General features: G+C 37.1%; 101 protein-coding genes and 11 pseudogenes (2 of these 112 cut by a window edge). 52 read left to right on the top strand and 60 right to left on the bottom strand.

The genetic code is table 11. From position 1 onward, the window contains the following. From AAHI02_RS20655 to AAHI02_RS20625, 7 genes and pseudogenes are all read right to left on the bottom strand, one after another. Positions 1-932 (bottom strand): annotated as a pseudogene (locus AAHI02_RS20655) (ChuX/HutX family heme-like substrate-binding protein) (it extends 98 nt beyond the left edge of the window). 5 nt (positions 933-937) lie between these two features. Continuing rightward, the gene (locus tag AAHI02_RS20650) at positions 938-1,588 is read right to left on the bottom strand and encodes a class I SAM-dependent methyltransferase (protein WP_346984770.1); all 651 of its coding nucleotides are present in this window, start codon (positions 1,586-1,588) and stop codon (positions 938-940) included. Continuing rightward, positions 1,588-2,360 (bottom strand): annotated as a pseudogene (locus AAHI02_RS20645) (heme ABC transporter ATP-binding protein). The gene AAHI02_RS20650 and the pseudogene AAHI02_RS20645 overlap by 1 nt, the downstream one beginning before the upstream one ends. Beyond that, complete coding sequence (locus AAHI02_RS20640) at positions 2,357-3,400, bottom strand: iron ABC transporter permease (RefSeq protein WP_346984769.1); 1,044 nt, start codon at positions 3,398-3,400, stop codon at positions 2,357-2,359. Before AAHI02_RS20640 ends, AAHI02_RS20645 begins: the two are co-directional and overlap by 4 nt. Continuing rightward, positions 3,384-4,263, bottom strand: a pseudogene (locus AAHI02_RS20635) (ABC transporter substrate-binding protein). Before AAHI02_RS20635 ends, AAHI02_RS20640 begins: the two are co-directional and overlap by 17 nt. 171 nt (positions 4,264-4,434) lie before the next feature. Beyond that, positions 4,435-5,523, bottom strand: a complete 1,089-nt coding sequence (locus AAHI02_RS20630; RefSeq protein ID WP_346984768.1) for an HmuY family protein — start codon at positions 5,521-5,523, stop codon at positions 4,435-4,437. A gap of 10 nt (positions 5,524-5,533) precedes the next feature. Further along, positions 5,534-7,669 (bottom strand): TonB-dependent receptor, encoded by a 2,136-nt coding sequence (locus AAHI02_RS20625; RefSeq protein WP_346984767.1) that lies wholly within the window; start codon positions 7,667-7,669, stop codon positions 5,534-5,536. A 94-nt stretch (positions 7,670-7,763) separates the two neighbouring features. Here AAHI02_RS20625 and AAHI02_RS20620 point away from each other — a divergent pair, with 94 nt between their 5' ends. Continuing rightward, positions 7,764-8,570, top strand: a complete 807-nt coding sequence (locus AAHI02_RS20620; protein WP_346984766.1) for a choice-of-anchor J domain-containing protein — start codon at positions 7,764-7,766, stop codon at positions 8,568-8,570. A 212-nt stretch (positions 8,571-8,782) separates the two neighbouring features. Next, positions 8,783-10,090, top strand: coding sequence for a T9SS type A sorting domain-containing protein (locus tag AAHI02_RS20615; RefSeq protein ID WP_346984765.1), 1,308 nt, complete (start codon positions 8,783-8,785; stop codon positions 10,088-10,090). Positions 10,091-10,277: 187 nt separating this feature from the next. Here AAHI02_RS20615 and AAHI02_RS20610 read toward each other — a convergent pair whose 3' ends face one another. From AAHI02_RS20610 to AAHI02_RS20575, 8 genes are all read right to left on the bottom strand, one after another. Beyond that, positions 10,278-10,568: a putative quinol monooxygenase gene (locus tag AAHI02_RS20610; RefSeq protein WP_346984764.1), complete on the bottom strand. Its 291-nt coding sequence runs from the start codon at positions 10,566-10,568 to the stop codon at positions 10,278-10,280. Between the two features lie 103 nt (positions 10,569-10,671). Beyond that, positions 10,672-10,992, bottom strand: a complete 321-nt coding sequence (locus tag AAHI02_RS20605; protein ID WP_346984763.1) for a hypothetical protein — start codon at positions 10,990-10,992, stop codon at positions 10,672-10,674. Further along, positions 10,973-11,545: a sulfite exporter TauE/SafE family protein gene (locus AAHI02_RS20600; protein ID WP_346984762.1), complete on the bottom strand. Its 573-nt coding sequence runs from the start codon at positions 11,543-11,545 to the stop codon at positions 10,973-10,975. Before AAHI02_RS20600 ends, AAHI02_RS20605 begins: the two co-directional genes overlap by 20 nt. 26 nt (positions 11,546-11,571) lie before the next feature. Further along, on the bottom strand, positions 11,572-12,813 hold the full coding sequence (locus AAHI02_RS20595; RefSeq protein WP_346984761.1) for a GTP-binding protein: 1,242 nt from the start codon (positions 12,811-12,813) through the stop codon (positions 11,572-11,574). Between the two features lie 160 nt (positions 12,814-12,973). Beyond that, positions 12,974-13,882: a sulfate adenylyltransferase subunit CysD gene (gene cysD, locus AAHI02_RS20590; protein WP_346984760.1), complete on the bottom strand. Its 909-nt coding sequence runs from the start codon at positions 13,880-13,882 to the stop codon at positions 12,974-12,976. Between the two features lie 22 nt (positions 13,883-13,904). Then, positions 13,905-14,387, bottom strand: a complete 483-nt coding sequence (locus AAHI02_RS20585) for a phosphoadenylyl-sulfate reductase (protein WP_346984759.1) — start codon at positions 14,385-14,387, stop codon at positions 13,905-13,907. Beyond that, the gene (locus tag AAHI02_RS20580) at positions 14,371-14,598 is read right to left on the bottom strand and encodes a hypothetical protein (protein WP_346984758.1); all 228 of its coding nucleotides are present in this window, start codon (positions 14,596-14,598) and stop codon (positions 14,371-14,373) included. Before AAHI02_RS20580 ends, AAHI02_RS20585 begins: the two co-directional genes overlap by 17 nt. A gap of 90 nt (positions 14,599-14,688) precedes the next feature. Further along, positions 14,689-15,096, bottom strand: a complete 408-nt coding sequence (locus AAHI02_RS20575; protein ID WP_346984757.1) for an Rrf2 family transcriptional regulator — start codon at positions 15,094-15,096, stop codon at positions 14,689-14,691. 186 nt (positions 15,097-15,282) lie between these two features. Here AAHI02_RS20575 and AAHI02_RS20570 point away from each other — a divergent pair, with 186 nt between their 5' ends. The 4 genes from AAHI02_RS20570 to AAHI02_RS20555 all read left to right on the top strand — a co-directional run bounded on the left by AAHI02_RS20570 (position 15,283) and on the right by AAHI02_RS20555 (position 18,326). After that, a complete protein-coding gene (locus AAHI02_RS20570) occupies positions 15,283-15,711 on the top strand; it encodes a DUF4268 domain-containing protein (RefSeq protein ID WP_346984756.1) in 429 nt (142 codons plus the stop codon). A 71-nt stretch (positions 15,712-15,782) separates the two neighbouring features. Continuing rightward, positions 15,783-16,355 carry a Crp/Fnr family transcriptional regulator gene (locus tag AAHI02_RS20565; protein WP_346984755.1) on the top strand — a complete coding sequence of 191 codons (573 nt, stop codon included), beginning with the start codon at positions 15,783-15,785 and terminating at the stop codon, positions 16,353-16,355. A gap of 191 nt (positions 16,356-16,546) precedes the next feature. Beyond that, positions 16,547-17,284 (top strand): SDR family oxidoreductase, encoded by a 738-nt coding sequence (locus AAHI02_RS20560; RefSeq protein WP_346984754.1) that lies wholly within the window; start codon positions 16,547-16,549, stop codon positions 17,282-17,284. 202 nt (positions 17,285-17,486) lie between these two features. Further along, a complete protein-coding gene (locus AAHI02_RS20555; protein ID WP_346984753.1) occupies positions 17,487-18,326 on the top strand; it encodes an SDR family NAD(P)-dependent oxidoreductase in 840 nt (279 codons plus the stop codon). Between the two features lie 85 nt (positions 18,327-18,411). Here the strand turns inward: AAHI02_RS20555 and AAHI02_RS20550 are convergent, their stop codons facing one another. Then, complete coding sequence (locus AAHI02_RS20550) at positions 18,412-19,623, bottom strand: DUF763 domain-containing protein (RefSeq protein ID WP_346984752.1); 1,212 nt, start codon at positions 19,621-19,623, stop codon at positions 18,412-18,414. Positions 19,624-19,943: 320 nt separating this feature from the next. Next, positions 19,944-20,444 (bottom strand): thiol peroxidase, encoded by a 501-nt coding sequence (gene tpx / locus AAHI02_RS20545; RefSeq protein WP_346984751.1) that lies wholly within the window; start codon positions 20,442-20,444, stop codon positions 19,944-19,946. Positions 20,445-20,608: 164 nt separating this feature from the next. Between tpx and AAHI02_RS20540 the strand changes: the two genes are divergently transcribed. Next, the gene (locus tag AAHI02_RS20540) at positions 20,609-22,828 is read left to right on the top strand and encodes an NADP-dependent isocitrate dehydrogenase (protein WP_346984750.1); all 2,220 of its coding nucleotides are present in this window, start codon (positions 20,609-20,611) and stop codon (positions 22,826-22,828) included. Between the two features lie 83 nt (positions 22,829-22,911). On the opposite strand, the gene AAHI02_RS20535 is transcribed toward AAHI02_RS20540, so the two are convergent. From AAHI02_RS20535 to AAHI02_RS20525, 3 genes are all read right to left on the bottom strand, one after another. Beyond that, the gene (locus AAHI02_RS20535) at positions 22,912-24,102 is read right to left on the bottom strand and encodes an MFS transporter (protein ID WP_346984749.1); all 1,191 of its coding nucleotides are present in this window, start codon (positions 24,100-24,102) and stop codon (positions 22,912-22,914) included. 66 nt (positions 24,103-24,168) lie between these two features. Then, a complete protein-coding gene (locus AAHI02_RS20530) occupies positions 24,169-25,170 on the bottom strand; it encodes an aldo/keto reductase (RefSeq protein WP_346984748.1) in 1,002 nt (333 codons plus the stop codon). An 88-nt stretch (positions 25,171-25,258) separates the two neighbouring features. Continuing rightward, the gene (locus AAHI02_RS20525; RefSeq protein ID WP_346984747.1) at positions 25,259-26,152 is read right to left on the bottom strand and encodes a helix-turn-helix domain-containing protein; all 894 of its coding nucleotides are present in this window, start codon (positions 26,150-26,152) and stop codon (positions 25,259-25,261) included. A gap of 199 nt (positions 26,153-26,351) precedes the next feature. On the opposite strand from AAHI02_RS20525, the gene AAHI02_RS20520 reads away from it, so the two are divergent. Then, entirely contained in the window at positions 26,352-26,639 is a 288-nt protein-coding gene (locus AAHI02_RS20520; RefSeq protein ID WP_346984746.1) for an N-acetyltransferase, read from the top strand. Here AAHI02_RS20520 and AAHI02_RS20515 read toward each other — a convergent pair whose 3' ends face one another. After that, on the bottom strand, positions 26,640-27,740 hold the full coding sequence (locus AAHI02_RS20515; RefSeq protein WP_346984745.1) for an MBL fold metallo-hydrolase: 1,101 nt from the start codon (positions 27,738-27,740) through the stop codon (positions 26,640-26,642). Positions 27,741-27,880: 140 nt separating this feature from the next. Here AAHI02_RS20515 and AAHI02_RS20510 point away from each other — a divergent pair, with 140 nt between their 5' ends. The 3 genes from AAHI02_RS20510 to AAHI02_RS20500 are packed head-to-tail and all read left to right on the top strand — an operon-like array spanning position 27,881 to position 29,998. Beyond that, on the top strand, positions 27,881-28,786 hold the full coding sequence (locus tag AAHI02_RS20510; protein WP_346984744.1) for a hypothetical protein: 906 nt from the start codon (positions 27,881-27,883) through the stop codon (positions 28,784-28,786). Next, positions 28,758-29,435 carry a S41 family peptidase gene (locus AAHI02_RS20505; protein ID WP_346984743.1) on the top strand — a complete coding sequence of 226 codons (678 nt, stop codon included), beginning with the start codon at positions 28,758-28,760 and terminating at the stop codon, positions 29,433-29,435. Before AAHI02_RS20510 ends, AAHI02_RS20505 begins: the two co-directional genes overlap by 29 nt. Positions 29,436-29,473: 38 nt before the next feature. Beyond that, a complete protein-coding gene (locus AAHI02_RS20500; RefSeq protein WP_346984742.1) occupies positions 29,474-29,998 on the top strand; it encodes a YdcF family protein in 525 nt (174 codons plus the stop codon). A gap of 50 nt (positions 29,999-30,048) precedes the next feature. Here AAHI02_RS20500 and AAHI02_RS20495 read toward each other — a convergent pair whose 3' ends face one another. The 4 genes from AAHI02_RS20495 to AAHI02_RS20480 all read right to left on the bottom strand — a co-directional run bounded on the left by AAHI02_RS20495 (position 30,049) and on the right by AAHI02_RS20480 (position 33,339). Next, on the bottom strand, positions 30,049-30,357 hold the full coding sequence (locus tag AAHI02_RS20495; RefSeq protein ID WP_346984741.1) for a hypothetical protein: 309 nt from the start codon (positions 30,355-30,357) through the stop codon (positions 30,049-30,051). Next, positions 30,354-30,644 carry a hypothetical protein gene (locus AAHI02_RS20490; RefSeq protein WP_346984740.1) on the bottom strand — a complete coding sequence of 97 codons (291 nt, stop codon included), beginning with the start codon at positions 30,642-30,644 and terminating at the stop codon, positions 30,354-30,356. The genes AAHI02_RS20495 and AAHI02_RS20490 overlap by 4 nt, the downstream gene beginning before the upstream one ends. 17 nt (positions 30,645-30,661) lie before the next feature. Further along, positions 30,662-31,162 carry an RNA polymerase sigma factor gene (locus tag AAHI02_RS20485; RefSeq protein WP_346984739.1) on the bottom strand — a complete coding sequence of 167 codons (501 nt, stop codon included), beginning with the start codon at positions 31,160-31,162 and terminating at the stop codon, positions 30,662-30,664. Positions 31,163-31,710: 548 nt separating this feature from the next. Then, a complete protein-coding gene (locus AAHI02_RS20480) occupies positions 31,711-33,339 on the bottom strand; it encodes an NADP-dependent glyceraldehyde-3-phosphate dehydrogenase (protein ID WP_346984738.1) in 1,629 nt (542 codons plus the stop codon). Between the two features lie 517 nt (positions 33,340-33,856). Between AAHI02_RS20480 and AAHI02_RS20475 the strand changes: the two genes are divergently transcribed. From AAHI02_RS20475 to AAHI02_RS20460, 4 genes are all read left to right on the top strand, one after another. Continuing rightward, complete coding sequence (locus AAHI02_RS20475; RefSeq protein ID WP_346984737.1) at positions 33,857-34,387, top strand: hypothetical protein; 531 nt, start codon at positions 33,857-33,859, stop codon at positions 34,385-34,387. A gap of 576 nt (positions 34,388-34,963) precedes the next feature. Next, complete coding sequence (locus AAHI02_RS20470; RefSeq protein ID WP_346984736.1) at positions 34,964-36,565, top strand: fibrinogen-like YCDxxxxGGGW domain-containing protein; 1,602 nt, start codon at positions 34,964-34,966, stop codon at positions 36,563-36,565. 167 nt (positions 36,566-36,732) lie between these two features. Further along, positions 36,733-37,506 carry a hypothetical protein gene (locus AAHI02_RS20465; protein WP_346984735.1) on the top strand — a complete coding sequence of 258 codons (774 nt, stop codon included), beginning with the start codon at positions 36,733-36,735 and terminating at the stop codon, positions 37,504-37,506. Positions 37,507-37,628: 122 nt separating this feature from the next. Continuing rightward, positions 37,629-38,363, top strand: coding sequence for a DNA-binding domain-containing protein (locus AAHI02_RS20460; RefSeq protein ID WP_346984734.1), 735 nt, complete (start codon positions 37,629-37,631; stop codon positions 38,361-38,363). Positions 38,364-39,230: 867 nt separating this feature from the next. Here AAHI02_RS20460 and AAHI02_RS20455 read toward each other — a convergent pair. Continuing rightward, complete coding sequence (locus tag AAHI02_RS20455; RefSeq protein ID WP_346984733.1) at positions 39,231-39,962, bottom strand: TonB-dependent receptor plug domain-containing protein; 732 nt, start codon at positions 39,960-39,962, stop codon at positions 39,231-39,233. 461 nt (positions 39,963-40,423) lie between these two features. Between AAHI02_RS20455 and AAHI02_RS20450 the strand changes: the two genes are divergently transcribed. The 4 genes from AAHI02_RS20450 (at position 40,424) to AAHI02_RS20435 (ending at position 42,860) form a co-directional block, all read left to right on the top strand. Then, positions 40,424-40,873, top strand: a complete 450-nt coding sequence (locus AAHI02_RS20450) for a hypothetical protein (protein ID WP_346984732.1) — start codon at positions 40,424-40,426, stop codon at positions 40,871-40,873. A gap of 7 nt (positions 40,874-40,880) precedes the next feature. Next, positions 40,881-41,561 (top strand): hypothetical protein, encoded by a 681-nt coding sequence (locus AAHI02_RS20445; protein ID WP_346984731.1) that lies wholly within the window; start codon positions 40,881-40,883, stop codon positions 41,559-41,561. A 19-nt stretch (positions 41,562-41,580) separates the two neighbouring features. Next, the gene (locus AAHI02_RS20440; protein WP_346984730.1) at positions 41,581-41,949 is read left to right on the top strand and encodes a hypothetical protein; all 369 of its coding nucleotides are present in this window, start codon (positions 41,581-41,583) and stop codon (positions 41,947-41,949) included. Positions 41,950-42,224: 275 nt separating this feature from the next. Further along, complete coding sequence (locus tag AAHI02_RS20435; protein WP_346984729.1) at positions 42,225-42,860, top strand: hypothetical protein; 636 nt, start codon at positions 42,225-42,227, stop codon at positions 42,858-42,860. Positions 42,861-43,062: 202 nt separating this feature from the next. On the opposite strand, the gene AAHI02_RS20430 is transcribed toward AAHI02_RS20435, so the two are convergent. The 4 genes from AAHI02_RS20430 to AAHI02_RS20415 form a co-directional block, all read right to left on the bottom strand. Beyond that, positions 43,063-45,048, bottom strand: a complete 1,986-nt coding sequence (locus tag AAHI02_RS20430; RefSeq protein ID WP_346984728.1) for a urocanate hydratase — start codon at positions 45,046-45,048, stop codon at positions 43,063-43,065. A 281-nt stretch (positions 45,049-45,329) separates the two neighbouring features. Further along, positions 45,330-45,620 (bottom strand): hypothetical protein, encoded by a 291-nt coding sequence (locus tag AAHI02_RS20425; protein WP_346984727.1) that lies wholly within the window; start codon positions 45,618-45,620, stop codon positions 45,330-45,332. Between the two features lie 52 nt (positions 45,621-45,672). After that, the gene (locus AAHI02_RS20420; protein ID WP_346984726.1) at positions 45,673-46,656 is read right to left on the bottom strand and encodes a D-glycerate dehydrogenase; all 984 of its coding nucleotides are present in this window, start codon (positions 46,654-46,656) and stop codon (positions 45,673-45,675) included. A gap of 126 nt (positions 46,657-46,782) precedes the next feature. Continuing rightward, positions 46,783-47,436, bottom strand: coding sequence for a protein-L-isoaspartate(D-aspartate) O-methyltransferase (locus AAHI02_RS20415; RefSeq protein WP_346984725.1), 654 nt, complete (start codon positions 47,434-47,436; stop codon positions 46,783-46,785). Positions 47,437-47,567: 131 nt separating this feature from the next. Between AAHI02_RS20415 and AAHI02_RS20410 the strand changes: the two genes are divergently transcribed. Next, the gene (locus tag AAHI02_RS20410; protein WP_346984724.1) at positions 47,568-48,530 is read left to right on the top strand and encodes a Gfo/Idh/MocA family oxidoreductase; all 963 of its coding nucleotides are present in this window, start codon (positions 47,568-47,570) and stop codon (positions 48,528-48,530) included. A gap of 55 nt (positions 48,531-48,585) precedes the next feature. Here AAHI02_RS20410 and AAHI02_RS20405 read toward each other — a convergent pair whose 3' ends face one another. The 5 genes from AAHI02_RS20405 to rpsA all read right to left on the bottom strand — a co-directional run bounded on the left by AAHI02_RS20405 (position 48,586) and on the right by rpsA (position 57,044). Then, complete coding sequence (locus AAHI02_RS20405; RefSeq protein ID WP_346984723.1) at positions 48,586-49,578, bottom strand: alpha/beta hydrolase; 993 nt, start codon at positions 49,576-49,578, stop codon at positions 48,586-48,588. Positions 49,579-49,640: 62 nt separating this feature from the next. Next, positions 49,641-50,642, bottom strand: a complete 1,002-nt coding sequence (locus AAHI02_RS20400; RefSeq protein ID WP_346984722.1) for a DMT family transporter — start codon at positions 50,640-50,642, stop codon at positions 49,641-49,643. A gap of 131 nt (positions 50,643-50,773) precedes the next feature. Then, on the bottom strand, positions 50,774-53,371 hold the full coding sequence (locus AAHI02_RS20395) for a T9SS-dependent M36 family metallopeptidase (RefSeq protein ID WP_346984721.1): 2,598 nt from the start codon (positions 53,369-53,371) through the stop codon (positions 50,774-50,776). Positions 53,372-53,616: 245 nt separating this feature from the next. Beyond that, complete coding sequence (locus tag AAHI02_RS20390; protein ID WP_346984720.1) at positions 53,617-55,116, bottom strand: T9SS type A sorting domain-containing protein; 1,500 nt, start codon at positions 55,114-55,116, stop codon at positions 53,617-53,619. 128 nt (positions 55,117-55,244) lie between these two features. Beyond that, entirely contained in the window at positions 55,245-57,044 is a 1,800-nt protein-coding gene (gene rpsA / locus AAHI02_RS20385) for a 30S ribosomal protein S1 (RefSeq protein ID WP_346984719.1), read from the bottom strand. A 506-nt stretch (positions 57,045-57,550) separates the two neighbouring features. Here rpsA and AAHI02_RS20380 point away from each other — a divergent pair. From AAHI02_RS20380 to AAHI02_RS20365, 4 genes are all read left to right on the top strand, one after another. Continuing rightward, on the top strand, positions 57,551-58,600 hold the full coding sequence (locus AAHI02_RS20380) for an alpha-N-acetylglucosaminidase TIM-barrel domain-containing protein (RefSeq protein ID WP_346984718.1): 1,050 nt from the start codon (positions 57,551-57,553) through the stop codon (positions 58,598-58,600). 176 nt (positions 58,601-58,776) lie between these two features. Further along, on the top strand, positions 58,777-59,574 hold the full coding sequence (locus AAHI02_RS20375; protein ID WP_346984717.1) for an alpha-N-acetylglucosaminidase C-terminal domain-containing protein: 798 nt from the start codon (positions 58,777-58,779) through the stop codon (positions 59,572-59,574). Between the two features lie 61 nt (positions 59,575-59,635). Continuing rightward, on the top strand, positions 59,636-60,685 hold the full coding sequence (locus tag AAHI02_RS20370) for a DUF5009 domain-containing protein (protein WP_346984716.1): 1,050 nt from the start codon (positions 59,636-59,638) through the stop codon (positions 60,683-60,685). A gap of 97 nt (positions 60,686-60,782) precedes the next feature. Continuing rightward, on the top strand, positions 60,783-62,090 hold the full coding sequence (locus AAHI02_RS20365) for a DEAD/DEAH box helicase (protein WP_346984715.1): 1,308 nt from the start codon (positions 60,783-60,785) through the stop codon (positions 62,088-62,090). Positions 62,091-62,161: 71 nt separating this feature from the next. Here AAHI02_RS20365 and AAHI02_RS20360 read toward each other — a convergent pair whose 3' ends face one another. Further along, positions 62,162-63,055 (bottom strand): SMP-30/gluconolactonase/LRE family protein, encoded by an 894-nt coding sequence (locus AAHI02_RS20360; protein WP_346984714.1) that lies wholly within the window; start codon positions 63,053-63,055, stop codon positions 62,162-62,164. 213 nt (positions 63,056-63,268) lie between these two features. Here AAHI02_RS20360 and ccoG point away from each other — a divergent pair, with 213 nt between their 5' ends. Next, the gene (gene ccoG / locus AAHI02_RS20355; RefSeq protein WP_346984713.1) at positions 63,269-64,711 is read left to right on the top strand and encodes a cytochrome c oxidase accessory protein CcoG; all 1,443 of its coding nucleotides are present in this window, start codon (positions 63,269-63,271) and stop codon (positions 64,709-64,711) included. A gap of 4 nt (positions 64,712-64,715) precedes the next feature. Here the strand turns inward: ccoG and AAHI02_RS20350 are convergent, their stop codons facing one another. After that, positions 64,716-65,597, bottom strand: coding sequence for an AraC family transcriptional regulator (locus AAHI02_RS20350; protein ID WP_346984712.1), 882 nt, complete (start codon positions 65,595-65,597; stop codon positions 64,716-64,718). 160 nt (positions 65,598-65,757) lie between these two features. Here AAHI02_RS20350 and AAHI02_RS20345 point away from each other — a divergent pair, with 160 nt between their 5' ends. From AAHI02_RS20345 to AAHI02_RS20335, 3 genes are all read left to right on the top strand, one after another. Then, positions 65,758-66,102, top strand: coding sequence for a MerR family transcriptional regulator (locus tag AAHI02_RS20345; protein WP_029294276.1), 345 nt, complete (start codon positions 65,758-65,760; stop codon positions 66,100-66,102). A gap of 128 nt (positions 66,103-66,230) precedes the next feature. Then, positions 66,231-66,530, top strand: a complete 300-nt coding sequence (locus AAHI02_RS20340; protein WP_346984711.1) for a hypothetical protein — start codon at positions 66,231-66,233, stop codon at positions 66,528-66,530. Further along, positions 66,469-67,524, top strand: a complete 1,056-nt coding sequence (locus AAHI02_RS20335) for a helix-hairpin-helix domain-containing protein (protein ID WP_346984710.1) — start codon at positions 66,469-66,471, stop codon at positions 67,522-67,524. Before AAHI02_RS20340 ends, AAHI02_RS20335 begins: the two co-directional genes overlap by 62 nt. 32 nt (positions 67,525-67,556) lie before the next feature. Here the strand turns inward: AAHI02_RS20335 and rluF are convergent. The 6 genes and pseudogenes from rluF to AAHI02_RS20305 all read right to left on the bottom strand — a co-directional run bounded on the left by rluF (position 67,557) and on the right by AAHI02_RS20305 (position 71,696). Beyond that, positions 67,557-68,280 (bottom strand): annotated as a pseudogene (gene rluF, locus AAHI02_RS20330) (23S rRNA pseudouridine(2604) synthase RluF). After that, positions 68,280-68,852, bottom strand: coding sequence for a hypothetical protein (locus tag AAHI02_RS20325; protein WP_346984709.1), 573 nt, complete (start codon positions 68,850-68,852; stop codon positions 68,280-68,282). The pseudogene rluF and the gene AAHI02_RS20325 overlap by 1 nt, the downstream one beginning before the upstream one ends. Then, the gene (gene truB / locus AAHI02_RS20320; RefSeq protein ID WP_346984708.1) at positions 68,849-69,547 is read right to left on the bottom strand and encodes a tRNA pseudouridine(55) synthase TruB; all 699 of its coding nucleotides are present in this window, start codon (positions 69,545-69,547) and stop codon (positions 68,849-68,851) included. Before truB ends, AAHI02_RS20325 begins: the two co-directional genes overlap by 4 nt. Positions 69,548-69,603: 56 nt before the next feature. After that, complete coding sequence (locus tag AAHI02_RS20315; RefSeq protein ID WP_346984707.1) at positions 69,604-70,422, bottom strand: undecaprenyl-diphosphate phosphatase; 819 nt, start codon at positions 70,420-70,422, stop codon at positions 69,604-69,606. Between the two features lie 73 nt (positions 70,423-70,495). Beyond that, positions 70,496-70,795, bottom strand: coding sequence for a DUF3098 domain-containing protein (locus AAHI02_RS20310; RefSeq protein WP_346984706.1), 300 nt, complete (start codon positions 70,793-70,795; stop codon positions 70,496-70,498). A gap of 1 nt (position 70,796) precedes the next feature. Further along, positions 70,797-71,696, bottom strand: coding sequence for a permease-like cell division protein FtsX (locus tag AAHI02_RS20305; protein ID WP_042721281.1), 900 nt, complete (start codon positions 71,694-71,696; stop codon positions 70,797-70,799). A 91-nt stretch (positions 71,697-71,787) separates the two neighbouring features. On the opposite strand from AAHI02_RS20305, the gene rsmA reads away from it, so the two are divergent. Further along, positions 71,788-72,558 (top strand): 16S rRNA (adenine(1518)-N(6)/adenine(1519)-N(6))-dimethyltransferase RsmA, encoded by a 771-nt coding sequence (rsmA, locus tag AAHI02_RS20300; protein WP_346984705.1) that lies wholly within the window; start codon positions 71,788-71,790, stop codon positions 72,556-72,558. Between the two features lie 62 nt (positions 72,559-72,620). On the opposite strand, the pseudogene AAHI02_RS20295 reads toward rsmA, so the two are convergent. Then, a pseudogene (locus tag AAHI02_RS20295) lies at positions 72,621-73,794 on the bottom strand (THUMP domain-containing protein). Positions 73,795-73,928: 134 nt separating this feature from the next. Here AAHI02_RS20295 and AAHI02_RS20290 point away from each other — a divergent pair. Together AAHI02_RS20290 and AAHI02_RS20285 are read left to right on the top strand one after the other, a co-directional pair. Then, positions 73,929-74,654, top strand: coding sequence for a class I SAM-dependent methyltransferase (locus AAHI02_RS20290; protein ID WP_346984704.1), 726 nt, complete (start codon positions 73,929-73,931; stop codon positions 74,652-74,654). After that, positions 74,651-75,379, top strand: a complete 729-nt coding sequence (locus AAHI02_RS20285) for a ZIP family metal transporter (protein ID WP_346984703.1) — start codon at positions 74,651-74,653, stop codon at positions 75,377-75,379. The genes AAHI02_RS20290 and AAHI02_RS20285 overlap by 4 nt, the downstream gene beginning before the upstream one ends. Positions 75,380-75,449: 70 nt before the next feature. Here the strand turns inward: AAHI02_RS20285 and AAHI02_RS20280 are convergent, their stop codons facing one another. Both AAHI02_RS20280 and AAHI02_RS20275 read right to left on the bottom strand, forming a co-directional pair. Next, the gene (locus AAHI02_RS20280) at positions 75,450-76,853 is read right to left on the bottom strand and encodes a hemin receptor (RefSeq protein ID WP_346984702.1); all 1,404 of its coding nucleotides are present in this window, start codon (positions 76,851-76,853) and stop codon (positions 75,450-75,452) included. 29 nt (positions 76,854-76,882) lie between these two features. Continuing rightward, the gene (locus AAHI02_RS20275) at positions 76,883-77,950 is read right to left on the bottom strand and encodes a prolyl-tRNA synthetase (protein WP_346984701.1); all 1,068 of its coding nucleotides are present in this window, start codon (positions 77,948-77,950) and stop codon (positions 76,883-76,885) included. Positions 77,951-78,096: 146 nt separating this feature from the next. On the opposite strand from AAHI02_RS20275, the pseudogene proS reads away from it, so the two are divergent. The 5 genes and pseudogenes from proS to dnaJ all read left to right on the top strand — a co-directional run bounded on the left by proS (position 78,097) and on the right by dnaJ (position 84,457). Next, positions 78,097-79,573 (top strand): annotated as a pseudogene (gene proS, locus AAHI02_RS20270) (proline--tRNA ligase). Positions 79,574-79,699: 126 nt separating this feature from the next. Then, positions 79,700-80,995 carry an OmpA family protein gene (locus tag AAHI02_RS20265; RefSeq protein ID WP_346984700.1) on the top strand — a complete coding sequence of 432 codons (1,296 nt, stop codon included), beginning with the start codon at positions 79,700-79,702 and terminating at the stop codon, positions 80,993-80,995. 106 nt (positions 80,996-81,101) lie between these two features. Continuing rightward, positions 81,102-82,443 (top strand): annotated as a pseudogene (locus AAHI02_RS20260) (Nramp family divalent metal transporter). 281 nt (positions 82,444-82,724) lie between these two features. Next, positions 82,725-83,261, top strand: a complete 537-nt coding sequence (locus AAHI02_RS20255) for a nucleotide exchange factor GrpE (RefSeq protein WP_346984699.1) — start codon at positions 82,725-82,727, stop codon at positions 83,259-83,261. Positions 83,262-83,338: 77 nt separating this feature from the next. Further along, the gene (gene dnaJ, locus AAHI02_RS20250) at positions 83,339-84,457 is read left to right on the top strand and encodes a molecular chaperone DnaJ (RefSeq protein WP_346984698.1); all 1,119 of its coding nucleotides are present in this window, start codon (positions 83,339-83,341) and stop codon (positions 84,455-84,457) included. Between the two features lie 94 nt (positions 84,458-84,551). Here the strand turns inward: dnaJ and AAHI02_RS20245 are convergent. Further along, positions 84,552-85,437: pseudogene (locus AAHI02_RS20245) on the bottom strand (DUF808 family protein). 547 nt (positions 85,438-85,984) lie between these two features. Here AAHI02_RS20245 and AAHI02_RS20240 point away from each other — a divergent pair. Then, positions 85,985-86,857, top strand: coding sequence for an alpha/beta hydrolase (locus AAHI02_RS20240; RefSeq protein ID WP_346984697.1), 873 nt, complete (start codon positions 85,985-85,987; stop codon positions 86,855-86,857). A gap of 152 nt (positions 86,858-87,009) precedes the next feature. On the opposite strand, the gene AAHI02_RS20235 is transcribed toward AAHI02_RS20240, so the two are convergent. The 3 genes from AAHI02_RS20235 to AAHI02_RS20225 all read right to left on the bottom strand — a co-directional run bounded on the left by AAHI02_RS20235 (position 87,010) and on the right by AAHI02_RS20225 (position 90,331). Then, positions 87,010-87,714 carry a VTT domain-containing protein gene (locus AAHI02_RS20235; RefSeq protein ID WP_042720913.1) on the bottom strand — a complete coding sequence of 235 codons (705 nt, stop codon included), beginning with the start codon at positions 87,712-87,714 and terminating at the stop codon, positions 87,010-87,012. 85 nt (positions 87,715-87,799) lie between these two features. Beyond that, a complete protein-coding gene (gene prfB / locus AAHI02_RS20230) occupies positions 87,800-88,912 on the bottom strand; it encodes a peptide chain release factor 2 (protein ID WP_346984696.1) in 1,113 nt (370 codons plus the stop codon). Between the two features lie 63 nt (positions 88,913-88,975). After that, positions 88,976-90,331, bottom strand: coding sequence for an AAA family ATPase (locus AAHI02_RS20225; protein WP_346984695.1), 1,356 nt, complete (start codon positions 90,329-90,331; stop codon positions 88,976-88,978). A gap of 118 nt (positions 90,332-90,449) precedes the next feature. Here AAHI02_RS20225 and AAHI02_RS20220 point away from each other — a divergent pair. From AAHI02_RS20220 to AAHI02_RS20205, 4 genes and pseudogenes are all read left to right on the top strand, one after another. Then, a pseudogene (locus tag AAHI02_RS20220) lies at positions 90,450-91,351 on the top strand (ATP-binding cassette domain-containing protein). 2 nt (positions 91,352-91,353) lie between these two features. Then, positions 91,354-92,199 carry an ABC transporter permease subunit gene (locus tag AAHI02_RS20215; RefSeq protein WP_346984694.1) on the top strand — a complete coding sequence of 282 codons (846 nt, stop codon included), beginning with the start codon at positions 91,354-91,356 and terminating at the stop codon, positions 92,197-92,199. A 123-nt stretch (positions 92,200-92,322) separates the two neighbouring features. Next, complete coding sequence (locus tag AAHI02_RS20210) at positions 92,323-92,967, top strand: hypothetical protein (protein WP_346984693.1); 645 nt, start codon at positions 92,323-92,325, stop codon at positions 92,965-92,967. Next, on the top strand, positions 92,964-93,638 hold the full coding sequence (locus AAHI02_RS20205) for a hypothetical protein (protein WP_346984692.1): 675 nt from the start codon (positions 92,964-92,966) through the stop codon (positions 93,636-93,638). Before AAHI02_RS20210 ends, AAHI02_RS20205 begins: the two co-directional genes overlap by 4 nt. Positions 93,639-93,747: 109 nt before the next feature. Here AAHI02_RS20205 and msrB read toward each other — a convergent pair whose 3' ends face one another. Further along, positions 93,748-94,851 carry a peptide-methionine (R)-S-oxide reductase MsrB gene (gene msrB / locus AAHI02_RS20200; RefSeq protein WP_346984691.1) on the bottom strand — a complete coding sequence of 368 codons (1,104 nt, stop codon included), beginning with the start codon at positions 94,849-94,851 and terminating at the stop codon, positions 93,748-93,750. Between the two features lie 661 nt (positions 94,852-95,512). On the opposite strand from msrB, the pseudogene alaS reads away from it, so the two are divergent. Then, positions 95,513-98,118: pseudogene (gene alaS, locus AAHI02_RS20195) on the top strand (alanine--tRNA ligase). A gap of 249 nt (positions 98,119-98,367) precedes the next feature. Here alaS and AAHI02_RS20190 read toward each other — a convergent pair. The 4 genes from AAHI02_RS20190 to AAHI02_RS20175 form a co-directional block, all read right to left on the bottom strand. Next, entirely contained in the window at positions 98,368-98,949 is a 582-nt protein-coding gene (locus AAHI02_RS20190) for a hypothetical protein (RefSeq protein WP_346984690.1), read from the bottom strand. Continuing rightward, positions 98,921-99,061, bottom strand: coding sequence for a hypothetical protein (locus AAHI02_RS20185; RefSeq protein WP_346984689.1), 141 nt, complete (start codon positions 99,059-99,061; stop codon positions 98,921-98,923). The genes AAHI02_RS20190 and AAHI02_RS20185 overlap by 29 nt, the downstream gene beginning before the upstream one ends. Before the next feature lie 558 nt (positions 99,062-99,619). Beyond that, entirely contained in the window at positions 99,620-100,291 is a 672-nt protein-coding gene (locus AAHI02_RS20180; RefSeq protein ID WP_346986645.1) for an MAE_28990/MAE_18760 family HEPN-like nuclease, read from the bottom strand. 163 nt (positions 100,292-100,454) lie between these two features. Beyond that, the gene (locus AAHI02_RS20175; RefSeq protein WP_346984688.1) at positions 100,455-101,519 is read right to left on the bottom strand and encodes a DUF262 domain-containing protein; all 1,065 of its coding nucleotides are present in this window, start codon (positions 101,517-101,519) and stop codon (positions 100,455-100,457) included. 290 nt (positions 101,520-101,809) lie between these two features. On the opposite strand from AAHI02_RS20175, the gene AAHI02_RS20170 reads away from it, so the two are divergent. From AAHI02_RS20170 to AAHI02_RS20145, 6 genes are all read left to right on the top strand, one after another. Beyond that, positions 101,810-102,001 carry a hypothetical protein gene (locus tag AAHI02_RS20170; protein WP_346984687.1) on the top strand — a complete coding sequence of 64 codons (192 nt, stop codon included), beginning with the start codon at positions 101,810-101,812 and terminating at the stop codon, positions 101,999-102,001. Then, positions 101,961-103,151 carry a hypothetical protein gene (locus AAHI02_RS20165; RefSeq protein ID WP_346984686.1) on the top strand — a complete coding sequence of 397 codons (1,191 nt, stop codon included), beginning with the start codon at positions 101,961-101,963 and terminating at the stop codon, positions 103,149-103,151. The genes AAHI02_RS20170 and AAHI02_RS20165 overlap by 41 nt, the downstream gene beginning before the upstream one ends. Further along, positions 103,096-104,265, top strand: a complete 1,170-nt coding sequence (locus tag AAHI02_RS20160) for a DUF5686 family protein (protein WP_346984685.1) — start codon at positions 103,096-103,098, stop codon at positions 104,263-104,265. The genes AAHI02_RS20165 and AAHI02_RS20160 overlap by 56 nt, the downstream gene beginning before the upstream one ends. A gap of 168 nt (positions 104,266-104,433) precedes the next feature. Continuing rightward, on the top strand, positions 104,434-105,444 hold the full coding sequence (locus AAHI02_RS20155; protein WP_346984684.1) for a hypothetical protein: 1,011 nt from the start codon (positions 104,434-104,436) through the stop codon (positions 105,442-105,444). Next, positions 105,377-106,642, top strand: coding sequence for a DUF5686 family protein (locus tag AAHI02_RS20150; RefSeq protein WP_346984683.1), 1,266 nt, complete (start codon positions 105,377-105,379; stop codon positions 106,640-106,642). Before AAHI02_RS20155 ends, AAHI02_RS20150 begins: the two co-directional genes overlap by 68 nt. Before the next feature lie 22 nt (positions 106,643-106,664). Next, positions 106,665-106,901 carry a hypothetical protein gene (locus tag AAHI02_RS20145; protein ID WP_346984682.1) on the top strand — a complete coding sequence of 79 codons (237 nt, stop codon included), beginning with the start codon at positions 106,665-106,667 and terminating at the stop codon, positions 106,899-106,901. Between the two features lie 183 nt (positions 106,902-107,084). On the opposite strand, the gene folP is transcribed toward AAHI02_RS20145, so the two are convergent. Then, a complete protein-coding gene (gene folP, locus AAHI02_RS20140) occupies positions 107,085-107,858 on the bottom strand; it encodes a dihydropteroate synthase (RefSeq protein ID WP_346986644.1) in 774 nt (257 codons plus the stop codon). A gap of 282 nt (positions 107,859-108,140) precedes the next feature. On the opposite strand from folP, the gene AAHI02_RS20135 reads away from it, so the two are divergent. The 4 genes from AAHI02_RS20135 to tpiA are packed head-to-tail and all read left to right on the top strand — an operon-like array spanning position 108,141 to position 111,034. Continuing rightward, on the top strand, positions 108,141-108,704 hold the full coding sequence (locus AAHI02_RS20135) for a DUF1599 domain-containing protein (RefSeq protein WP_346984681.1): 564 nt from the start codon (positions 108,141-108,143) through the stop codon (positions 108,702-108,704). A gap of 4 nt (positions 108,705-108,708) precedes the next feature. After that, positions 108,709-109,818 carry a BT_3928 family protein gene (locus AAHI02_RS20130; protein ID WP_346984680.1) on the top strand — a complete coding sequence of 370 codons (1,110 nt, stop codon included), beginning with the start codon at positions 108,709-108,711 and terminating at the stop codon, positions 109,816-109,818. 46 nt (positions 109,819-109,864) lie between these two features. After that, on the top strand, positions 109,865-110,215 hold the full coding sequence (locus tag AAHI02_RS20125; protein WP_346984679.1) for a TerB family tellurite resistance protein: 351 nt from the start codon (positions 109,865-109,867) through the stop codon (positions 110,213-110,215). Between the two features lie 60 nt (positions 110,216-110,275). Beyond that, complete coding sequence (gene tpiA, locus AAHI02_RS20120) at positions 110,276-111,034, top strand: triose-phosphate isomerase (RefSeq protein WP_346984678.1); 759 nt, start codon at positions 110,276-110,278, stop codon at positions 111,032-111,034. Positions 111,035-111,216: 182 nt separating this feature from the next. Here tpiA and AAHI02_RS20115 read toward each other — a convergent pair whose 3' ends face one another. The 4 genes and pseudogenes from AAHI02_RS20115 to dnaG form a co-directional block, all read right to left on the bottom strand. Continuing rightward, entirely contained in the window at positions 111,217-112,482 is a 1,266-nt protein-coding gene (locus AAHI02_RS20115; protein WP_346984677.1) for an esterase-like activity of phytase family protein, read from the bottom strand. A 131-nt stretch (positions 112,483-112,613) separates the two neighbouring features. Continuing rightward, positions 112,614-113,162, bottom strand: coding sequence for a type 1 glutamine amidotransferase domain-containing protein (locus AAHI02_RS20110; RefSeq protein ID WP_346984676.1), 549 nt, complete (start codon positions 113,160-113,162; stop codon positions 112,614-112,616). 663 nt (positions 113,163-113,825) lie between these two features. Next, entirely contained in the window at positions 113,826-114,515 is a 690-nt protein-coding gene (gene clpP, locus AAHI02_RS20105) for an ATP-dependent Clp endopeptidase proteolytic subunit ClpP (protein WP_346986643.1), read from the bottom strand. Positions 114,516-114,624: 109 nt separating this feature from the next. Continuing rightward, positions 114,625-115,343, bottom strand: a pseudogene (gene dnaG, locus AAHI02_RS20100) (DNA primase); it runs 1,262 nt beyond the window's last position.

Here is a 115,343-nt window from a genome sequence, read left to right as displayed (position 1 = left end):
TGTTGAATACTTCAATTGCCGTTACTTCACCGTCTTCTGTAGGTTTTTTCACGATCCATGCTTCAGCGATTTTTGTTACATCAAGGTGTAAGTTGAAATCAGGATCCATTACATTGAACCACTGCTGGTGCCACAACGTTTTCTTTACATTCCCGGTGTGGATCTGGATAATTCCCCTGTTTCCAACGAAGATCATGATCGGAAGCTCTTTTTCAGAGGCATCTTCCAGCACGTTTACCACTTTAGAACTATCGATTTTTTTGGTAAAACCTTCCGGAGCTAATCTTAATGCCTGCGTTCTGCTTACCCCGAATTTTCTGGTCATCATGAAAAAAATCGTGGGTATCTTTTAGTGATCTCCATGCATTTTGGAAACCTTCAACATCAATTTCGGCATCCGGTTTTTCTTCTGCTTTCGGAGCAACCGTTTCAAATTCGAAGGATGAATTTTGCTCATCAGCTTTAAACTTTTCAACCAATGCATCGAAAGCCGCTTCATTGCTGTCTTTGGTTAAGTAAATTTTATGCAATGCCAATCCGTCTTTTCCAAAGAACTGTAAGCTTTTTTTATCGCCTTCCACCACAGCAAAAGCGAATTTCCAATGGTTTAAGAAAATTCTGAGATCGATATCTTCTCCTACGAAAAGCTGTGCGTGCGGACTGCTGAAATCTCCGTTTAAATACGTTCCTTTTCTTTCGTGAACGCATTCGTCGTTACGCGTAAGAGCCATCACTTTCCCTAACTGCTCAGCTTCTGTTAAAATATTCTGAAATTCAGGCTTTAAAACCGTTACGCTTTCGCCTACATTTGTTACTAATAATTCTGCTTCACTCACACCAAGTTCTGCAGCTGCATTTCTGATTCTCAAATGTGGATTTTCAGCTTTAAGAGCTTCCCATTTTTCTTTAAGATCGTTTACTAATGTGCTCATTATTTTTATTTTTTAATGGTTAAAATCGTATAATTTCTAGTTATTGTTTCGTCTCCTGTTTTGCTTTTCACCTGTTCTTGCCTTTCGGAAATTTTCATTCTTTTAAAATGGCTTTGGGAAACCGTTTCTTCCATTTCATCCGTATTATATAAGGTGAAGCCGAATGGTGTAAACGGCAGTTTTTCCATGAAATCCCGCTGTCCGAAAGTCAGAACAAACGTCCCGGTGTTTTTCAAAACCCTGTAAATTTCATTTAAATATTCTACAGGATTTTTCCAGAAATAGACTGTATTTACAGTGAATATTTTGTCAAAAACTTTATCTTCAAAAGGAAGTTTTTCCCCCTCATACAAAACAAAACCGGCCTTATCTTTAAAAGATTCATTTAATTTCCGGGCTTCGTTATGCATGGTTTCGGAAATGTCAATCCCGGTATATTTTATATGTTGGGCTTTATTTAAAATGTTTTCAACATGGCCTGCATTGCCGTGACCGATTTCCAGAATACTTTCATTGTCTTCTATCAGGAGTGCCTGAATACTTTCCAGCGTCATTCCGATGTTGGTATCATTCATCATCTCACCGATCTCGATGCCTTTTTCGCCTTGCGGATTGGCTAAATTCTGTGCTAATATTTTTAAATTTTCTTTGTCCATTATCCAAAAATGATCATTGGGTTATGAGTGATCGGATGGTCACAAACGGTACACGGAAAATTGTATGCTTCACTGATTTTTTTCGGCGGTAAAAACTTCTTCCGGCGTTCCGTAAGCCGCTACCCTGCCTGATTTCATTAGCAATATTTTATCGGCATACTGTGCTGCAAGATTCAGATCATGGAGAACGACTATTGCAGAATTTGCCTTTTTGGTGAAATTTTTAATGATTTCCAGTGCTTTGTACTGATGCTTTACATCCAGATTATTCAATGGTTCGTCGAGGAAAAGAAGTTTGTGGGCAATTTCGTTCTGCAGCTGCGCCATCACTCTTGAGAGGTGTACCCTCTGTTTTTCTCCTCCCGATAAGGTATTATATTCTCTTCCTTTCAGATGAAAAACATCGGTTTCGTACATCATTTTGTTCATAGCTTCGTGGTCTTCCTTTTTTTGGCTGTGCATCAAAATACGGGTAACGTCCCATCATGACCACGTCTTTCACTTCAAGCGGAATATCATTGCTGTTGTGCTGGGAAAATTTGGCTTTGTGTTTAGACAATTCTTTTACAGGCCAGTCAGAGATATTTTTATCTTTAAATAAGATCTGCTGTTTTGATTTCACTTCATTCGCCAGTACACTCAGGAGACTGGATTTTCCGGCACCGTTCGGACCGACGATGGCAAGAAATTCACCGTATTCCAGATGAACGTCCACTGCATCCAGGATATGGAATTCTTTATGCTTATAACTGATCTGACACGCCTTTATCATGACAGTGATTTTTTGAATTTAACTAAAATCGCAATGAATATCGGACCTCCCATCAATGCTGTCAGAATTCCGATCGGCAGTTCCGAAGGTTCTACAATGCTTCTGCTGAATGTGTCTGCCGTCAATAATAGAATACTCCCGCAAATGGCTGATAACGGCAAAATGAAGGCATAATTTGATTTAAATAAAAGCCTTAAAATATAGGGCACGATAAGACCTACAAAACCAATCGTTCCTGAAAACGCCACGCAGCTTCCGACCATCAATGCGGTGATGATAATTATCTGTTTCTTTAATCTTTCTACATTAATTCCCAAATGCTGAGCATCTTTTTCGCCTAACATCATGGCATTTAATGCTTTCCCTTTTGGCATCAAAATGAAATAAGAAATAATTAAAACAACGGCTAAAATGATATTCTTCGTCCATGTGGCGGCGGCTAAGCTTCCTAAATTCCAGAACGTTAAATCTCTCAGCTGATCGTCTTTTGAGATATAAATTAAAAAACCGGTGATGGAGAATCCGATGGCAGTGATGGCAACACCGCTTAGCAGCATCATCACGACATTGGTTTTTCCTCCGCTTGTGGAAATCCTGTACACCAACAGCATGGATAATAATGACCCTACAAAAGCGGCAATACCCACAAGCGAAAATTGTACTGCTTCAGGAAGATACTGCTTGAAGTGTCCTCCTAAAACAATCGTAATAGCGGCAAGTAAGGTTGCTCCCGAGGTAAGTCCTATTAAATCTCCCGTTGCTAAAGGGTTTTTAAACAACCCCTGCAGGCTTGTTCCTGAAACGGCCAGCATGCTCCCGATCAGAATAGCCATAATAATTCTGGCTGCCCGCACATCCCATACCACATATTTGTCACTCATTGATAATTCAGGATCTCCGCTGAACACTTTTCCCAATACTTCAAATGCAGACCGGCCCCCGAAATCATAGACCCCGGTATTAAGAGACCATACTGCTATGACGACAAGCAGTATGGCACTTATTGTAACGTAAACGTATAATTTACTTTGTGTTTTCAATTAAAAGTTTATTTAATCCTACAGCAGCTTCCCCTAATCTTGGTCCGAATCCTGAAACCAAGCCTCCGTCCATCGCAATAATTTTTTTGTTTTTACCGGCATTGGTCTGAGAAACTCCCGGCATTTTCAGCGCGCCTTCATTTCCTCCTGCTCCCTGTAATCCGCTTGTGAAGAAGAATAAAACGTCAGGATTTGCTTTTACTACGGCTTCCGGCGTTAATGGTTTGAAATCTTCGAAATCATTGACAGCATTTTCACCGCCTGCCAATTCAATTAAAGAAGCCATTGGAGTGTTTTTACCCGATACCATCAGCATATTCCCTCTTGCATAGATGAACAGGACTTTAGGCTTTTTGGCAATAGGCTGAACCTGCTTTAGGTCAGCATCAATTTTATCATTCAGTTTCTGATAATCTGTATTTCCGATTGCTTTTGCTACATCTGCGATCAGTTTTTTGGTTCCTGCAACGGTGAACTCCTGCTTGAAAACTTCGGTTTTAATTCCTGAGGCTTTGATTTTCCCCATCAGCTCAGGGTTGATGTCTTTATCTGAAGCTAAAATCAAGGTTGGCGAAACGGCCATGATCGGCTCTATTGTCATTGATCTTACGTGTCCCAGGTCTTTCGCCGTAGCTTTCAGAGATTCAGGATACGTACTGGTAACGTCTGTTCCTACGATTTCTTTTTCGTGACCTAGAGCAGCAACGATTTCTGTAATTCCTCCGTTCAGGGTTACGATTTTATTGTTAGATTTTGGTGTTTCGGCATTTACTTCTGTTTTATTTTCTGTTTTTGCGCCTTCTTCTTTTTTTACAGGAATAGACGGCTACCAGCAGAGAAGCGGCAAGAATGAATTTTTTCATGATCTACTTATTATTTGATTTATTTTGATTTGATTTACTGAATATCTTTATTCATCATAATGCTTAATTTTTAACACCTGACCGCTTTTTAAGCTCGCAAAGGCGTTTGACTTCGTCGAATCTTCGATTTCACTCAGCAAAGTTTACTGACGTTAAATATTCTTTGTAATTTTATAAAGGTTTGTATTCGAATTGTGGATAGCCTCTTTCTCCTGAAGTACTTGTAAGTCTTGTGAATCTTAACTTAAAATAATAGCCTTCGGCATCTTTAACTACGTAAAAACGGTCACCATACACTTCAAGTCCGTTTGCTCCGACAGGATTTCTCCAGTTGGCTCCGATAATTCGCTGATCGTTGTAAATAAATTTAGACTGATCAATATCGGAAGTTTTAAAACTGTTGTATGCTTCTACTCCGGAAGTTGTTGCAGGGACAATTACTTCATATGCTCCAGCTCCTCCCACATTATTGATGGTCACAAAATCTGCATAAATATAGCTTCCCGCCCCGGTAATTGTATTGGTGAATACGGTAAAGCAGATATCCCATTTTTTCTTTTCCGGTTGAATGAGGACTTCCTTGTCATTTTTTAAGCTGACAAAATTATAATTGTAGGCACTGTTTTTATTAATAATCAATTCTCTATGAGAAGTAGAATTCGGCTCTGCATATTTGACTTTATAACCACCGTTTGCCGTTCTGGTAACCTGAACTTTCATCCAGCCTCTGCTGTCGCCTCCTGTTGTAACGGAACCGGTAGGAACAGAACCGGAATAAATTTCTTTTCCCATATTCACCAGATATACCGCATTTTCCGAATCAACTGTTTTAACTTCTTCGATAGCTGTATAGCCGGAAGGGAAATTACCATTGACGTCATCAATATAAGCAACATTTGCAGGGTTGAAATTAGCAACCTGAACCTGGGTCTTTAAAGATGAAACATTTGCTTCAGTGACAGCATCAATATCATTAGCATTGGGAATTTTGGCCGCAGCCATCATAATGGATGAGTTTAATACCACCTTAAAAGCATTGCCTGAATAAAACGCAAGATCCCAGTCGGTTCTTTTGGTAAGAATTTCCGTTTCAGTACCGAGATCAAACCAAACCTGGTTGGGCTGAGTAGCACCCCCTACGTTCGGATCAACTCTGGCTCCCTCTGAAGGAGCTACTACAACAGGATCTTCATTGTCACTGATACATGACTGTGATATAAAAGATGCTCCTACCAACAGGCAAAACAGTATTTTTTTCATTTTAATGTATTTAAAAATTATAATTTAATCTCACGAAGTAGCTTCTTCCGTAGAACAGATTCTGCTGATCGGCAGCAGCATTGTGACTGTTTCCGGATTGAATGGTATTTCTTACACTCGTTACATCAAAAATATTCTTCACTCCCGCACTCACTTCAAAGTGATTTTTAAAGAATGGCTGACTTACGGTGAAATTCAGCATATTAAAATCTCCGATTTCTCCCAGAATGTATTGTCCGGGATCTGTAGGGTTATCTTTATCTCCTTCGTGTGTGTATCGTTTCTGTGTTCCAGTATATTTGTAATACAACGCAAACAAGGTTTTTGATGATGGTAAAGTATAATTGGCAGCAAGATTGGCTTCAGCATAATAATTGTAATCATCCGGCGAAAGAAGATTTCCTGTATTTAAGGACTGCGAAATTCCCATTATGGAAACTCCTGCATTTAATGTTAAATTTCCTTTTCTTACATTTACTCCTCCTCCGAATAATATGGATTTGTAATTATCAACATTCAGATAAGTGATTTGCAGCGGACTGTTGTTGATGACTACATCTTCTATCCTGTTTTTTACATCCAGATACATTCCCGAAAGGCTGAAATTAAATTTCCAACCGCTGGAATTGGTTAAAGCATAGTCCCAGAATGCTCCGGCAGAATATCCAGTTTCTGGTTTTAGATTTTCGTTCCCTCTGATATCGTGGTTATTATCTACAACATAGGTATAAAGCTCATCATAAATCGGGAATCGGTTGGCAGAACCAAAGACGGTACGAATGTCTGAATTTTCAGAAGTTTTAAAACGTAAAGTTCCGGAATAATTGTACTGCGAATTGAATTTGTTGCTCAAGGCTAATCTCACTCCCGGACGGAATGACAGCCAATCGTTGATCTTCCATTCTGCTGATAAGAAATTGGCATAATTAAAAATTGTACGATCAATACTTTTCCCGTTATTATTGCTTTCAAATGTGGATGCATCGGCAAAACCTTTTGTTCTGTCTAATTCATAGCCCAGCTGAAAATTGATTTTTTCATTGTCTAAAAAATTACTGAACATTCCTCTTGAATAGAGCACATCCGATTTGTAAAAAGTGATTTCAGAATCTCTTGACAATTCCGCTCTGTTGGGAACATCGTAAGTATATACCTGCGATTTTCTTTCCTGACTCTGATAAGAAAAATCTCCGTTGTAGTTGATTCTTCCCAGTTTGCTCTGGATATTAAACTGATGGATCCATCTTGTGGTATTGTAATCTTTATCCTCCGAAGTGTACGTTCTGTTACCACCGCCGAGATAAAGTTCAGTGACTATAGGATTATAATAGTTTATTTTTTCGGTAAGGAAATTTAATTTGTAGAAGAAGTTTGTATTGTTTTTGCTGTACCGGATCGTTCCGTTTGTGGTGAGCTGATCTTTTGGTTGCCAGTCGTAACCACGCTGCCCGTCATTGCTCTCACTGAAATATTTATATCCGTTGAGAGAACCTTTATATCCCTGGAAATCATTATGATTAATATCTGCGGAAACCGACCAGTTGTCATTAATTCTATATCCGAGATTCAACGACTGGATATGTCGGCCGTTTCCTTTTTTCATCCAATCATAGTCTTTTCCGACGGTTTCTTCCTGTACAGAAGCTAATGCGGTGATTTTTTTTCCATAGCTTTTTTTGGTGATGATATTGATAACTCCGGCAACGGCATTATTTCCGTATTCAACGCCCATGGAGCCTTTTACCACCTCAATTCTTTCGATATTGTTGACATTGATTTTGGTGAGGTCGATCAGATTTCCCATTCCTTCATCGCTTACCACAGGAATATTATCGATAAGAATCTTTGTATAGGCACCACTGAGTCCCATGATATTCGCGCTGGAATTTCCGGAGCTTTTGCTCGGTTCTATTAAAATATTAAGATTCTGATTCAGAACTTCGGCAACATTGGTTACTGCCATATTTTTAATTTGTTGCGCATCAATCACTTCAACTTTATAAATGGATTTGTTAATGGATTGCTGCATGTATTGTCCTGTAATGACAACCTCATCGATCGCTTTTTGCTTTAAAGAATCTTTTTCCTGTGCATTCACCCATAAAATAGTGGATAATGATAGTATGGAAAGCACTTTCTTCTTCATAGATGGAAAATTTTCGACAAATATATAACTTTATTTAGAACAGTTAAAAATAAATTATTAATTTTGTGGAATAATTCTAAATAAAAATAACGTTATGAAATTAAAACTACTTTTAGGAACTTTGATGTTTGCAGCCCTTACGGCCCATGCACAAGTAGCGACAATTAATGAGAATTTTAATAGTTTTACACAAGGTCAGGGACAATCTGTTTTTCCGCAAAATCAATGGACGGCCATTTATCCTGCACCTGTCGGCAATCCGCCTCCAATGATGAATATTGTAGCCAATAATGCTACTGATAATTTTGTACAGGCTTATTCAGGAGCCAATCAAAATAGCCCGGAATATTTGATTTCACCACAAATCGTAGCTCCGGCAGGTGATAAAACGCTAACGTTTAAAGCAAGAAGAAATACAGGTTCTGCTCCAGGGTCAGTACAGGTAGGTCTGGCTTCAAGCCCTACTGATATGACTACATTTGTAGCTCTGGCCAATGCAACAACCTTAACAAGTGATACGTTCCAGACTATTACCATTCCTGTAACAGCTTCAACTTCACAGTATATTGTGTTTAAATTTGTGGGGGCATTTGCTCCACATACGGTAATTGAAATTGACGATGTTGTTTATAATCAGGCTTCAAGCCTCGCGGTTTCCGACCAGGTAAAATCAAAAGAAGAAATTCGATTTGCAGTAAATACTGATCATACAGCTTTAGATTTTATTGCTAAAAAAGACCCTAAAAGCATTCAGATATATTCTGCTGCAGGACAAAAAGTTGCCGAAGGCAAATTATCCGGAAGATCTTTTGATATCAGCACCCTTCATACTGGTGTTTATTACATCATCATTGAAACATCAGAAGGTTCTGCTCTAAAATCCAAGTTTATTAAGAAATAAGATTTATTAGACCTCATAATTTTTGAAGGCTGATTATGATTTTCATAGTCAGTTTTTTTTATATTCTATATCATCTTGCACTACTGTTAAACATTTGTATGCAAACATAATTTAATATAAAACACGACAAAAATCATATTTTATTTAGAATAATTAAAAATAATTTATATAGTTTTGTAGAATAATTCTAAATAATAATTTACATTAATATTATGAAAACAAGATTACTTTTTGCTGCGATGCTTTCAGTGGGAGTGCAGCAGTCTGTCCTCTCTCAGGTTGATGCCAACGGATATACAACGGTAAATATGTCTATGGGCGCAAGCTATCAAAACCGTGTATTTTTTGATCTGAGTGCCAACAATATGGTTTCTCAAACTGCCAATTCATGGGATATTGCTTTCTACAGAAACTCCAGCATGAATTTCGGAACAAGAATTAATGATGCGCAGAACATCGAAGTGTATCAGGCTTCAAATAATCCTGCCGACTGGAACACCATCACTACAAATAGTGTTGCATCCTACGGATCACCTTTATACAATCTTGACAATGCAACAACGATTCAGGAAGGTGCTTTTGAGCAGGGTACGGCGACATATGGCTGGGGAGAATATAATCCCGCAAACCATCACATTGAGGGTAAAGTAATTTTTATACTGAAATATGTTTCCACAAACACTTTTTATAAGTTTATGATCGACGATTATTTCGGAGGTTATACTTTTAAATACGCCAAATGGAATGCAGCAAATTCATCATGGGATGCCACCGTTTCCAAAACAATTGCCAACGGTACCGATGATGCTTATTTTAACTATTTTTCATTTACTACCGGTGATAAAGTAGCTAATCTTGAGCCTTCAAAAGCCAACTGGGACTTTATGTTTACAAGATACTGGACAGATTATCCATACGTTGATCCCAATACAGGACAACCGGCTACCATGAAATACAGAATGTCCGGTGTGATCCAGAATACGAATATCACTGTAGCAAAAGTTCAGCCTGAAACGCAGGCTACATCTAATGCTACTATTCCAGCTTCTACAGCTTTTTCAGGTAATATTACTGCAATAGGACACACTTGGAAACCGACTTCAGGAGTTTACAGCGACGTGGTATATTATATCAAACAGGGATCTGAGTATTACAGGATGTACTTTATTTCCAATGAAGGATCTCAGACCGGAAATATGTATTTTAAATATAAAAATATTACGTCAACTTTGGGAACATCCGAGACTGCCGGCAAAAAAGCATCTTTCGGAATTTACCCGAACCCTACTACCGCAGACAAACAGGTGACGGTTTTATTTGATGTTAAAAAAAAGCTTAGCAGCAAAGGAAATGTAGAAGTTTTCGATCTGTCTGGGAAAAAAGTATATTCTGCTGAACTGACCAATCAAACAGGTTTCTACAAACAGGATCTGAATCTTTCTCATCTTTCTTCAGGAAATTATCTGGTAAAAATTACTTTCGGAGGAAGTACTGAAACAAAAAAACTTATCGTAAAATAAGAAAAGTCAATAGTGAATAGTGAATGGTCTAATTCTGAATTCTGAACAGTGAATTTTAAAAATTAACTATTGACTATTCACAATTCACTTTCAAAATAATACTTTCTATTTTTTCTAACGAAAGGCTGCTCGCGATGGTGAGCAGCCTTTTATATTTTATAACGAAGTAATGATTTTAAAGATAAGCTTAAAGCGTTTTAAATCCTTTGTAAACTACGGTAGAACTTTCCAGCATTTTTGAAACATCCTTCCTGAAATTCAACAAATGATCCTGTCCGCTATGACGGTTCAGGTGTTCTTCGGTTTCCCATAATTCAATCATAAAGAATGTTCCTTTTGTGTTTTTGTCTTCAATGAGATCATATTTCAGACAACCTTCCTCTTTTCGGGTTTCCTTTACCAGTGCCTGAAAAAGTTCAACAGCTTCCATCAAGTAGTTTTCATTAAACTTAAAAACGGCAACGACGTGTATATTCATAATATTTTTTTAATGATGTAAAAGTAAAATATTTTCAAAACGGAAGATATTTTTAATCCTTTTATTTTTCCACACTCAAGTAGATTTTCATTAAAAAACAGATTTATAGATCGTTATAGAACTCATTATAATGACTAACAGTCCAATAACAATAAACATACTTTTTACAGGCAGTTTTGCCGTCAGCATAGCAGAAAAAAGGTGCGGTAAAAATTCCGCCAATGAGGAGACCTAGAATGATGTTCCAATGTTGAATTCCCAGTGTAAAAATAAAAGTGATTGCAGCAGTAAGCGTTAGAATAAATTTGGCAACCGTAGAACTTCCCACTGCAAATCTCGGCGTGAAGGAATTTTTAATTAAAGTTCCCGTTACCAATGGTCCCCAGCCACCGCCGGCAAAAGAATCAATAAATCCCCCCGGCAAGCCCAAGTCTTGTAAGGTTGGTTTTCTTTTTTAATTTTTTATCCTGCTTATTTTTAAATGCATTGGAGAGGATCTGAATTCCTAAATATAATGTGTAGAAAGAGATAATTGTTTTGGTTATTTTGGAATAATATTCACCCAGATACGTGAGTGATACAGCGCCGAGAATCGCTCCGAAAACCGCAGGCACCGCCAGCTTCTTTACCAGACTTTTACTTACATTCTTCAGCCTGATATGACTGATGCTTCCTGCTGCCGTCGTAAAACTCTCTGCCGAATGAATACTGGCACTCACCGCATGAGGTGGAATTCCGAGAAATAGTAAGGTTGTCGTACAGATTACACCATATCCCATTCCCATAGAACCCGCTACGACCTCTGCTAAAACCCCCACCAGCATCATCCAGTAAAAAATATAGTTGTCTTTAGCAAGAATTATGAAAAGCTCATCCAGATAACCCAGTTCGTACATGGAAAAAACGATAACGGACAATATAGCGACCGTTACAAAAAAAACGTTGAGTCTGAACTGAACTTTCCGGGAAATAATCATTGCGCTTATTTTAAAATGTATAAATATTATAAGATCATGACAGCTCCTACCGTTGAATTGCTTGTTTCATCAACCAAAATTGCATTTCCCGTAGCTTTACTCTCCTCAAAACTGTCAAATACAAGCGGGGAAGCAGTTTTCAGACGCACTTTTACTACCTCATTAAGCCTGATACTTTCCGTCACAGGAATTTTTTCTAAAGTATTGACATCAATTTTATATTCAATTTCTTTGACAAGTGCTTTCAGTAATTTGCTTTTATGCTGAATAAAATATTTATTGCCTTCATTAAGTTCTTTTTTATCAAGCCAGCAGACAACTGCTTCTATTTCATTTTCCACTTTCGGAAGGCTCCCGGATTTTACAATAAAGTCGCCGCGACTGATATCAATATCATCTTCTACATGGATAACGGCGGGCTGATTGGCAAAAACAACCTCCACTTCTTTTCCTCCGGTTTCTACTTTGGAAATTTTGGTTTGAATATGTTGAGGCAGTACGGTAATTTCATCCCCTTTCTTATATGTTCCTGAAATTACTTCTCCTGCATATCCTCTGTAATCATGCAGTTCATCAGTCTGCGGACGGATCACATACTGCACCTGAAATCTAGGATTTTCAAAGTCTTTTTTATGATCAACTTCAACGTTTTCCAGAAAATCGAGCAGTGTAGAGCCTTGGTACCAAATCATATTTTCAGATTCGGAAACGACATTATCACCGTGAAATGCCGAAATAGGAAAATAATTCACATTATCCAATTCTAATTTTTTTGCCACCAGCTCGTATTGCGCTTTGATGTCATTAAAAACTTCCTGAGAATATTCTACGAGATCCATTTTATTAATGGCTACTACAACATTTTTTATCTTCAGCAGGGAAGCAATGATCGAATGTCTTCTTGTCTGCTCGATTACGCCTTGTCTGGCATCAATAAGAATCACAATAAGTTGTGAATTCGAAGCTCCCGTAATCATATTTCTTGTGTACTGAATATGTCCCGGCGCGTCTGCTATAATAAACTTCCTTTTTGGGGTCGAAAAATACCGGTAGGCAATATCAATAGTAATACCCTGCTCTCTTTCAGCTCTTAAGCCATCTGTTAAAATGGCAAGGTCCACTCCATTTTCATTCTTGTTCTTCGACTGTTTTTCCAGCGCTTCCAGCTGGTCGATCAATATATTTTTGCTGTCATAGAGAAGCCTTCCGATGAGGGTACTTTTCCCGTCATCTACGCTTCCGGCAGTGATAAATCTTAGTATGTCCATGTTTTTTCTTAATTATGAGTAATAAGTAATGGGTGATGAGTAATTTTTGAACTCGTTAAATTTTATATTACTTATCATTCATGTTAAAAATTTATATTCAATTTTAAAAGTAAGTTTTCCGTATGATTAGCATTACTTATTACCAATTGCTCATTACTTATTAAAAATATCCTCCTTTTTTACGGTCTTCCATGGCGGCTTCCGTCACTTTATCATCAATTCGGGTTTCGCCACGCTCGGAGATTCTTGAAGCGGTGATTTCATTTACGACCTCATCTAACGTTTCAGCAGTGCTTTCCACGGCTGCGGTGCATGTCATATCTCCTACCGTTCTGTATCTTACTTGTTTATTAACGATCGTATCATTTTCATCAATTTCTATAAAATCTGAAACCGCAATCAATTGTCCGTCATACTCGATCACATCACGGTTGTGGGCAAAATAGATTGAAGGCAGCTGGATATTTTCTTTTTTGATATAGCTCCATACGTCCAATTCGGTCCAGTTGGAAATTGGGAAAATCCTTACATTTTCACCTTTATTGATTCTTCCGTTGTAAATATTCCAGAGTTCAGGGCGCTGAAGTTTCGGATCCCATTGTCCGAATTCGTCGCGAACAGAGAAAAAGCGTTCCTTTGCCCTCGCCTTTTCCTCATCTCTTCTCGCACCGCCGATGCACGCATCAAAACCGAATTCTTCAATGGTATCGAGTAAAGTATGGGTCTGAAGCCAGTTTCTGGAAGCAAATTTTCCTTTGGGTTCGGCTAATTTTTTAGTTTTAATGGTATCTTCCACTTTTCTCACGATAAGCTCGGCTCCTATATTTTCTGCCATATAATCCCTGAACTGAAGTGCTTCCGGAAAATTATGACCGGTATCAATATGCACCAAAGGAAAAGGAATCTTCATGGGCGCAAAGGCTTTCATGGCCAGATGAACCAATGTAATTGAATCTTTTCCTCCGCTGAAAAGCAGTGCCGGTTTTTCAAACTGGGCTGCAATTTCGCGCATTATATAAATACTTTCAGCCTCCAGCTGTTCCAGATAATCTAATTGATATGTATTCATTTTGAATATAAAAGATTTTGAATTAATGCGTATGAAGTCCGCATTCTTTTTGTGAATTTTCCCACCACCAGCGCCCCGCACGCGGATTTTCTCCTTCCACGATAGGCCTTGTACATGGCTGACAGCCAACACTGATATATCCTTTTTTGTGTAAAGGCAGTTCCTGAACATTGTTTTGCTGAAGATAAACCAGAACCTGCTGATAATTCCAGTTGATCAATGGGTTATATTTATAGAGCCTGCGTTCTTCATCCCACTCGATCACCGGCATATTCTCCCGGTTTTCCGACTGTTCTGCCCGTAAGCCGGTAATCCATATTTCTGCATTTTCCAAGGCACGATTTAAAGGTTTAACCTTTCTGATAAAACAGCATTCTTTTCTGTTTTCCACGGAATGATAAAAGGCATTAATCCCCTTTTCATTTACAAATTTTTCAACATCTGAAGGATCCGGAAAATAGATTTCCGTTTTTATTTTGTACCTCGCATTATTTTGTGAAAGCAATTCGTAGTGTTCGTAAAAAAAGTCTGCCCGTATCCAGTGTAAAAACCCTGATCGGCAAATTATTTCTGAAAATGATATCGGTGATCACCTGATCTTCCTGGCCAAGTGATGTTGAGAAAACAGCGGTTTCCGAAAATTTTGATGAAATAAATTTCAATCCCTCCTCTGCTGAAAGCTGTTTCAGGGTCTCTGCATCTTCTTTTGAAATCATAATTTATTCATTTGAAGTAATGCAAATATCCAATAAAATTATTATCCCACCAAAAAAAGTAGACTAATAATTCAAAAAAAAGGATCTAAGTCAGTCGACCAGATCCATTAAAGTTTTTCTTTCAAGAATATTCAGCGATGCATCCCGAACCTCGATCAGCACGTCGTGCAGACTACAGTGGTCTTCATTACAGTCTTCACACTTTTCATAAAAATTCAGGCTTACGCATGGAAGCAGGGCAATCGGCCCGTTTACCAGTCGGATGATTTTTGCCAGCTTTACGTTTTCAGGATTTTCTTTAAAGAAATATCCTCCTCCTTTTCCTTTTTTGCTATCAAGAATATCCGCTTTTTTCAGTTCAAGAAGAATATTTTCCAAAAACTTCAGAGGAATTTTCTTGTGCGCTGCAATTTCAGAAATGAGAATAGGGCCATCGTTCCTCTTTTCTACCAGATACGACAGCGCCTTAAAAGCATATTGAGATTTTTTAGACAGCATTACAGCAAAAATAGGAAAAAAAGTGGAATGTGATCAAAAGTGCCAGGTAAAAAGGCGAAAGAATCAAGTACAGGGAATATCTAAAATTGGACATTAATTTTTTTACCTTTCCTTTCACCTTGGCCTTTCTAACTTGGTTCTTTCTACTTTTTACCTGACTCTTAATTTTTGTCTACCTTTGTACTTATGTTCAGTAAACAGGAAGCACAACAGTTAAAGAAAGAATTCTGGACGGCTTTTGGAAAGTCATTCCCGAGAAAATGGATTTTGTATGATACCAAGATCAAAGATATGTCGTTCAAGTTTTATGCAGATAATAAAAAAGCCGAAGTCTCTTTGGATATCGAAATGAAAGATGAGATATTCAGGAATGCTTATTATGAAAAAATATGGTCTTTAGAAGATATTCTGAAAGATTTTATCGGAGAGTTTCACAAAGAAGAATATTTTACGCTTGAGAACGGAAAAGTCATCAGCAGAATCTGGACAGAAAAACACGGCGTTTCCATTTTCAATAAAAACACATGGCAGCAGACTTTTGAATTTTTTGTCGATAAGATGGATGGCTTTGAGCGATTCTATTATGAGTATGAAGATTTTATAAAAGATGTTTAATCGTAAAAGACACCGTTTGCTTTTTGTCAAATGACAAATTTTGTGAAGATTCCTTTTTTTACCTTGCATTCATGAAAGAATTATTTGATTTTATCCTGAGATTCGGAAATCTCAATCAGCAGCAGATCGATTTTATTACAGAGAAAGCGACAGAGATCAGCATCCCCAAAGAGGAGTACTTTTCGGAAGCCGGAAAGATCGCCAAACAGGTAGGTTTTATTGTAGACGGTATTCTCCGGGTCTGTTATTATAACAACAAAAGTGAAGAAATCACGAAATATTTTATCGAAGAAAACAATCTGGTCGTAGATCTTGAAAGTTTTGATAATCAAATCTGTTCAAGCGCTTATGTTCAGGCAGTGACGGATTGCAAGATCGTTGTTTTTCAGAGAAAAGACTGGCTGGAACTTTTACAGACGATTGTAGGGTTTGACGCCATCGTTCACAAAATCATTTCAAGAGCTTTGATGCAGAAAGTGGAAAGAAGAAGTCCGCTTGTTACCGAAGATGCTACGACCCGCTATCTGAAGTTCCTGGAGATATACCCAACAGCGGTCAACAGAATTCCGCTTTCGTATGTTGCTTCTTATCTCGGAGTTACACAATCTTCTTTGAGTAGAATAAGGAAGAATATCAGGCTTTAATTTATATTTTGCAGATTACTGCATATTTTAAACCAGTCCTTCAAAAATTCTTTGAATTTTTGCCACCCTCCAAAGTGGAATAATCTTTCATCATCCAGCATCCTTTTCTCCCGCTTTTCTCTTTTTGCCAAATGGCAAATGTCATCCTGTTTTATTGTCAGAATTTTACACCATCAATTTAAATATAAAAAATGAAAACAGTATTAATTACAGGAGCCAACAGAAGCATTGGCCTTGAAACCGCAAAACAGCTTTCAGAAAAAGGATTATTTGTTTATTTAGGAAGCCGTAATCTTGAAAATGGTGAAAAAGTAGTAAAAGAACTCACAGAAAAAGGATTTCAGAATATTAAAGCTATTGAAATCGATGTTATCAATCCTGAATCAATTGCAAATGCAAAAAAAGTTATTGAAAACGAACAGGGAAAACTGGATATCCTTATCAACAATGCCGGAATTTTGGGAGTGAATCCTCAGACCGCAGCAGAAACATCAGTAAATGATATCCGCGAAGTTTTTGACACCAATTTCTTTGGCGTGATTAATGTTACTCAGGACTTTTTAGATTTGCTTAAAAAGTCGGACAGCCCGCGTATCAGCAATATTACTTCGGGATTAGGTTCTCTCACCTTGCACAGCGATCCGGAATGGAAATATTATCATGTGAAAACTGCCGCTTATGGTCCTTCAAAATCTGCATTAAATGCTTACACCATTACGCTGGCGTATGAATTAAAAGATCAACCATTCAAAGTAAACGTGATTGATCCAGGTTATACAGCAACAGATTTTAATGGTCATAGCGGACCAGGTTCCGTAGAAAGCGCAGCATCATTTATTGTTAAACATACACTGACAGATGAAAACGGACCGACCGGACAATATTTCAGCAATGATATTGAAGATGAAAACGGCATCAGCTCGTGGTAATTTTCAAGATGATTTAATAAAGAGAAGTCTTCGGGTTTCTCTTTTTTACTATTAATAGAACTTTTGTTGCAATACAAACGAGAGCAAATACCTTAAATAATATTCACGATTTGGATACATCATTCGTGGATCAGGCTACTTTTAAAAACCATCTTCTTTCCATCTTTGTACCATCATTTAAAATAAAAAAAATATTAAAGAAATGGAAACAAAAAAAGTATGGTTCGTAACAGGAGCGTCAAAGGGGCTTGGATTTGAACTGGTGAAAAAATTATTGTCTGAAGGATTTCAGGTAGCGGCAACAAGTCGTACGGTGGAAGCTTTAACGTCGGGATTCGGAGAACCTTCAGAAAATTTCCTGCCGTTGAGCATGAATATTACAGATAACAATGATGTAAAATCTGCCATAGACAAGACGGTTGAACATTTCGGAAAAATAGATGTAATCGTTAACAATGCCGGATATGGACAGTTGGGTACCCTGGAAGAGTTGAGTGATGAAGAAGCAAGAGCGAATTTTGATGTCAACGTTTTCGGAACATTAAATGTGATCAGAAATGCAATGCCTTACTTGCGCGAGCAGAAATCAGGGAATATCTTCAATATTTCGTCTGTCGGAGGCTATTATGGAGGCTTTCCGGGTTGGGGTGTTTATTGTTCAACAAAATTTGCCGTAGCAGGATTCACCGAGGCTCTGGCTGAAGAAGCAAGAGACTTTGGAGTTCATGCCACCGTTGTTTATCCTGCTTATTTCCGTACGGATTTCCTGACGAAAGATTCTGTAAGAACTCCTGAAAATTCTATTGAAGCTTACGAAGCGGCGAGAAACTCTGAGAAAGCCCACCTTGATGAGATCAACGGCAACCAGCCCAATGATCCTGAAAAAGCAGCTGATGTGCTGATACAGATCAGCAAAGAAGAGAATCCGCCGGTACATTTGCTACTTGGTGTAGGCGCTACGGAATTTCTGAACAATAAGATCGATGCTATCACAAAAGATGCAAAAGACTGGGAAGATCTGACGTTGTCAACGGCCATTTAACAATCGAAAATTCAGTTAAAGAATTTTAATCTAAGGCTTTATACTTTTAGCTGATCTAAAAGTATAAAGCTTTTTTTATTGTCTATCAGAACAGGGAAAGCTGGATAGGTTTTGGAGGTGAAGGTTTCTGTGCATCTCCAAAAACAGTTTTTCCACCAAAACGCCACGAATTTTGCTTTTCATCTTCAATTACTTCCTGAATATCAAAATCCGGGGTAAAGTCCTTTTCGGTTTTTACGACAATATCATGAAGTTTATTGATGGTCCTCAATTTATCGGAATTTCCAAGCTTGGATTTTTCAATTCCTTTTCTGATAATATTGATGCTTTCATCATAAACTTTAGTAGGCACAGGAAACGGATGACCGTCTTTTCCACCATGTGCAAAAGAAAATCTGGCAGGATCGGTAAATCTTGATGGCGCTCCATGAATCACTTCACTTACCAATGCCAGCGACTGCATCGTTCTGGGTCCTACTCCTTCCAGCATCAGCAAGTCTTCAAAGTTTTGCGGTTGCTGTTCGCGGGTAATGTATAAAAGCGCTCCAAGACGTTTTAAATCTACATCAGAAGCCTGCACATCGTGATGAGCCGGAAGAATAAGTCTTGCAAAATCGCTCATGATCTTCGCAGAATCCGTGTGGGAGATCTCGAGAATTCCTTTTCTGTTGTCTGAAGCTTCAGAATCGGTAAGGTTTAAAATTTTCCCTCTTGATATTCCATTGATTCCCGTATGAGGTTCTTCTACAAAAGATTTAATATTCTCAGAATGCCAGTGATAACGTCTTGCGGTACTGTCGGATTCATGCATTCCCTGCTGAACAACGCTCCAGTTTCCGTTATCGGCCAGTATAAAACTATGAAGATAGAGCTGATAACCATCCTGCACCGCCGTGTTATCAACTTTTGCCGAAAGCTTGCTGGCTCTTACCAATTCTGTTCCGTTCAGACCGGTTTTATCGGCAATTTGTATCAATTCGGACGGTGTTTCTCTTGAAAATTTTCCTTTTCCACCACAAATGTAGAGTCCGAGCGATTGGGAATTTGGGTTTATCGAACGTTTTAAAGCGCCCATCACGGAAGTGGTAATCCCCGAAGAATGCCAGTCCATTCCCATAACTGCTCCAAAACTCTGAAACCAAAACGGATCTGCCAATCTTCTCAATACCTCATCTTTTCCGTAGTCAGCCAGGATAACTTCAATAATGGAAAGACCCAGCAGAGACATACGCTCATACAACCAAGGCGGTACTTTGCCGTAGTGAAGAGGTAGATCTGCTGTTCCTGAACGTTTCATGATGTAAAGGTAGGATTATTGTAATTAAATTTTAATGATTGAGGTCAGTATTTCAAACACCAATTTTTTCCACAAATGAAACAAATTAAAATATGCACTCCGTTTGTCATTCTGACGAAGGAGGAATCTATGCTTAGTATTAGCGAAGTATTTTAAAGTTTAGCTAAAGCTAATTTGAATTGCCGTTTAATTAAGCTGACTTAAGTCCTTATCCCTTGATGCAGGTTATGTTATTCGTGTAAATATTCGTATAAATTGCGTTTAAACTGACAAAAAAAGCCCTGCAAAATTCACAAGGCTTTAGAAGTATGATTTTTTAATTATTTCAATGCGGCTAAAGCGGCTTCATAATTTGGTTCGTGTGCTATTTCCGACACCTGTTCTGTATATATCACTTTATCGTTTTCATCGGTAACAATCACGGCACGGCTCAGAAGCCCTTTCATCGGAGAGTCGGTGATGGTCACTTCATAATCGTCTCCAAAGCTGCTTCTGAAATCCGAAAGCGTTTCTACATTGTCAAGACCCTCAGCGGCACAGAATCTTCCCAAAGCAAAAGGTAAGTCTTTAGAAACATTGATTACAACCGTATTATGCAGCGCAGAAGCCTCTTCATTGAATTTTCTTGCTGAAGATGCGCATGTAGGGGTGTCAATGCTCGGAAAAATATTAAAAACCTTCTTCTTTCCGTGGAAGTTCTCAAGTGTTTTTACATGTAAATGTGAATCTACCAGTGCAAAATCCCTAATGGTAGTCCCCACTTCCGGTAATTTGCCTATGGTGTGCACTTCATTTCCTTTTAAAGTAATTGTTGTTGACATAATTCTTTTTTTGTTTCTCAAATTTAATTAAAAGAAAAAACTATTTCTTGAATTAAAGGTTAAATTAATCTTAAAGTCGAAAATCTTGATGAGTATTCATTTAAAAAATTAATTTTTAACTAAATTTGTGAGTCTTAAAAAATCAAATAATAAATAACAGTATAATGTCAGACAAATCAAAAATCTATTACACCCTTACGGATGAGGCTCCAATGCTGGCTACACACTCGTTTTTACCGATTGTGAAAGCTTTTACCAAATCAGCAGATATTGAGATCGCGGTACCGGATATTTCCCTGGCAGGGAGAATTTTAGCCAACTTCCCGGAATTTCTGAAAGAAGATCAGAAAATCGGTGATGCACTGGCAGAATTAGGTCAGCTGGCTACTCAGCCGGATGCAAACATTATCAAATTACCTAACATTTCGGCTTCTGCACCTCAGCTGGATGCTGCTATCGCTGAACTTCAGGCTAAAGGTTTTGCGGTTCCGAATTATCCTGCCGAACCTAAAAATGATGACGAAAAAGCTATTAAAGCTAAATATGCAAAAGTTTTGGGAAGTGCGGTAAATCCTGTGTTAAGAGAAGGAAATTCTGACAGACGTGCTCCTAAAGCTGTTAAAAACTATGCAAAAGCAAATCCTCACAGAATGGGCGATTGGGCTTCTGACAGTAAAACAGATGTTGCCCACATGGAAAGCGGAGATTTCTACGGAACAGAAACTTCAACAACGTTAGAAAATGCAACAAAATACAGAATCGTATTTAAAGGAAACGATGGCTCTGAAACTCAGCTGAAAGACTATGCTAATCTTCAGGCGGGAGAAGTAATCGATTCTTCTGTGATGAATTTAAATGCATTGAAAGCTTTCGTTCAGCAGGCAATTAATGAGGCAAAAGACAGAAACATACTTCTTTCTGCTCACCTGAAAGCTACGATGATGAAAATCTCTGATCCTGTTATTTTTGGGGCTATCGTAGAAACTTTCTTTAAAGATGTTTTCACTAAATATGCTGAAACGTTCAAGTCTTTAGATGTCAATCCAAATAATGGTCTTGCCGATCTTTTCGATAAAATTAAAGGAAATGCTCAGGAAGCTGAAATCAAGGCTGATATTGATGCGGCTTTAGCGAACGGACCAAGAGTGGCAATGGTAAATTCAGACAAAGGAATTACCAACTTCCACGTTCCTTCCGATATTATTGTAGATGCATCTATGGCTGCTTTGGTAAGAGGCGGAGGTAAAATGTGGAATAAAGACGGAAAAGAAGAAGATACGGTTTGTATCATTCCTGACCGTGCTTATGCAGGTTTCTATCAATCGGTTATCGATGATATGAAAGCACACGGAAAACTGGATCCTACAACTATGGGTTCTGTTCCGAACGTAGGTTTAATGGCTCAAAAGGCTGAAGAGTACGGTTCTCACGATAAGACTTTCCAGTCTGCTGGAGACGGAACTATCGAAGTTCAGGACGAAAACGGAAGTGTTCTTCTTTCTCAAAAAGTAGAAAAAGGTGATATTTTCAGAATGTGTCAGACAAAAGATGCTCCAATTCAGGATTGGGTAAAACTGGCCGTAAACAGATCAAGATTATCAGATACACCTGCTATTTTCTGGCTGGACAAAGGAAGAGCGCACGACAGAGAAATTATCAAAAAGGTTAAAAAATATCTTAAAGATTACGATACAAACGGTCTTGACATCAGAATTATGGATGTAAAAGATGCAATGACGGAAACATTAAAAAGAGCAAGAGAAGGAAAAGATACGATTTCTGTTTCAGGAAATGTATTGAGAGATTATTTAACAGATCTTTTCCCTATCCTTGAACTTGGAACTTCTGCTAAAATGCTTTCTATTGTTCCATTAATGAATGGTGGTGGTTTATTTGAAACAGGAGCCGGAGGTTCTGCACCAAAACACATTGAGCAATTCCTGGAAGAAGGCTATTTAAGATGGGATTCTTTAGGAGAATTTTTAGCTTTACAGGCTTCTTTAGAGCATTTGGCACAAACTCAGAACAATGCAAAAGCTCAGGTTTTAGCTGATGCACTGGATGAAGCTAATGCTAAATTCCTGGCTACAGATAAATCTCCTGCAAGAAAAGTAGGACAGATCGACAACAGAGGCTCTCACTTCTATCTGGCGATGTATTGGGCTGAAGCCTTGGCAAATCAGACAGCTGATGCAGAATTAGCAGCACAGTTTGCTCCGATTGCACAGACAATGAAAGAGAATGAAGAAGTAATCAATGCTGAATTGATCGGTGCTCAGGGGAAACCTCAAGATATCGGTGGATATTACAAAACAGATAAGTACAAAACGTACTCTGCTATGAGACCAAGTACTGTTTTAAATGAAATCATTGACGGAATTTAATTCCCGATTTTTGATATAAAAATGAAAGCTCCTTTTTTAAAGGGAGCTTTTTGTTTTAAAACTTAAGAATGAGTTCAATCTTTTTAAATATGTGCTTTCCGAAATTTAATCATACTTAAAATAAATAATCCTAAAATTCCCAACACAAAATATCCTTCCGCCACTTCAAGCTGAATTTGAGGTTTGATTACGGCTACAATTCCATAGCTGATGGCGGATGTAATGATAAAAGCAACTCCGCCGGTAAGACCGCCTGCAATTCCTGCTGAATTCGGGAATCTTCCGATACAGTAAGAGAAATAATTGTTGAAAATAAATCCGGCCGTAACGTGGATCAAAAATGCAAAAGCAACCAAACTGTAGATGTTATTGGAGAAATAAGAAGCAATAAACATCAGGATAATTAAAAGCAGCTGTATGAAGTTGGCATTACGGATTTTAGGCAAGAACGCTTTATTGATTAATGCTTTACCTAAAAAGCCACCGGACATCCATGCAAATCCCAGAATCAGGGAAACGTAGCCCGCCACCACTTCAGAATAGCCCATTTTATGTTCAATAATAAAAGATCCGCAGAGATTGAAAAACATAATCATTGAATAGCTCAGCCCGCACATGATCATTCCATAAAAGAAATCTTTGGCTTTAAACATTGAATTATATTCTTTAATGAGAAACTCAATATGAAAAGGATTTCTTTTTTTAAGCGTTTCACCGGAAAATATTAACTCTAAGAATAAAAGAAGTAAACTGTATCCGGCAAGGACATAAAAATTCGACTGCCATCCAAAATTCTTCTGTAAATATCCCCCGATAAAAGGTGCAATAATAGGACCTACCGACCAGACAATCGTCATGATGCTGAGATAATGCTTCCGCTCCTCCCCCTCATAAACATCGACAAAAAATGCTCTTTTGGCAACTACCGCAAAACCCGAAAGAATACCTTGTAATACACGCATAGCATAAATCACAAAGATATTCTGTGTTGTCGCAGTAATTAAAAAAGACAACACAAACAAAGCAAGAGACATCATCGTAATTCTGTATCTCCCGAAAGAATCTACAATACTACCGGCAAAAAACTGGGTCAGTCCGTAACTGATCAGAAATATCGATAATGTAAGCTGAATGTTGCTTTCCGGCTGTTGAAGCTCTGTCGCCATACTCGGCATTGAAGGTAAGTAGATATCTGTTGCCAGACCCGACATCGGAATGACTGCAAATGCCAAAACCGTAGCAATAAATTTATTTTTTTCTTTAAGTGTAACCATGCTCTATAAAACGTTTCAAAAAAATCAGATCCTGCTGACACAACGGAAATGATTAGAATAATATCTTCAGTTATTTACCAATTTCATAGCTCCTTCGCTGTATCTTTCTCCAATATTCGGATATTTTTTAAGAATAGAATCTATGGTTTCCAAATCTGATGAAGAAAGTTCAACATTCGTAGCTTCAATGTTTTCTTCTAAATATTTAATGCGTTTTGTTCCGGGAATAGGAATGATATCGTCTCCCTGATTTAAAACCCAGGCCAAAGCAAGCTGAGTCCCTTTAATTCCTTTAGATTCAGCAAACTCATTAATTTCTTTTGCCAGGTTTCTGTTATTTTCCAAAAATTCATTCTGATAACGTGGCAAAGATTTTCTGAAATCATCATCTCCCAAATTCTGAGCATCATTGATATTGGAAAAAAGCCCTCTGGCCAACGGAGAATAAGGAACTAAAGTAATTCCGAGTTCCCTGATCGTAGGTAAAATCTCTTTCTCAATATCTCTGGTTAACAATGAATATTCTGACTGTAAAGCCGTAATCGGATGAATCTTATTCGCTTTTCTTATGGATTCTGCGGAAGCTTCTGACAATCCTAAATACTTTACTTTACCTGCTTTTACAAGATCTGCCATTGCGCCTACTGTTTCTTCGACAGGAATATTCGGATCTACTCTGTGAGCGTAATATAAATCGATCTCATCAATTTTTAGTCGTTGAAGGCTCAAGTCAACTGCCTTTTTGATCCATTCCGGAGATCCGTCAAAATATGTCCCGGGAGATCCGCTGTGACCGGCATTTCCATCTTTGAAACGAAAGCCGAATTTAGTGGCGATAAAAATTTTATCACGGTTCGGAACTAAAACTTTTGAAATCAGTTTTTCATTATCACCATTGGCATACATATCGGCCGTATCCCAAAAGTTAATTCCCAGATCCAGCGCTTTATGCAGAGTGTTGATATTTTCCTGCTCATTCGTCGGTCCGTAGGCAAAACTCATTCCCATACATCCCAAGCCTATTGCAGATAACTGTTCTCCTGTGTTTCCTAATTTTCTAAATTTCATGATGGTTTGTGATTTAAAATTTACAGCACAAAATTATAACAGCTCTTTATAGATTTCAATATAGAATTCAAACGAAGAATTATAAAATTCAAACAACAGCAGTTCTCACAGTATTAGGAGACATTCCTGTCTGCTTTTTAAAATAGTTAGTGAAATAAGCAGGCTCCTCAAAACCCAGACCATAAGCTATTTCAGAGATATTCCAGTCAGTGTGTTTTAATAATGCATTGGCTTCCTGAATAATTCTTGCTGAAATTTGCTGGCTCGTGGTTTTTCCGGTAATTTCTTTTACCGAACGGTTTAACGAATTGACATGAATGGACAAGCTTTCGGCATAATCAACCGGGCTTTTCAGCTGTAGGGATCTTTCAGGGCTGTCAATCGGGAACTGTCTCTCAAGAAGCTCCATAAATAAAGATGCTACTCTCTGGGAAGCATTCTGATACGGCTCAAAATTTTCTGCAGGCTGCATTTTCATTGTTTCATGGATCAGAAGATGAAGATAAGCCCGCAACATATCATATTTATGCAGATAATCTGATTGAATTTCAGTCATCATTTTAAGAAAAATATCCGCAACTGTTTTCTGCTGTTCTTCATCAATAAAGAAAACGGGAGTTCCGCCAATCTTAAAAAGCTGAGACTCCTGAATATTTCCCAGCCGGCTTCCATCATGGACAAACTGATCGGTAAAGAGGCAGAAAAATCCTTTCTGATCATTATTTTCCGCTTCCCAGGAGTATGGAACAAGCGGATTTGAAAACAATAGTGCGGGTCTATCTACTGAAATCCATTTATCAGCATAATGGAGTTTCCCCTTTCCTATGATCAGGCAAATTTTGTAATAATCTCTTCTGCTGTAAGGGGTGATAAGGGAGCAATTTTCCCTTGAAAAAACATTAAAATGCCCTAATCCCGATGTTTTTACACACTCCAGACCGATTCGCTTATAAAAACCTTTTACTGTTTCATTTGATTCCATGGTTCAAAATTATAAAATTCAAACAAAACAATTTCAAAAAACAATAGATAAAATAAACTAAAGATTAATCAATCTCAATAACACTGTCTCCCATACCTCTTAAAAACAATTAAAAAATTACTTATCTCATTTTTAATTTGTAATTTTAAAAGGAGAAAACTCTCAGAATCATTTTATTAACATCAAAAATCCGGGAATCATGGAAAGTATAAAATTTGAAATATCTCCATATCAGGATGAGTTGCAGATATTAATTGATGAAAAAAAGGCGGGCTATATGTCTATCGAAGTTGATGGCAGACTGCTGATCGTGTACTACACCAAACTGGATGAAGAACGCGAGGGAAAAGGCTACGCGAAAATGTTGCTTGACGAACTGGTGCGTTACGCTGAAGAAAAAGATCTCCTGGTAGATCCTGAATGTGATTTTGTACGACAGCAGTTTGAAAATCATCCTTCAAGATATAAAAATATCTGGCATGCCTAATTATTCAGTATCCCACCACTTACCGAAATGATTGTCTTTTGCATTAAGATCTACAGGTTGGCCAATCATCGGGGTTAAAAGATGTAAATCTTTGTCTTTAGCAAGGTTTGTGATTTTCTGTAAAGGTTCATTCCACGGATGAAGTGCAAGGGCAAACTTTGAAGAATGCACAGGAATTACATTTTTAGCCTTTACATCGATACTTGCCTGAATAACATCATCTGGCAACGCATGAATATATTTCCAGGCTTCATTATACTGTCCGTTTTCGATGATGGCAAAATCAAACGGCCCATATTGTTCACCAATCATTTTAAAATGAGTATCATACCCGCTGTCACCGCCCAGAAATAATCTTTTCTCAGGCGTTATCAGAACATAAGAAGTCCATAGAGTAACATTTCTTTTCATTTTTCTTCCCGAAAAATGTCTTGCAGGAGTGAATATAATTTTGATATTATTCTTTAAATTCACCTCTGCACCCCAATCTTCTTCAATCAGCTGATCGGCTTTGTAGCCCCATTTTTCGAAATGTGCACCAACTCCCAACGGAAGAATAACCTGTCCTACTCTATCTTTAATTGCCTTTACAGTAGGATAATCCAAATGATCATAATGATCGTGTGTAATGACCAGATAGTCAATAGCAGGAATATCTTCAGGCTTAAAAATATCTGCTCCCGAAAATGCCTTGTTAAAAAACCTGAAAGGCGAACCGTACGAACTGAGCACCGGATCAATCAGAAAAGAAACACCTCTCGTCTGAATATAATATGAAGAATGCCCCAGCCAGACAAAAACGTCCTGTTCTTTTGGAAGATTTCTCAAATCCGTATGCATTGACGGGATTTTATGCAAAGGCTTAATAAGAGGATCCTTTTTATCGAAAAGAAAACTGAACATTACTTTCGGCATTGAATATCCTTCTGCCAGCGCAGGAGTGTACGTCAGATTCCGGAACTGCTTATTCTTATAATTCACTGAACGCTGCATTTTAAGAAGCCTTTCTCCTTTAGCTTCAGAACCGAAAACTTCCTGACGCGTAATAATAAAATAGAGTAAAACTATTGCTATAACTATGGTAATAAAGGTATAAATCATTTTTTTAAGTACATATAAATGGGTAACATTATATCATATGACGATTGATGAGTACATAAACCTTTAATTTAAATGAAAAAATTACGCCTTTTTTCTAAACTTAATGGTTAAAATTTTAATTTTGAAATAAAAAACAAAAAGTGCAGAAAAATTATTTCTTCCTGCTCGTCCTTTTACTGGTAACCGCCTGCGGATCTGTACGTAAACATAACGAACGGCAGAACATCTGTATTCCGGCTGAAAAGCTTAAGGAAGACGTTGATTTTGCCTATTCAAAAATCAAAGAGATGCATCCTGATCTTTTCTGGTATATCTCAAAACAGGATCTGGACAATAAGTTTGACAGTATAAAAAATACTATTCACGAACCACTTACGCCCCTTCAGTTTTATTTTAAACTGCAGCCTGTGATTTCCGACATCCGCGAAGGACATCTTTCTCTCAGAATTCCCTCTAAAAGAATTACAAAAAAAGAGGTTAAAGCCCTGGAGAATAAAAAAGGAATGTTCAGCCGGTTTGAATATTATGTTAAAGGCGACCGGCTTTTCATCATTGGGAACAAAGATTCCATAGAAAATATACCGCCGGGAACTGAGATTATTTCTATTGACCACACTCCGGTTTCCTATTATATCAAACGATACCGAAGGCTCATCAGCAGTGATGGCTTCAATACTACTTTTACCCCTTACTTTCTGAAAGATCTCTTTTTCAGCTATTACGTTGCTGAAAAAGGCTATGAAAACAAAGCAACCATAGAAACGCTCTACAACGGAAAGAAAAAAGAATATAACCTCACGAGGGAATCGAAATCGGAAGCCGATCTTAAAAAAGATAAGGATAATAAAAAGCTGACGAAAGAGAAAAAAATCAATGATTACATCGCTTTTAGCGATTCCTATAACAGGAATTTCAAGTTTCTGGATAAAGACAGCTCAATAGCCTATATTAAGGTGAAAAGTTTTTCGGGAGATTATTCGGAAAAGTTTTATAAAAATGCATTTGAGAAAATTAAAAATGCCGAATCCCCCCTACCTGATTATTGATGTGAGAAATAACTATGGTGGTTCGCTGGAAGAAATCCATAAATTATATTCTTATCTTACGACCGAGCCTTACATTCTGATCAAACCTTCTCAGGTAAATTCAGCGACAACGCCTCTGAAAACCAATTATTTCAGAAAAGGTAATCTCTTGCAATACACCTTTAAAACCTTTACTTATCCTGCTTTTTTCTTTGCACAAACTTTCAGCACGTACAAAAAAGACGGTAAGTTTTACTATAAAATAAAAGCCGATAAACCTGCTAAGCCGGATAAAAATGCTTTTAAAGGAAAAATTTTCGTCCTGATTAACGGCTCAAGTTTCTCTGCATCATCCATTCTGACGGCAAAGCTTAAAAATGATAAAAGAGCTGTACTTGTCGGCGAAGAAACCGGCGGTGCCAACGATGGAACCGTTGCCGGATTCTATTCTTACCAGGTGCTTCCGAATTCCAAAATAGATCTTCCGATCGGGCTGGTACTCGTGCAGCCGGATATCACTCCTACCCAAACTAAAAAAGGCGTGCTGCCGGATATTCCCATAAAAGAAACTATGGAGGATATTATCCATCAGCGAGATCCTCAGCTGAACTGGATTCTGACTGATATCAAAAATGAAAAAGCAAAAAATAAGAAATATCTGATGAAATGAGGATGAAAAACAGTGTGCGATACTTAAAAATAATTGCAGTGACAGGCATCCTCTGGATCGCCATCCACTCAGCATATATCATTATTGACGGGATATCAGACAGTGGAAAAACCGCGGATATTGCTGTTATCCTCGGAAGTAAGGTTAATGAAGACGGAACCCTATCCAAACGGCTGGAAGAACGGCTGAAAACAGGAGAGGAATTAATAAAAGAACATAGGGTTAAAAAAATTCTGGTAAGCGGCGGACTGGGAAAAGAAGGATTTTATGAAGGAGATAAAATGAAACAATACCTTGTTGCCAAAGGTATTCCCGATTCACTTATTATTGTTGATAACCTTGGAAACACCACACGAGCAAGTGTTAACAATACATTAGCATTGAGAAAACGTTTTCCATTCAAGAGTATTATCGTAGTTTCTCAATATTTTCATGTGACCAGAACCAAAAAGCTTTTCAGGGATAGAGGTTTTGAAAACATAAGCAGTGTAAGTCCGGATTATTTTGAATGGAGGGATCTTTATGCCATCGTCAGGGAATTTCCTGCTTACTATACCCAGTAGTTTCGGCGGGCTTTCAGCCCGCCGAAACTACTTCCTCAATCAATCAGAAACTATTTCTTCAGTTCACTAACAAGATTTTCAATCTGAAGAATGTACTTTCCGTAGAATTTATTAAACCACCATTTTCCTAGAACAAACAGCAATGGCATGGTGATAACCATAGTGCCGATAAGAACACCCGCTATGTTCAGATTCGATAAGGGTACAGGCCGTGGAATAAACTCCAGGACTATAATAATTTCACACACTAAAAAAGGCACGAAAGACAGGTAAAAAGACAGATAATACTGCTTATTAAGCTGAAACTGATGCAGAAGATCTTTCAGGCTGTCATATGTTTTCATGACCGGATTACTCATATTTTTATAGAGTTTAAAAAACTGGCTGAAAAAAAGAAAGTCACAAAAACCATGGAAGCAATCAAAATGGTAATATAAAATTTAAACTTAAACGGGCCGGGAGAAACAGCGATCACAGCAAAGGCAAAAACAAAAATCCCAACGGTAGACCAAAACTCCATACGCATATTCTTGCGCATCTTTTCAAGTGGAAGATTGATTCTGTTCTTGTGTTCCATGCTTATTTCCGGGGTTTCTTCATAGGAATCATCCTGATTCCAGGTATTTTTCAGTTCATCTATATTCATGACGGTTGATTTAAAAATTAATATGTATTTGAGCTTAAGATATCTTTAAGTTTATTTTTGGCGCGGTTCATTTTCACCCTTACATTACCTTCGGAAATTCCCATTTGTTCGGCAATCTCTTTTCCGGAAAAATCTTCAAGGTAATAGAAAATAAAAGCCTTGTCTATGGGATTCAGCTGGTGAATGGCATTATACATCACATTCAGTTTTTCTTCCTTTTCATCGTTAAATTCTTCATGAGCGATCTTATATTCTTCATATTCTCCGCTGGTGATGAAGCTTCTTTTCTTTTCATTTTTAAGGAAAATAATGGCCGTGTTCAGGGCAATGCGGTAGAGCCAGGTAGAAAATTCGCTCTTTCCTTTGAAATTAGGATATGCCTTCCAGACCTGGTATGTGATTTCCTGAAAAAGATCATCACGGTCGTCTTTATCATCCATGTACATTTTAGAAATCTTGAAAATGATTCCTTTATGCTTTTCAATTTGATCTAAAAATTCCTGTTCTGTTGAGGCCATAATTTCTTACTCTCTACGAGGTTAGTAATCTTCTTACAAAAATGTTACAGTTTATCATCAAGAATATTTTACCATTACATCCAAAAGTTTCCTATAAACTGAATGATATTCCGTTTATAAAAGTAATTTAAGCTTTATCCTCTAAATAGATATTTTAAATTTCATTAATCAAAAATCCGCAGCACTATTTTGTACTGCGGATTTATTGTATTATCTTATTTTTAAATGTAATCTGAATTCGGTTTAAAGCTATAACTGCAAATGCTAACCCCAGTCATCCATGTAAATCTACGATAATCTGCGGTTGAATAAAATCACTCCGATTAATACTAAAAGCTTGTTTAAACTTTTTTTATTTAACCGCAAAAGTTACAAAAGATTAGAAATTCCATCATGAGCAATTTTATAAAAGAAAAAAGCTGACAATAGTTTTAAAAATCTTGATTTTTGTTCTTTTAAAAGCTTTGATGAGCTCATAAAACTTTTTAAACTTGTCTTTTGGTTCCTTTTGCGGTTAAATCCAAATATTAGTTTAAAAAGGTTTTAATCTAAAAAATATAATCCGTACTCAGGAAATTAGAATCATGATCCCTTACAATTGTGTTCAGAAGATCCTTATTAGAATCCGTAATCTTCGCCGCCACAAGCGAACGGATAGAGAATGAACGAAGCGCATCAAAAACAGACAAGGTCCCTTCAGCACTGTCTTTTCTTCCGGTGAAAGGGAAAACATCCGGACCACGCTGTGCCTGACAGTTGATGTTGACACGGCTCACAAGATTCACGAACGGATCAATCAACTTAGAAACTTCCAGCGGATCTTCACTGAAAATACTTACCTGCATTCCATGATCGGCATTCACCTGGTATTCGATCGGTTCCTCGATATCATCAAACGGAACTACCGGAATTACCGGACCAAACTGCTCCTCATGATACAGCTTCATATCAGCGTTCACGGGATATACTACGGCCGGAAAGAAGAATGATTCTTCGGTAAATCCCCCGTTTTCATTCAGGACTTTTGCGCCTTTGCCCATAGCATCTTCGATACATTCCTTTAAATAGGGAGGTTTATTGACTTCCGGAAGCGGCGTGATCTTCACATCTTTTTCCCACGGAAGCCCCGGTTTCATAGCAGCAACGGCAGCCGTCAGTTTTTGGGTAAACTCCTCGGCCACTTCTTTCTGAACGAAGATCAACTTCAATGCCGTGCATCGCTGACCGTTAAATGAAAGCGATCCTAAAATACATTCGCTCACCGCTACATCGAGATTGGCATTCTTAGTAACGATCGCTGCATTTTTAGCGTCTAAGCTTAAAATCGCACGTAAACGATTAACCTTCGGATGAAGCTTTTTCAGACCGTTGGCCACTTTACTCGAACCGATAAATGCCAGCACATTCACCTTCCCGCTTTCCATGATCGGCGTGATGATCTCGGCTCCTTTACCGTATAAAGTATTCACCGTTCCTTTCGGGAAGGCTTCTTTAAAGGCTTTCAACAGCGGATAATGTGCCAGCACCCCATGCTTCGGAAGCTTGAAGAGAATCGTATTTCCCATGATCAATGCAGGGATGAGCGTCGTGAATATTTCGTTTAACGGATAATTGAACGGTCCCATGCTGAGAACCACTCCCAACGGTGCTCTCCTGATCTGTGCAATCGTACCTTCCGCTTGCTGGAAACGGGACGATTCACGGTCGAGATCCTTCAGCGCATCGATCGTCTGGTTGATATAATCTACCGTTCTGTCGAATTCTTTGGTAGAATCTGCCAAGGTTTTTCCGATTTCCCACATCAACAGCCTGATAATAACGTCGCGCTCCTTAATCATCAGGTAGACAAACTTCTGCATACACTTGATTCTCCCTTCCACAGACATCGTAGGCCACTCTCCCAGCCCGTTGTCGTAGGCTTTTACGCAGGCATCAAGAACATCCATTGCTTCTTTCGGTCCGATATTCGGGACACTGCCCAGCAGTTTACGCTCCAGTCCGTTTGCTGTACGAATGCAAACCGGTGAATAAATCTCCTGGACTTCGCCTTCCCATACGACGAGTTCTCCGTTCAGCAGGTATTCGCGCTGGTGGATTTCAGGAACTTTATATTCCTGGGGAATTTCACTTTCAGATTTAAATATTTCTTGAAATAGCGGGTTGTTTTCTGATTCCATAGATCTTTTATTGTATTAATATTCTGGTATTATTATTTGAATAGAATAAAGGTAAATCTAAAATTTGATTTTAAAAAGAGGCCGCTAATAGATTTGTTCTATTTGGAATAAAAATTAATATAAGCTATGAAGGAGATTGATCTATGAAATTCTATAGGAGAATTTGAAACCGTTTTGTTTAGCAATAAACGAGAAACATTTTCTCTTTTTCTCTACAATCCTTTATTGATCGACATTTCCGGGAGTATGTCAATCCCACAAAAAAAAGTAGTCTATCGTAGACTACTTTTCTCAGCTACAAATGTAAACAAATTCTTTTTACATCCAAACACAACAAATTGTTTTCTAATTTCTTAGTTTTGTTCATCATAAAGTCTTAAAGAAAAACTTGGAGCAAAACAGGCGCAATTTTACACCTCATTTTACACCTGTTTTTAAGAAGTTTTGCAGTGGTGAGCCTTGTATGTAAAAAAGTAGTCTACGATAGACTACTTTCTTACAAAACATGAGACTACAAATGATATTTCCCTCAACCCTCTCCCTCAAACGCTTTTGCGTGGTTTTGCTGTGCTTTGTTGTGGTCTTGGTATCATCATTGTTGAGCGCTCAAACTTTTTTAAAATCCGATTCTGTAGTCTTTGTATCCGAAGACTCGTATCTCTATGCAGAATCTCCAGTATATATTTCCGGTCAAAACTTAAGAAAAGACTCTTTTAAGAAGTGGTCTAAGGTTTTGATCAAAACCTCTTGTTCCAAAGTTTCCCATAAGAAGTCCACAAGTAGTCCTACGGATAATTTGTGTTATAAAAGCTGTCCAACAGGTAAGCATAGTCTTGGACTGTTTTCTAATTCATCTTCAATAGCTGTTATCGGAAGCTCTTCTCCGGTAAAACTTCAGCATAAAACAATACCATCTTCCTTTTTTCTATTCACAAGCACAAGAAGGGATGAGGAAAAACATGTTCATATCATTTCTTATCCTTTCCAGCTAAAACATATCACCATCAATCATTTCGGGCGTCCTCCGCCCAATTTTAAACACGGATAACACGAATGTTTTATCACAAATGACACAAACTGTTGAAAGCCAATAAAAACAAATGCTTTAGCAAAGGAGATTATCCACTCTGTTTGTCATCCCGTAGGGATCTCAGCAAAGAATTCCACATAGCATTTGTGAAATTAGTGTTCAACCATTAGTGCCATTCGTGTTTCGTCAATTCGAGTGTTTTTTCGTAACAAGGTGAAGAAAAAATGTATCGGGAATGACATTTATCCTCAAACTCACAAACTTCTCGATATGATTTTTTCAAAATCTACTCGAAGTGACGAGCCTGTCGAAGCCATCATTGTGTCGGAGTGTTTGAGAGTGGGAGCGTTTTAGGATCGGAGTGGAATATGGGATGGTTTGAGAGGGGAAATAGTGGCTTCGGCTCCGCTCAGCCACCAAGACTCTCCCACACTCAAACTCTAAAACTCTCCAACTCTAAAAGCTCTGCGAGCTCTTATAAGTGCAACGCCTTTGTGAAACTAAAAAACACATCATAGATAAAAAAAATCTTAGTGGGCTTCGTGTTCAAATAAACAATGTCATCAAAACATAAACAAACATAAATACAAAACAATGAAACATTTAATTACAATGGCTATTCTGCTCTTCAGTTTAGCCCTCAATGCTCAAGTGGGGATTAATAACACCTCTCCCAAAGCGACCCTTGATATTACCGCCAAAACAACAGGTAGCACCACCGCCGAAGGATTGATTGCCCCAAGATTAGAGGGAATTGACATCAAAGGGAAAGATGGGAAATATGATATACCTCAAAAAGGAGCGATTATTTATGCCCTTTCAGCGGTTGCTTCTCCAAGCACCAAAACTGCCAATATTACTGCCGAAGGATACTATTATTTTGATGGAAGCGTATGGCAGAAGCTTTCCAATTCTTCTGTTCCGGCAGTGGTCGTGACATCATCTGCTCTTAACGGAACTTATGTAGCGGGTACGGTAATGACTGCATCTAATACATTCACCGTTACCCTGACCAATAATTCATTCAGCACGGCTACGATTGCTTTCAGTACATCAGACTTGGCTCTCTCAGGGGTTACCGGTCTTTCGGTCGCATCAGTGAGTACAGCTTCCAGTACTTTGATTGCAGGTGCCAGTGTGACGGTAACCTATAGTTTATCCGGAACTGCTGTTTCCTGCGGAACGCTTACGGCTACGTGGAGCAAACTTACGCTGATCTCTACAAAAATAGCAACCGTTATTCCTAACTTTAATTGTAGTGCAGGATCGTGGTCAAGTGTATTACCGGAATACAGACTTAATGGACTGATCAACGGAACATCTTATTCCGGTACTTACACATTACCATATACTGCTGGAGGAAGTGGATGTGCATATGCAGGTGAAACAATTACCCAAAGTGGACTAACCTTAACCCTTCCAGCAGGAAATTATAGTACCAGCGGAAATTTAACTTATACTTTATCTGGAACCTACACAGGAAGTAATAATGGTTCAATAAGCTTTACAACAGCGGGAGGATGTACTATCTACCTTGGACCTTGTGCAAGCTGTAAGGAAATTAAAGATAAGGGATTGACAACCGCAGATGGTGTTTATTATGTAGACATCGACCAAGCTGGAAGTACTTATCCCCCTGCTAAAGCACAATGTGATATGACGACTGACGGAGGAGGTTGGACATTAGTACTAAATTATCTTCATAAAGGAGGGACATCTCCTTCTGTCGCAGCGAAAACTAACTCTTTCCCAATAATCGGAAGTACTTCCTTAGGTATAGATGAGAGTGCTAATGTAGATAATTGGGGTAATATTTCAAACAGTATGCTTAATACAATGAGTTTTAGTTCCATCCGTTTTTATGGAAAAACAAGTGCTCATAGCAGAATCATACATTTCAAAACATCCCTTTCTAATGGTATTTCATACATAAAAACAGGAACAGGAAGTTTCTCTGGATTATCAACCAGCTATACTGCTTTGTCAGGACATACAGCTTTTATACCGGGTACAGCTGATATTTACTGGACTAATTTTGGAAATCTAGCACTTACAACTTTCCCATTTTTTAAAGATTTAAATTATCATTGGGGCATTGATGCTGGAAGACCTAACACTAGTAATAAAGCTTGGGAGGTAGATGATTATCCACAAAATGCATCAAACTCGACTTATCATCAAGTTTGGGTGAAATAGGAACATAATATGTTAGCTTTATAATACGTGATGTTATCATTTTAAACCTCACAGGTTTCGAAACCTGTGAGGTTTATAAAACGATACAACTAAAAGCTAACCACAATAAACATCTTGAATTATCACCGAAAAAAATCAACCAATACATTCATAAATACAATTACACAATGCAAAAATTTATTACAACAGCCTATCTGTTAGGAATGGCAGTTTTTTTTCAATCAACATTCGGCCAGGTGGGGATTAATACAACATCACCCAATGCCACTCTCGACATTAAACCCAAAACCACTGACGGCAGCAAAGCCGAAGGTCTCCTTATTCCACAACTGGATGGTGATATCATTAAAGCTGCCGATACGCAATACAAACCAATTCACAAAGGGATCATCATTTATGCTAAGTCAGCGGTTACTACTCCAAGCATTAAAACTGCTAATATAGACGCAGAAGGGCATTATATTTTTGATGGTTCTGTTTGGATAAAATTACTATCTCAATCTCAAAATGTTAGTACCCAAGTTCTAAGTGTATCTGTTCCTGGGAATCAAAATATCAGCGGATCCGTTGCATTAACAACACAATTTACTAATGAAACTCTTGATGTTTTCAATGCTTGGGCTTCAAATAATTTTACAGTACCAGCAAATAAAGGAGGAACTTACACAATAAGCTCACAAACTTCCAATAAACATACTGTTGGTGGATCCACATGGTTTGTTCAGTTGATTTTACAAAAAAGCACTAATGGAGGTACAACTTGGTCAGATTTAACAAAAGATACTAGATCTGGATTGACCTATGGGGATTATGATAATGGGAACCTTATATTTTGGACAGGAACATTAAATGCTGGTGATAAAATTAGGTTAGTTAGCCTTTGTGATTCATCAACAAATAATATCATTTCTATAGGATCCTTGAATATTTCAAAACTTTAACATTTAGATAATTAGGTATCGTGGTTTGCAACTGCAATTTAATAAAATCTCCCTCGCGAGCGTCTCGCAAGCCATCCGATAACAACAAATACAAATTTAACAACCATTAAAAATATAAAAAAATGGCAACAATTCTTCATAAAATCAAAGCGTATCTCTACGATAACGTTTTAACGAAAGACAATCCTAATGATTTCACTGCCCGTACTGCAAGCGAACGCAGTCTCAATGTACAGCAGATCTGCCAGTCGGCTGCCAACCGTGGCGGTGCAGATATTTCTGCCTCAGCGATGGAGCATGCGACTGAGCTGTTCCTTAAAGAAATGGCGTATCAGCTGTGTGATGGGTATTCCATCAATACCGGGTACTTTACAGCCAATACCACCATCCGTGGGGTATTTGATAGTCCTTCGGAGACATTTAACAAAGATAAGCACAGTATTATTTTCCAGTTCAACCAGGGAGAGAAGCTACGGGCTGAAATCCCGAATATTGAAGTCAATATTCTGGGTATAGCAGAATCTTCTGCGGTGATCTTACAGGTAATGGATGTAAAGAGCGGTTCAGTGAATGATCTTCTTACTCCGGGCAGAAACCTGAAGATTGTGGGCAGCAAGATTAAAGTCACCGGTGATGATGCTTCGGTAGGAGTCTATTTTGTAGACGCTACAACACAGGAAAGAACCAAAGTAGAGCAAAGTGATATTGTCACGAATAATCCTTCGGAGGTTATGGTGGTGATTCCTGAACTAGCAGCAGGAACTTATACTATTGAAGTGCTGACGCAGTATTCGGGCAGCCAATCTTTAAAAGAGCCACGTACTGCTACCCTGGATAAGCAACTGACGGTAGCGTAAGACCAAGAGGATTGCTTCGGTGCAAGCAAGGTGATTGTTAGGTAGCAAGCAAGGGTCTTACTACGAGGCTAGCAAGATGATTGCAAGGGAGCAAGCAATCACCTTGGTCTAAACCTGTACTGAAGTTATATTGTACTGTATTAAGGTACAACATATCAGTACAAAAGCATTCCATCATAAAGATGGGTATTTTCATCAATATGTTACTCCGGTTTGGGAAAGATTTCCCGGCCGGAGTTTTTTTGGCTTCGGCTCCGCTCAGGTATCATTTACGTGAACTGTCATTCTGACGAAGGTAGAATCTCATTTTAATTAACCTGAGTTCGGGATAAGAGATATTTTAAACAATTGATTTTCAAAATAAAATTATAAACTTGTGATAAACTAATTCCAGAATTAACCGCAAAAGTGACAAAAGATAATCTTAACGCAATGATTAGAACAATCTAAGTTCTCAAAAGAATAAAAATCGAAGATTTTTAAAACTATTGTGCCCTTTTTTCATTTATAGTCATCAACTTTAGATAAAATTGAGCTCATCTTTTGTCACTTTTGTGGTTAAATAGAAAGTTTAAACAGCTTTTATTTTATCGCAAAGAGAAACAAAGAAATGTTTAATTTTTGAAACGCTTTTAAGCTAAACAAACCTGAACTTCGTTCGTAAACCTTCAGTTTATGTTTATCGAAGTAATACAAGAATTTTGTATTACTCTGATAAGTTTCACGCCTTTGTATATTTTAAATTTTAAAAACCATGTGATTAATACTTTTATTTAGCTTTGCGTTTTATATAAAATTATCCCGAACTCAGGTTAATTAAGATTCGTCATACTACTTCGTTAAGTCCTATTACTGATTTTTTAGCTACTACAACCTTTTACGCAGTTTCCTGTGATTTTTGGTGGTTATGATGATGACACCGTTTTTTGCCTGTGAACCGTAGATTGAGGTGGCTGCGGCATCTTTCAGGATATTCAGGCTTTCGATGGACTGGGGATCTATTTCTTCGAGCACCTTTAAAGAGACTATCTTTTGATCGAGGACCACAAGAGGTTTTTGGGAGTCTTCGGAAACCCGGTGTGCTCCGCCAATTCTGATCCTATTTGATGAATTTGTTGAAGGTGGATTCACCGTAACGCCCCTCGTTTTTTCAGCTAGCGTACTGCTTTTATCTTCTTGCTTTCCATTAATAATATCTTCCGAAACAATTGTCCCCAATCCGGTGACCATAGATTTTTTGACCGGCTTGTAACCGGTCACCACCACTTCCTGCGCGTCTTCTGTCTTTGTGGAATCATTAATTGTATTTTGCTGCCCGTGAACAGCGATCAAGCCTCCCGCCGTAAGCATAAATCCCACTGCAAACTTCACAAAAACGGAATTGATCTCAGAATACTGAAGATTCCTGTTGAGCTGAGACGCATTGAAACGGCCGCAGATATGGTCTTCCGGACGGGAAAAGGCTTTCATCACTTCCCGGTCTGAAGACACCGTAAAATCCCTCACAGTTTTTGAGCATACGGAACAGAATCTTCCTTTTTCATCAGGGGTCATAGTATCCCAGTTTTCATGGCATGGTGCCGGTATGGTAAGTTTCATAGAATATCTTTTACAGTAAAGATGCAGTGTCTATTGAAAAGGTTGGAAACGGAAATATGTATTTATTTAAATCGTTCTTACGCAGTCATAAAAAAACTCAGCATTGTGCTGAGTGTATAAACCACAATTCAACACATTGAAAATGTGACATTTAATCAACCAAAAGCCAAAAAGTCATATATATAGATAAAACACAAGACATAATGACAAAATTATTATATGCAAATAATTAGGTGTGACATTTGTCATGCTTTAATCTAATTTTAAATTAAAGCATATGAATAATTTTTTACTACCTAAACAACTTTTTAGAGAGAAGAGTATTAAATCTTTTTTTAGAAGAAAAGAAAACAGAAATTATCGAGGATATTAAGTCTTATCCACTAGCATTAATTAATGAAATTGATTTCGAGAACGAAACAGAAAACATCATTAAGCGTTTTGGATTTGATGTTCCAAAGTTGATAAAAGAAAAAACAAATACAGGAATATCAACATTAACACTTTCAGGTCATCAACTTCCACCAGGAACACCATTTGAATACGGCAAAGAATATGAAGTGGAAGTCGCTAATTATACAGTTCCTTTTGTTGGAAATCCCGAATTTTTTAAAACATACTCAAACAAATTTAATAATACAAATGTATCAAGTGTTTTAAATAGAAATAATTTGGTATTTAAATTAACAAATTATGGAGAAATTTCTGGAAATGATTCCGCTATTGAACAGCTAAAACAAGAATTTCTTTTAAATATTGAATCAACCGAAAGAATGCTCCAACAAATACAGGAAGAGCTATCTGTTTATTTACCTAACCTCAAAATCCTAATCATTGAAGGCTTTGAAAATAGAAAAAAAATTTTAGAATCAAAAAAAGATAGCATTAGCAAATTGAATCCTTTTAAATAAACTTAAGATGAAAAAAATTTCAGTAAACAATATTATTAAATTTAGGCAAAAAGGTGAGAAAAACCAACAAACATTTCTTAATTCTCTTAAAAGAAAAAATTTAGTTCAGGAAGCTACAGAAGGTGGAGGTGGCAATTACTGGGTTAGAAGTTTAAGTGCTATGAGTAATGCATTTAAAGATAGTAGCAATAAACCAATAAAGAATAAAATTTCCGAAATCTTGGAACTTTTTACCCCTAATTTAATAAAAAAAACAAAAGATATGTACCAAAGAAATCTTAATATCCTTCATAATTATGAAGATTTTGACTTTTCTAACTGGTTGCCTGAGACTGCAGAAATCATATCTAAAACAAGCAAAAAATCAATAATTCATTTAAACACTGTTCCAGTACAAATTACACCCAGTCAAATTTATTCATTTGAGAAAGATGAAAAAAAATGTGTTGGTGCAATTTGGTTTGTTGCTAAATTAGACAAATACAAAGAAGAAGAGCTTGGGATGTTTGCAGAAGCTCTTTATATTTACCTTTCAAATAATTTTACTGATGATTATTTAATAAATGCAGAAAATTGTCTAGTTGTAGATGTTCTTGATAAAAAAGAAGTTAATTATAAAATGATCATTGATGAGAAAATTCCATCGATATTCGATTCAACATTAAAAGCAATAAAAAAACTAATGTAACTATAAATAGAAATATCTTATGAAAATTAATTACTCTGATTTAAAAAATAAAATGACAGAAATGACAGGTTTATTGTTTACCCAGCCTGACATACAGAAAGAAGAAGCAACGGAAATTTGGATAAAGTTTCGTCAATATGGATATTATATCTATATAAACTTTGAACAGCCGTTTCCACAAAAAATTAATACGGAAAAGCTCATCGGAGCAGGTAATTCTTTGAACTGTAGTGAATATAAAAAAGATAATGAATTAACTCAATATTCCAAAACTTCAGAGGTAAATAAAATCTTAGATTTATCAATGAGTTTTAAAGGAAATAATAGTGATACGGTTCAAAAAATCAAAGATTTATTGAACAATATAAATACTCCGTTCCTGTATTAACCCGAATTGTAATAAAATAGAGAACCTGCCTCAAAGCAGGTTTTTCATATTGTGCCTTTGTGAACAAAACAATCTCAAAGATGATTCCCAATAGATTGCTCCCTTGAAAAAGCTTTTCAACTCTGCGAAATAATAAAGAATTCTCTTACTGACCTGCCATCGGGCAGGTTTTATCTAAAAACTTACACAAAAAACTGTCCGCAGGCAACCATCTTCTCTTTTTTCTGTCTTTACTATAGAGAAAGTCATTACCTATTTAACAGTAAATATTGAGTATGAAAAAAGCAATCTATATGTTAGGCTTCTTCGTAAGCTGCAATCTGTTTTTTGCACAAAAAGATCACATTGCATTTTTTGCAGGATTAGAATTACAGCCGGCGTTAAAGGGATACGCACCGGCTTTTCAAATGAATGGCAGGCTGTATGTCAATGACCGGATTTCATTGGGTGGCGCATTGGCCTATACCCAGCAGAATCATTCGGATAATTTCGGGTATCTGGCTGACCGAACAAGATCTTACCATACCACATTCAACGTACTTGCCCAAAATGACCTTATACAAAAGGAAAACTTTTCTTTAAGTGTTTATATTTCTACAGGAATGTATTTTTTAAGCCTTGTGAATCCCGATGAGACGTACACCGAAACTACTTACAATCAAATTGAGGGAGTATGGTTTGTTCATCAACAGGAAGTACCTAGAAAATTAAGCCGTGACTTGTTTTACAATATACAACCGGGTTTAGACCTCTCTTACAAGCTGGGAACGATCACCAAAGAAAAAGTAGGAATATACCTTACTTCGCGGGTCGGCTATCAGTTTGTACTGGGAAACGGGGATATTACCAATGGAACGCAACTGACCAAACCTGTTGTATCCCTGGGAATCACTTTCAATGGACCTAAATAAAAATCATGCTTACGGATTTGTGAGATCTTATAACAAATAACCTGCCCGATGGCAGGTTTTGCTATTCTTTTTAAATGTTCCTCCGTCAATTCGAGTGTTTTTTGCAGCGCAGCGGAGAAAAATGTATCGAGAACCGGTGAATGCTGTCGACTCAGCTTCTCGATACGCTTTTTTTAAAAGCTACTCGAAGTGACGGGATGCTCTAAAACAAACTTTCATCCACAAAATTCGGTAATGTTACTTTCAGTTTTGGTTCGGCTTCCATGGCTCTTTTGATGGCGAATACTGCGCCTTCGTTTCGGGCCCAGCTGCGTCGGGAAATACCGTTGTTCACGTCCCAGAAGAGCATTGATTTTAATCTTCGGTCGGCATCATCGCTGCCATCCAGCAACATTCCGAAACCGCCGTTGATCACTTCTCCCCAACCTACGCCGCCGCCGTTGTGAATGGAAACCCAGGTTGCCCCACGGAAGCTGTCGCCAATCACATTATGGATCGCCATGTCCGCCGTAAATCTGGAACCGTCATAAATATTGGAAGTCTCCCGATACGGCGAATCGGTTCCCGAAACATCGTGATGATCACGTCCCAGCACGACAGGTCCGATCTCTCCATTCTTAATGGCTTTATTGAACGCTTCGGCGATTTTCATTCTTCCTTCAGCATCAGCATAAAGGATTCTGGCCTGTGAGCCAACCACCAGCTTATTTTCCTGCGCTCCCTTAATCCACTGGATATTGTCCTTCATTTGCTGCTGGATCTCTTCAGGAGAATTCTGCTGGATTTCTTCCAGGATCTGACAGGCAATTTCATCCGTTTTCTGTAAATCTTCCGGCTTTCCGCTGGTACACACCCAACGGAACGGTCCGAAACCATAATCAAAACACATCGGTCCCATGATATCCTGAACATACGAAGGGAATTTAAACTCTCTTCCCAGTGTTGGGTTTTCCGCCATCACATCGGCTCCGGCTCTGGAAGCTTCCAGTAAGAAGGCATTTCCGTAATCGAAAAAATACGTTCCTTTAGCTGTATGCTTGTTGATTGCTTCCGCATGTCTTCTTAAGCTTTCCTGGACTTTATCTTTAAATAATTCAGGATCTTCCGCCATCATTCTGTTGGATTCCTCAAAGCTTTGCCCGACCGGATAATAGCCTCCCGCCCACGGATTGTGAAGCGAAGTCTGATCTGAACCGATATCGATTCGTACATTTTCCTGATCGAATTTTTCCCATACCTCAACGATATTTCCCAGGTAAGCCAGGGAAACTGTTTCCTTATTATCCTGGGCTTTTCTTACTCTTTCTACCAGTTCATCAAGGTTGTCATGAATTTCATTTACCCATTTCTGATCGTGACGAATTTTGGTAATCTTCGGGTTAACTTCCGCACAAACCGTAACACAGCCTGCGATATTTCCTGCTTTTGGCTGAGCTCCGCTCATTCCGCCTAAACCTGAAGTCACGAACAATCCGCCTTTTGGTTCTTTATTGATCTTTCTGAAAGCATTTAGCACGGTGATGGTTGTCCCGTGAACGATTCCCTGCGGCCCGATATACATATAGCTTCCCGCCGTCATCTGTCCGTACTGCGTTACGCCTAGGGCATTGAATTTCTCCCAGTCATCCGGTTTGGAATAGTTAGGGATCATCATTCCGTTGGTTACCACTACTCTCGGCGCATCTTTATGAGAAGGGAACAATCCCATCGGGTGTCCCGAATACATCACCAACGTCTGCTCATCGGTCATTTCTGAAAGATATTTCATTGTCAGCAGGTATTGCGCCCAGTTACTGAAAACAGCTCCGTTTCCTCCATAAGTAATCAGTTCATGAGGATGCTGTGCCACGGCATAATCCAGATTGTTCTGAATCATCAGCATGATCGCTTTCGCCTGCTCGGATTTTCCGGGATATTCTGAGATCGGTCTTGCCTTCATCTCATAATCCGGACGGAAGCGATACATATAGATTCTTCCATACTTATCAAGCTCTTCTCTGAATTCAGGCAATAATTCCGCATGAAACTGAGGATCGAAATAACGTAAAGCATTCTTCAGTGCTAGTTTTTTTTCTTCTTCCCCTAAAATTTCCTTACGTTTCGGAGCGTGGTTGATATTGGTTTCGTATGGTTTCGGCTGTGGCAAACGACTCGGAATGCCCTGCTGTATCTGTTCCTGGAAAGTCATATAAGTGTTGATCGTTGTTAATTGATGATTGATGGATTTTTTGTGGTTTTAAAGATATTCAAATTCAAAAATTCCTGCAACTAATGTTTGAAAATTCGCGATATGGTAGAATTTTCCTTTTTTGAAGATAGCGAGAACTTTTTCCACAGATACCGTACGCTTATCATAAAGCATGGAGATAAAATTTAATAAAATTTATTATGCTGTTAAGCTTTAGAATTTTTTCTATAGTTTTATTTATGGGTACATTAAAATAAAAAACCTTACCGGTTAAGGTAAGGTTATCGTATCAAGTCGTCATTTTGTTCTTCGTGATCGTCTTCATTGTCACTCAGTCCCCAATAGCTGTTTTCTTCATCTTCTCCGATGTCATCGGTTCCGGCTTCCTCATCAACCCCGGGAATATCGAGTCCTTTATCTAAAGTATCATCATCGGTATTTTCATCATAGACAGGTTTTCCGTCTCCGTCTAATGAAATATGTTCTTCCTGGCTGAATATATCTTCACTGGGTTTATAGTCTCTCTGTTCCAGTCTTCTTTCCTGTTCTTGCTCGCTGTTTTCGGGTATCATAATGTTGATTTTTTAATGTTGATTTGATGTAAACAAAAATAATTCCAAGTTTTTACGAATTGTCAGAATATATTTCAGGATTGGCGCAGGCCGGCATTTTCTGCCCTTTTGAGAAAGCGATAAGATTTTCCGCAGCAATTTTAGCCATTCCGTTTCTGGCTTCTACCGTTGCTGAACCAATGTGCGGAAGAACACAAACATTTGAAAGTTCTAAAATAGGATCATCTTTATAGATCGGTTCAGGATTGGTAACATCCAGTCCGGCGCCCCAGATTTTATGTTCAGCAAGCGCGTTATATAAGTCTTTTTGGTTATGAAAACCTCCTCTTGCTGTGTTTATGAATATTGCATTTTCTTTCATCTTTTCAAAAACAGAAGCATTAAAAAGCTCTTTCTGCTCAGGCTTGAAATTCGCATGAATACTCAGGACATCAGATGTTGAAATTAATTCTTCAAAAGAAACATATTTTGCTCCCAGCTCATTTTCTGCTTCTTCGTTTTGGTGACGATTGTGGTAAATGATCTCCATATCAAAAGCGGCTTTTGATTTCTTCGCCATCTCAAAACCTATTCTTCCAAGTCCGAAAATTCCCAGCGTTTTCCCGTAAAGTTCCTGTCCCAAAGCATGAAGCGGATCAAAATCGCCCCAGTTTCCTGATTTTACCTTTTCAAAATTGTAGCTGGCTCTTCTCGAAACCGACTGCATTAAAAGAAAAGCAACATCTGAAGTGGCTTTGCTTAGAACATCAGGCGTATTTCCTACAGGAATTTTCCGGCTGCTGGCCTCCTGGATATCCACATGATCAAAACCTACAGAATAGAGAGCAATTGCTTTAACATTCGGACAGTCATTAAAAAAGTCCTTATTATATTTAAATTCGGTTCCTACGCTTAAAATCATGTCGTGACTTTTGCAGTAGCTTAACCATTCTTCACTCGACAAATTATCATGATCCGGAATAAAAACTTCCATCCCTGCTTCCTGCAGCATATTGATTCCTATTTCAGGAATTCTTTTATTGATAAATACTTTCATTGTTTAATTATTTGAAATTTTCGGATGTTGATAATTCATCAAAAAGCAAACCACCAAAGAAAAAGTCTCATTAGTTTATAATGAGACCTGATATTTTTAACATTAAATTTTAAAAATTACAATGATTTATAAGTTCGTTTTTCCCAGCATCGGAACGAATTTGTAAGCCCCGAATTCTTCTTTTTCAAATTCGGTCGGAGAAACTTTAGTGAACCTAAATAAAACCTGCTCATCCGTAGGCCCCAAAGGAATCACCATTTTACCGCCTACTTTCAGCTGTTTAAGCAATTCTGTCGGCAAGACCGAAGCTCCGCATGTTACGATAATCTTGTCAAACGGAGCAAAAGTAGGAAGCCCGGCGAAACCGTCACCAAAACTCTGAAATTTGGGATAAAGACCCATTTCACGAAACTTCTTTTTAGAAAAATCAAAAAGATCTTTCTGCCTCTCTACTGTATAAACTAAAGCTTTCATCGCGAGTAAGACAGCAGTCTGATAACCGCAACCTGTACCGATTTCCAGTATTTTCTCCCCTTCTTTCACCTGTAAAAGTTCGGACTGTTCTGCCACTGTTGAAGGATGAGAAATCGTCTGATGAGCGAGAATAGGAAAAGCTCTGTCCTCATAAGCGAAATCTTCAAAAATACTTTCTATAAAAAGATGTCTCGGAACTTCATTCATTGCCGAAAGTACATTTTCATCCGATATTCCGATTCTGTTCCTGAGATAATCAACCAAAATCTTTCTTTTCCCTTTGTGTACAAATGAGTCTTGCGCCATTTAAATTCAGTTTAAATTTCAGGTAGTAATTTTTACAAAAGTAAAAAAACATTCAGTAATTATCAACCTAAAACCTATCATCTGTCCACCATTCTTTAAAATTCTTATCTTTACGGAAATTTAATACAGCTATGTTAAAAGCAGGTTTGGTAGGTGCCGGACATTTAGGTAAAATACATTTACGACTTCTGAATCAGTCGGATCAATATGAATTTATAGGTTTTCACGATAAAGATGCTGAAAATGGTAAAAAATTAGAAGCAGAATTCGGGTACAAATATTTTAAAAACTTTGATGAATTGCTTGAGCAGATTGATATGCTCGATATCGTAACACCGACAGTTTATCATTACGATTATGCCTTGAAAGCAATAGATAAAGGACTTCATTTTTTCATAGAAAAACCTGTAACACAAACTCTCGAGCAAGCTGAAGAAATTCTGAAGCAGTGTCTGGAAAAAGGAATTAAAGCGCAGGTAGGACATGTGGAAAGGTATAATCCTGCTTTTATCGCGACGAAAGAATATATTAAAAATCCGATGTTCATTGAGATCCACAGGCTGGCAGAATTTAATCCGCGTGGAACGGATGTTTCTGTTGTGCTGGATTTAATGATCCATGATCTTGATATTCTGTTAAGCATTGTGAAATCTAAGGTTAAAAACATACATGCCAGCGGTGTCTGCGTGGTGAGTAAAACGCCGGATATTGCCAATGCGAGAATTGAATTTGAAAACGGATGCGTGGCTAATCTTACCACTTCAAGAATCTCTATGAAAGCAATGAGAAAGAGTCGTTTTTTCCAGAAAGATGCGTACATTTCCGTTGATTTCCTTGAGAAAAAAGCTGAAGTTATCCGAATGAAAGATGCCCCGGAAACGCCGACTCCGTTTGATATGATTATTGAAAATGCTGACGGTGAGAAAAACCAGATCTTATTTGAATATCCTGATATCCAACCTAACAATGCAATTCTTGACGAATTGAATTCTTTCGCAGCTTCTATTAAAGAAAACAAAAATGTTGAAGTTTCTATAGCTGATGGAACAGAGGCACTAAAGATTGCTTTACAGATTATGGAACTTATTTCCTGATCTTTGTTAAAAAAACTACGGCTGCCAAAGATTGGCAGCCGTAGTTTTTAATGATTCATTTAATAAAACCGTATAAAGCATTCCAGAATTTATCATAGACTTCAATATGCGGAAGATGTCCTACATTTTCGAGTTCCACCAGTTGTGAACCTTTAATCTCGTTTTGCGTTTTTTTACCCAACAGCTGATATTGCCCCATTTTCGGTTGAAGTTCTTTCGGAGCTCTGTCTTTTCCGATGGCCGTTCTGTCTCTTGTTCCGATGATTAAAAGTGTAGGAACTCTGATATTCTTAAATTCGTAGCAAACCGGCTGATTGTAAATCATATCCGATGTCAGGGCCGCATCCCAAGCCACTTTAGGATAATCCGGGTGAAGTGTCCAACCGGCTATCAAATCCAGCCATGGCTGATATTCAGGTTTCCATTTATTGTCGTAATAGAATTTTAACTGGTAGTTTTTATACGATTCTGCCGTGTTTTTTAATTCCGACTGGTAGGCCTGATCAATGGTCTGATAGGATGCAAATGTTTTATAATCTTCCAATCCGATCGGGTTTTCCAGAATTAGTTTCTCTACTTTTTCAGGGTATAAAAGTGTGAATCTGGTCGCCACCATTCCGCCCATTGAATGTCCTAAAACTATTGTTTTGTCAATATTCAATTTATCGAGAATTGCTTTTGTATTTTCTGCCAACTGAGAAAATGAGAATTGGTAATGTTGTGGTTTTGATGATTTTCCAAATCCGATCTGGTCGGGAATAATTACTCTGAAACCTTTATCTGAAAGATCTTTTGCCGTTTTTTCCCAATATGCTCCGTTAAAATTTTTCCCATGAAGCAGCATAATGGTTTTTCCGTTTGGTTGCTTCGGCTGTACATCCATATAAGCCATTTTCAGGTCATTATTCTGAGATTTAAAATCCAGAAAATATACTTCAAATGGATATTGATAATTGGTTAGCTCGGCGTCAAGAGGTTTAACCTGAGAAAAAAGCATACCAGAAATTGTCAATACTATTACATTTACAATACTTCTAAAATATTTCATAAAGATTTATTTTGATATTAAAATTAAAAAAAACTGTCTCAAAAGAAACAGTTTTCATTGTTTTATTTCGGAGCTAATGTTATTTCAAATATTACACCACAGCAAGTTCTTTTTTTAGAAGGAAGATTCATTAAAACGATAGCGAAAAGAATTAATACAATTCCAATCCATTGTATCAAAACCACTTTTTCTCCCAACATTACGAAAGCCATCGTCACGGAAACGGGCAGTTCTAGTGATGAAACAATGCTTCCCAAACCCAATCCCGCATTGGGAAAACCTATATTAAATAAGATCGGCGGAATAATTGTTCCGAACAAAGCCAAGACAAAACCGTACTTCCATAGAATTGAATATCTGAAAGCATGAATATGGGTTGTATTATCTGTAAAATGCAGATAAAAACTTCGTAAACTATCACTTTGAAGCGGTCCTATCTGCGCAAAAAACAGGAATAAAAATACCACAACCGAACCGCCGGTAAGCATAATAATACTTTTTCTGAACACCGGAAGGTGTGTAGCGAGTTTATTGGAGGAGAACATTGTCAGCGTATATGAAGCGGCTGCCATCAATCCCCAAAAAATTCCTTTTATATCAAGTTTGATATCTGAATTGATCAGATTTGTTGCCAAGACTGTTCCCAATAAAACTATCAGAACTGAGATAATTTTTCTTGCATTCGGCAGCTTTTTAGTAACAAAACTTTCTACAACTACACTTAACCAAACGGATTGCATCAGCAAAACAATAGCAATAGACACATTAATATACTGAACTGCAATATAATAAAACAAACTTGTACAGCCTAAAGATGTTCCTGCCAAAAGCAGATTTCTTATTTCTCCCTGACTTGGTGACGGCAGTGTTTTTTTTGAAGTAATGGTCTGGAGAAAATTCAATAGTAAAAGCCCGACCAATCCTAATACAAACTGAGAGGTAGTAACTTCTGAAGTGGTGTAACCGTCCTCATAAGCTAGTTTTACAAAGGTTGCCAGCATTCCGTATATACTTGCACCGACCCCTACAAACAGTACTCCTTTTAGTACATTTTTCTTCTGCATGATTCATTTTTTTTAAAAGCCTGCAAAGTTACGGTTATTAAATCAAATATTTTATATAATGATTATAGGTAAAAATATTCGGCGCGAGCTTTGCTCGCGCCGAATCTAAATCTAATTGAATATTTTAAGTATTATTTTTTAACTATCAATTTTGATGACGCATCAATACCGATACCTTTTACTTTTACTACATAAGTACCATTAATCAATCTGTCAGTAGAAATTGATTTCTTAGCATCCGGAGAAATTTTGTCCTCAGATGATACTAATTTACCAGACATATCATAAATTTCAACACTTACCTTCCCTAAAGTTTTGTTTGGGAAATTGATAAAGAATTCATTTTTAGCAGGATTTGGATAAATAGAAATTGTATTTTTTACGGCCTGTACTTCATCAGTAGCCAATACACAATCTGCAGGTACTGTAAAATCTGCTATCTGGTCATTAATATCATCTGCAAGTCCTGATGATGCATTGACCCCCAGACCTCTTTTTGCAAAAGTTCTCCATATCATACAACGATCTGATCCCTGTGTAGTCGCCTGATCTGCATCCAGAATTGCATCTCTGCCATCAATAAAAGTAGGATAACAAGTCTGAAGTTTCAAAGCATCCGTTACCAGCTGTAATACTCTAGTACTACCATTGGTTGTGTTCGCCGTTACGTCTGAAGAATAACCATATTTTGCTACGTATTGCCAATGAAGATCCCACAGCATTGTTGCCCAAACAAAACCAATAGAATGCACGTCCGGAACTATTGCGCTTCCGTTATTGTATTCCATACCATTTGTATCATCGTATGTGTAATCATTAATTGTAAAATTTGGCGAATATTTAGCAGGTCTTATTCCTGTTCCTGATATTGTCTGTCCGGTAGGATAAGTACCTATACCTCTTGGTACAGAAGCATTATCTCCGGCTTTATTGGTAAGCATTAATGCAAAAAAGTCTGACCAACCTTCACCCATCTGTTCTTTATCCACGTTTGAATTGAGACAACCCGAGCCACTACCTGTTAATCTGTTTGAAATACCATGTCCATACTCGTGAGTTACTATTCCGTTATCGAAACTTCCGTCATATTTTGTATCTGCCCTCAGATCTACATTTACTACTGTATTGGCAGCAAGCTTGGTTTTCATATACTCTCCTTCAGCATTAGTAATAAGTACGGAAGGGATCGTAATAGTTGAGTTTGTTCCTCCCATATTAATTAAGGTAGAGCCATTCGCTGTATTATTATAAATAATCACGCCAATTGCGCCGGCATTTTGTGCATTTTTTACTTTAACGGCAAAGGTACATGTTGACGAACCTCCTCTTTCCACTAAACCAATCTTTCCACTCATCTCTCCCGCAGGTAATGCAGTACAAGCATTAATAACACTTGCCAATTTAATGTTTCCGGTTACTCCTACATCATTTAGTGTAGGACCAAACTCTGCGGTTCCGGCATTTACTACTCTTCCCACTGCATCCGATGGTGCATTATAGAATACTTTACGGTTTGAACCCAACCACAGATACATCTGCATGATTGGATTGTAATTATCAGGATAAGGTGCAAAATTAGCATTATTGAAGCCTCCTCCATCTTGTGATTGAGCAAATACTTCATCATCATCCAGGCCTCCATTTCCGAAATTATTGTTTTGAAAGTTTTTTGCAGATTCGGTAAACCCTAATTTATAAAAGATATCATGAACCATGTTACTTATATAAAAAAGGTTTGTGGTCGCAGCTGACAAATTTGTATAAGTCAACGCTGCCGGATTATACGGAAAATCAAAATTTCTTGTACTTCCTCCATTTGGTGAAGTTCCAAAAGTATTTTCATTATCATCTTTATCATCATAAGCGTAAACATTATTGCCTCTGGTGATTGTATAATGAGTGGATCCGTTTGAATGCCATCCTTCAGGTGACGAAGCCAAAATCCAAGGATTGCTTACTACAGATCTTGATCCGAATGTAGGAGCTTCGATAGGGAGTGGAAAAACATTGTAGGTGGCATTATCCGGAGACAGCATTACCAAATTATTTTGGCTCGTTTGAAGAGAATTATTTTCAGGCAATGAAACCATATGGCTTTCATCATGAGAATAAGAATCATCTGCAAAATTACATGATACATTAATATTAAATTTATTCAGAATACTGCCTGTATTCGCATCAATCAGATAACTCCAATGATTATTTGTTTTAGGCTCATGTAATAAGTATTCATAGGCTAGTTTTAAACTTCCAGCCTTATCATTAGTATATACAAGACGCTGTTTTGCAGCCGTCATTTTATTAGCTCCTTTTTCAAAAAAAGCCATAATAGGTAAATCTGAAATTTCAGGTTTACCAAGGTCTTCAGCAATTTTATGTAATGCTGCGTCTTTAGTAATGCCTGCAGCTTTAGGTTCTGAGCTTTTATAATCTTTAATGAAATTATCTTTATAATAAACAATTTTATTGTCTTTAATTAAGACTGTTCCAACAGAATTATAAACAGGAAGACCATTATAAGTTTGCTGAAACTTGACAATATTTCCATTCATCGACTTTGAAGTATCGACATTATCAATGACAAAGCTGTTAAGATCAGACTTTTTATAGTCACGTAGTTTATTTTGAGAAATATAATCTTTTATTAATCTTTCATTGTCTTGTGCGAATAGCACGGAAGGAAAGATTGTAGAGACTACAAATAAAAGGGGTAAAGCTACTTTTTTCATATTTACAAATAAAGCCGCTAATCTACAAATAATTACTATTAAAACAATAATATATTTGAAATTATTTAATCCTATCGATATACAAAACTTCTCTTATTTTAAAATTCAGAATTAACAAATAAATAAAACTTAAAAAATCCGAGTTATAATTTAATCGGTTGTAAATTAATACAAAATCCTCTTACATAAACTGCCCCAAAAAGTTAAAACTTTCCGGGGCAGTGTAATGAAAGACTGTTAATTAATTATTTCTTAATAATCTTTTCAGTCATTATTTTATTATTATCAGAAATTATCTTTATTAAATACACCCCTTGTTTTTGAGAGCTTATATCAACATTTAATTCTTTCGAATTTCTGAATACTTTATTATAAATCACATTTCCAGTCAGATCAACAATCTGCATTAAACCATTTTCAGGCTCTTTATTCAGGATAACCTTAAAAATACCGTTTGTAGGATTTGGAGTAATCTGGAATTGTTGAGCAGATTCAGCGACAATATTTTTCTTAAAGTGGTTCGGATCTGCATTCCTGTCAACCTTATATTCTTTTTTATGTTGTGGAGCTTTTTGAGAAGCAGACTTATTACAGCTTATAAAATCGATATCGTAACTAAAGAACGGATAGTTGTTCCAACTGGATGTATGATAAATCGTTCCTCCGACTTCATAGGTCAACATAAGAAGAAACTTAAACTGTCCGACCATAGCACTTCCCGGAACGCTGCTGAAATCAGCAGGTACCATCCATTGCCAGAATTCCGTAGGTGATGTGTAGGTTGGATTATACGAGACTGGATATTGATCTCCCGTCGTAAGGCTTACTATAGACAGATCCAAGCTTACAAAATTCGCTCCCGGAGGTAAGTTGTAGCTTCCGAAGACAGATTGCACCGAATTCAGGCCACCACAATTATTAGGCTCGTAAAACATTTCCAGAGATCCGCCTCCTGAATTATCACAAACATTTTGAGTAATTTCAAGAATTTCATTGGCATCTAATATGAAATCTGATTTTCCGAAATAAAGCCTTGGCAAAATACCAAAATCAATATCATCCGTATTGCTTTCTACAGGTCCGGTATAAGAGCCTCCTGCACTCGCAATAGAAGCTCCTGCTTGCGTAGAATAGCTATCCGGACTCATATGCACAACCGCAAATCTTGCTTTTCTTTCTTTTTTAAAGATCGATACATTTTTAAATGCTCCGGGATCTGCCAAAGTAGAATTGTAATAATTTACCAAATAAGACCCGCTTACCAGATCTCCTGCTGATCGTTGTGCATCTGTAAAAAGAATAATTACTAAATTAGAATCAGGATTTTTGTTCAATGTGGTCTGCGGGCTTACAATATCCGGGCTGAAGTTATTATCCAAAGCCATTCCGATAAGTCCTAAAGCTTCATGAAAATGGTCACCCACATCTAATCTTCTGATGAAGCTCTGTGCCGTCACAATATTATTGGTAAAATCAGATTCTATATAAATTCTTGGATTGTAACTTGAATTGGACTGACCATACAGCCCAGTACCATAATGGGTGACAGCGACTCTATTTTTAGGGTGACATGCAAGAATATTCTCTATTAGTTTCTTAGCACTTACGCTTATTTCGTTATACCGTTGGCTGCTTATAGAGCCACTATTATCGATACAAATAATAAAGTCAGTACTGGTTTGAGCATTAAGAAAATTCATGAATGTTAAAAATGCCATGAGCATGAGTAGAAAAAGTTTTTTCATAGTTAAAAAGTTTTGTTATTTGGTTAAGCTAAAGATAATAAATTTTCTTACATCGGTGACATATTTAAATTAAAAAATAAAAAAAGCCACTCAATTGAGTGGCTCATATTTTAAAATGGGTTTAAAGATTATTTACCTTCTTCCATTTTTCTTTTTAATTCTGCTAATGCATCGATATCACCTAAAGTTGATCTTTCTTCGTTGTTTGAAGAAGACGATGTATTATTAGATCTGTTGTTAGAGTTATCTCTTACATTTTTCTTCTCTTCATCTCTGAAGATCCCTGTATGAGAAACTACTACTCTTTTGAATTCTTTGTTGAATTCAATCACTTTGAAATCAGCTTCTTCACCTTTTTTGATTTTAGATCCGTCTTCCTTCTCTAATAATCTTGATGGGCAGAAAGCTTCAACCTCAGCATCTTCGAACTGTACAGAAGCACCTTTATCATGTACTTCTACCGCTTTACCAGCGTGGATCGTTCCTTCAGCATATTTGGTTTCGAATGCATCCCAAGGGTTTTCAGTCAATTGCTTGTGGCCTAGAGATAATCTTCTAGCCTGGATGTCTAGTTCAAGAACTACAACATCTAGCTTATCACCAACTGCACAGAATTCAGATGGGTGCTTGATTTTCTTAGTCCAAGAAAGATCAGAGATGTAGATTAAACCGTCGATACCTTCTTCTAATTCTACGAATACTCCGAAGTTAGTGAAGTTTCTTACAGTTCCTACATGCTTAGATCCTACAGGATATTTAGCTTCGATATTTTCCCATGGATCTTTGCTTAATTGCTTGATACCCAAAGAAATTTTTCTGTCTTCTCTGTCTAAAGTTAATACTTCAGCTTCTACTTCATCACCTACTTTCACGAAGTCACCGGCAGATCTCAAGTGAGTAGACCAAGACATTTCAGAAACGTGGATTAATCCTTCAACACCAGGAGCGATTTCTACGAATGCACCATAGTCAGCAAGAACAACTACTTTTCCTTTTACTTTATCACCAACTTTAAGGTCAGCAGAAAGAGCATCCCAAGGATGAGCTTCTAATTGCTTCATACCCAATTGGATTCTTGTTTTCTCATCATCAAAGTCAAGGATAACCACTTTTACAGTCTGTCCGTCCTCAAGGATTTCAGATGGGTGGTTCACTCTAGACCAGGAAAGGTCTGTAATGTGGATCAATCCGTCTACACCTCCTAAGTCAATGAATACACCGTAAGAAGTAATATTCTTAACAGTACCTTCAAGAACCTGTCCTTTTTCTAACTGAGCGATGATTTCTTTTTTCTGACCTTCGATATCTGCTTCGATCAATGCTTTGTGAGATACAACTACGTTTTTGAACTCAGGGTTGATTTTCACAACTTTGAACTCCATAGTTTTACCTACGAACTGATCGTAATCTTTGATTGGCTTAACGTCGATCTGAGAACCAGGTAAGAATGCTTCGATTCCGTGTACGTCAACGATCATACCTCCTTTAGTTCTAGACTTAACAAAACCGTTTACGATTTCACCTGTTTCGTGAAGTTCGTTTACTTTATCCCAAGCTTTAAGCGTTCTTGCTTTTCTGTGAGATAACTGTAACTGACCAGTTTTGTCTTCTCTTCTGTCAACCATTACTTCTACCTCGTCACCTACTTTAAGGCCTTGGTTGTAACGGAATTCGTTAAGAGAAATAACACCTTCAGATTTGAAGTTGATGTCTACGATAGCTTCCTTGTCAGTTAATCTTACAACTTTCCCAACTAAAACGTCGTTATCGCTTAGGTTGTTAAGAGATCCGTTGTAGATTTCCTCAAGATCACTTTTCTCTTTTCTAGCATCAGCATCAAGACCAGATTCGAAAGAATCCCAGTCAAATTGTTCAGGTGCTACGTTTTGATTTAATAATAATTCTGCTGAATTTGTCTCTTTTGACATAATTCTAATAAAATTTGTATTCCTTCTCTTTCAACGGTCTGAATAAATGTGAATTGAAAAATACGGAAGTAATTAATTTTTAGTTATTTACTTTTCAAACCTTTTCGCCACAAAAGTGGGTGCAAATATAGTAATTTTATTTAAGATAAACAACAATTCAGAATTTTGATTTTTAACCTGTAATTGATTGATTTTCAGATTTAATTTAATAGTATTTACGCAGTTTTGACTTATACAATTCAAGAATTTCATGCTACCTTTCAATGGATGAGTTGATGACTCAATAGCTAATTATCAAAATGAGACAATATTTTTTTTATCTTTAACCTTAAATTTTTGAATGATGAAAAAGCTCGTTTCTTTACTGCTAATTCTGATTACCCGTTTATTGTATGCACAAAATGATACCGAAGCGGCCAAAGCACTTCTGATGCGAATAGCCCCGGCATATAAAGATAAAATAATATTCAAAAAAGAAATGGGTCCCGGAAAGGATTTCTACCAGCTTGAGTACAAAAAAAGACCACCTTATCATCACAGCGAATTCCGCAAATTCTATGGCGGTAGGATTAAATTTTTTCCTTATAACTTATTGCAAAACCTCTGTTTCATGGTATGCCGATAACCGGATAGAAGTTCCCGCAGAATTTCCTAAACTCTCAGGAACTGTAAAAAATGAATCTCGCGTTAATAACCGTTTTTTTCTGAATTACTGCACATTCGGCTACACAATGCCCTGGTGGAAATGGAAAGACTGGGAACGCTTCATCGACTGGATGGCACTGAATGGCGTTAATCTCCCTCTTGCCATAACCGGCCAGGAAAAAATATGGCTGAATGTATGGAAAAAATTCGGATTTTCAGAAGAGGAAATCAGAAGCTATTTCACCGGTCCAGCTTATCTCCCATGGCACAGAATGGCCAATATTGATCACTGGGAAGGGCCGCTGCCCGTGTCATGGATTGACGGACAGGCCGAACTGCAACAAAAGATCTTGAAAAGAGAGCGTGAACTGAACATGAAACCGGTCTTGCCGGCCTTTGCAGGACACATACCAAAGATTCTCAAAGATAAATTTCCGAATGCAAAGATTACTTCGCTGGGAGAATGGGGAGATTTTGACCGGAAATATGAAAGCTATTTTCTCGATTCCTTTGACCCGCTTTTTGAAAAAATTCAGGAAGAATTTCTTAAAGAGCAGACTAAATTGTTCGGAACAGATCACATCTACGGAACAGATCCTTTCAATGAAGTCACGCCGCCAAGCTGGGAACCACAAGATCTTGCCAATGTATCAAAACACATTTATACATCAATGGCTAAAGTAGATGAAAAAGCACAATGGCTGCAAATGGGATGGATATTTTATTTTCAAAAAGATAAATGGACCACCGAAAGGATAAAGGCTTTCCTACAGGCAGTTCCACAAGACAAAATGATTCTTTTGGATTATTATTGCGATCACACTGAAATATGGAAAACTACCGATTCCTTTTTTTGGTCAGCCTTATATCTGGTGCTATCTCGGAAACTTTGGAGGAAATACCTCTATTAAAGGAAACCTGGCTGAAATTGATAAAAGAATTGAAAATACATATCAAAACGGGGGTAAAAACCTCTGGGGACTAGGAGCCACGCTGGAAGGCTTTGGAAACAATCCGATGATGTATGAATTTGTTTTAAATAAGGCCTGGACGCATTCAAAATCAAAAGAAGAATTTATATCAAATTATGCCCATTCCAGATCAGGAAGCACAGATTCTCAAACATCCGAAGCCTGGAAAATTTTATCAGAAAAAAATCTATACCGAATCCGCAGATTTGGGAAATGCAGATCTTACCAATTCCAAACCGGTTTTTGAAAAATCAGGCAGCTGGACGACCAATTTCACCATCACTTACAGCAACAAAGATCTGCTGCAAGCCTGGAAACTTCTGATTGATAGTAAATCAGATACCGATAATTTTAAGGACGATCTTGTAGTCGTGGGAAAACAAGTCATAGGAAATTATTTTCCGGTGCTGAGAGATTCATTTACCCTAGCCTATCGTAAAAAAGACATTCCAGCGATGAAAGAATCAGGAAAAAAAATGCTGGATCTTATTAGTGATATAGATCTGTTGTTATCTGCCAACAAGAATTTTCTGGTTGGAAAATGGATTAATGATGCTAAGGCAATGACAGATATTCCCGGTGAAAAGGCTTATTATGAAAAGGATGCGAGAAAAATCATTACCGTTTGGGGAGAAAAAGGGAAAGGATTGAATGACTACGGCAACCGTTCTATTTCCGGACTCATGAAAGATTATTATGGTGAAAGATGGCGGATCTTTATTAATGCTTCAATCAAAAGTGTTGAACGAAACATTCCGGTCGATGAAAAAGAAATCCTGAAAAAAGTAAATGACTTCTCCTGGGAATGGAGTGAGAAACAAAACTCTTATCCGGACCAGCCTCATGGTGACGCAAAAAAAATCAGCAAATTATTATATCAGAAATATGCACTTTTAATATTAAATACCAAATAGATGGAAAAAAAGCAAACGTTCTCTTTCGCTTGACGTTTTCCGTGGAATGACCGTATGTTTTATGATTATCGTCAATACATCAGGAAACTGGGCAACCACATATGAACCACTTCTGCACGCTAACTGGAACGGATTTACGCCAACCGATCTGGTTTTTCCGTCATTCCTTTTTGCGGTTGGAAACTCGATGAGTTTTGCGATGGATAAATGGAAAATGGTGTCCCAGCGTGAAGTTTTGTATAAAATTTTTAAGAGAACTTTCATTATTTTTCTTTTGGGTTTTCTAATGTATTGGTTTCCTTTCTATAAATTGGATGCAGATTTCAACAAACTTCCTTTTCGTTTCTCGGAAACAAGAATTTTTGGTGTTTTGCAGCGTATTGCTATTTGCTACGGAATCGCATCCCTTATATTATATTATTTTAAACCAAAAATTTCCTTATACATCAGCGCCGGAATTCTGATTGTTTATTGGATTATTTTTGCATTCTATGGTTCATATGACATCCATCAAAATCCGGTTCTTGATCTGGATTTAAGAATTTTCGGAGAAAATCACCTGTACAAAGGGGAAGGATTTGCTTTTGATCCGGAAGGTTTATTAAGTACCTTTCCTGCATTGGTGAATGTTTTTGCGGGATACTTTACCGGAAAATATATCCGGGAAAAAGGCATAAATTATGAAATGCTTTCGAAGCTATTCCTTACCGGGTTTGTTCTTTTAGCTGCAGGATTTATGTGGAATTATGAATTTCCGATCAATAAAAAGCTCTGGACAGGCTCGTATGTGTTTCTTACCATTGGATTAGACCTTATGATTCTGGGAATAATTATCTATTATTCAGATTTTCTAAAAAAATCCAATGGCATTTACTTTTTTCAGGTTTTCGGAAAAAATACACTGGCTATTTATTTGTTCTCAGAGATTTTACCTATTGTTCTTTATTATATTCCGGTCGGAAAAATCAGCAGTTATTCATGGATTTATAAAAATATTTTCGCAAAATTCGGGGATTACAACGGAGCATTTTTATTTGCTTTTTCTATAATGATGATTTGTTGGGGTGTAGGATACTGGCTCGATAAAAAAAGAATATATATCAAAATTTAAATAACTCTCTGTGTGAATCAACGTTGACTATATTAATGTTTAATTTCAAAATAAACCATCCCACGGCAACCAACACCAAATTTACTACCTTTGCAGCATGGAATTAGAATCGATCTACAAAAAACTGCAGATTCAGGAGATGAATCAGATGCAGAAATCTGCATATAAAGCAACGGAAAATAATCAGGATGTCGTGCTGCTCTCTCCAACAGGTTCAGGGAAAACACTTGCTTTTCTGTTTCCTGTTCTCAGAAATCTTAAGAAGAATACGCCCGGAATTCAGACTTTGATCTTAATTCCTTCAAGAGAATTGGGATTACAGATCGAGCAGGTTTTCAAATCGATGGGAACCGATTTTAAAGTTTCGGTCTGCTACGGCGGTCACGACAAAAAGATTGAAGTTAATAATTTAATTCAGGCTCCGGCGGTTTTGATAGGAACACCGGGAAGGATTGTTTATCATTTAAGAAATAATAATTTCGATCCGAAAACAATTCAGACGTTGGTTTTGGATGAATTCGACAAAGCGCTCGAACTGGGTTTCCATAAAGATATGGAATTCATTTCCAATTCTTTAAAAAATGTTTCACAAAGGATTCTGACTTCCGCAACAGCAATGGATGAAATTCCTGAGTTTACAGGATTGAAAAATGAAAAAGTGGTTGATTTTTTAAAATTAGCCGAAGCAAAGCCGGATATTCAGTTAAAAAAAGTAATGACCATTTCCGAAGAAAAATTAGATACTCTGTTTAATCTGATCTGCAAGATCGGCAATAAAAGAACATTGATTTTTTGTAACCACAGAGAAGCGGTGGACCGTATTTCTGAACTTTTGCGTGAAAAAGGAATCGACCGGGAAACTTTCCACGGCGGAATGGAACAGGACGAAAGAGAACGTGCTTTGCTGAAATTCAAAAACGATTCGGCGAGGATTTTAATCACTACCGATCTGGCCTCAAGAGGATTGGATGTACCTGAGGTTGAATCGATTGTACATTACCAGTTACCGTATCAGGAAGATGCTTTCATTCACAGGAACGGCCGTACCGCAAGGATGAATGCAAAAGGCTTCGTCTATCTGATCATGACTGCGGAGGAAAATTTCCCTTTCATTAAAAATGATACTCCGGAGGAAAGTGTTGCAGGATTTACTAAAGTTCCGGAAAAGCCGCATTTCCAGACCATTTATATCAGCGCCGGAAAAAAAGATAAAGTCAACAAAGTGGACATTGTAGGCTACCTGCTTAAGAAAGGCGAACTCCAGAAAGAAGATGTTGGCTTGATAGAGGTAAAAGACACAACATCTTATGTTGCGGTTTCCAGAAATAAAGTAAACAGTCTTCTGAAAAAGCTGGCCAATGAAAAACTCAAAGGCAAAAAAGTGAAAATGGAAGTGGCTTATTAAGATTGAGGGTAAGGTTAAGGTTAAGTTTTTAGAATAACCAACTGAATCTTAACCTTACCCTCAACCTTTATCTATTTTACCCCCTTTACTTTTGTCGGTAAGGTATAAACAGATTTGCTGGCCGTTATAAACAATACATTATTGTCTTTTCCTCCAAATGTGATATTGCCTGTCCAGTCCTCATCAATAGGGATGTGGTAGATTTTTTTACCTTCATTATTAAAAACGTGCACGCCTTTTCCGGTAAGGTAAAGATTTCCGTGTTTATCTATTGTCATTCCGTCTGAGCCCATTTCGCAAAACAGTTTCTTTTCAGAAAGCTTTCCTTCTCCCAAAATGTCATAAACGTAGGTTTTTCCGGCATCTATATCAGAAACATAAAGCTTCTTAAATTTTTCACTTCCTACAATGCCGTTAGGTTGTGTAAATGTTTCAATTTTTGAAACATTTCCGTCTTTGCTCCTGTAATAAAGGCTTTTATGTGGAAGCTCCTGTTTAAAATCGATCCAGTAATCCCTTTCATACAAAGGATCTGTAAAATACATTCCGCCGAATTTATCATTCCAAATATCATTCGGACCGTTCAATCTTTTGCCTTCAAATCCTTTCAGCAAAACCTGAATTTTTTTGTCTTTTGAAATTTTCCAGATTTCGCCGTTATCATCAGAGCAGGTGATCAGATTATCATCTTTGTCGAAATGTGTACCGTTGGCTCTGCCTGTTTTGTCTAAAAATTCAACCACTTTATTGGTTTTCCAGTCCCAGTAATAAATTTTGTCATTGGGCTGATCGGTAAAATAAACGTTTCCTTCTTTATCCGAAGAAGGGCCTTCTGTAAAAGTAAACTGATCCGAAATTCTTTCCGGCTTTACATCTTCATAAAACATATTATTAGTATTTACTGATTTGCAGTTAAGTAATACTAAAACCAAACCAACCGGAGCGAGCCGCAGGATATTTTTCATACAACATTAAATTTTTAAGGGTACAATTTACGATTTGTTGAAAGAGATTCAAAGATTATTTTCTCATTTATGAACATTAGAAATAATTTTTAAGATGTCCTAATTATCCTATTTAAAGCGAAGATCATATTAGTATTGAAAGGCATTATTCATGAGCTTTGCAAAGACCGGGGACAACAATGCTCTTTTCGGCCTGAAATTAATATTAAAACGATGAATACACAATCCAACAGCTTTCAGACGCTGGAAAAAGACGATCAGGATTTCAGAAATTCAGTCGGCACCATGGATGAAACCGGAAAAAGAAAATGGGTCTATCCCCGAAAGCCAAAGGGAAAATTCACCAATTACAGAAATTATACAAGCTATCTCCTGCTCGCGCTTTTTTTTGGATTGCCTTTTGTGAAAATCAATAACAATCCGTTTTTTATGTTTAATGTGATCGACAGGAAATTTTTCTTCTTCGGACAACCTTTCTATCTTCAGGACTTTTTTATTCTTGCTTTGGGGGCGGTGACTTCGGTAATATTCGTCATGCTTTTCACTGTGGTTTTCGGAAGAATTTTCTGTGGCTGGCTTTGCCCTCAGACCATTTTTATGGAAAGTGTTTTCAGAAAAATAGAATTCTGGATCGAAGGCGACCGTAACAAACAGATAAAACTCGACCGACAGGAATGGGACAACGAAAAAATCAGGAAAAGGATTTTAAAATGGTCTGTTTTTGCATTAATTTCTGTTATTATTACCAACTTTATGTTCATGTATATTGTTGGTTACGAAGAAGTCTTCAGAATTATTTCTCATGGGCCGGCAGATAATCCATTCAAATTTATTGCAATGGTTGCTTTTACTGCTATTTTCTATTTTGTTTTCACATGGCTTCGTGAGCAGGTTTGTACATTGGTCTGCCCTTACGGAAGACTGCAGGGCGTTTTGATTGATAAAAATACCATCAATGTATATTACGATTTCAGAAGAGGTGAAAACCGTTCAAAATGGAGAAATAATGAAGACAGAAAAACTGCCGGAAAAGGAGATTGTATCGACTGTAATCAATGCGTGATCGTATGTCCTACGGGAATAGACATCCGGAACGGCCAACAACTGGAATGTGTAAATTGCACGGCTTGCATTGATGCCTGTGATGAAGTAATGGAAAAAGTAGGCCTTCCGAAAGGACTCATCCGATACGCTACAGAAGCCGAAATTGAAAATCAGGAAAAATTCACATTCACGTCCAGAATGAAAGCAACAACTGTTTTCTTAGCGTTACTGATAGGATTTTTAGGATTTCTGATGTATGACAGAGGATCAATGGAAGCCAAATTCATCAAGCCTGCCGGCTCAACATTTTTCATTAAAAACGGAAAAATAACGAATACTTTTATTTACACCCTTTTAAATAAATCCAATGAAAAGAAAACGTTAACCATAAAAGTCCTTAATCCTAAAAACGCTGATATTGAATTCTTTGGCAATGAAAAAATTATGTTAAAAGGAGATCAGATCTTAAAAGGAAATATCAATATTTCGTTCCCTGAAAAAGATATTAAATTTTCAAAACAAAATATGACCATCGGAGTTTTTGATGAAAAAGGAAATCTTGTCGATTCCTTTGATACTATTTTTGAAGGGCCTTTCCAGTTGGTATTATAATGTTTTATGATTTATACATTTTAATAAACTGCGTCGGAGTCATCCCGGAAGATTTTCTAAAAACTCTTACAAAATAAGAATATTCTTCATATCCAAGACGGAAAGCGATTTCTCCAAGACTTTCATCAAGGTAGATCAGCATTCTTTTGGCTTCAAGAATTACTCTTTCGGTAATAAGATCTGTCGCCGTTTTCTGAACAACGGTCTGCATGATCCTATTCAGATGTTTGGGGGAAATATCCATCAGAGAGGCATAAAATGCAACAGATTTTTCTTTGGTAAAATGTTCCTCAACAAGATCTTCAAAATCCTGATAATGTTTAAAGTAGGAAAGACCGGCGGATGAAGAAAGATGGTCAAAATCTTTTGAAAACAACCTTGTAGAATGAATAAAAACCTGTGACAGTAGTGATAATATCAAGCCGTTTTTCATGAGGTTTTGAGAATGATATTCATTTTCAAGTTTATGGATAATATAGATGTATCCTTTTAAATAATCATCATCCAGTTGAAGTTTTCGCGGAAAATGCACCGATCCGAAAAAAGGAAAACTCCTGAGCTTCTGCTTCACATAATGCATTTCATAAAAATCCTGAGAGCAAAAGAAAATATAACCGTCGATATCCGCAGAAAGCTCCCAGCTGTGGATCTGTCCGGGAGACATAAAAAAGAGACTCCCCGGAGAAACGTCATATTTTTGGAAATCTATTTCATGAAAGCCTTTTCCCTGCGTGAAGAGAATGGTGGCATAAAAATCATGACGGTGCGGTTTTTCCAGATGCCGGTGACCCACGATCAAATGGTTTTTCAGGGTACTGAAATAAAATTCCGAGGTATTTTTCCCTCCCTGAAACAAATCAATATTGAGTACCGAAATAGAATTCACGTTGGTTTTATTTTAGTCCAAAAATACTGAAAAACAACAATAATGTTATCAAGTCCGAAAATGAATTTTACCGTAATAATACGTAAAGATCAACTTTTCAGGCGTTATATTGCTGAAGAAAATTAAAAAATTTTTATCTTTGAGAATTACGATTTCAAAAATGAAGATAAATTTACCAGATAAGCTGTATTATTCTATAGGAGAAGTTGCGAAAGCATTTGATGTAAATACTTCATTGATACGTTATTGGGAGCAGGAATTCCCTATTATTAAACCTAAAAAGAATAAAAAAGGCAACCGATATTTCACTCCGGAAGACATAAAAAATCTTCAGATCATTTACCATTTGGTTAAAGAAAAAGGTTATACCCTTGACGGGGCGAAAATTGCACTTACTACCAACAGCAAAATCTCGGAAACCATTACCCTGATCGACAGACTTGAATTTGTAAAAGCTGAATTGCTGAAACTTAAAGATTCTCTTGTTGAAAAAGACAGCGAGTAAATAAAATTTTAAGTTTATTCTTCAAATAGATTTATTTTTTTAATTATTTATCTGAATTTATATTCTAAACTCAATCAATCGTAACTTGCTCATTGCTAATAACTGAAAGAATCATTAAGTTTACGGCAATGAAAAAAAGTTATTACCAAAGATTAGCAGGTATTGGAATCCTCCTGATTATTTTATTTGCTTTTCAAAAGTACAGAAGTAAGGGAAAAGAGGATTTTTCTGAGGTCCATTTTATCACCAATAATTCCATCGTATTAAAATTAGCAGAATTTGATCCTAATGAGCTGGATGAAAAGCAATGGCAGAACTTAGGCTTCACCACGAAGCAGGTTAAAACAATTCTCAACTATAAAAAAAGTGGTTGGGGGAGAGTTTTCATCCAAAGAACAATTCAGAAAATGCTTTGCCATTTCCAGTGAAAAATTTTCAGAGCTTGAACCGTACATCCTTTTACCGGAAAATAACGATGACGCAAAATTCACTCATTTTAAAAATTTCGAAAAAAAAACAATTACGGTTTCCGGAAAATTTAATCCGGATCTTTATTCAGCAAATGATTGGATAAAAATGGGATTTTCGGAGCGGCAGGCAGAAGCTATTATAAAATATAAAAGCTATCTGGGAGGCAGTTTTATAAGCAAAGAAAAATTCAAAGAATGCTTCATCATCAATGCGGAAAACTTTGAAAAGCTCAATCCGTATCTGCTTTTGCCCGAAAAAACACCTGCCAATTATGATAAAAATTTAAACTTAGGTAAAACAAAAATTCAATACCATCCTTTCGATCCGAACACTTTGAATCTGGAAAGATGGAAATCTCTTGGTTTTTCCGATAAACAGGCACAAACGATTATCAATTACCGCGATAGAAATTTAAGAGGAAGCTTTAAAAATGTAGAGGACATTCAAAAATGTTTTGTTATTTCCGTTGAAAAATTTGAGGAAATGAAGCCTTTTATCAGATTTAATCCTGCAACAATGGCAAATAATGGAACTCAAAAAGCAGAAATCAAACAACAGGAAAAAACAGATTTTTCTAAAATCGACTTAAATTCTATCACTTTTAAGCAACTTTTAGAATTCGGGTTCAATGAAAAAGCCGCCGGTTCCATGCTTGGCTTCAGAAAAAAATTAGGCGGATTTGTCAATAAAGAACAAATCTTAACCACTTACAACATCGATCCGGAACTAATGAAGAAATTACTTTCTCTGGCCCAGCTTAACACCTCAAATGTTACTAAATACACATTGATTGATGCTCCGGAAGAATGGCTGAAAAATCATCCTTATTTTAAATATTCAGCAGATAAAATCATTTTCTACAGACTCAGTGAAAAAGACGAAAAGAAAATCTGGAAGTTACTGAGAACCAAACCTGAATATGAAGCAAGAATGAGACTGTATCTTAAATGATTAATCGAAGACTAAAATCTTTTATGTCTTATTTAATCAAATGTTTTACTTGAATCTTCAACAAGTCTTTGCAACGTTGAAAGTTCGTCTTCCGTAAGGTCTCTCCATTTTCCTATCGGCAAATCCAGTTTGATATTCAAAACCCTGATACGTTTGAGCTTTTTTTACTTCGTAGCCGAGATATTCGCACATTCTGCGAATCTGGCGGTTTAATCCTTGTGTTAAAACGATCCGGAAATTCATTTCGTCGATTTTTTCTACCTCGCACTTCTTGGTGACGGTATCTAAAATCGGTACTCCGTTTCGCATTTTATCGAGGAATTTTGGGGTAATCGGCTTGTCAACCCGTACAATATATTCTTTGCCGTGATTATTCCTCGACCGTAGAATTTTATTCACAATATCACCATCACTGGTCAGAAGAATTAGTCCTTCACTTGGCTTATCCAAACGTCCTATAGGAAAAATCCTTTTTGGATGGTTAATATAGTCGATGATGTTATTTTGTTCCCGTTTGGTGTCCGTTGTACAAACAATCCCTACAGGTTTATTGAATGCTATATAAACATGATCTTCTTCCGGTTCGCGGATAGGTTTACCGTCGACCTCAATAACATCTTCATCGGAAATTTTAGTTCCCATTTCCGGAATTTTTCCGTTGATCTTAATTCTTCCCTCCTCCAAAAGTTTGTCTGCCGCTCTTCTGGAGCAGTAGCCAACTTCTGAAAGATATTTGTTAATACGTGTTTTTTCCATTAATCTTCTCCGTAACCTGTATAATTTTTATTACTGAAAATAGTCACACCATAGCTCAAACCAACAAAAAACGGACTGGAATTCCCCAGTTTATGACTTTCCAGAAAAATACCTCCTTCCTGACTTAATCTCTTTGAATAGGAAACCTGCATTCCCAGTCTTCCTCCCCAAAATTCAGCATCAGAAACGACTGCGTTATTCAGCTGTTTACCATAATTTAATTCGATATAAAAAGACCTGTCGCCCGGATCAAAAATAAATTTAGGCTGTACCATCAGGTAGATCAGATGATAATTATCCTGAATAAAACTATATCTGAATCCTGCGCCTAAGGCAAAGTTAGGAAGAAAATTGTAACCGCCAATAGCAGTAATTCCGTATGTGAATTTCCTTGGAGGCTCGGAATTGATGTATTGTGTATTGTTGGGAACTTCTTTTTCTTTATTTAATTTAAACCCAAGATTAAGTGACGGATTAAAATAAAATCCCATCGTCTTTGAAACCTCCGTTTCCTGAGCAAAAATGACTGAGAAAGAAATCAAAGCCAACAGCAAAAGTAATTTTTTTTTCATGGTTTATTAAATTTAAAATCATTATCCAAAAAATCAGATGTTGCCTCTTCAATGTTATATTCTCCGATTTTGGTTCTCCTCAATTGTGTAAGATACGCTCCTACTCCCAGTTCCTGTCCGACATCGTGGGCAAGACTTCGGATATAGGTTCCTTTTGAACAGCCCACCGTGAAACTTACGAATGGAAGATCAATTTTAACGTCATTCAGATAAAAAATAGTTGTCTTTCGGGATTTCATTTCCACTTCCTCTCCTGCTCTTGCCAGATCATACGCTCTTTTTCCGTCAATCTTTATGGCAGAAAACACCGGCGGCGTCTGATCTATTTCACCAATAAATTTTTGCAAGGCATTGCTAATCTGATCTTCCGTAACATCCGAAATATCCTGATGAAGAATTTCAGGTTTTTCGGTATCGTAAGATTCGGTCTGCACTCCAATTTTTATTTCTGTCCAGTATTCTTTGGGCGCGTCCTGAATTTCAGGAATTTTTTTCGTGAATTTTCCACAGCAGACGATCAGAAGTCCGGTTGCTCTCGGATCCAAAGTTCCGGCATGACCAATTTTGAATTTTTTAGGAAGATTAAACTCTTTTTTGAGTTTATATTTCATTTTATTGACAGCCTGAAATGATGTCCAATCCAAAGGTTTGTCCAGTAAAAATAGGTGTCCTGATTGTAAATCTTCAGCAGTCATTTTATATATAGGTAATGGGTAATAAGTAATGGGTAATAAGTAATGGGTAATTGAAATTATTTAAAGAAATAGAAATAAATCAACAAAGCTACTCCGACAAAAATACGGTACCAGCCCCAAGGTTTAAAACCATATTTATTTAAAACGCCGATGAATGCTTTAATGGCGATTAATGCAACGACAAAAGCAACGATATTTCCTACAATAAAAATAGTAATATGATCCTGTGAAGCCATAATCATTTCGTAGCCCTTCTGTGGATTTGCCGTTTCTTTACCCCAGGTTTTTACAAAAATGGAATAAACCGTTACGGCCAGCATCGTAGGAACTGCGAGAAAGAATGAAAATTCTGCCGCCGCTTTTCTGGTTAATCCCTGCGTCATCCCACCGATAATGGAAGCTGCACTTCGGCTGGTTCCGGGCATCATTGCCAAACATTGCCAAAAACCGATCGTAACAGCTTTTTTTATAGTAATCCCCTTTTCATCATCAATTTTCGGATTTTTAAACCATTCATCCGCAAATAACAAAATCACACCCCCCAATACCAAAACCGATGATATAGCGATCTGATTTCCCAAAACCGCTTCAATTTTATCATCAAAAAGATATCCCAAAACCAAAGCAGGAATTACGGCGAAAGCGAGTTTAAAATAAAACTGTAAATTTTTAAGATCAAAGAATTTCTTCCAGTATGCCACGACAACAGAAAGAATCGCCCCAAACTGAATAGAAACCTGAAACATTTTTAAAAATTCGTCTTCCGGCAGCCCCATCAGGCTTGCTGTAAACCCCATATGTGCGGTTGAGGAGATTGGAAGGTATTCCGTTAACCCCTCAACGATAGCAATGATTATTGCTTTGATTAAATCCATAAATTTTGTATTTATCAAAAAAAACTTTGTCAAAGTTCAGAACCTTGACAAAGTTGTACTTTATAAAATGTATTTATTTTCTTTTCAAAATCGCGTAAACTTCAATAACAAAACCGATTACAACGAATAAAGGTGCAATTCTGATTCTGCGAATAGAAAAAATATCTTCGTTCCAGGAATTCGGATCAAATTTTCCGTCTACGGTATTGGCATCGTGTCCCATCATCAGTAAAAAACCTACTACAATAAATGCAAGACCGATAAGCATCCATTTGAAGTTCTGCTTTCCGAAATAGAATGTATTTTCCTGAGGTGCTTCAGTTATTTCTTTTCCAAAGCTGTCTGCGGAAAATTTATTTGTTTTTTTGCTCATTTTAAGAATAATATAAATCGTCTACGTTTGATCTTAAGAATCTCCAGGTGGCAATCACCGTACTTAAGACCGTAATAAAAATTCCAACTCCGAATACCAGTAATACCAGCCAGAAATATTGATTGTTGTCCTGTACAAAGGCAGAGCCTATTTGACTTGTGAAGTAATACCAGAGTCCAAACAGAGCCAAAAGCCCTATTACAGAGCCAATTGTACCCAAAACCACAGCTTCAATAATAAAAGGCTTAAGAATAAATCTTCTTTTCGCCCCCACCAGCTGCATGGTCTTAATGATAAATCTTTTGGAGAATATTTTCAGGCGGATCGAGTTGTTGATCAGCACGACCGCCAGTATTAAAAATAGTATGGAGAAACCTAAAATCCACTTAAGGATTCGGCTTAAATTATTGTAAACATCAACCATTAAGGTACTGTCATTTTTCACATCAATAATCCCCGGAACTGCTTTAATAGCCTTTAAAGCCTGATCGATTTTTGCAGGATCCACATATTCCGGTTTAAGGGCAATTTCTATGGATGAAGGGAATATATTTTCTTCAAAAAGTGCATCTGTATCGATTCCCATGCTCTTTTTAGCTTCTTGAGACGCCATTTGCCTCGTAATATAAGTCGCTTTTTTTACAGGGGCCAGTGTCTGAATTTCTTTAAAAACCTCAGCTTCCATTTTTGCAATCTTCAGAGAATCTTTAGCATTATAGTTTTCATCAAAATAAGCATTTACGACAAGCTGTTCTTTGATATAATCGGAATATTTCTGGGCATTAATTAAAATAAGTCCCATTAATCCTAGTAAAAATAACACTAAGGCGATACTTATTACTACAGTAATATTGCTAGACCTAAGCCTTTTCTTATTAAATTCCTCTACAGATTTAGCCATTAATATTAAAATTTTTGGCTAAAATAGAAAAAAACTTCCGAAATTTGGGAACGAAAAAGAGAAAATCACTGTTAATAAAATCATAAAAACTTTGAGTGTAAAAGCAAAAAAGCATCTTGGTCAGCACTTTCTGACAGATGAAAACATCGCGAGGAAAATCGTGGAAGGTCTGAGTTTTGAAGGCTATAAAAACATCATGGAAGTAGGTCCAGGAATGGGTGTTCTTACCAAATATCTGCTGGAAAAAGACCAGAATATTTACCTTGCGGAAATTGATAAAGAATCAATCGAATATCTAAAAAATAATTACGATAAAGTATCGGAAGAGACTTTTGTGGGTGATTTTCTAAAACAGGATTTTCAGTTTACCAATAGTGAGCAGATCGCTATTATCGGCAATTTTCCTTACAATATTTCCTCGCAGATTTTGTTTAAGATTATTGATCATTATGAGCTGATTCCCGAGATGGTCGGAATGTTCCAGAAAGAAGTTGCTGAAAGAACGGCCGCCGTTCCCCGAACAAAAGATTACGGAATACTTTCTGTGTTGATCCAGGCTTATTATGATACGTCTTACCTGTTTACGGTTCATGAAAATGTATTCAATCCGCCTCCGAAAGTAAAGTCGGGTGTCATCAGAATAACACGAAATCCGAAAGAAGGACTTGCCGGAAATGAAGTTTTATTCAAACAGATCGTGAAGGCTGGATTTAACCAGAGAAGAAAAAAACTGTCGAATGCCCTGAAAATTCTTACTATTCCTGAAGAACTAAAAACTCACGAATTTATGGATAAAAGAGCTGAAGAATTAAGTGTAACAGATTTTATTTCCTTCACACAGCTCTGGAAAAACAATCAATAAATAAGTATAGTTAAAATATGAAAACCTCCCAGATATCAATTTCCGGGAGGTTTTTTATAAATTTAAAGCAAATTTAATTTTCCAGTTTGTGAACTTTTTTTAGTTCCTTCATACATTTCATATTGCAGAAATCTGGTTTCCAATTTTCCGTTGAAAAGTTTGATTTTTCTGGAAGGGCGAAGTCCTATTTTCTTTACCGCTTCAAGATCCGATGAGATCAACCATGCTAAAGTATTAGGATAATTTGTTTTGAAAGTATCTCCTATTTTTCTGTAAAAATCTTCGTCATTAATAGAAATTCTCTCATCATAAGGCGGATTGAACACCATTAATAACGGGAAAAGCTCTTTTTTTGGAATCAAAGAAATTCTGCTTTCTTACTTCTATAACATCTTCCATTTCAGCAGCTTCAATATTGATTCTGGCAGCGTTGAGCATTCTTGCATCAATATCGTATCCTACAATTTTTCCGGTAAATTCTTTAACCCTGTTGATTCTGAATTCTTTAATTTTAGAAAACAAATCAGCATCATAATTTTTCCAGTTCTGAAAAGCAAATCCCTTTCTGAAAATCTGTGGCGGAAGATCCATTGCGATCATTGCCGCTTCGATCAAAAGTGTTCCGGAACCGCACATAGGATCCAGGAAATTGCCTTTCCCGTCCCAGCCGGCCAAGTGAAGCATTCCGCTTGCCAGAACTTCATTAATCGGCGCCTCACCCTGCTCTCTTCTGTATCCTCTTTTAAATAACGGATCACCGGAAGAATCAAGAGAAATCGTGATTAATTCCCGATCGATATGAAGGTGAAATTTAATATCCGGACTTCTGGTTTCAACGTTGGGACGTCGTTTGAATTTCTCCTGAAAATAATCAACAATCGCATCTTTCATTTTCAGAGTGACAAATTGTGAATGCTTGAAAGTCTCGGAATTTACCGTTGCATCGATGGCAAAAGACTGCTCAACATCCATGAATTCTTCCCAATTAAAATTAAAAAGCCTGTCGTAAAACTGATGCTGATTAAAGGCTTTGAACTCATGTATCGGAACTAAAATTTTTAGGGCCGTTCTTGCAGAATAGTTTATTTTGTATAAAAAACCAAGGTCACCTTCACAATTCACTGCACGGTTTTTTACCTCAACGTTTCTTCCTCCCAGCTTTTTTATCTCATTTTCCAAAATCTGTTCGAGTCCGAAGAATGTTTTTATCTGAATCTTTATATTTTCTGTATCCATAATCAATTATTAAAGGTTTAAATATTTAAAAATGAGGAATTTGCAAAATAAAACAATTGCTTCATTGAATATTTCAATCTTCCAATATTAAATACTTTTTCCTTTTACCGCACAAATTTAGTTATTTTTGCATTATGGAATGGTTTGAATCTTGGTTTGATACCCCTTATTATCATTTGCTTTATAGTAACAGAGATTATACAGAAGCAGAAAACTTTATTACAAAACTTACAACAGACCTTCAGCTGGAGCCAAATTCTAAGATCATTGACCTGGCCTGCGGAAAAGGCAGACACTCTGTTTTTCTCAATAAATTGGGATATGACGTTCTTGGATTAGACCTTTCCAGACAAAGTATAGAATTTGACAGGCAGTTTGAAAATCAGACTTTAGTTTTTAATGTTCACGATATGAGAAACAAGATTGATGCAGATCCTATGGATGCCGTATTTAATCTTTTCACAAGTTTTGGGTACTTTGACAATGAAAGTGATGATAAGAAAGTTTTTCAGTCTGTTTATGATGTTTTAAAACCTGGAGGTTTTTTTGTTCTGGATTATCTGAATGAAGAATTCGTGCGAAAAAATATGATCCCTGAATCTATTATTACAAGAGGAGATATTGAGTTTAAAGTTACCAAAAAAATAGAAGGAAGACATATCATCAAAGATATCAGATTTGAAGACAAAGGGAAACCTTACCATTTTTTTGAAAAGGTAAAACTTCACACACGGGAAGCCATTAATTCGTATGCCGAAGAATGTGGTTTTGAAAGAATTAAAATCTGGGGAGATTATCAACTGAATGGATTTGATAAAGAAAATTCGCCCCGCTGTATTAATTTATTTAAGAAAAAATGACAACAGTTATTTTACTGATTTTAAGTGTTATTTCAGGAGTATTTCTGGGCAAGCATTTCGGTAAGAAAGAAAAACTGGCAAAAAATTTATTGATTTTAAGTGCCGGATTTCTTATCACCATTTGTCTTAATGAAGTGTTTCCACAAGTATATACTGCGGAAACAGGAAGCAGTCTCGGAATCTTTGTGATTGTGGGAGTTCTCTTACAAATGGTCCTGGAAGCTCTTACCAAAGGCTTTGAACACGGACATTTCCATCATCATAACGAGCATAATATTCTTCCGGTTGCCTTAATGGTGGGTTTATTTATTCATGCCTTTATTGAAGGAATTCCATTAGCAAATGAGGAACATCAGCTTTCGCCTTATCTTTGGGGAATTGTTTTTCATAATCTACCGATATCATTTATTTTGGGCGCATTTTTATTTAACAGAAAGGAAGGATCAAAAAGCAGTTCTTATCCGTCGTTGCTAATTGTTGCTTTATTCGCGCTTGCATCGCCGATGGGAATGTTATTGGGTAATTATTTTAATCCGGATTTACAGCCTTATTTTCTGGCTATTGTAGGAGGAATATTTCTGCATATCTCTTCTGTTATCATCTTTGAAAGCAACAAAAGCCACAATATAGACTGGATAAAAATAGGACTCGTTATTCTGGGTGTTTCATTAGCATTAATCATGCACCTGTTCCATGATCATTCTCATTTGGAACATCATCATTAAAATTAATTTATAATAAATAAAAAGCTCCGAAAATACTTCGGAGCTTCTATTATATGATATTTATTGCAGCTTAAAATTTCCAACCAAATGTAATAAAGAAATTATTTCTTACATTTTTTACATCTGACACTGCATAAGCATCACTCGAAATTAAATTTGAAGGAGAATAGTATCCTGCTTCATAATTGCCATTAACCACACCATAAAGGAAAGGATTAGCATATTTAGAAGTTACATTCTGATAAGAGGCATCAATATAGAAAGATCTGAAATCATATCCTAAACCAAGCGATAAAGCATTTCTGTCATTCAGAATCAGATTATTATAAGACTGCCCCTGTGAAACACCTCCGTTATCAGTGTATCTGTCGATAGTAAGGGCATCGAACGGACTTGAAGCATATGAATATCCTCCTCTTAATCTGAACTGTTTCAATCGATATTCAGCCCCGATTTTAACTTCCGAAAGATTTTTATAATTATCCTTAAAGAAATCATTTAATTCAGTTTCGGCACCTCCATACACTTTATACTTAGGTTTTGTTAATCCCAGGGTGTAATCAACGTTTAAAGCAAAACTTTTACTGGCAATAAACGCGGCACTCACGGTCGCCTTCATCGGAGAAGTTAGTTTTCTGTCTTCAACAGCATAATCATCACCGTAAACAGGATCATTATAGAAATTGTAACTTCTGTTGATGTTCCAGAAAGTAGGAGTTTCCAAAGCGGCACCCAGTCTGAAATTCTGACCAAATTTTCCGATTACCCCTAATGAAGCAGAAAAACCATTTCCTTTTTCATAAAAAGGGGTGTTTTGCTTACTGAAATATTCTGAACTTCCGTTAGCCAGAGAATTGAAAATAGCCGTATCAGACTGATCAATTGATGAATTAAAGAAATTAAGACCCGCTCCTAAATAAAAACTATTGTTATAATTTGCTCCTACCCCAAAACTTGTTTTTGATAAATAACCGTATCTGTCATAAGCATGTCTGCCAAAAGAAGAACTGGTATTATTGGGAAAGTCATAAATTAAATTAGAATTTCCTGGCGTTTCAATATAATTGTCTATAGTCTGATTGGAATAATTAACACCGACATTTATAAATTTCCACGCACTTTCGGTCATGAGCTGGAAAGTCATCACTGCTCCCAAATTTCCAAGATCTCCTTTATTAATATTATATCCGTATGATGATCCTGCGAAAGAAGATGTATTTTTATTGCTGGTAATAGACAATGTTCCGGAAACTTCCCCAGAAATAGCAACTCCTAAACCGGCAGGGTTGGTAAGCAAAGAATTTGCATCGCCTCCCAAAGCCCCGTTTGATCCGGCCATGGCATTGAATTTTGCCGACCCTACATTAGGAGCATTTGAATAAACATCCACTGTATTTCTTATCACAGAAACATCTTGAGCCTGCGCAAAAAATGCAGCAGAAATACTCATTATTGCTAAAGATTTTTTTAACATTATTTTTTTGAATAGTTATTAATTTAAAATTATCTGCCACCTCGGAAGCCGCCGCCTCCACCGCCACCGGATCTGAAGCCACCACCGCCGCTTCCGCCACCGAAGCCACCGCCTCCTGATCTGAAACCGCCGCTGCTGTTGGAATTATTAAAACCTCCGTTATTTCTAAAACCTCCATCATTTCTTGGCTGAGGCTGAGATTGCTGTTGATAATTATAGTTTGGTCTTGGCTGTCCCTGATTACGGAAACCACCTTGTGGTCTTACCCCATTTTGATTTCTGAAACCTCCATTCATACTTCCTGGTCTGAAACCACCACTGTTACCAGAATTTCTGAAACCACCGTTATTACCACTATTTCTAAAACCTCCTGTATTTGTAGTACTTCTTCTGAAACCTCCTGAATTGGAAGTTACCCCATATTTATTGGCAAAGCTTCCGTTATAAGTATTGAATCCTCTTCCATTAGCACCGCTTCTTCTGTAAGGAGCATAGTAACCTCCTCCCCAGTATCCGCCTCCATATCCCCAGTAAGGGTTTCCGTAGTATCCGCCCCAACCCCAATACGGATTGTAGCCCCAATACGGTGAGTATCCCCAGCCCATATTCCAGCCGCCGCCCCAGCCCCATGAGCCACCCCATGAAAGACCGATTCCCCAGCCGCCATAACCTCCGTAGCCCCAGTAAGGGCTATAACCTCCATACCAGCCCCAAGGGTACCCCCAGCCCCACGAATTATCGTAGTAATTGGTCTGGCTTCCGGCATACATTCCCCAGTCGGAGTCTGTAGCAGTTGTATTCCAGTTGTAGTTATTCCAGTCATTATACCTTCCTTCTCTTGAGTTGGCTTCCGCATTCTGGATAACGCTTGCATCATCCTGATAGTAATCGTAATCTTCTCCTACTCTGTTTCCTCTGTCATTGATAACAACACCTTCAGGAAGTGTATCTTTATTCGGGTCGTAATAAACGCCATCTGTCTCGCTGTAACCTCCCATCTGGGCGCCGCAAGACACAAGTAACAATCCGCCTGATATCGCTAAAATCCCTTTAGATTTTATGATACCAAGCAAATTTTTATGTATATTTCTTTTCATGATAACGTAAAAATTTTTAATTTAAATTATATTTGCAGTCTGTACCAAAAATGTACCATTAACAGGGTACAAAAATCTATCAAAAATAGATTTTTATTTTTAGATAACAATAATAGAAAAAAGTTAAAAAAATTAAAAAAAAATTAATGGCAAAATTAACCTCAAGAAGCGAAGATTACAGCAAATGGTATAATGAGTTGGTGGTAAAAGCCGACTTAGCTGAAAACTCAGGAGTAAGAGGATGCATGGTCATCAAACCATACGGCTATGCAATCTGGGAGAAAATGCGTGATGAAATGGATAAAAAATTCAAGGAAACAGGTCACGTAAACGCATATTTCCCGCTTTTTGTGCCCAAGAGCTTATTTGAGGCTGAAGAAAAAAATGCAGAAGGTTTTGCTAAAGAATGTGCTGTTGTTACCCATTACCGGTTAAAAACAGATCCGGACAATCCTTCCAAGCTTATTGTGGATCCTGATGCCAAGCTTGAGGAAGAACTTATCGTAAGACCTACTTCAGAAGCCATTATCTGGAATACTTATAAAAACTGGATCCAATCGTACAGAGATTTACCGATACTCATCAACCAGTGGGCCAACGTAGTTCGTTGGGAAATGAGAACACGTCTTTTCCTGAGAACAGCCGAATTCCTTTGGCAGGAAGGGCATACCGCTCACGCTACTAAAGAAGAAGCTGTTGAAGAAGCTGAAAAAATGAATAAAGTCTATGCAGATTTTGCTGAAAATTTTATGGCAATGCCTGTCATTCAGGGATTGAAAACTCCGTCAGAAAGATTTGCCGGAGCTGACGAGACGTATTGTATTGAAGCATTAATGCAAGATGGCAAAGCCCTTCAGGCAGGAACGTCTCACTTTTTAGGACAGAATTTCGCCAAGGCTTTTGACGTAAAATTCACCAATAAAGAAGGTAAAATTGAACATGCCTGGGCTACATCATGGGGAACATCAACCCGTTTGATGGGAGCATTAATCATGACCCATTCCGATGATTTCGGATTGGTGCTGCCTCCTACGCTGGCTCCTATTCAGGTAGTTATTGTTCCGATCTTTAAAGGAGAAGAGCAATTGGAACAGATCAGTGAGGTGGCTCTGGATATTCAGGCTAAATTAAGAGCAAAAGGAATTTCCGTGAAATTTGATAATGACACTCAAAATAAACCGGGCTGGAAATTTGCCGAATATGAACTGAAAGGTGTTCCTGTAAGAATTGCGATGGGACCAAGAGATCTGGAAAACAAATCAGTAGAGATTGCAAGAAGAGATAACTTAACAAAAGAAGTTCGTTCTATTGACGGTTTGGATTCTTATATTGAAGAATTATTAAAAACCATTCAAAAAGATCTTTACACTAAAGCCGTCAACTTCAGAAAAGAAAATATCACCAAAGTTGATTCCTATGATGAATTTAAAAAAAGTTCTGGAAGAGAAAGGAGGATTCATTTATGCCCATTGGGACGGAACTGCAGAAGAAGAGGAGCAAATCAAGGAAGAAACCAAAGCAACCATCAGATGTATTCCCTTAGATGATGATGTTGAAGAAGGAATTTCTCTGATTTCCGGAAAACCATCCAAAAGAAGGGTTTTATTTGCCAAGGCATATTAAAATCAATTATAAAAACTTTATTAAATCTGCAAAAATTGAATCGATTTTTGCAGATTTTTTTTAAATATACTGTTTTGGACAAGTTTTTGATTGCATTACACAACATTAATCTCAAAATATTTTATTATGTCTCTAAACATTATTGATCTTATTAAAGGACAGCTTGGTCCGGCTTTGGTTTCTCAGGCTGCCTCACAGTACGGAGAAAGTGAATCTGATATCTCCAAAGCAATTGGAGGATTACTACCCGCCGTTGTAGGAGGTCTTGCTAATAACTCCGATAATCCTCTCGTTTTGGATGCTATTATGAATTCCTCTTCCAGTGGAATTTTAGGGAATGTTATAGGTAATTCTGCGGACAACTCTTCTATAGCCAGCGTATTGACTCATATTTTTGGGGATAAGCTGAATGGATTAATTAATTCTGTTGCGACTTATGCGGGAATCAGCAATAATTCTTCAGGTTCTCTTTTAAATTTGGTAACAGGGGCTGCTGTAGGATCGATTGGAAAATATGCTGCCGATAATAATCTGGATAAAGCAGGAATTTCAAATCTCCTTAGTGATCAGAAGGGTATTGTTTCTAGTTTATTACCTGCAGGTTTATCATTTGCCTCTTTAAGTATGGGTGACTGGGATGCAAGATATAAGTTTGATAATGATAAAGACGCCATCAAAATGCCGGCTGAAGAAGAGCCAAAAGTTGAGGTAACAAGAAGTACTACACTTAACGGAACTTTTCCGGACAGAAATACAAATACCGGAGGCGGATCAATCTGGAAATGGCTTTTACCATTACTGCTTCTAATTGCCGCTGCATATTTTATCTGGAGGCAGTGTGAGCAAAAAGAAACAACAGTTACTTCAACAATGACCGATTCTGGTGAAGTCGTTACAGATACCGTAAACACCACTACTGACACTGCAACAGGAATCTCAGCAACACAGGTAGATGAAAATATTGATTTAAACGGAACTTCTTTAAAAGGATATAAAGGAGGTATGGAAGACCGCATGATTGCTTTTCTGAAATCAGACGGTTATAAAAATGCAAAAGATGATAATGCTTTAAAAGACACATGGTATAACTTTGACCACGTTAATTTCAAAATGGGAAGCGCTACTGAACTTGAATCAGGTTCTGAAGGACAGCTGCAAAATTTAGTGGCAATTTTAAAAGCATATCCTGAAGCCAAAATAAAAATCGGAGGATACACAGATAAAACAGGAGATGAAGCTAAAAATCAAAAATTATCTGCTGACAGGGCCAGCTTCATCAGATCATGGCTGGATAAACAAGGCGTAGGATCGCAGATTACAGGAGCGGATGGCTACGGAAGTCAATTCGCAACCGTTGATGCTTCTGCTTCTGATGCAGAAAGAGCCGTTGACCGTAAGATGGCAGTACGATTCACAAAATAATTCAAATTTATATATCTAAAGATCCCGGAATGTTTTTCGGGATCTTTATTTATGATTTTGTAGTTTTCATTTATTTAATTACATTTGTTAGTCATTCCTAACATTTATGAACCTGAATTTAAAAAACGCCTGGCGAAAAGATAAAACATCCAATTCATTATCTGAAGTTTACTCCTCAGTGAAAGTTCCCCAGAATGGCAGTTTCTGGAGGAAATATCTGGCTTTTGCAGGACCGGGACTTATGGTTGCGGTAGGCTATATGGATCCCGGAAACTGGGCAACAGATATTGCCGGCGGTGCACAATTCGGGTATACATTACTTTCGGTGATATTGATCTCCAATATTTTTGCCATGGTTTTGCAGCATCTTTCCGTAAAACTGGGAGTTGTGGCGGAAAGAGATCTTGCTCAGGCTTGCAGAGATCATTTCAGTCCGACAACCAATTTTATATTATGGATATTCTGTGAGATTGCCATTGCAGCCTGTGATCTTGCAGAAGTAATAGGATCTGCCATTGCTTTAAATCTTCTTTTTCAGATTCCTCTAACCTGGGGAATTGTCATCACCACTGTTGATGTATTGTTTATTTTGCTTTTACAGGCCAAAGGCTTCCGGTGGATAGAAAGTATTGTGGGGGGGACTCATCTTTATTATTCTCGCCTGCTTTATCTATGAACTGGTGATTTCAAAGCCTGCAATCAATGAGCTGATGGGAGGTTTGGTTCCTAAAGCTGAAATCATAAAAAATCCGGCAATGCTTTATATTGCAATAGGAATATTAGGGGCTACCGTCATGCCTCACAACCTTTATTTACACAGCAGCATAGTGCAGACAAGAGATTATCCGCGTAATGCTAAAGGCAAGAAAGAGGCTGTCAAATTTGCAACATTAGACAGTACAGTTTCTCTCATGCTGGCCTTTTTTATTAACGGAGCTATTCTTATTTTGGCTGCTGCTACTTTCCATGTTTCCGGAAATCATGATGTCGCGGATATTCATGATGCTTATAAAATGCTGACTCCTATTTTGGGAGCATCGATGGCAAGTATTGTTTTTGCCATCGCCTTATTGGCTTCGGGGCAGAATTCTACCTTAACAGGCACTCTGGCCGGACAAATCGTCATGGAAGGTTTTTTAAATATTAAATTAAAACCCTGGTTGCGACGTCTGATTACAAGATTAATCGCTGTAATTCCGGCACTGATTGTAGCCATTTTATATGGTGAAGAAGGGACTACGGAACTTTTGGTTTTAAGTCAGGTTATTTTATCGATGCAGCTCAGTTTTGCGGTTGTTCCTTTGGTAATGTTTACGAGTGATAAGGCTAAAATGGGAGAATTTGTGAACAAACCTTTCTTAAAAGTCTGTGTCTGGATTATTTCTTTTATTATCATTGTTTTAAATGTTTATCTTCTTTATCAGACATTTTTTGGTCAGGGAGTTTAGTCCGGAAAATCCTATTTATAATGACGCAGTCTACCTAGCCGCGATAGTAACGGATACCCCACAGCACGCGTTGGCTCTGAAAGATGGCGGTTGCGCGAGGAGTATGAGTGGATAGCGCGATAAAGCTCCTAAAAATGATTGATGAATGATAATTGATGATTGATGGTCTCGCGCCAACTTCCAACTTCTAACTTCCTGCTCCCAGCCTTTATCTGCCTTATTGTCACCCTTTATCTTTTGGCAGAATCTTTGTCAATCATAATGCAAATAAATATTGAATTATGGAAAATCAGGATATCAACGAAGAAAGCATCAATAATCAGGAAGAAACGAATATTCAGAATGAAGCTACAACACAAGACAATGTGACAGCAAAACCTACTGCCGAAGAACTTTTGGCAGAAGAAAAAGACCGTTACATCAGACTGTACGCCGAATTTGAAAACTATAAAAAAAGAACATCCAAGGAAAAAATGGAATTTTTCCAATATGCCAATCAGGATATGATGGTGTCTATGCTGGGGGTTCTGGATGACTTTGAAAGAGCATTAAAGGAAATTGCTAAAAATGGTAATCCTTCGGATCTTCAGGGTGTTGAACTGATCTACAACAAATTCAAAAGCAAGCTGACGGAAAAAGGGCTGAAAGCGATGGAAGTGAACGCAGGCGACAGTTTCAATGTAGATTTCCATGAAGCGATTACGCAGATTCCTGCACCATCGGAAGATCTTAAAGGTAAAATCGTAGATGTTATTGAAACAGGTTACACTTTGGGAGATAAAGTGATTCGTTTTGCAAAAGTAGTAACAGGAAATTAACATAAGCAATAAGTAATGGGTAATAAGAAATTTTGATTATTACCCATTGCTGATTACTAATTACTCATAGAAAAGACATGTCAAAAAGAGATTATTACGAGGTTCTTGAGATCAGTAAATCTGCATCAGCCGACGAAATAAAGAAAGCATACCGAAAAATGGCCATCAAATTTCACCCTGATAAAAATCCCGGTGATAAAGATGCTGAAGAAAAATTCAAAGAAGCTGCAGAAGCATATGAAGTGCTGAGTGACGAACAGAAACGTGCAAGATACGATCAGTTTGGTCATGCCGGCGTGGGCGGAAACGGTGGTTTCGGTGGCGGCTTTGGCGGTGGCGGAATGAACATGGAAGATATTTTCAGTCAGTTCGGTGATATTTTCGGTGGTGGTTTCGGAGGATTTGGCGGCGGCGGAGGTGGCCGTCAGCAGGTGAAAGGTTCCAATTTGAGGATCAGAATCAAGCTGAACCTTGACGAAATGGTGAACGGAACACAGAAAACCATCAAAGTCAAAAAAATGAAGATGGCAGCCGGCGTTACTTCAAAAGTCTGCCCTACCTGCGGCGGTTCGGGAGTTCAGCTGAAGGTAATGAACACGATGTTTGGCCAGATGCAGACACAGACTACCTGCGGAACCTGTCAGGGAATTGGTAAAGTCGCCGATAAAATTCCGGCGGGCGCCAATGCACAGGGCCTTATCAAAGATGAAGAGGAAGTGACCATCAATATTCCTGCGGGAGCAAGAGACGGAATCCAGCTTAATGTAAGAGGAAAAGGTAATGATGCTCCTTTCGGAGGAATTCCGGGAGATCTTTTGGTAATCATCGAGGAGGAAGTAGATAAAACCATCAAAAGAGAGGGAGATAATCTTCACCAGGAACTATATATCTCATTTGCCGAAGCAGCATTAGGAACAAAAAGAGAAGTACCAACCGTTGGCGGAAAAGTAAAGATCACGGTAGATGCCGGAACCCAGTCGGGAAAAATACTGAGACTTGCAGGCAAGGGACTTCCAAGTATCGACAGCTACGGAACAGGAGATATGTTCATCCACATTAATGTATGGACGCCTCAGAAGCTAACGAAAGAACAGAAAGATTTCTTTGAGAAGCAGATGAGCAGTGGCGAAATGGTTGCTGAACCATCCGGAAAGGAAAAAACTTTTTTTGATAAAGTGAAAGACTTATTCAACTAATATTTAAAGAGGCTTTAGCCTCTTTTTTTATACGATTAGGGGCGGCTTCTTCGAAGCCGCCCCTAATCGTATAATCATTTATTTATCAAAAATTCTATTTCTTTTTAACCAGAGAAATCAATCCTTTCCCTGCCGTGAAAACAGCAACTGCAAGAAGTCCGCCTCCTATTCCAAAAACAAGCTCTTTCAGGATAAACGGCCAGGTGGGAAGTAAATGATGAAAATAATCTATTCTGTGTGCAAAAATGCCTCCGGCAACCAGGATTAGTGCAATCGTACCGATAACCCCCCAGTGCTTTGATGACAATCGGTAACGCTTTTACCAACAGATGGCCCAACTTACCGAAGAATCCTTTATCATTACTCTTTTTAATTAATTTAAATCCGGCATCATCCATTCTTACGATCAGCGCAACAATTCCATAGACCCCTACCGTAGCAATAAATGCCACTAAGCTCGTTACCAGAATCTGTGTAATAAAGGGATGACTTTCTTCAAGTACCGTTCCCAAAGCGATGATTACAATCTCAATAGATAAAATAAAATCTGTGGTAATGGCTGATTTTACTTTAGCCTTTTCTATTTCTTCAGGACTCTGATCTTTTTCCTCGATTTCCTCCTCTACTTCATGCCCTTTTTTGTCGCGGTGAAACAGATATTCAATAATCTTTTCCATCCCTTCAAATGCAAGGTATAAGCCACCCAGGATCAGTACATAATTGATCGCCGGGGAATATAGCCAGTTTAGCAAAAATACAACAGGCAAAATAATCAGTTTATTAAGAAAAGATCCTTTTGTGATGGCCCACAATACAGGAAGCTCGCGGGACGAAAGAAACCCCGTTGCCTTCTCGGCATTTACAGCCAGATCATCTCCCAGAATTCCTGCTGTTTTTTGAGTTGCAATCTTACTTGTAACTGCCACATCATCCATCAGCGCTGCGATATCATCCAAAATAGCAAAAAAACCAGATGCCATAAATTTAATATTTTTTTAATAATTGTTAAGAACAAAAATAATTATTTAATTCGACTTGCTCTATGATTTCATAGAGGTTTTAAAAGAATTAATATCAAAACTCTGTGTAATTAATATTAATTCATTCAGAATAAAGTTTAGTTATGACTATTAACGAATAAGCATAGTCAAATTTCATGCGAAAAAGAGTTATTACGACCCTAAAGGTTAAAAAAATCGTTCTTTTGTATTCAACGGTGAATCTGAAAAACTCAAATTCCAGGCTAAAAGGGTTATTAATGAACCTGAAAGCATGAAAAACCACTCTTTTATACTCAACGGCGAGCCTAAAAGGCTCAAATTCCAGGCAAAAAGGGTCATTCACCAGCCTAAAAGGATGAAAAACCACCCTTTTACCTTCAACGGTGAATCTAAAAGGCTCAAATTTGAGGCAAAAAGGCTTGTTCATAAGCTTAAGAGGCTCAATTTATACATGAATAGAGTCATCAATTGATTTAAAATTTTTGTCCCGCTTTCTATTTAATTCAAATATTCGTAGATTTATTTCATGAAAAAGCTGGTTTTAAAGTATCATTTTTTCGTTCTGGGACTAATCAGCTTTGTATTGAATTCCTGCAATACAAAATTCAGAGTCTGGGTTGGAACAAATAACGCACAGAAAATATACAATCTGAAATACGGTGAAGACAAAAGGCAGAAAATGGATATTTTTCTTCCGTCAGATTATCCGGAAAATTCTCCGGTAGTGCTGATCGTTCATGGCGGTGCCTGGAAATACGGACGAAAGGAGCACATGATCCAGATTCAGAAAATGCTTTTTAGCCATAACATTCCGAGCATCAATATGAATTACCGTCTGGTTTCCAAATCAAAGAAGGTCACTTATCGAGAGCAGCTGGAAGACATAGATACGGTCATTAGAAAATTCAATGAACTGGCAGAAAAAGCAGAGCTTCAACCTGACAATTATATTCTTCTGGGTGAAAGCGCCGGTGGGCACCTTACGTTATTGTATGGATATCAACATCCAGAGCAGATCAAAAAGATTATTGCTATGAGTGCACCTACTGATTTTTATTCTCCGGAATACCTGAACTCATTTTATTCTAAATATTCTTCACCCACGATTCAAAAAGTTGTGGGGACGAAGTTTCACCGGAAAAATTTATCTGAAGAGTTCAGAGAAGCCAGCCCGATTTCCAATGTTTCCAGCGTTCCCACTCTGATATTCCAGGGAAATCAGGATTTTCTGGTGAATCAGAAACAAGGATTAGCTTTAGATTCAGTATTAACGGCTCAAAATATTCCGCATAAATTTGTTTTCATGAACAATACAGGACATGCGCCAAGATTCTTCAACAAGAAAAAAAGGGACAGCATTATTTATCCGAATATTCTGGAATGGATAAATCATGATTGATGAATGATGATGGTTGATCGTTAATAGTTGATCGTTGGTTGATAAAAAAACGCCATTACCATTAATGTAATTTTCTTTTACTTGCGTTTCGGATTGTACATAAAAAAAGCCTGCCCTTTGATGGGCAGGCTGGTATTATTTACATTAAATTCTTATTCTTCGTCGTCGAATTTATGGTTTTCATATTTTGAGAAATCCTGTTTTTTCCCAAATAAAAACTTAAGGATTACCGGTACGGTTGTTATTAAAACAATAACGATAATAATCAGTTCGAGCTTTTTCTTCAGATCGATCCCGAATTGGTCTATGAAGAGTTTATCCAGATAATGTCCCGCGAAGATCAGTAAAAACGACCAAAGTACAGCACCGATGACATTGTCTCTCAAGAAATCTTTCTTATCCATTTTTACGATCCCGGCAACGATGGGCGCAAAAGTTCTTACCACCGGCAGGAATCTCGCCATAATGATAGCCAGCGCTCCGTTCTTTTCAAAGAAATCGTGAGCCTGATACAGATATTTCTTCTTAAATAACCAGGTATCCGGTCTCTTGTATAGGGCAGAACCTGCCCTTCTTCCGAAATAGTAGCCAACTTCATTTCCTATGATTGCCGCTATGGCAACAGCCGAGGCCAAAATAAACGTGTCGAAGAAGTCACTTCCTGTAGATCCGAAAGTTTCTCTCATAATGTCAATCGAATAAATCCCCGAAACAAAAAGCAGTGAGTCTCCCGGTAAAAAAAATCCTACAAAAAGACCTGTTTCAGCAAAAATAATAAACAGAATAAGCCAAAATCCTCCAAGTTTTATATAGAACTCAGGATTTAATAAATCTTTCCAATTAGTGAAATCTTCCATACATTTTGATAAGTAACAAAAATAGGATTAATAAACGTCATTCCGAAATTTATTCTCAGATTTTAACGAAATTTAAATATGAGTTTTATAAGTCCATATCATCGTCCGAAACCGCGGTTCCATCGGCCATGAGAAACGCTTTGAGAAACGGCGTAAGATTTCCGTTCATTACAGAATCCACATCGGAGGTTTCGTATCCGGAACGCACATCTTTTACCAGTTTGTAAGGATGCATCACATAATTCCTGATCTGGCTTCCCCACTCGATTTTCATCTTGTTGGCTTCGATCTCGTTACGGGCTTTCATTCTTTCTTCCAATTCCATTTCATACAATCTGGAACGAAGCAACTGCATGGCTTTTTCCTTATTCTGAAGCTGTGAACGGGATTCCGAGTTTTCAATAATAATTCCTGTCGGCGCGTGACGGAGACGAACAGCTGTTTCCACTTTGTTAACGTTCTGCCCACCTGCTCCGGAAGACCTCATCGTTTCAAAGGAAATATCGGCAGGATTGATGTTAATTTCAATCGTATCATCTACCAAAGGATAGACATATACCGAAACAAAGCTTGTATGTCTTTTGGCATTGGAGTCGAAAGGAGAAATCCTTACCAATCTGTGAACACCATTTTCACCGCGAAGATATCCGAACGCGAATTCTCCTTCAATTTCCAGTGTTACTGTTTTTACACCGGCCACATCACCTTCCTGAAAGTTCAGTTCGCGGATCTTGTAGCCTTGTTTTTCGGCCCACATCGTGTACATTCTCATAAGCATCGAAGCCCAGTCGCAGCTTTCGGTTCCTCCGGCTCCGGCTGTGATCTGCAATACCGCAGAAAGCTCATCGCCTTCATTGGAAAGCATATTTTTGAATTCCAGATCTTCAATTTTTTCTACCAATTGAGGAAAAGTTTCATCAAGTTCTTTTTCGGAATCGGGATCTTCTTTGGCGAAATCTACCAAAACCTGCAGGTCTTCAAACTGCGTATGAATTTCTTCATAGGCTTCCACCCATTTTTTCCTGGAACGGAGCTGCTTCAGGAATGCTTCTGCTTCTTTCGGGTTATCCCAGAATTCAGGAGCTGCCGTTTTTTCATCATCATTGGCTATTTCTATCTTCTTTTTATCAATCTGAAGATATTTATGGAGATCATCAATTCTTAACTGAATTTCTTTTATCTGGTCGCTGTTTATCACGATTTTTTATTTTTGCAAAAGTACAGATTTTTTAAAGTATAGGCTTAATTTTAATCAAGTCATTCACTTACTTTTATCTTCCTCTTCATTGTGAGAAAAACCTATTACTCTTCGTGGCTCTTCAACAGTTCTATAGGAGTCGAGCTCGGCTTTTAGCTCTTTCACCCTATTCTGAAACTGATCGAAATTATTAATAATAACATCACTTAAAAATCTGGCGATCTGATCCAGATATTCTTCTGTCAGTTTTCCCGCAGCGTCTCTTAAAGCGCCTTTCAGAAGGTTTTGATCGATCCTGAGGTTTTCGTCCTTTGTTTTCTGATAAAGATTCTTAATTCTTTTTTTAAGGCTTTGTGTAAAATCGATCAGCATGGTGTTGCTGAAAACTTTCATTTGGGCAGAAATTCCGTGCCAAAAAGGAATTTTATCGGCTTTGTTATTTTTTAAAATTTTAAATAAAAGAGAGTCTTTTTCCAGATTTCTGGTCATCGCATACAAAATGATTTCTGATCTTTCGGCAAGATTGGGCGGAAAAATAGGAATCATCACATCAAACCTTCCGGGAGCCAGAATTTCTTCGTCTATTTCTGCCACGGAATTGGCAGAACCTACCATTAAAAGCTCTTCCTGTTCAAATTTTGAAATGTAGTGAAGAATAATTTCCTGCGTTTCAAGATTACAGGAAGCGACATTATTTTCCGCTTTTCGGGCCATCATAATATCATCAAAATCTTCAATAAACAGCAATACTTTATCTTCTTTCATCATGGTTACCAGAAAATCGTTGAAGTTGGTCTGATTTCCGTCAACAAAAGAAGTTCCGAGATAATGTTTTTTAACTTCTTTAAATTGATAGCCGATAATTTCAGCAATTTTGGTGGCCCAGAAAATCTTCCCGCTTCCCGGAGGTCCGTACAAAATAATCCCTGCCGGTTTATTGATTCCCCAGTCTTTAATCTGCTGAGGATTCAGGAAAGGTTCCAAAATACCGGAAATATGGAAAAACAGATCCCTGTATCCGATAAAATCTCTTTTCTGCAAACTCGTTTTATGTCCGAAATAATTATATACAAATTGGTAATTTCCGCCAAGCCTGTTATCTATTCCGTAGCTGGAAATTGAAGATTTAAAAAAACCGTTATCAAAAATATTAGGATCCGATTCTTTAATTACTTTTTCAACCTTTTCTTTAGGCTGATTGATTTTTTCTGCGATCTGCTCGAGCGTTTTTGTCTTGTCGAGATCTTTCTCATAAAGCCTTAAAAATTCGATATTTTCACGGGCAAATTTTTCAAAGTCTTTTTGTATTTCAAAATTGGTGCTGATACAATCCACAAGATCGAGATCAAAATCCTGGATGAACTGTTTTATAGCTTCTGCAGAAACATTCAGTTCTTTTGCTAAATCGACTAATTTCATAAACTATCCATTAATACGATCAAAAATAACATATTTGAAATTAAATTTAAATTGATTTAACATAAAAACTGTAACAATTCAATATTACCATAGACTACTACTATGTAAAACAAATTACATGGAAAAAATTTTATCAGTAAAGAATCTTACTAAAAAGTTCAAAAGAATTGTGGTCAACAATATTTCTTTTGACGTCGAAAAAGGGAATGTTTATGGTTTATTGGGACCCAACGGGAGCGGAAAATCAACAACGTTCGGGATGTTGCTTTCCACCATTAATCCTACAAGTGGAGACTGGTACTGGTTTGGAAAGAAGGGAACGGATCCGGATACGTTGAAGAGAATCGGGGCTATTATCGAGCAACCTAATTTTTATCCTTATCTGAGCGCTGAAACAAATCTGAAAATCGTTGCAGAAATAAAAGGTACACCATATTACAGGATTAATGAAGTTCTTCAGACGGTAGGTCTTCTGGAGAGAAAAAAGACGCCTTTAAAACCTATTCTTTAGGAATGAAGCAACGTCTGGCTATTGCATCTGCCATGCTGAACAATCCGGAGGTTTTGATTCTGGATGAACCGACGAATGGCCTCGATCCTGAAGGAATTATCCAGATTCGGGAGATCATCAGCAATATTGCCAAACAGGGAATCACTATTATTATTGCCAGCCATCTTTTGGATGAGATCGAAAAGATTTGCAGTCACGTGATTGTATTGAAAGAAGGAAATTCAATCTACTGCGGAAGAGTGGATGAAATGACCGCAAACAACGGCTATTTCGAATTGAAAGCAGACAACAATACATTGCTTTTAAATGCTTTGAATGAACTTCAATGGTTTACAGCGGTTAATCAGGACGGTGACATTCTGAAAGCGCAGATCCGTGATGATGCTTCTATTTCTGCATCGGCTCTGAATCAGAAACTTGCTGAACAGGGAATTTTTGTTTCTCATTTAACTAAGAAAAAAATGTCCCTTGAATCTCAATTCCTTGAACTTGTAAAAAACACAAAATAATTATGATAAAACTATTAAAACTAGAATATTACAAAAATCTGAACTACAAGCCATTCAAGATTTTTACGATCCTGTATTTTGCGATTCTGATTGCTTTGCTTTTTATCGGACTGATCGATTTTGATCTTTTCGGAGGAACCATCAACCTGAAGGAACAGGGCATTTATAATTTCCCTGAAATATGGAATTTTACAACCTGGATTGTTGCTTTGCTGAAGATTTTCCTTGGACTAATCATCGTTTTTTCCATTTCACAGGAATTCAGCAACCGGATGTTTAAGCAAAATACCATCGACGGACTGAGCAGAAAAGAATTTATTTCTTCTAAATTACTTACGATCAGTGTTTTTACCATAGTTTCTACAGTCATTGTTTTTGTGATCACCATGTTTCTTGGATACAAATATTCAAATACAACGGAATCTGCAAAGGTTTTTGAGGAAATTTTCTTTATCGGAAATTATTTTGTGAAACTGTTTACTTTCTTCTGTTTCCTGATGTTTCTTTCAATCTTGTTGAGGAAATCGGTTTTTGTTTTTCTTGCCCTTTTTATCTTTTGGATTGGAGAAGGTATTTTATCCGGCATTGAAGTTTTCATGAAAGTGAAAGGAATGCAGGGACCTCAAAGAAATGAAGTTCTTCAGAATGATTTCTTTATCACTCACCTTTTACCTCTGGAAAGTATGTCCAGCCTTATTCCTAATCCTATGATGAGACTGAATATGGCAAAAATGATGGGCATGAAATACGAATTCCACTATCCTACAGAAAGCATGATTGCCTGCCTGGTTTGGTGCGCTATTTTCATTTTCGGATCGTACTGGATTTTAAGAAAAAGAGACTGGTAATTTTTACTATAACATCAGAAAAACAAAATATTTAGATTATTTTTGAAAGTGATTCGTTCTTCGGGTCACTTTTTTTATTTTTATGAAAAGTTTTTATTTATATTTAATAAAAGAATTGATGTCGTGAAAAGGATTTACTATGTTCCGGGATTGATCAGTGCTTTACTGATCCCTGTTTTATTTTGGTTTTATGGAAGCCAAAGGGTTCATGAACCTTACACGGTAATGGATTTAGGACTTCCCGCAAAATTAAGAGCTGGAGCAACGGATTCTCTCGAAACATTTGAGCATTACAGAAACTGGAATTACAAAAAAATCATTGTACAGCCTAATACTGCTCTACAAAATCAACAATACTATGTTTCGGAATTAAAAAAACTTCAGGCAAGAAATGAGAAGGAAACGGGAATTGAATTTGTGATCGGGGATAAAAACAACTATCAGGATTTTATCGCCCTGATTGATGCCATGAAGCTGGCAAAACAGGAAGCCTACGGCGTAGACGTGGAGAAAACCAATCATTTCTTTGCGGTCCATATGTACAAAGATCCGAACGCCACCAGGAGAGATTATAATAGTGGCGGAACTTGTGTGGTTGATAACGAATATTATAAAGAAAAATTAGTATTAAATCTCATCAAACCTGAAACCTTCATCGATCACGTTCCCAATCAAACTTATTACATCATCTTTGGGTTTTTGCTGTTTTTAAATATTTCAATGTTCAGCATTAAAGAAAATCTTCAACTCAAAAGAACTTATGCATGAAAAAGATATATTATTTTCCAGGAATCATCAGCGCTCTTATTGTACCCATTCTATTTTGGTATTATATTAATCCATACGTTGATAAAACGAAGTATAATGTCATTGATATCGGAATTCCTGCCAAATTAAGGAAAGATAATAGCAATGATATATACAGTTTTGAATCCGTACGAAACTGGGATTATAAAAAAATAAAAGTTGATCCTTCAAAAGCAAAAGAATATTCAAAATTTTATGTTTCGGAAATTAAGTCTCTCCAAAAACGTAATGAAAAAAATACCGGAATAGAATTTATTTTAGATAAAAATAATACATACGGTGATTTTGTTTCTTTATTAAATGACATGGCAATTGCAAAACACGAAACGTATGCGTTGGATTTGGAAAAAACAGGAAATGTATTTGCAACTGTGAATTATAAAAGTCCAAAAACTGAAGGAGAAGAAGAATGTCTTCTTTGTAATAATGTTCTCATGGATTATCACGAATCGACCTTTACGGATGAAACTTATGATTTTATAAAAAGACAGTATTATCAAACAATTTTTGAAAACTTTTCTAAACTTCCACACGGAGCTTATTATATCATTTTCGGCTTTTTATTATTTTTAAATATTTCTATGTTCAGCATTAAAGAAAGGTTTCAAATGCAGAGATTTCTTTTAGTATAATAGATTTTATTCGTTACGCTCCGTTCAGAATGACACTTATGTTCTGACCAGATATAAAAAAAGAAAAGACTGCCTTTCGGCAGCCTCCTCAATCACTTCACTTAAATACTTACTTTTTATCTTTATCCAGCAGAGTAATATATTCTCCGTAGCCTTTCTCTTTCATTTCCGCTTTCGGGATAAACTTCAGGGAAGCACTGTTGATACAGTAACGAAGTCCGCCTTTATCCGCAGGTCCGTCGTTGAAAACGTGTCCCAAATGGGCGTCTCCTGTTTTACTTCTTACCTCTACCCTTGTCATTCCGTGTGAACGGTCCAGCTTTTCATCGATCAATTGTTTTGTGATTGGTTTTGAGAAACTCGGCCAACCACAACCGGATTCAAACTTATCAGTAGAGATAAACAATGGCTCTCCGGTGGTAATGTCTACATAAATCCCTTCACGAGTTTCATCCCAGTATTCATTTTGGAAAGCTCTTTCCGTACCGTTTTCCTGCGTTACGTTATATTGTTCGGCAGTCAGTTTTTCCTTTAAAACTTTTTTATCCTGTTTCTGATATTTCACTTCTTTTTTCTTTGGAGGGTTGGCATTTCTCGCCATTTCAAATAATCCCGGTTCAATGTGGCAGTACCCTCCCGGATTTTTATCCAGATAATCCTGGTGATAATCTTCTGCCTTATAAAAATTTTTCAAAGGAATGGTTTCCACCAATACAGGCTTACTGTAATTTTTAGCTAATCTCGCCACTTCGGCTTTTACAATAGCTTCGGTTTCTTTATCGGTAGAATAAATTCCGGTTCTGTATTGATCACCTCTGTCATTTCCTTGTTTGTTTAAACTCGTAGGATCAATGGTTTTGAAATAAAGATCGATTAAAAGTTTAAGGTCAACTTCTTCCGGGTCGTATTTTACTTTTACCGTTTCGGCAAAACCGGTTGTGTGGCTGACTACTTCTTCATACGTAGGATTTTGCTTATTTCCGTTGGCATATCCTACTTCCGTTCCTACGACTCCTCGTATTTGTTGAAAGAAATGTTCTGTTCCCCAAAAACATCCTCCTGCAAAATAAACTTCTTTTACATTTTTATTGTCCATAATGGTCTCATTTTCTTTTTTTGATTCGCTAGATTTCATTTTTTTTGAATCTCCGCAGCTTGTTGCAAATACTGCTATTCCCAGCATCACGCCGAGAAATATTAATATGTTTTTCATTTTAACTTTTTTATTCATTTCAAATATTTTGCCTTTCAAATCCGCAACTTCTTATTTACAAATTTCGGACTAATTTTAATAGCAGATCAGTGATAATGTCTATAACAATCATAGCACATGGAATCTGATTTTCTACATAATGATATACGAAAAATACTGGGAAACGGATTTCGCAAATCAAATATTTCATCATGCTTATTGATCATAGAAAAGAATTAACAAATTCCATTTGATTCATTTATTATTTAACGCAAGGATAGCAAAGAATTTATTAATGGTAGGGCCAGATTTTCCGTTCGCAAGGGCGTTCTGCTCAGCAAATGAGTATTAAATCAAAAAGTAATACAATTGACTGCGCATAACTGGCGCTTTAGCTAAAGTAATTTTAAATTAATTGGAATTGATATTTACCATATTTTAGTGAAGTTTTATAAGCATTAAATTTTATTTTAATTACTAAAGCATGTTGTTTTTAATAAAGCATGGTTGCGAAAATTTGCTGAGCAGAACGCCCTTGCGAAAGAAAAACACATCTATATTTAAAATAAACTTTTGCGAGCATAGCATATATATAGATTTGTATCACATTTTAGAAGAAAATCGCTTAAAAAAACTAAATTTGCATCTTATCAAAATTGTAAAAAGCAAAGCAATATAAATTATGACATCACAAGAGATCCGTCAAAAATTTTTAGATTATTTTAAAAGCAAAGATCACCTCATCGTTCCTTCAGCACCTATTGTGCTGAAAGATGATCCTACTCTAATGTTTTCCAATTCGGGAATGACTCAGTTCAAGGATTTTTTCCTGGGCTACAAAACACCTACTGCCCCGAGAATTGCAGATACACAGAAGTGTCTGAGAGTATCCGGAAAGCATAATGACCTGGATGATGTAGGCCGCGACACTTATCACCACACCATGTTTGAAATGTTGGGAAACTGGTCTTTCGGCGATTATTTTAAAAAAAGATGCTATTGCTTTTGCCTGGGAATTGCTGACGGAAGTGTATGGAATTCCTAAAGAAAACTTATATGTAACAATTTTTGAAGGAGATGCTTCAGAAAACCTGGAAAGGGACCAGGATGCCTATAATTTCTGGAAATCACACATTTCCGAAGACAGAATCATCAACGGAAATAAAAAAGATAATTTCTGGGAAATGGGCGAAAGCGGACCTTGCGGACCGTGCTCAGAAATTCATGTTGATCTTAGAACGCCTGAAGAAAAAGCAAAAGTTTCGGGTCTTGAACTGGTCAACAACGACCATCCTCAGGTAGTGGAAGTCTGGAACCTCGTTTTCATGGAATTCAACAGAAAAGCCGACAGAACTTTAGAAAAACTTCCTGCACAACACGTTGATACGGGAATGGGCTTCGAGCGTCTGTGCATGGCCCTTCAGGGAAAATCATCCAATTATGATACTGACGTTTTTACGCCGCTGATTGCAAAAGTGGAAGAACTTTCAGGGAAAAAATACACCGGAATTTTAGAAGACGAAAAGGACATTGCCATCCGTGTGGTGGTAGACCATATAAGAGCAGTTTCTTTTGCAATTGCTGACGGACAGCTGCCTTCAAACGGAGGTGCCGGATATGTGATCAGAAGGATTTTAAGAAGAGGAATTTCTTATTCTTACCGATTCTTGGGGATGAAAGAACCTTTCCTTTATAAATTAGTCGCTGTTTTACAGGAGCAGATGGGAACATTCTTCCCTGAGCTTGAAAAACAAGGAAAATTGGTTTCAGAGGTTATTAAAAGTGAAGAAGAATCGTTCCTCAGAACTATTGAAAACGGATTGATCAGAGTTGAAAAACTGATCCAGCAGACAATTGCCAGCAATTCTAAAGTATTGCCTACTGAAGAAGTTTTTGAATTATATGATACCTATGGTTTCCCGGATGATCTTACCAGAATTATTGCGGAGGAAAAAGGATTAACCATTGACGAAAAAGGTTTTGAACAAGCTTTAAATGAACAGAAACAACGTTCAAAAGCTGATTCTGCACAAAAAGTCTATGATTGGGTAACTTTAGAAGAAGAACCTGAAAACTTCGTAGGTTACGACAAATTTGAATCTGAAACTTACATTACAAGATACCGAAAAGTAGAAAATAAAGACGGAGAGTTTTACCAGGTTGTTCTCAGCGAATCTCCTTTCTACCCTGAAGGCGGTGGCCAGGTGGGTGATAAAGGAGTCCTTGAAAACGCAGTGGAAAGCTTCGAAGTGTTGGAAACAAAAAAAGGAAAACGGATTAATCATTTCTTTAATCAACGGTCTTCCCAAAGATGCAGGCGCTGTTTTCTATGCTAAAGTAAATATTGCAGAAAGAAGAAACTCGCAGGCTAATCACTCAGTAACTCACTTGTTGCATGAAGCATTAAGAGAAGTTCTGGGCACCCACGTGGAACAGAAAGGATCATTTGTCGGTCCTGACTATCTTCGTTTTGACTTCTCCCATTTCAATAAAATGACCGAGGAAGAATTGACCTTGGTTGAAGATAAAGTGAATGCCAAAATCAAGGAAAGTATTGCCTTACAGGAATTCAGAAATATTCCGATTAAAGAAGCGTTGGAAAGAGGAGCCATGGCTTTATTCGGTGAAAAATATGGTGATAGCGTAAGAATGATCCAGTTTGGAACTTCTATGGAACTTTGCGGAGGAACCCACGTGAAAAACACCAGCGAAATCGGTCATTTTAAAATCGTTTCCGAGAGTTCTGCCGCGGCAGGAATCAGGAGGATCGAAGCTATTTCGGGAGATAAAGCCGAAGAATATTTCAAAAATCTTGAAAAACAGATTGCCGAGCTTTCTCAATTGTTAAAATCTAAAGATGTCGTACGTTCTATAGAGAAATTAATCGAAGAAAATGCTGCATTAAAATCTGAAGTCGATACTTTGAAAAAAGAAAAAGCCAAAGGAGAGATCGGCAACTGGAAAGGAGCTTACGAGCAAAAAGGCGATAAATTACTTCTGGTAAAAAGAACTTCTTTGGATGCCGGTTCGGTAAAAGATATCGTCTTCCAGTTAAAGAAAGAAATCCCGACTTCCATTACGGTTATTCTATCCGACGCAGATGGAAAACCAATGATTACCGTTGGCGTTTCTGATGATTTAGCTGGAATTTATCAGGCGGGAGCATTGATTAAAGATTTGGCAAAAGAAATCCAGGGCGGCGGCGGAGGAAATCCTGGCTTTGCCACAGCAGGAGGAAAAAATCTTGATGGATTGGAAAATGCATATCAGAAAGCTTTGAATCTTTAAGCTTCAATAAAATATAGAGGTAAAAAAAGCAACTGTCGTCGTGGCAGTTGCTTTTATTTTTTCTGAACTTTTCTTATCAATAGAAATGGGCTTCAGCCCATTTACCAGATTAAATAATGCAATTGGCTTTAGCCAAAATGATTTTAAGTTAGGCTAAAGCCATTATTGTAAAATTATTTTAAAGTCGGGCTAAAGCCCGACCCTATTGAACAGATACTTTTACAAATTATAAAACGGTTACCACATCATTTACAACGGATCTACCGGTGGAGTTTCCGGCAGTCCGCTTGGAGTGTCGTAGATGATGTAATCGTTGTATTTGGCTTCGTTGGTTTCGTAGAAAATATCTTTACCAATGCCTGTATATTTTGTGAGCAGTTGATAAAGTTTGTTGAGTGCTTCTATCCGACCTTCTGCGGCGACATCCCGATCGGAAACACCTTGGGCTTGTGCGTCTATAGCGACATCCAGAGCATTGCGTTGGGCAATAAGCGTTGCGATTTTCTCTGAAGTAAGACCTTCGTCCGAAAGTTCGGTAAGGTATTTCTCTGCCGTAAGGCTCATGATCTTGGCAACACGCACAATCTCTGCATCGCTTTGCTGACTGATCCCGGCGTCACCAAACTCCTTGTATTTGGCACTGTAGAGCCCGAAAACATTTTCAGCCCTATTAAAAATACTGCGCATGGTTTTTTCAAGGGCGTTTCTGGCGGCATCTTTTTTTTCGGTAAGATTCATTTTGATGGCTTCCAGCTGTTCATCGTTTGGGAAATTGTCTACCGTGTTTCTTGCGGTTGTCAGTTCAGCTTTTTTTGGCGGCGTTGTAGCCACGGTCTGTAAATTCGGTGATGTCTCTGTCGATTAAAGCGATCAATTCATCTGCTTTTTGTTTCAGAACAGCATCTGACATATTGAAGTCACGTATTACCTGATTTTTTTTCATAATGGTATTGATTTTTTGTGTTAAAAATATAATTGAAGTCTAATGTATATGGATTGTTAAATAAATTCATTTTTCTCAAAAGGCTGTAAAACACTGTAAAATAACAAATTGTACTTGATCGGCTCTTCGGAGTGGTTGATTGCTTCTTCGGACTGGTTGATCGGCTCTTCTTACTGGTTGATTGTCTCTTCTGAACGGTTGACTGCCCTTACAAAGCACTTGAATGCCCTAACAAAGTGGTTGCTGATCTCTACTGAATGCTTGAATGTCTTTTCTAAACGGTTGAAACAGCCTTCAAACTCTCTGAACGATCTAACGGACTACGCTACCGTTTTTTGAGGTCAGTACGTTGTGGGTTACAATTGAAGTTTTTTGTGGAAACCGGTAGTGCCGGAAGTATGCGCATGAAATGCGGGATTATTTTTATAGATCATCATTTTGTTTTTTCTTATTCGTGTGACAAATATAAAAATATTTTTGAATAGGATGGGATTGGGAGTTTGTTTTTTTTAATGGAAAAACCTCAAGAGGACAAGTTTTTTATGATATATTAATTTTTTATCGATACTCAGGTTTTAAGTAAAGTTTTTCATTTAATGATTTTGAAATTAATGGTGCTACTAATTCAGTTATTTTAGTATACATTGTTTTATACTCTTCAAATTTTTGACTAGATAAACCGTTTTTATATTCATTTTTATTATCCCCATGTGCAATTCCATTTCTCTTCTTCACAAAAGAAGATACTCTTCCCATTAATTCATTAAATTCGGTAGAAGCTAATCCTAATTTGTTATGCAAACCTAAATTAAATAATATTTTGTCTATAACTATTGGATTTAAATTAGATTCTGTATGAATGATTGAATTTTTGTCTTGATGATTTGTTGAAATTGGTAATTGTAATTTATTTATTCGGGTAGTATTATTTATATTTTCAAGAAGTATTTGCCTATTAATAATTCGCTGATTCACTTTACCAATTTCTTCATTGGTTTGAATTATCCATCGATTAGAATCGTCATATTTAGAAAATTCAGAATGTAAACAAGATACTAACAAAACATTTATAGTTTTGTGTAAATCTATATTTGATTCATTTAATGCTTGAGCATATATTTCCATTGAGAAACGAAAAAACCCTTCAAAATTTGCATATAAATTAAGAAGTAGACTTTTTTCTATAAATAGCTTTTTTTCCTCTGTTTTTTCTAATGTTGATTCATTAATATTGTTTATTAAATTATTTAAAAAAAGCTACTTCATCGTTTCGCCATTTTAAGTCTTCTTCAATCAACTCTCTTAATTCTTCAATATCTAAAGACGTCATTGAATATTCGATTTTATTATTTGAGAAACCGCATTAACTCTTTCATTAAAAAATTTAAGGTACTTACTCCCACTTGTTCTTTTTTTCTTTCTCATTTTTTGTTATTAACTTAAAAGAGTTTGAATTTTTTAAAGTTTGAAAATCTTCTCGTAATTTTCTAATTAAATCATGATTATCAATGCTAACTTTTTCTGAAAACTTTGACATTGCAAGTGAAAAAGCTTCGAAATGGAAAGCTAAAAATTGTTTTTGGAATCCTTTGTCATTTAAGTTTACAAAAACTTCTCCATTAGGAAATATTTTATCCAATAAATCAAATGTTTTATAAAATAATACTCTTTCCTTTTCGTAATCAAAACTAACTTTATTATCTGCAACATTTTCAGCATAAGAAGTCATGTAATCAGCTAATGTTCCTTGATAAAATTTTAAATCGGCATTTTTTAAAGTATAAAATCTTAATACTAGCTCATCGTCAAATTGTTCATTTATTTGCTCATCCATGACATACTTAATTGTATTTCTAAAACTAGGATAAGATTTGATTTCTTGTATATAGTTGATAAAAGTTTCATCTAGTAATCTAATTGTGCTATTTCTTATTTCTTGCGCACTTAGTAATAGACCACCAGTATTTAACCTTTTAAACATGTCATATTTCAAACGTTTTGGACTCTCTTTTTTTATTATTTGCATCCTTACATAACTACGCTTCACTTTAATTTTTAAAGCAGGAGATAAATCATCGAATGTAATTCCATTTAATTCTTTAACAATATCACAATTTTGAAGCTTTAATTTATGTCCTTTAGGATATCTATCAGATTCCAACAATCCGAGGAAATGTAAAAACGATGAAATTCTTTGAAGTCCATCAATTAGATCGTATTGCCTCGATTCTGTTTCAATTACAAAAATTGGAGGAATTGGAAGCTCCAAAATTAATGATTCTATAAATTGAGACTGTTGTGTTTCAGACCATCTAAAAAGTCTCTGGTATACCGGTTTGATCTCTAATTCATCAGGGTACATTGAACCAATTTCCCCAAAAGAAATATCAATAGAAGATGTTACTGCGGTTAATGTTTGGGTATCAATAATATCAATTAGTCTAACTTTATTATTCATTAATATTTTTTTTAGAATAAATACAAATTTTAAATTATAAATTTGGCAATTTATTATTATGCTAAAATAAATAATTATCTATAGCAAAACAATTTTTAATTCAACACTAAATGAAAAAATAAACTTCTCATGGTCTCGATACAAAATTATTCTTCAAATAATTTTTACTCGAACGGACGGAGGTCGTAAATTGGGTACGGATGTTTTAATTTTTAACAAAAGATTATATTTTATGTTGTGGTTTTGTAACCTTCTTATCAATAGTTTTGTCATACTATTAAAAAAGACTAATGACAAAATTTCTATTCCCGCTGTTTTTGTTCTGTACAGCAATCGTTTTTGGACAAACCCAGTTGAAGGTTTTCAATAAAGCCGACAAGCAACCGGTTTACAATGCCGCCGTTTATTGTGATGATGCCCTCTTGGGAAAAACGGATCTCAATGGAGCTTTATCTTTTAAAACGAAATGTAAAAAAAGTTGAAATCCTGGCCAGCAATTTCGAAGATGTGACGGCAGATGTAAGGAAAAACATGGAGGTTACCATGCAGCCTTTATCAGAGAAAAGGGGAAATATTGACCGCGTGGTGATCAACGATAAAAGTGATCCCAGAGCACTGAAAATCCTTGACGAACTTAACAAACGGGCCAAAGAAAACTCTCCCAAGTCCCTGGAATCGTACAATTTTAAGTCGTATGCGAAATATTCCATTGATCTGGACAAAGATTCCATTGATATTTATAAAAACTTTTTAGCCACAAGAAAAGACTCCCTGTCCAAGGTCGATCATAAAGATTTTAAACAAAAAGAAAGCGACAAAAAGGATTCCCTGATCGCGGAAGATTTTGTAGAAGCATCGACGGAAGGCCAGATGTTTCTTTGGGAAAAAGCCACGGAATACAAATATTCTAAAAAATACGGTGAGAAAACCAATATCATCGACAATAGAATGTCAGGTTTTAAAAATCCGATCTATGAAGCGCTGGCGCTCAATGTTTCGAATCTCGACAGAACACCGAGACAGCTGAGACCGGAAAACAGAAAGCTGTTTAATTATTACCTTACCGACACGATACAGCTTGACGGAAGAAAAACATACGTCATCAAGTTTAAAGAGATCACCGATAAAAAGAAGCAGAATCCAAGAAAATTCAACGGGAAAATCTATGTGGACGCCGACAGCTATGCCCTGAAAAAATTTGAAAGCACTAGCAAAAAAAGGAATGAAGGCAATATTGTGTCGGTCTGGAAGCCCATCAACAACAAATGGTTTCTGGATTATGAAGATCTGAGGCTTAAAATGGGCGACACAAGCTTCGATACGTCTAAAAAAGACAGTATAAAAACAGGTGAGCCAAAATACAACAAAAAGAAATTCGGCAATTACCTGTATGTAAAAAACAGGTTCTTCGATTTTGAAATCGACCAGCCTCAGAAAGCCTCTGACTTTAAAGGCTATTCCCTGGAAATGAAAAACTCCGACGGAAGCCTGCTGCAGCAATACAGAACCGACAGCCTTACCACAAGAGAAAGCAATACCTACACGAAGATCGACAGTTTTGTGCAAAAACATGATTTTGAGAAAAAAACTCAATACTTTGACCCAGCTTTTAAGAGGAAACCTTCGTTATAAAATGATTGATTTCGACCTTACTAAATTCATCAGCTATGATAAATACCAGGGAATACGCTTGGGAGCAGGGGTAAAGCTTAATGAAAAATTCAGCAAAACATTTTCTCCTGACGGATATTTCGGGTACGGATTTAAAGACCACCGCTGGAAATACGGACTTGGGCTGGATGTAAAACTGTCTGACAAAAGAACTTCCGTCTTCCGTGTTGAATATGTGGATGATGTGTTTGCTGCCGGAAGATTCAGCAACCATATGTGGGATATGATGATGAAATTATCGGATATGAACCTCGATCTTCATAATTCAACGTTTTACAGAAATCAGCGGTACGGAGCCTCTTTCCTGTATGATATTTCCAATTCATTAAGTATGAAAATTGCGGTGAACAAAGAGAAACAAAATGCTCTTTTTGATTACCAGTATAAAAATATGGGCAATACCTTTGACAATACGAATGCCATTTTATCTTTAAAATTTGCGCCTAACGATAAAAATATCATGACCCCTTCCGGGAAATATACGTATGAAAAAGGATATCCACAGGTGTTTTTAAATTATGAAAAAGGATTTAAAACCTTAGGCGGAGATTTGGATTATAACAGACTTGATGCATTAATCATTCATCAGTTCAGATCAAAACTGGGTTATACCAACATTAAGCTTTTCGGTGGAATCTCATCGGGAACTGCACCAATCTGGAAGAACTTTGAAATTGCCGGACAGAATGATGTAAATATCGATCACTGGTATTCCAATATAAGTACCCCTTCCAATTTCGGATTTGCCACCATGCCTTCGGGAACTTTCTTTGCCGATAAATTTGCAGGTTTTAAAATTTCGCAGAGCCTTCCTTTCCGATTTAAAACGTTGGGTAAAAGATATTCAGATATCGAATTGGAATATCAGTCGGCCATCGGTGATTTTAAAAATGCAGGAGATCATCAGTTTCAATTCCGTGCGTTGGATCACTACTATCAGGAGGCCGGTGTGATGTGGAACAGATTTTTAGGAACCAGATTCGGTGTAGGCTTTTCCTACAGGCTGGGATATTACCAGACCTCAGAATTCAAAGAAAATATGGGGATCAAGATAAAGTTTAATCTTTTGAACTAATTGAGTGACATTAAGAATTTAATATTAAAAAAATTAAAAGACGAAATACCAGATCCCGGAAATTCCGGGATTTTTTTGTGATTGATAATTCTTATGAAAAATGCAGTGAATATCAATGGGTAAAAACTTTTCCAGGACAATAAATATCATTAATTTTGGCAAGTTTCTATGAATAGGATTGTCGTGTTTATATGTTTCTGGATATACATTTTTGGTTTCTCACAATCGAAAGTAACTTCTATTGAAGCAGTCGTAATTGAAGACAAAAGCGATCCCAGAGCCCTTGAAATCCTGAAAAAAGTCAATCAGCTGTTCCGGGAAAACTCTCCAAAAACCCTGGATTCCTATTCTTATAAATCTTATGAGAAAATCTCTCTGGACATTGATGAAGACAGCATTACCCAATACCAACAGTTTTTTGAGAATTCCGCTTTTTTCAGGAAAAAAAGAGAAAAGGATTCACTGAATAATGTATCTGCCAGAAAGATATTTTCAAAGAGTAAATTATTTTTATGGGAAAGAGCACAGGAATTTTTATACTCAAAAAACTACGGTGAAAAAATCAATATTCTGGACAACAGAATTTCCGGACTGAAGCAGCCGATCTATGAATTGATTGCCCTTCAGCAAAGTAATCGTGATCAGCTTCCCGCCCAGCTGAGACAGGAAAACAGAGGATTATACAGATTCTTTTTAACCGACACTATTGAAATGGACGGAAGAAAAAATTTTGTGATCCGCTTCAGGGAAGTCAACTATAAAAAACCGGATAAAAAGCGAAAATATAACGGTGCGATTTATATTGACACTGATACTTACGGCATAAAGAAAATCGAAAATTTCAGCAAAAACAAAAACGACGGTATTATTACAAGCACCTGGATCTATTTCAACGGCAAATGGTTTCTCGCTCATGAAACCGTAAAGCTCAAGATGAGTAATATGGTGATGGAAGAAGATAATAAAGAATACCCTGACGAAAAACACGAGAAAAATAAGAGACAGAGTTTCGGCACTTATGCTTTTCTGACTTCGCACTATTTTGATTATAAGTCGCCTGCTGAAAATGATAAAAATGACTTTAAAGGATATACTTTTTCCGTAAAAAATATTGGGGGGAAAAACACTGGATCAGTACAGGACAGATCCTTTAACAGAAAGAGAAAGGAACACCTATAAAACCATTGACAGCCTTGGAAAAATATACAATATCGACCGGAAAGCAAGAGTGTTAGGAGGCTTGTTATTAAACGGGCAGATAAAAGTTGGCGTTGTGGATTTTGCGGTGGATGAAATTATTAATTACAATTTATATGAAGGTTTCCGGGTCGGTTTGAAAGCTAAACTTAATGAAAGTTTCAATCCGTATTTTTCTCCTGATTATACTTTTGCCTATGGTTTTAAAGATGATAAGTGGAAATACAGAATCGGACTTGATATTAAAACAACGTTAGAAAAAGATTCCTATTTCAGGGTTGATTATTATGATGATGTGACCGCTTCCGGGGAATTTTACAGAAGACTTTGGAATTTCAAGATGAGAATGGCAAACTATGGGAATAATTTGAATAACGACCGTTATTATCATTACAGGGGTGGTTCCATTTCTTATTTAAATGATGTAACGAATGGATTAACATTGGTATTTGCGGCGAGAAAAAACCTTGAAGAAGCAATGTTTGATTATTCTTTCCGTGGGAAAGGCTCCTCTTTTGACAATTTCAACACATTATTTACTTTAAAATATTCTCCGAATTCTACCAACATCATGACGCCTCAGGGGAAATCCCTGATCGACCAAAAATATCCTGAGCTGTATTTTAATTATGAGCAGAGCTATAAATTGATTGGCGGGGATTTTAATTATACGAGATTTGATGCGCTCATTGTACACAATTTTAAGACGATGCTGGGAACCACGGGCTTCCGGCTCTACGGAGGAATGGTCTTTGGGGATGCACCGATCTGGAAAAATTTTACTATGAACGGACTGGCGTCACCGAGAAGGGATTTTAATTTTAACCTGACTTCATTTCTCGGCTTTGCCACGTTGGAGGGCGGGAAATATTACAATGACCGCTTCGTCGCCTACTATTTCACGCATAAGCTTCCTTTATATTTTAAAAGTTTCGGGCAGAATATCTCAAGTTTTGATTTTGTGTTGAGGGGAACTATCGGAAATATGGCGCATCCTGAATATCACCAGTTTAAGTTCAGGCCGCTGGACCATCTGTACCAGGAAGTTGGCCTTGAATGGAACAATTTTCTTTCAACCTATTTTAATCTTGGACTATTTTACAGGGTAGGCTATTATACCACCCGGAATTTTAAGCAGAATTTTGCGGTTCAGTTTAAATTAAAACTTTTGGAATTTTAATCAAAAAAACAATACAACCGATATGCAAAAAATCGAAATAAAAGCAGAACAGTTTTTTGAACTATTAAAGTTGAAAGATACTTCGATGTGGGAAATTTTCGCACAGATGATCAGCGAAAACGAGAAGGAAATTATTTTTTTAGATAACGAAGGCAAAATACTTTTCAACTATATTCTTCCGCAGAATCAGGAAAAGCTGGAAGAAGATAGAAAAGAATTCTCGAAGCAGTTTGCGGATAAGCTTTCGAATCTTAATTGAGCTTGAGCGTGGGAGGGTCTGAGGGTTGGAGAGTAGGAGTGTTTTAGCGTGAGAGAGTATTAGAGTTTTAGAGTTTAGTGTAGAAGCGTTTAATCTATTATTTAAAAATTTTATTATAGATACCACAACTGTCTGACTCTTTCGCATACGCTAAAATCCTGTCACACTAAAACACTCCCACGCTCAAACGCTATTACTCCTAAAAAGATCAACCGTTTTCCTGGCTTCTGCCGCATCATGAACGCGTAAGATCTTCGCGCCTTGCTGTAGAACTTTCAGATGAAGTTTCTGGGTTTCTTCATTAATGTCGAGAGGAGATTTCCCCAAAGGTTTATATATAAAAGATTTCCTTGAAATTCCAATCAATAAAGGAAATTTACCAAACCCCAGATATTTTATTTCATCAATCATTTTCATCTGATCTTCCGCAGTTTTTCCAAAGCCGAAACCGGGATCAAGAATAATATCAGTAACACCTTTACTTAATAATTCGTTGGTTTTTTCAGAAAAATATTTGTTAACAGAAAGAACAATATCATCAAATTTTATTTTATCATGCATGGTTTCATACGTAGAATTTACATGCATCAGAATATAGGGAAGTTTTGTTTTGGCAACGGTATCAAACATTTTATCATCATAATGCCCTCCGGAAATATCGTTAATGATATCAATTCCTTCATTAAAACCATATTTTACCGTTTCTGAATAGAACGTATCCAGAGAAATCAATGCTTCGGGAAATTCTTTTTTAATTAAAGAAATGATATTGCCTATTCTTTTGATTTCTTCTTCTGCACTCAGAAATTCAGCGTAAGGACGTGTCGACTGTGCACCAATGTCTATAATTTCCGCTCCTTCTTTCAGCATTTTATGGGTTTGTTCTAACGCCGATTTTTCGGTATTGAATTTTCCACCGTCAGAAAATGAATCCGGTGTAAGATTGAGAATTCCCATAATCTTCGGTTCCGAAAGATCTACCAGCCTTCCGTTACAATTGATTGAATGGAAAGATTGAATGTTTAAAGAACCAAAGAGCGAAGATACTTGCAAGCCTGATAAATTCTGATTAGACATAACGACAATTAAACTGAAAATTTATTGTACAAAAATAAAACAAAAGAATAAAAATGCTCTTATTCAAATGCGTTATTCAATCAAACTCTCCAAACAAAAAACTAGGCCCTGATTTCCGCTACCTAAAACCTAATTCGTATATTTGAAAGATTAAGAGAATTTATGTCAGAAACATCAGTACAGTTTGAGAAAATTATCAGTCAGTGCCGTGAGCTTTTCAGTAAAAAATTACAGGATTACGGCCCGGCGTGGAGGGTTTTACGACCAAGCTCTATTACAGATCAGATTTATATTAAAGTTAACAGAATCCGTACCCTGCAGATGACTGATAAGAAAATGGTGGATGAAAGTGAAGAGGATGAATTTGTGGCGATTATCAATTATTCGATTATTGCCCTTATCCAGCTTGAAAAGGGCTTTTCAAATGATTTTAATGAAAATAACGAAGAGATCCTCAAACTTTATGATCAATATTCTACTGAAGCCAGACAATTGATGGAGCGAAAGAACCATGATTACGGAGAAGCCTGGAGAGATATGAGGATTTCGTCGATCACGGATCTGATTTATCAAAAAGTTTTAAGAACAAAACAAATTGAAGACAACCAGGGCGTAACGGTTGTTTCTGAAGGTCTGGATGCCAATTATTTTGATATGCTGAATTATTCCGTTTTCTGCCTCATCAAATTCTCTGAAAAAGAAAACAAGCTTGAATCTAAAAACTAATTATATGATCAAAGGTTTATTACGTTTCGTTGTTGCAGTGATTTTTATCCTTTCGGGATTTGTAAAAGCGGTAGATCTGGTCGGTTTTTCTTTTAAAATGGAAGAATACTTCTCTCCTGCGGTCTTCAATATGCCTTTCTTTGAAAAATTTGCGCTGCTATTTTCAGTGATTGTTGTAATTCTGGAACTTCTGCTCGGATTCATGCTTTTGCTAAAACTCAGGCTTAAATTTACCCTTTCAGCACTGATTGCACTTTGTGTTTTTTTTGGTTTTCTGACTTTCTATTCTGCCTATTTCAATGTGGTGACGGATTGCGGGTGCTTTGGAGATGCTATTAAATTTACGCCTTGGCAAAGTTTCATTAAAGATATTGTACTTCTGTTCGCTTTAATTCTTCTGTTTACCCTTTACAGGAAAGAATTTAAGAAAAAAGACACGTACACGTATAACGAGAAAAAAGAGTCTAACAAATTCAGATATATACTTTTAGCTATATTTTCGCTGGTAATGATAGGTATTGGCACTTATGGGATTTTATACGAACCTGTAATTGATTTCCGCGATTATAAAATCGGAACAGATCTAAAATCGGAGAACGAAAAAATCAATAAAAACCCATCTGAATATAAAACTTTTTATTCCCTTAAAAACCAGAAGACAGGAGAAATACTGAAAGTAAATCAGGATGATTACATTAAAGAAACAAAATACTGGGCAGAAGGATCGCCATGGAAAATTGAAGAAGGAAAAAATGAATCTGTTTTGGTAAAAGAAGGCTATAAGTCGGAAATTGTTAAATTTAAAATTGAAGATCCTACCGGGATGGATGTGACTGAAGAAGTGATCAACACACCGAAAGCAATCCTTGTATTTTCTTATCATCCAAAAGAGGTTTCCCCGGAGTTACTGAAGCAGGTAGAAGCTAAAGTAAAAGCACAGAAAGCCAATGTTGTGTACGGTGTATCAACAGATCCGAACACCTTTAAAACCATTAAAAATATGATGATGGACGGTACTGCCATTAAGACGATCGCAAGAAGCAATCCATTTGTTCTTGTTTTACAGAACGGAAAAATTGTTGATAAGCAGCCGGCAAAGGAATACATTAAATAATTCTTTAGCTAAAATTTAAACACTAACTTTTATTATATATTTACTCATGCAGAAATCAAATAAACCGATTGCCGGATACCATTTATTGATGATATTATCTTCGGTAGACGGAGAATTTGCTCCGGAAGAAGGAATGCTTGTACAACAATATCTGGCAGACGAATTTCCTTTTAAAATGGATCTTGATAATGAGCTTGAAACCATCGCTTTGCTGAAGCCCGAAGAATGGAAAGGACATTTCGAGTTCCACGCTAACTGTTTTTACGATGATTCTACGGAAGAAGAACGCTTGAATTTTATCCAATTTGCCAAAACTTTAATCAAAGCCGACAATAAGGTAACCGACGAAGAGCATTCTTACTATACTCTTTTAAAAAAAATCTGGAATATTAATTAATTAAAATCAGAATTAGCTTTATCTGATTCTAACCTCAACTCCTAAAAATAATAAGAAACTATGAGAAGAAAAATAGTTGCAGGAAACTGGAAAATGAACAAAAATGTAATTGATGCACAACAATTGATGGTTCAGTTACTAAGCTATAAAAACAACAATACGACCAATTGCGAAGTCTGGATTGCACCACCGTCTTTATATTTAATGATGGCGAAAGACATCTTCGAGAAAGATGAGATCGGTGTCCTTGCACAAGATATGAGCGAGCATGAAAGCGGTGCATATACAGGTGAAATTTCGGCCGATATGCTTGAGTCTATTGATGCTGCAGGCTCTCTGATCGGGCATTCCGAGAGAAGACAATATCACGGTGAAACAGATTCTCATTGCAATAAAAAAATAAAACTGGCTTTGGATAAAGGTCTTATCCCGGTGTATTGTAATGGTGAAACGCTGGAGCAGAGAAAAGCAGGACAGCATTTTGAAGTGGTTAAAAACCAGACTGAAGTTGCCCTTTTCACTCTTTCTGCTGAAGAAATCAAAAAAGTAGTGATCGCTTACGAACCGGTTTGGGCTATCGGAACAGGTGAAACAGCAACTCCTGAGCAGGCACAGGAAATCCATGCCCATATCAGAAGCATTATCGCTGCAAAGTACGGGCAGGAAATTGCGGATGAAGTTTCTATTCTTTACGGAGGTTCCGTAAAACCTGATAACGCGAAAGAAATCTTTTCACAGCCTGATATCGACGGAGGATTGATCGGAGGAGCTGCTTTGAAACTGGAGGATTTTTCTAAGATTATTGAGGCTTTTAATTAATTTAGATTTAAAATATTTTTATAGAGATCGTCTTTTGGACGGTCTTTTTTTGTTTTTTAAATTCCCGCGGATTTCGCAGATTTTCACAGATGATTATAATAATATTTTTTTGCGGATTGGGACAGGAGATAAAAACAAAAGGGGCGGCATCTTCGATGCCGCCCCTTTTTTACAAAATCTAATTATTGAATATCGACTACATACATAGTTCCTTTATCCTGTTTTCCTGTTTTAGGAAGGATTTTCGTTTTCGGATTTCCGTTTCCGTCGTCGGTAACACCAAAATCATCGTCATTAAAAACCGCCAGCTTGTTATTTCCGAGATAAACAATCCCTTCAAATTTATCATGTTCATACCCTATTTTGGCAACAAGATCTACGGCTAATGTTTTGGTGACAGGCTGATATCCTGCCGTGGCAATTTCAGCCCAGGTACATTCCTCAAGCGCTTTTCCATTAATTTTCATTCCGTCTACAGCAGCAGGATCTGTTCCTGATACATCGGAAGCATTGGTTATATTAATCCTGTAGACCTTCTTCAATCCGCCTGCAGAACCAAAGTTTCCATCTCTTTCAATCACAAGAAATTCAGTATTGCTGATCGGCGTAATTTCACATACAGAGTCTGAAGCACCACCATCCTGCTTGTATAAAAATTGTTTGGTTTTTCCTGTTGCAAGGTCGAAGGTCACAATTCTCGTGAGTGTTTTATTGGTCGCCAGAGTTTTAGTCGGAACATACATAGTAGACTGCATCGTTCCTACCAGTATTTTTCCGTCGGGTGTCATGCACATTCCCTCCATTCCGCGGTTCGGGCGTCTTTTTGCAAAAACGGCCGGAAGCTTTCTGGTACCGGTATTTACACCGATAGGGCTAATTCTCTCCAGTTCTACTCCATCTGCATTGTAATGAACGATATGAGGACCATATTCATCGGAAACCCAAAACGTTCCGTCTGCAGCCGCTACGATACTTTCGCTATCCAGTCCGTAATTATCAGTTCCCAACACGCTTCCATCTACAGCATAAGCGATTTCTCCCGTACTTCCCATTCCTGCGGGATTTGGAAGACCGGTGATAGGTTGGCCGGAAGGATTTTTAAGTTTAATATATTTAATGACTTCAATATTTCCGTCTGCATTGATTTTAAAATGCATAATGGTAGGTGTAAAGTTCGGAGTCAAAATCTTGATACCATTAGAATATGCGACATTCGGGCCACGGTCGGTGATCAAATAGAATTCGCCTTTTCTCGTAGGATGCGCTGTTGCACCCGAACCGAAACCTCCGCTAATTACATTCACGCCATTAAGAGTTGCCAATGTGGTGAACGGAAATTCCTGTGGAAGTTTAGAATAATTAATATCCTGATTGTTTACATTATCCTCATTGTTGTTACACGCTGTAAGAGCGGCAATTGTCAACAGAGGTAATAAGAATTTTTTCATGCTTACTTTTATTGTACGCGAAAGTAGCTATTGATTGTAAACTTATCTTGAATGTAATAATAATTGTATTTTAAATATAAAAAAGACCCGGATCATTTTCCGGGTCTTGATAAGTTTAATGATGTTTCATTTTATATGGTCTGTTCTTCATGTTTTCCTTCCTTGATCTCTTCTACCATTTTGGCATTGAACGCAGGAAGATCTTTAGGGGTACGGCTGGTTACAAGCCCATTGTCTACCACTACTTCGCTGTCTTCCCATTGGGCTCCTGCGTTTTTAAGATCTTTGCTGATGGAATTAACGGAAGTCATATTTCTTCCCTCTACCACCTCAGCATTGATCAGAATCTGAGGACCATGACAAATAGCTGCCACAGGTTTCTGCTGCTGAAAGAAATCTCTTACGAAAGACAAAGCACTTTCATTTGTTCTCAGTTGATCCGGGTTGATAACACCTCCGGGAAGAACCAACGCATCGTAATCTGAAGCGTTTGCTTCATCTAATGTTTTATCAACCGGATATTCCTGTCCCCAGTCTTTTTCAGCCCACGCTTTGATTGCTCCCGATTCCGGACTGATGATGTGTGCTGTACAGCCTTGCTGTTCTAAATATTCTTTTGGAGATTTTAATTCGCTTTCTTCAAAACCGTGTGTTGCTAAAATTGCAATTTTCTTTGACATAATTTTTATGATTTAAGTGTTATGCCATTTTAAGTGTAAAAATGGTGCCGTTAATGTCTGTTCAACTGATAAAAATTGTTAAAATATGCTTTAATAATTCATTAGATTTCAATTTTGAAAACTTTGGGTAGACACTAAAGGAGCTAAGGTGACGCCACTTAGGCGGCTAAGCGGATAATCCTTAGGTAGCTAAGTGAATGTCACTTAGCTTACCATGTAGAGGAACAGTAAAATCATAAACATGTATTTATCTGAGCTATAGCATTAGAATATAAATAGCGTCGGACTTCAGTCATATTCAAATAAGAACCAGCACAAGAGCTTAAGCCAAAACTTACAGTAGGTTTTGGCTAAAGCCTGGCTTTTTCTTAATTCATCCCTATTGAATACAAACTTCTCTTACCTGAACTAAGATTTATAACGATAATGGCTACCCTAGCCCGGATTGCAGCGATTGTCTGAGCTCATTTCATTATTTTCGGGTTGCGGCGGCAAAGCCGCCGCAACCCGAAAATAATGAAATAGCGAGTGCGGAAAGCCGGAAAAAGCTTCAAATAGAAAATAAATATTGCTTTTCAATGTAATCAAATTGCTCCTGATAAGAAATGAAATAAACCGCACCAAAAACTGATGCGGTTTATTTCATTTCTCCACGAGAAGAAATTATTTTTTGTCTTTTGATCTCTGTAAAACTTCGTCTACCATTCCGAAACCTTTGGCTTCTTCGGAGGTCATCCAATAATCTCTGTCTGACGCTTTTTCTACCCATTCAAATGTCTGGCCGGAATGCTCGGAGATGATTTCGTACAATTCTTTTTTAAGCTTTAACATCTCTCTCAGGTTGATTTCCATATCGGAAGCTACCCCTTGTGCCCCTCCTGACGGCTGGTGAATCATCACTCTTGAGTGTTTCAAAGCGGAACGCTTTCCTTTTTCACCGGCAACCAGCAAAACAGCACCCATTGATGCGGCAATACCAGTACAAATAGTAGCTACATCCGGCTTGATGATCTGCATCGTATCATAAATCCCTAATCCAGCATAAACGCTGCCACCTGGAGAGTTGATATAGATCTGAATATCTTTTGAAGGATCTGCACTTTCTAAGAACAGAAGCTGTGCGGTTACAATATTGGCAACCTGGTCGTCGATCCCTGTTCCAAGGAAGATGATTCTGTCCATCATCAGACGAGAAAATACGTCCATCTGTGCAACGTTCAATCTTCTTTCTTCCATGATGTATGGCGTAAGATTCGTAGGACCATACATTCCCATATACTGATCGGTAGCCAGACCGCTGTTTCCTAAATGCTTTACAGAGAAATCTCTGAATTCTTTTTTTAATGTCCATATTTCTATTATGTATTATTAAATTTTACGAAGTTTAAATTACAACTTTTATTCCTAAAATATTATAGGACTTTTTGTCACAGACTTTTTTTAAACAGAAAATAATTGAACGTTATCTGTCAGAATAAATTCCTGTAATTGCTGAATAATTCAGAATTTTGGATAATTCGACTGATACAAGGGTAAGCATCTGGATTTTTTTGATCAGCTCAAAATATTTCCCTTCATCAGAATCTGCATGGTCTGCGAGTTCTTTTTTTAGTTTTTAAAATTAAAAAATTAACGTATCGGAATTTATGGATCAGGATATCACCGGCAACCTGTTCGGGAATTTTATCTCCATAATTGGGTGAAAAGATATTCCGGGTTGCCCAGTCATTCAGTTCGCTGTATATATTCATGGAGTTGACTGCCGCTTTGCTGAGCTCCTCATCCATCAGTCCGAAAAAGAAATTCCCCTTCCTAAGCTCTTCCTTTTCAATTCCTTCTTTAATGTAATCTACAATTTTTTTATTGAGCTCCACCTGAAATTCATAACCGTCTTCTTCGAAATGATGAAGGATTTCTTCTATGACAGTGATTTCGTAATTCTGTTCATCAGGAGTTGTTCGCTGTAAAATCACATCACCATAATTCAGCATATGATTGATAAGTTCATTCTCCAGCTTTGTGACATTAAAAATAATAGGATCTACCTGATCTCGCGGCTCTTCAACGATCTGAAGTTTTGCAGGCTGCTGTGCATCAGTTCTGGCCTGGGTTTTCTGGGTCTGATTCTGAGTGATTTGCTTCTGAACATCCAGTTCATTAAAAAGACTCTGCTCTGACAAT

Origin of the sequence: Chryseobacterium sp. POE27, from assembly GCF_039727685.1 — a bacterium.
Lineage (GTDB): Bacteria > Bacteroidota > Bacteroidia > Flavobacteriales > Weeksellaceae > Chryseobacterium.
The sequence above is the reverse complement of the archived record's forward strand: the minus strand, read 5'-3'. Positions and strand labels throughout refer to the sequence as shown.

Coding starts and splice junctions, on each gene's coding strand:
- AAHI02_RS20650 (WP_346984770.1), bottom strand. CDS start 1,588: ATGGACAAAGAAAATTTAAAAATATTAGCACAGAATTTAGCCAATCCG.
- AAHI02_RS20630 (WP_346984768.1), bottom strand. CDS start 5,523: ATGAAAAAAATACTGTTTTGCCTGTTGGTAGGAGCATCTTTTATATCA.
- AAHI02_RS20625 (WP_346984767.1), bottom strand. CDS start 7,669: ATGAAGAAGAAAGTGCTTTCCATACTATCATTATCCACTATTTTATGG.
- AAHI02_RS20620 (WP_346984766.1), top strand. CDS start 7,764: ATGAAATTAAAACTACTTTTAGGAACTTTGATGTTTGCAGCCCTTACG.
- AAHI02_RS20615 (WP_346984765.1), top strand. CDS start 8,783: ATGAAAACAAGATTACTTTTTGCTGCGATGCTTTCAGTGGGAGTGCAG.
- AAHI02_RS20610 (WP_346984764.1), bottom strand. CDS start 10,568: ATGAATATACACGTCGTTGCCGTTTTTAAGTTTAATGAAAACTACTTG.
- AAHI02_RS20600 (WP_346984762.1), bottom strand. CDS start 11,545: ATGATTATTTCCCGGAAAGTTCAGTTCAGACTCAACGTTTTTTTTGTA.
- AAHI02_RS20595 (WP_346984761.1), bottom strand. CDS start 12,813: ATGGACATACTAAGATTTATCACTGCCGGAAGCGTAGATGACGGGAAA.
- cysD (WP_346984760.1), bottom strand. CDS start 13,882: ATGAATACATATCAATTAGATTATCTGGAACAGCTGGAGGCTGAAAGT.
- AAHI02_RS20580 (WP_346984758.1), bottom strand. CDS start 14,598: ATGATTTCAAAAGAAGATGCAGAGACCCTGAAACAGCTTTCAGCAGAG.
- AAHI02_RS20575 (WP_346984757.1), bottom strand. CDS start 15,096: ATGCTGTCTAAAAAATCTCAATATGCTTTTAAGGCGCTGTCGTATCTG.
- AAHI02_RS20570 (WP_346984756.1), top strand. CDS start 15,283: ATGTTCAGTAAACAGGAAGCACAACAGTTAAAGAAAGAATTCTGGACG.
- AAHI02_RS20565 (WP_346984755.1), top strand. CDS start 15,783: ATGAAAGAATTATTTGATTTTATCCTGAGATTCGGAAATCTCAATCAG.
- AAHI02_RS20560 (WP_346984754.1), top strand. CDS start 16,547: ATGAAAACAGTATTAATTACAGGAGCCAACAGAAGCATTGGCCTTGAA.
- AAHI02_RS20555 (WP_346984753.1), top strand. CDS start 17,487: ATGGAAACAAAAAAAGTATGGTTCGTAACAGGAGCGTCAAAGGGGCTT.
- AAHI02_RS20550 (WP_346984752.1), bottom strand. CDS start 19,623: ATGAAACGTTCAGGAACAGCAGATCTACCTCTTCACTACGGCAAAGTA.
- tpx (WP_346984751.1), bottom strand. CDS start 20,444: ATGTCAACAACAATTACTTTAAAAGGAAATGAAGTGCACACCATAGGC.
- AAHI02_RS20540 (WP_346984750.1), top strand. CDS start 20,609: ATGTCAGACAAATCAAAAATCTATTACACCCTTACGGATGAGGCTCCA.
- AAHI02_RS20535 (WP_346984749.1), bottom strand. CDS start 24,102: ATGGTTACACTTAAAGAAAAAAATAAATTTATTGCTACGGTTTTGGCA.
- AAHI02_RS20530 (WP_346984748.1), bottom strand. CDS start 25,170: ATGAAATTTAGAAAATTAGGAAACACAGGAGAACAGTTATCTGCAATA.
- AAHI02_RS20525 (WP_346984747.1), bottom strand. CDS start 26,152: ATGGAATCAAATGAAACAGTAAAAGGTTTTTATAAGCGAATCGGTCTG.
- AAHI02_RS20520 (WP_346984746.1), top strand. CDS start 26,352: ATGGAAAGTATAAAATTTGAAATATCTCCATATCAGGATGAGTTGCAG.
- AAHI02_RS20515 (WP_346984745.1), bottom strand. CDS start 27,740: ATGATTTATACCTTTATTACCATAGTTATAGCAATAGTTTTACTCTAT.
- AAHI02_RS20505 (WP_346984743.1), top strand. CDS start 28,758: ATGCCGAATCCCCCCTACCTGATTATTGATGTGAGAAATAACTATGGT.
- AAHI02_RS20495 (WP_346984741.1), bottom strand. CDS start 30,357: ATGAGTAATCCGGTCATGAAAACATATGACAGCCTGAAAGATCTTCTG.
- AAHI02_RS20490 (WP_346984740.1), bottom strand. CDS start 30,644: ATGAATATAGATGAACTGAAAAATACCTGGAATCAGGATGATTCCTAT.
- AAHI02_RS20485 (WP_346984739.1), bottom strand. CDS start 31,162: ATGGCCTCAACAGAACAGGAATTTTTAGATCAAATTGAAAAGCATAAA.
- AAHI02_RS20480 (WP_346984738.1), bottom strand. CDS start 33,339: ATGGAATCAGAAAACAACCCGCTATTTCAAGAAATATTTAAATCTGAA.
- AAHI02_RS20475 (WP_346984737.1), top strand. CDS start 33,857: ATGATATTTCCCTCAACCCTCTCCCTCAAACGCTTTTGCGTGGTTTTG.
- AAHI02_RS20470 (WP_346984736.1), top strand. CDS start 34,964: ATGAAACATTTAATTACAATGGCTATTCTGCTCTTCAGTTTAGCCCTC.
- AAHI02_RS20465 (WP_346984735.1), top strand. CDS start 36,733: ATGCAAAAATTTATTACAACAGCCTATCTGTTAGGAATGGCAGTTTTT.
- AAHI02_RS20460 (WP_346984734.1), top strand. CDS start 37,629: ATGGCAACAATTCTTCATAAAATCAAAGCGTATCTCTACGATAACGTT.
- AAHI02_RS20455 (WP_346984733.1), bottom strand. CDS start 39,962: ATGAAACTTACCATACCGGCACCATGCCATGAAAACTGGGATACTATG.
- AAHI02_RS20445 (WP_346984731.1), top strand. CDS start 40,881: ATGAAAAAAATTTCAGTAAACAATATTATTAAATTTAGGCAAAAAGGT.
- AAHI02_RS20440 (WP_346984730.1), top strand. CDS start 41,581: ATGAAAATTAATTACTCTGATTTAAAAAATAAAATGACAGAAATGACA.
- AAHI02_RS20435 (WP_346984729.1), top strand. CDS start 42,225: ATGAAAAAAGCAATCTATATGTTAGGCTTCTTCGTAAGCTGCAATCTG.
- AAHI02_RS20430 (WP_346984728.1), bottom strand. CDS start 45,048: ATGACTTTCCAGGAACAGATACAGCAGGGCATTCCGAGTCGTTTGCCA.
- AAHI02_RS20425 (WP_346984727.1), bottom strand. CDS start 45,620: ATGATACCCGAAAACAGCGAGCAAGAACAGGAAAGAAGACTGGAACAG.
- AAHI02_RS20420 (WP_346984726.1), bottom strand. CDS start 46,656: ATGAAAGTATTTATCAATAAAAGAATTCCTGAAATAGGAATCAATATG.
- AAHI02_RS20415 (WP_346984725.1), bottom strand. CDS start 47,436: ATGGCGCAAGACTCATTTGTACACAAAGGGAAAAGAAAGATTTTGGTT.
- AAHI02_RS20410 (WP_346984724.1), top strand. CDS start 47,568: ATGTTAAAAGCAGGTTTGGTAGGTGCCGGACATTTAGGTAAAATACAT.
- AAHI02_RS20405 (WP_346984723.1), bottom strand. CDS start 49,578: ATGAAATATTTTAGAAGTATTGTAAATGTAATAGTATTGACAATTTCT.
- AAHI02_RS20400 (WP_346984722.1), bottom strand. CDS start 50,642: ATGCAGAAGAAAAATGTACTAAAAGGAGTACTGTTTGTAGGGGTCGGT.
- AAHI02_RS20395 (WP_346984721.1), bottom strand. CDS start 53,371: ATGAAAAAAGTAGCTTTACCCCTTTTATTTGTAGTCTCTACAATCTTT.
- AAHI02_RS20390 (WP_346984720.1), bottom strand. CDS start 55,116: ATGAAAAAACTTTTTCTACTCATGCTCATGGCATTTTTAACATTCATG.
- rpsA (WP_346984719.1), bottom strand. CDS start 57,044: ATGTCAAAAGAGACAAATTCAGCAGAATTATTATTAAATCAAAACGTA.
- AAHI02_RS20375 (WP_346984717.1), top strand. CDS start 58,777: ATGCCCATTCCAGATCAGGAAGCACAGATTCTCAAACATCCGAAGCCT.
- AAHI02_RS20370 (WP_346984716.1), top strand. CDS start 59,636: ATGATTATCGTCAATACATCAGGAAACTGGGCAACCACATATGAACCA.
- AAHI02_RS20365 (WP_346984715.1), top strand. CDS start 60,783: ATGGAATTAGAATCGATCTACAAAAAACTGCAGATTCAGGAGATGAAT.
- AAHI02_RS20360 (WP_346984714.1), bottom strand. CDS start 63,055: ATGAAAAATATCCTGCGGCTCGCTCCGGTTGGTTTGGTTTTAGTATTA.
- ccoG (WP_346984713.1), top strand. CDS start 63,269: ATGAATACACAATCCAACAGCTTTCAGACGCTGGAAAAAGACGATCAG.
- AAHI02_RS20345 (WP_029294276.1), top strand. CDS start 65,758: ATGAAGATAAATTTACCAGATAAGCTGTATTATTCTATAGGAGAAGTT.
- AAHI02_RS20340 (WP_346984711.1), top strand. CDS start 66,231: ATGAAAAAAAGTTATTACCAAAGATTAGCAGGTATTGGAATCCTCCTG.
- AAHI02_RS20325 (WP_346984709.1), bottom strand. CDS start 68,852: ATGAAAAAAAAATTACTTTTGCTGTTGGCTTTGATTTCTTTCTCAGTC.
- truB (WP_346984708.1), bottom strand. CDS start 69,547: ATGACTGCTGAAGATTTACAATCAGGACACCTATTTTTACTGGACAAA.
- AAHI02_RS20315 (WP_346984707.1), bottom strand. CDS start 70,422: ATGGATTTAATCAAAGCAATAATCATTGCTATCGTTGAGGGGTTAACG.
- AAHI02_RS20310 (WP_346984706.1), bottom strand. CDS start 70,795: ATGAGCAAAAAAACAAATAAATTTTCCGCAGACAGCTTTGGAAAAGAA.
- AAHI02_RS20305 (WP_042721281.1), bottom strand. CDS start 71,696: ATGGCTAAATCTGTAGAGGAATTTAATAAGAAAAGGCTTAGGTCTAGC.
- AAHI02_RS20290 (WP_346984704.1), top strand. CDS start 73,929: ATGGAATGGTTTGAATCTTGGTTTGATACCCCTTATTATCATTTGCTT.
- AAHI02_RS20285 (WP_346984703.1), top strand. CDS start 74,651: ATGACAACAGTTATTTTACTGATTTTAAGTGTTATTTCAGGAGTATTT.
- AAHI02_RS20280 (WP_346984702.1), bottom strand. CDS start 76,853: ATGTTAAAAAAATCTTTAGCAATAATGAGTATTTCTGCTGCATTTTTT.
- AAHI02_RS20275 (WP_346984701.1), bottom strand. CDS start 77,950: ATGAAAAGAAATATACATAAAAATTTGCTTGGTATCATAAAATCTAAA.
- AAHI02_RS20265 (WP_346984700.1), top strand. CDS start 79,700: ATGTCTCTAAACATTATTGATCTTATTAAAGGACAGCTTGGTCCGGCT.
- AAHI02_RS20255 (WP_346984699.1), top strand. CDS start 82,725: ATGGAAAATCAGGATATCAACGAAGAAAGCATCAATAATCAGGAAGAA.
- dnaJ (WP_346984698.1), top strand. CDS start 83,339: ATGTCAAAAAGAGATTATTACGAGGTTCTTGAGATCAGTAAATCTGCA.
- AAHI02_RS20240 (WP_346984697.1), top strand. CDS start 85,985: ATGAAAAAGCTGGTTTTAAAGTATCATTTTTTCGTTCTGGGACTAATC.
- AAHI02_RS20235 (WP_042720913.1), bottom strand. CDS start 87,714: ATGGAAGATTTCACTAATTGGAAAGATTTATTAAATCCTGAGTTCTAT.
- AAHI02_RS20225 (WP_346984695.1), bottom strand. CDS start 90,331: ATGAAATTAGTCGATTTAGCAAAAGAACTGAATGTTTCTGCAGAAGCT.
- AAHI02_RS20215 (WP_346984694.1), top strand. CDS start 91,354: ATGATAAAACTATTAAAACTAGAATATTACAAAAATCTGAACTACAAG.
- AAHI02_RS20205 (WP_346984692.1), top strand. CDS start 92,964: ATGAAAAAGATATATTATTTTCCAGGAATCATCAGCGCTCTTATTGTA.
- msrB (WP_346984691.1), bottom strand. CDS start 94,851: ATGAAAAACATATTAATATTTCTCGGCGTGATGCTGGGAATAGCAGTA.
- AAHI02_RS20185 (WP_346984689.1), bottom strand. CDS start 99,061: ATGAAAAAAAATCAGGTAATACGTGACTTCAATATGTCAGATGCTGTT.
- AAHI02_RS20175 (WP_346984688.1), bottom strand. CDS start 101,519: ATGAATAATAAAGTTAGACTAATTGATATTATTGATACCCAAACATTA.
- AAHI02_RS20170 (WP_346984687.1), top strand. CDS start 101,810: ATGACAAAATTTCTATTCCCGCTGTTTTTGTTCTGTACAGCAATCGTT.
- AAHI02_RS20165 (WP_346984686.1), top strand. CDS start 101,961: ATGGAGCTTTATCTTTTAAAACGAAATGTAAAAAAAGTTGAAATCCTG.
- AAHI02_RS20155 (WP_346984684.1), top strand. CDS start 104,434: ATGAATAGGATTGTCGTGTTTATATGTTTCTGGATATACATTTTTGGT.
- AAHI02_RS20145 (WP_346984682.1), top strand. CDS start 106,665: ATGCAAAAAATCGAAATAAAAGCAGAACAGTTTTTTGAACTATTAAAG.
- folP (WP_346986644.1), bottom strand. CDS start 107,858: ATGGGAATTCTCAATCTTACACCGGATTCATTTTCTGACGGTGGAAAA.
- AAHI02_RS20135 (WP_346984681.1), top strand. CDS start 108,141: ATGTCAGAAACATCAGTACAGTTTGAGAAAATTATCAGTCAGTGCCGT.
- AAHI02_RS20130 (WP_346984680.1), top strand. CDS start 108,709: ATGATCAAAGGTTTATTACGTTTCGTTGTTGCAGTGATTTTTATCCTT.
- AAHI02_RS20125 (WP_346984679.1), top strand. CDS start 109,865: ATGCAGAAATCAAATAAACCGATTGCCGGATACCATTTATTGATGATA.
- tpiA (WP_346984678.1), top strand. CDS start 110,276: ATGAGAAGAAAAATAGTTGCAGGAAACTGGAAAATGAACAAAAATGTA.
- AAHI02_RS20115 (WP_346984677.1), bottom strand. CDS start 112,482: ATGAAAAAATTCTTATTACCTCTGTTGACAATTGCCGCTCTTACAGCG.
- AAHI02_RS20110 (WP_346984676.1), bottom strand. CDS start 113,162: ATGTCAAAGAAAATTGCAATTTTAGCAACACACGGTTTTGAAGAAAGC.